The 113,204-nt window shown below is 64.3% G+C and carries 104 protein-coding genes and 2 pseudogenes (2 of these 106 only partly in view); 65 read left to right on the top strand and 41 right to left on the bottom strand.

The genetic code is table 11. The features are described from left to right. Window positions 1-590, top strand: partial view of an efflux transporter outer membrane subunit gene (locus tag HAP48_RS40560; RefSeq protein WP_224496800.1) — the final stretch only. Its footprint begins 1,057 nt before the window's first position; only the last 590 of its 1,647 coding nucleotides appear in the window; its start codon lies beyond the left edge, outside the window; the stop codon is at window positions 588-590. 978 nt (window positions 591-1,568) lie between these two features. Here HAP48_RS40560 and HAP48_RS40555 read toward each other — a convergent pair. The 4 genes from HAP48_RS40555 to HAP48_RS40540 all read right to left on the bottom strand — a co-directional run bounded on the left by HAP48_RS40555 (window position 1,569) and on the right by HAP48_RS40540 (window position 5,764). After that, window positions 1,569-2,603, bottom strand: a complete 1,035-nt coding sequence (locus HAP48_RS40555; protein ID WP_166205391.1) for an ABC transporter permease — start codon at window positions 2,601-2,603, stop codon at window positions 1,569-1,571. 102 nt (window positions 2,604-2,705) lie between these two features. Beyond that, on the bottom strand, window positions 2,706-4,208 hold the full coding sequence (locus tag HAP48_RS40550) for a sugar ABC transporter ATP-binding protein (protein ID WP_166205390.1): 1,503 nt from the start codon (window positions 4,206-4,208) through the stop codon (window positions 2,706-2,708). A 9-nt stretch (window positions 4,209-4,217) separates the two neighbouring features. Beyond that, entirely contained in the window at window positions 4,218-5,252 is a 1,035-nt protein-coding gene (locus tag HAP48_RS40545; protein WP_166205389.1) for a sugar ABC transporter substrate-binding protein, read from the bottom strand. Between the two features lie 89 nt (window positions 5,253-5,341). Continuing rightward, the gene (locus HAP48_RS40540) at window positions 5,342-5,764 is read right to left on the bottom strand and encodes a globin (RefSeq protein ID WP_166205388.1); all 423 of its coding nucleotides are present in this window, start codon (window positions 5,762-5,764) and stop codon (window positions 5,342-5,344) included. Between the two features lie 283 nt (window positions 5,765-6,047). Between HAP48_RS40540 and HAP48_RS40535 the strand changes: the two genes are divergently transcribed. The 10 genes from HAP48_RS40535 to HAP48_RS40490 all read left to right on the top strand — a co-directional run bounded on the left by HAP48_RS40535 (window position 6,048) and on the right by HAP48_RS40490 (window position 17,024). After that, window positions 6,048-6,593: a DUF2946 domain-containing protein gene (locus HAP48_RS40535; protein ID WP_224496799.1), complete on the top strand. Its 546-nt coding sequence runs from the start codon at window positions 6,048-6,050 to the stop codon at window positions 6,591-6,593. 84 nt (window positions 6,594-6,677) lie between these two features. Next, on the top strand, window positions 6,678-9,077 hold the full coding sequence (locus HAP48_RS40530; protein ID WP_166205387.1) for a TonB-dependent receptor family protein: 2,400 nt from the start codon (window positions 6,678-6,680) through the stop codon (window positions 9,075-9,077). Between the two features lie 11 nt (window positions 9,078-9,088). After that, window positions 9,089-10,315 carry a sialidase family protein gene (locus tag HAP48_RS40525; RefSeq protein WP_166205386.1) on the top strand — a complete coding sequence of 409 codons (1,227 nt, stop codon included), beginning with the start codon at window positions 9,089-9,091 and terminating at the stop codon, window positions 10,313-10,315. Continuing rightward, window positions 10,312-10,809 (top strand): TlpA family protein disulfide reductase, encoded by a 498-nt coding sequence (locus tag HAP48_RS40520; RefSeq protein WP_166205385.1) that lies wholly within the window; start codon window positions 10,312-10,314, stop codon window positions 10,807-10,809. The genes HAP48_RS40525 and HAP48_RS40520 overlap by 4 nt, the downstream gene beginning before the upstream one ends. 34 nt (window positions 10,810-10,843) lie before the next feature. After that, on the top strand, window positions 10,844-11,353 hold the full coding sequence (locus HAP48_RS40515) for a copper chaperone PCu(A)C (protein WP_166205384.1): 510 nt from the start codon (window positions 10,844-10,846) through the stop codon (window positions 11,351-11,353). Between the two features lie 7 nt (window positions 11,354-11,360). Next, window positions 11,361-11,888: a YcnI family copper-binding membrane protein gene (locus tag HAP48_RS40510; protein ID WP_166205383.1), complete on the top strand. Its 528-nt coding sequence runs from the start codon at window positions 11,361-11,363 to the stop codon at window positions 11,886-11,888. 3 nt (window positions 11,889-11,891) lie between these two features. Further along, window positions 11,892-13,478, top strand: a complete 1,587-nt coding sequence (locus HAP48_RS40505; protein WP_166205382.1) for a copper resistance CopC/CopD family protein — start codon at window positions 11,892-11,894, stop codon at window positions 13,476-13,478. A 165-nt stretch (window positions 13,479-13,643) separates the two neighbouring features. Then, window positions 13,644-14,963, top strand: coding sequence for a proline--tRNA ligase (gene proS, locus HAP48_RS40500; RefSeq protein ID WP_166205381.1), 1,320 nt, complete (start codon window positions 13,644-13,646; stop codon window positions 14,961-14,963). A 72-nt stretch (window positions 14,964-15,035) separates the two neighbouring features. Then, window positions 15,036-16,316 carry a lipoprotein-releasing ABC transporter permease subunit gene (locus tag HAP48_RS40495; protein WP_166205380.1) on the top strand — a complete coding sequence of 427 codons (1,281 nt, stop codon included), beginning with the start codon at window positions 15,036-15,038 and terminating at the stop codon, window positions 16,314-16,316. Window positions 16,317-16,325: 9 nt separating this feature from the next. Then, on the top strand, window positions 16,326-17,024 hold the full coding sequence (locus HAP48_RS40490; protein WP_166205379.1) for an ABC transporter ATP-binding protein: 699 nt from the start codon (window positions 16,326-16,328) through the stop codon (window positions 17,022-17,024). A gap of 101 nt (window positions 17,025-17,125) precedes the next feature. On the opposite strand, the gene HAP48_RS40485 is transcribed toward HAP48_RS40490, so the two are convergent. Together HAP48_RS40485 and HAP48_RS40480 are read right to left on the bottom strand one after the other, a co-directional pair. After that, window positions 17,126-17,407, bottom strand: a complete 282-nt coding sequence (locus tag HAP48_RS40485) for a DUF3551 domain-containing protein (RefSeq protein ID WP_166205378.1) — start codon at window positions 17,405-17,407, stop codon at window positions 17,126-17,128. A gap of 121 nt (window positions 17,408-17,528) precedes the next feature. Beyond that, the gene (locus tag HAP48_RS40480; RefSeq protein WP_224496798.1) at window positions 17,529-17,825 is read right to left on the bottom strand and encodes a DUF3551 domain-containing protein; all 297 of its coding nucleotides are present in this window, start codon (window positions 17,823-17,825) and stop codon (window positions 17,529-17,531) included. A 306-nt stretch (window positions 17,826-18,131) separates the two neighbouring features. On the opposite strand from HAP48_RS40480, the gene HAP48_RS40475 reads away from it, so the two are divergent. From HAP48_RS40475 to fabZ, 15 genes are all read left to right on the top strand, one after another. Beyond that, window positions 18,132-18,866: an outer membrane protein gene (locus tag HAP48_RS40475; RefSeq protein ID WP_166205376.1), complete on the top strand. Its 735-nt coding sequence runs from the start codon at window positions 18,132-18,134 to the stop codon at window positions 18,864-18,866. Between the two features lie 139 nt (window positions 18,867-19,005). Further along, window positions 19,006-19,209: a GDCCVxC domain-containing (seleno)protein gene (locus HAP48_RS40470; RefSeq protein ID WP_224496797.1), complete on the top strand. Its 204-nt coding sequence runs from the start codon at window positions 19,006-19,008 to the stop codon at window positions 19,207-19,209. 711 nt (window positions 19,210-19,920) lie between these two features. After that, window positions 19,921-23,445 carry a DNA polymerase III subunit alpha gene (dnaE, locus tag HAP48_RS40465; RefSeq protein ID WP_166205375.1) on the top strand — a complete coding sequence of 1,175 codons (3,525 nt, stop codon included), beginning with the start codon at window positions 19,921-19,923 and terminating at the stop codon, window positions 23,443-23,445. 110 nt (window positions 23,446-23,555) lie between these two features. Further along, entirely contained in the window at window positions 23,556-24,083 is a 528-nt protein-coding gene (locus HAP48_RS40460) for a DUF2846 domain-containing protein (protein WP_166205374.1), read from the top strand. A 260-nt stretch (window positions 24,084-24,343) separates the two neighbouring features. After that, window positions 24,344-25,336 (top strand): 30S ribosomal protein S2, encoded by a 993-nt coding sequence (locus tag HAP48_RS40455; RefSeq protein WP_035976768.1) that lies wholly within the window; start codon window positions 24,344-24,346, stop codon window positions 25,334-25,336. Between the two features lie 127 nt (window positions 25,337-25,463). Further along, complete coding sequence (gene tsf / locus HAP48_RS40450) at window positions 25,464-26,387, top strand: translation elongation factor Ts (RefSeq protein WP_166205373.1); 924 nt, start codon at window positions 25,464-25,466, stop codon at window positions 26,385-26,387. A 68-nt stretch (window positions 26,388-26,455) separates the two neighbouring features. Then, window positions 26,456-27,172, top strand: coding sequence for a UMP kinase (gene pyrH / locus HAP48_RS40445; RefSeq protein WP_166205372.1), 717 nt, complete (start codon window positions 26,456-26,458; stop codon window positions 27,170-27,172). 53 nt (window positions 27,173-27,225) lie between these two features. After that, window positions 27,226-27,789: a ribosome recycling factor gene (gene frr, locus HAP48_RS40440; RefSeq protein WP_166205371.1), complete on the top strand. Its 564-nt coding sequence runs from the start codon at window positions 27,226-27,228 to the stop codon at window positions 27,787-27,789. 21 nt (window positions 27,790-27,810) lie between these two features. Beyond that, on the top strand, window positions 27,811-28,569 hold the full coding sequence (locus HAP48_RS40435; RefSeq protein WP_166205370.1) for an isoprenyl transferase: 759 nt from the start codon (window positions 27,811-27,813) through the stop codon (window positions 28,567-28,569). Further along, window positions 28,566-29,414 (top strand): phosphatidate cytidylyltransferase, encoded by an 849-nt coding sequence (locus HAP48_RS40430; RefSeq protein ID WP_166205369.1) that lies wholly within the window; start codon window positions 28,566-28,568, stop codon window positions 29,412-29,414. Before HAP48_RS40435 ends, HAP48_RS40430 begins: the two co-directional genes overlap by 4 nt. 4 nt (window positions 29,415-29,418) lie before the next feature. Continuing rightward, window positions 29,419-30,645, top strand: coding sequence for a 1-deoxy-D-xylulose-5-phosphate reductoisomerase (gene dxr, locus HAP48_RS40425; RefSeq protein WP_166205368.1), 1,227 nt, complete (start codon window positions 29,419-29,421; stop codon window positions 30,643-30,645). A gap of 43 nt (window positions 30,646-30,688) precedes the next feature. Beyond that, the gene (gene rseP / locus HAP48_RS40420; RefSeq protein ID WP_166205367.1) at window positions 30,689-31,840 is read left to right on the top strand and encodes an RIP metalloprotease RseP; all 1,152 of its coding nucleotides are present in this window, start codon (window positions 30,689-30,691) and stop codon (window positions 31,838-31,840) included. A gap of 175 nt (window positions 31,841-32,015) precedes the next feature. After that, window positions 32,016-34,559: an outer membrane protein assembly factor BamA gene (gene bamA, locus HAP48_RS40415; protein WP_166205366.1), complete on the top strand. Its 2,544-nt coding sequence runs from the start codon at window positions 32,016-32,018 to the stop codon at window positions 34,557-34,559. 32 nt (window positions 34,560-34,591) lie between these two features. Continuing rightward, window positions 34,592-35,653 (top strand): UDP-3-O-(3-hydroxymyristoyl)glucosamine N-acyltransferase, encoded by a 1,062-nt coding sequence (gene lpxD / locus HAP48_RS40410; RefSeq protein WP_166205365.1) that lies wholly within the window; start codon window positions 34,592-34,594, stop codon window positions 35,651-35,653. Further along, complete coding sequence (gene fabZ / locus HAP48_RS40405; protein ID WP_016841580.1) at window positions 35,653-36,111, top strand: 3-hydroxyacyl-ACP dehydratase FabZ; 459 nt, start codon at window positions 35,653-35,655, stop codon at window positions 36,109-36,111. The genes lpxD and fabZ overlap by 1 nt, the downstream gene beginning before the upstream one ends. Window positions 36,112-36,123: 12 nt before the next feature. Here fabZ and HAP48_RS40400 read toward each other — a convergent pair whose 3' ends face one another. After that, entirely contained in the window at window positions 36,124-36,447 is a 324-nt protein-coding gene (locus tag HAP48_RS40400; RefSeq protein WP_166205364.1) for a KTSC domain-containing protein, read from the bottom strand. Window positions 36,448-36,584: 137 nt separating this feature from the next. On the opposite strand from HAP48_RS40400, the gene lpxA reads away from it, so the two are divergent. From lpxA to lpxB, 3 genes are read left to right on the top strand one after another with little or no spacing between them, the layout of a single operon-like run. After that, complete coding sequence (gene lpxA, locus HAP48_RS40395) at window positions 36,585-37,379, top strand: acyl-ACP--UDP-N-acetylglucosamine O-acyltransferase (RefSeq protein ID WP_166205363.1); 795 nt, start codon at window positions 36,585-36,587, stop codon at window positions 37,377-37,379. Window positions 37,380-37,398: 19 nt separating this feature from the next. Beyond that, the gene (locus HAP48_RS40390) at window positions 37,399-38,256 is read left to right on the top strand and encodes an LpxI family protein (RefSeq protein ID WP_166215590.1); all 858 of its coding nucleotides are present in this window, start codon (window positions 37,399-37,401) and stop codon (window positions 38,254-38,256) included. Next, window positions 38,256-39,434, top strand: coding sequence for a lipid-A-disaccharide synthase (gene lpxB / locus HAP48_RS40385; RefSeq protein ID WP_166205362.1), 1,179 nt, complete (start codon window positions 38,256-38,258; stop codon window positions 39,432-39,434). Before HAP48_RS40390 ends, lpxB begins: the two co-directional genes overlap by 1 nt. A gap of 170 nt (window positions 39,435-39,604) precedes the next feature. Here lpxB and gltA read toward each other — a convergent pair whose 3' ends face one another. Both gltA and gltX read right to left on the bottom strand, forming a co-directional pair. Continuing rightward, on the bottom strand, window positions 39,605-40,906 hold the full coding sequence (gene gltA, locus HAP48_RS40380) for a citrate synthase (protein WP_166205361.1): 1,302 nt from the start codon (window positions 40,904-40,906) through the stop codon (window positions 39,605-39,607). A 160-nt stretch (window positions 40,907-41,066) separates the two neighbouring features. Beyond that, window positions 41,067-42,491, bottom strand: coding sequence for a glutamate--tRNA ligase (gltX, locus tag HAP48_RS40375; protein WP_166205360.1), 1,425 nt, complete (start codon window positions 42,489-42,491; stop codon window positions 41,067-41,069). 65 nt (window positions 42,492-42,556) lie between these two features. On the opposite strand from gltX, the gene HAP48_RS40370 reads away from it, so the two are divergent. The 4 genes from HAP48_RS40370 to HAP48_RS40355 all read left to right on the top strand — a co-directional run bounded on the left by HAP48_RS40370 (window position 42,557) and on the right by HAP48_RS40355 (window position 46,119). Next, window positions 42,557-43,144 (top strand): NAD(P)H-dependent oxidoreductase, encoded by a 588-nt coding sequence (locus HAP48_RS40370; RefSeq protein WP_166205359.1) that lies wholly within the window; start codon window positions 42,557-42,559, stop codon window positions 43,142-43,144. 73 nt (window positions 43,145-43,217) lie between these two features. After that, window positions 43,218-44,900 carry a glutamine--tRNA ligase/YqeY domain fusion protein gene (locus HAP48_RS40365; protein ID WP_166205358.1) on the top strand — a complete coding sequence of 561 codons (1,683 nt, stop codon included), beginning with the start codon at window positions 43,218-43,220 and terminating at the stop codon, window positions 44,898-44,900. Between the two features lie 46 nt (window positions 44,901-44,946). After that, the gene (locus tag HAP48_RS40360; RefSeq protein ID WP_166205357.1) at window positions 44,947-45,333 is read left to right on the top strand and encodes a YybH family protein; all 387 of its coding nucleotides are present in this window, start codon (window positions 44,947-44,949) and stop codon (window positions 45,331-45,333) included. Window positions 45,334-45,756: 423 nt separating this feature from the next. Further along, complete coding sequence (locus HAP48_RS40355; RefSeq protein ID WP_166205356.1) at window positions 45,757-46,119, top strand: SPW repeat domain-containing protein; 363 nt, start codon at window positions 45,757-45,759, stop codon at window positions 46,117-46,119. A gap of 257 nt (window positions 46,120-46,376) precedes the next feature. Here the strand turns inward: HAP48_RS40355 and HAP48_RS40350 are convergent, their stop codons facing one another. Then, window positions 46,377-47,708 (bottom strand): MFS transporter, encoded by a 1,332-nt coding sequence (locus HAP48_RS40350; RefSeq protein ID WP_166205355.1) that lies wholly within the window; start codon window positions 47,706-47,708, stop codon window positions 46,377-46,379. Between the two features lie 414 nt (window positions 47,709-48,122). Between HAP48_RS40350 and HAP48_RS40345 the strand changes: the two are divergent. Continuing rightward, window positions 48,123-50,409: pseudogene (locus HAP48_RS40345) on the top strand (ComEC/Rec2 family competence protein). On the opposite strand, the gene HAP48_RS40340 reads toward HAP48_RS40345, so the two are convergent. The 11 genes from HAP48_RS40340 to HAP48_RS40295 form a co-directional block, all read right to left on the bottom strand. Further along, window positions 50,406-50,633, bottom strand: a complete 228-nt coding sequence (locus tag HAP48_RS40340) for a hypothetical protein (protein WP_166205354.1) — start codon at window positions 50,631-50,633, stop codon at window positions 50,406-50,408. The pseudogene HAP48_RS40345 and the gene HAP48_RS40340 sit on opposite strands and share 4 nt — an antisense overlap. 162 nt (window positions 50,634-50,795) lie before the next feature. Next, window positions 50,796-51,224 (bottom strand): hypothetical protein, encoded by a 429-nt coding sequence (locus HAP48_RS40335; RefSeq protein ID WP_166205353.1) that lies wholly within the window; start codon window positions 51,222-51,224, stop codon window positions 50,796-50,798. Window positions 51,225-51,567: 343 nt separating this feature from the next. Then, complete coding sequence (gene lexA, locus HAP48_RS40330; protein WP_166205352.1) at window positions 51,568-52,272, bottom strand: transcriptional repressor LexA; 705 nt, start codon at window positions 52,270-52,272, stop codon at window positions 51,568-51,570. A gap of 231 nt (window positions 52,273-52,503) precedes the next feature. Further along, a complete protein-coding gene (locus HAP48_RS40325; protein WP_166205351.1) occupies window positions 52,504-53,715 on the bottom strand; it encodes a molybdopterin molybdotransferase MoeA in 1,212 nt (403 codons plus the stop codon). Window positions 53,716-53,741: 26 nt separating this feature from the next. Next, window positions 53,742-54,368 (bottom strand): HAD family hydrolase, encoded by a 627-nt coding sequence (locus HAP48_RS40320; RefSeq protein ID WP_166205350.1) that lies wholly within the window; start codon window positions 54,366-54,368, stop codon window positions 53,742-53,744. Between the two features lie 1,004 nt (window positions 54,369-55,372). Beyond that, a complete protein-coding gene (locus HAP48_RS40315; protein WP_175612263.1) occupies window positions 55,373-56,011 on the bottom strand; it encodes a hypothetical protein in 639 nt (212 codons plus the stop codon). Window positions 56,012-56,025: 14 nt separating this feature from the next. Next, window positions 56,026-56,151: a hypothetical protein gene (locus HAP48_RS50270; RefSeq protein ID WP_275949001.1), complete on the bottom strand. Its 126-nt coding sequence runs from the start codon at window positions 56,149-56,151 to the stop codon at window positions 56,026-56,028. Window positions 56,152-57,105: 954 nt separating this feature from the next. Continuing rightward, window positions 57,106-57,414, bottom strand: a complete 309-nt coding sequence (locus HAP48_RS40310; protein WP_166205349.1) for a hypothetical protein — start codon at window positions 57,412-57,414, stop codon at window positions 57,106-57,108. A 28-nt stretch (window positions 57,415-57,442) separates the two neighbouring features. Beyond that, a complete protein-coding gene (gene arsC / locus HAP48_RS40305; RefSeq protein ID WP_166205348.1) occupies window positions 57,443-57,844 on the bottom strand; it encodes an arsenate reductase (glutaredoxin) in 402 nt (133 codons plus the stop codon). Then, window positions 57,841-58,542, bottom strand: coding sequence for an aquaporin (locus tag HAP48_RS40300; RefSeq protein ID WP_166205347.1), 702 nt, complete (start codon window positions 58,540-58,542; stop codon window positions 57,841-57,843). Before HAP48_RS40300 ends, arsC begins: the two co-directional genes overlap by 4 nt. 57 nt (window positions 58,543-58,599) lie before the next feature. Further along, the gene (locus HAP48_RS40295) at window positions 58,600-58,962 is read right to left on the bottom strand and encodes an ArsR/SmtB family transcription factor (protein WP_166215588.1); all 363 of its coding nucleotides are present in this window, start codon (window positions 58,960-58,962) and stop codon (window positions 58,600-58,602) included. Between the two features lie 128 nt (window positions 58,963-59,090). Here HAP48_RS40295 and HAP48_RS40290 point away from each other — a divergent pair, with 128 nt between their 5' ends. Genes HAP48_RS40290 through HAP48_RS40280 form a run of 3 tightly spaced genes read left to right on the top strand, consistent with a single transcriptional unit; the run spans window position 59,091 to window position 61,994 of the window. Then, window positions 59,091-59,408, top strand: a complete 318-nt coding sequence (locus HAP48_RS40290; protein WP_029080835.1) for an ArsR/SmtB family transcription factor — start codon at window positions 59,091-59,093, stop codon at window positions 59,406-59,408. Window positions 59,409-59,454: 46 nt separating this feature from the next. After that, window positions 59,455-60,822: an NAD(P)-binding domain-containing protein gene (locus HAP48_RS40285; protein WP_166205346.1), complete on the top strand. Its 1,368-nt coding sequence runs from the start codon at window positions 59,455-59,457 to the stop codon at window positions 60,820-60,822. Beyond that, entirely contained in the window at window positions 60,822-61,994 is a 1,173-nt protein-coding gene (locus HAP48_RS40280) for an MFS transporter (protein ID WP_166205345.1), read from the top strand. Before HAP48_RS40285 ends, HAP48_RS40280 begins: the two co-directional genes overlap by 1 nt. A gap of 14 nt (window positions 61,995-62,008) precedes the next feature. Here the strand turns inward: HAP48_RS40280 and HAP48_RS40275 are convergent, their stop codons facing one another. Then, a complete protein-coding gene (locus HAP48_RS40275) occupies window positions 62,009-62,671 on the bottom strand; it encodes a response regulator transcription factor (protein WP_166205344.1) in 663 nt (220 codons plus the stop codon). Further along, window positions 62,668-64,113, bottom strand: coding sequence for a sensor histidine kinase (locus HAP48_RS40270; protein WP_166205343.1), 1,446 nt, complete (start codon window positions 64,111-64,113; stop codon window positions 62,668-62,670). Before HAP48_RS40270 ends, HAP48_RS40275 begins: the two co-directional genes overlap by 4 nt. Before the next feature lie 236 nt (window positions 64,114-64,349). Between HAP48_RS40270 and HAP48_RS40265 the strand changes: the two genes are divergently transcribed. Together HAP48_RS40265 and HAP48_RS40260 are read left to right on the top strand one after the other, a co-directional pair. Further along, a complete protein-coding gene (locus tag HAP48_RS40265) occupies window positions 64,350-65,276 on the top strand; it encodes a DUF3280 domain-containing protein (protein ID WP_166205342.1) in 927 nt (308 codons plus the stop codon). 132 nt (window positions 65,277-65,408) lie between these two features. Beyond that, window positions 65,409-66,320, top strand: a complete 912-nt coding sequence (locus HAP48_RS40260) for an amino acid ABC transporter substrate-binding protein (protein ID WP_166205341.1) — start codon at window positions 65,409-65,411, stop codon at window positions 66,318-66,320. Window positions 66,321-66,373: 53 nt separating this feature from the next. On the opposite strand, the gene HAP48_RS40255 is transcribed toward HAP48_RS40260, so the two are convergent. Then, entirely contained in the window at window positions 66,374-67,597 is a 1,224-nt protein-coding gene (locus HAP48_RS40255) for an ABC transporter substrate-binding protein (RefSeq protein ID WP_166205340.1), read from the bottom strand. 285 nt (window positions 67,598-67,882) lie between these two features. Between HAP48_RS40255 and HAP48_RS40250 the strand changes: the two genes are divergently transcribed. Both HAP48_RS40250 and HAP48_RS40245 read left to right on the top strand, forming a co-directional pair. Then, on the top strand, window positions 67,883-68,899 hold the full coding sequence (locus HAP48_RS40250) for an ABC transporter substrate-binding protein (protein WP_224496796.1): 1,017 nt from the start codon (window positions 67,883-67,885) through the stop codon (window positions 68,897-68,899). Window positions 68,900-69,265: 366 nt separating this feature from the next. Further along, complete coding sequence (locus HAP48_RS40245; protein WP_166205339.1) at window positions 69,266-69,415, top strand: hypothetical protein; 150 nt, start codon at window positions 69,266-69,268, stop codon at window positions 69,413-69,415. An 86-nt stretch (window positions 69,416-69,501) separates the two neighbouring features. Here HAP48_RS40245 and HAP48_RS40240 read toward each other — a convergent pair whose 3' ends face one another. Next, window positions 69,502-70,599, bottom strand: a complete 1,098-nt coding sequence (locus HAP48_RS40240) for a rhomboid family intramembrane serine protease (protein ID WP_166205338.1) — start codon at window positions 70,597-70,599, stop codon at window positions 69,502-69,504. Window positions 70,600-70,785: 186 nt separating this feature from the next. Here HAP48_RS40240 and HAP48_RS40235 point away from each other — a divergent pair, with 186 nt between their 5' ends. Then, window positions 70,786-71,973 (top strand): NADH:flavin oxidoreductase/NADH oxidase, encoded by a 1,188-nt coding sequence (locus HAP48_RS40235; protein WP_166205337.1) that lies wholly within the window; start codon window positions 70,786-70,788, stop codon window positions 71,971-71,973. 184 nt (window positions 71,974-72,157) lie between these two features. Continuing rightward, window positions 72,158-73,516 (top strand): S41 family peptidase, encoded by a 1,359-nt coding sequence (locus HAP48_RS40230; RefSeq protein WP_166205336.1) that lies wholly within the window; start codon window positions 72,158-72,160, stop codon window positions 73,514-73,516. A 120-nt stretch (window positions 73,517-73,636) separates the two neighbouring features. On the opposite strand, the gene HAP48_RS40225 is transcribed toward HAP48_RS40230, so the two are convergent. Beyond that, window positions 73,637-76,369, bottom strand: coding sequence for a bifunctional diguanylate cyclase/phosphodiesterase (locus tag HAP48_RS40225; protein WP_166205335.1), 2,733 nt, complete (start codon window positions 76,367-76,369; stop codon window positions 73,637-73,639). 661 nt (window positions 76,370-77,030) lie between these two features. Between HAP48_RS40225 and HAP48_RS40220 the strand changes: the two genes are divergently transcribed. Next, window positions 77,031-77,195 carry a Flp family type IVb pilin gene (locus HAP48_RS40220; RefSeq protein ID WP_166205334.1) on the top strand — a complete coding sequence of 55 codons (165 nt, stop codon included), beginning with the start codon at window positions 77,031-77,033 and terminating at the stop codon, window positions 77,193-77,195. 17 nt (window positions 77,196-77,212) lie between these two features. Here HAP48_RS40220 and moaC read toward each other — a convergent pair whose 3' ends face one another. From moaC to HAP48_RS40200, 4 genes are all read right to left on the bottom strand, one after another. Beyond that, window positions 77,213-77,737, bottom strand: a complete 525-nt coding sequence (moaC, locus tag HAP48_RS40215; RefSeq protein WP_166205333.1) for a cyclic pyranopterin monophosphate synthase MoaC — start codon at window positions 77,735-77,737, stop codon at window positions 77,213-77,215. Between the two features lie 4 nt (window positions 77,738-77,741). Then, entirely contained in the window at window positions 77,742-78,563 is an 822-nt protein-coding gene (gene trpC / locus HAP48_RS40210) for an indole-3-glycerol phosphate synthase TrpC (RefSeq protein ID WP_166205332.1), read from the bottom strand. 65 nt (window positions 78,564-78,628) lie between these two features. After that, window positions 78,629-79,642 (bottom strand): anthranilate phosphoribosyltransferase, encoded by a 1,014-nt coding sequence (trpD, locus tag HAP48_RS40205; protein ID WP_166205331.1) that lies wholly within the window; start codon window positions 79,640-79,642, stop codon window positions 78,629-78,631. Between the two features lie 112 nt (window positions 79,643-79,754). After that, window positions 79,755-81,656, bottom strand: a complete 1,902-nt coding sequence (locus HAP48_RS40200) for a peptidylprolyl isomerase (protein WP_166205330.1) — start codon at window positions 81,654-81,656, stop codon at window positions 79,755-79,757. Window positions 81,657-81,972: 316 nt separating this feature from the next. On the opposite strand from HAP48_RS40200, the gene tpiA reads away from it, so the two are divergent. After that, window positions 81,973-82,725 carry a triose-phosphate isomerase gene (tpiA, locus tag HAP48_RS40195; RefSeq protein ID WP_166205329.1) on the top strand — a complete coding sequence of 251 codons (753 nt, stop codon included), beginning with the start codon at window positions 81,973-81,975 and terminating at the stop codon, window positions 82,723-82,725. A 170-nt stretch (window positions 82,726-82,895) separates the two neighbouring features. Here tpiA and HAP48_RS40190 read toward each other — a convergent pair whose 3' ends face one another. After that, window positions 82,896-83,429 carry a GNAT family N-acetyltransferase gene (locus tag HAP48_RS40190; RefSeq protein ID WP_166205328.1) on the bottom strand — a complete coding sequence of 178 codons (534 nt, stop codon included), beginning with the start codon at window positions 83,427-83,429 and terminating at the stop codon, window positions 82,896-82,898. Window positions 83,430-83,432: 3 nt separating this feature from the next. Continuing rightward, entirely contained in the window at window positions 83,433-83,999 is a 567-nt protein-coding gene (locus HAP48_RS40185; RefSeq protein WP_166205327.1) for a helix-turn-helix domain-containing protein, read from the bottom strand. A 204-nt stretch (window positions 84,000-84,203) separates the two neighbouring features. On the opposite strand from HAP48_RS40185, the gene secG reads away from it, so the two are divergent. Both secG and HAP48_RS40175 read left to right on the top strand, forming a co-directional pair. After that, window positions 84,204-84,593 carry a preprotein translocase subunit SecG gene (secG, locus tag HAP48_RS40180; protein WP_166205326.1) on the top strand — a complete coding sequence of 130 codons (390 nt, stop codon included), beginning with the start codon at window positions 84,204-84,206 and terminating at the stop codon, window positions 84,591-84,593. Between the two features lie 167 nt (window positions 84,594-84,760). Beyond that, a complete protein-coding gene (locus HAP48_RS40175; RefSeq protein ID WP_166205325.1) occupies window positions 84,761-86,392 on the top strand; it encodes a CTP synthase in 1,632 nt (543 codons plus the stop codon). A gap of 26 nt (window positions 86,393-86,418) precedes the next feature. On the opposite strand, the gene HAP48_RS40170 is transcribed toward HAP48_RS40175, so the two are convergent. The 5 genes from HAP48_RS40170 to HAP48_RS40150 form a co-directional block, all read right to left on the bottom strand. Then, complete coding sequence (locus tag HAP48_RS40170; protein WP_166205324.1) at window positions 86,419-87,081, bottom strand: class I SAM-dependent methyltransferase; 663 nt, start codon at window positions 87,079-87,081, stop codon at window positions 86,419-86,421. 199 nt (window positions 87,082-87,280) lie between these two features. Continuing rightward, window positions 87,281-88,660 (bottom strand): sensor histidine kinase, encoded by a 1,380-nt coding sequence (locus HAP48_RS40165; protein ID WP_166205323.1) that lies wholly within the window; start codon window positions 88,658-88,660, stop codon window positions 87,281-87,283. Next, complete coding sequence (locus HAP48_RS40160; RefSeq protein WP_166205322.1) at window positions 88,657-89,331, bottom strand: response regulator; 675 nt, start codon at window positions 89,329-89,331, stop codon at window positions 88,657-88,659. Before HAP48_RS40160 ends, HAP48_RS40165 begins: the two co-directional genes overlap by 4 nt. Window positions 89,332-89,773: 442 nt before the next feature. After that, window positions 89,774-90,127 (bottom strand): hypothetical protein, encoded by a 354-nt coding sequence (locus tag HAP48_RS40155; protein ID WP_166205321.1) that lies wholly within the window; start codon window positions 90,125-90,127, stop codon window positions 89,774-89,776. Continuing rightward, window positions 90,124-92,661 carry an arylsulfatase gene (locus tag HAP48_RS40150; protein WP_166205320.1) on the bottom strand — a complete coding sequence of 846 codons (2,538 nt, stop codon included), beginning with the start codon at window positions 92,659-92,661 and terminating at the stop codon, window positions 90,124-90,126. Before HAP48_RS40150 ends, HAP48_RS40155 begins: the two co-directional genes overlap by 4 nt. Before the next feature lie 257 nt (window positions 92,662-92,918). Here HAP48_RS40150 and HAP48_RS40145 point away from each other — a divergent pair, with 257 nt between their 5' ends. Next, complete coding sequence (locus tag HAP48_RS40145; protein WP_166205319.1) at window positions 92,919-93,245, top strand: NIPSNAP family protein; 327 nt, start codon at window positions 92,919-92,921, stop codon at window positions 93,243-93,245. A 63-nt stretch (window positions 93,246-93,308) separates the two neighbouring features. Here the strand turns inward: HAP48_RS40145 and HAP48_RS40140 are convergent, their stop codons facing one another. After that, complete coding sequence (locus HAP48_RS40140) at window positions 93,309-93,644, bottom strand: PAAR domain-containing protein (protein WP_166205318.1); 336 nt, start codon at window positions 93,642-93,644, stop codon at window positions 93,309-93,311. Window positions 93,645-93,820: 176 nt separating this feature from the next. On the opposite strand from HAP48_RS40140, the gene kdsA reads away from it, so the two are divergent. Together kdsA and HAP48_RS40130 are read left to right on the top strand one after the other, a co-directional pair. Next, window positions 93,821-94,678, top strand: coding sequence for a 3-deoxy-8-phosphooctulonate synthase (gene kdsA / locus HAP48_RS40135; RefSeq protein ID WP_166205317.1), 858 nt, complete (start codon window positions 93,821-93,823; stop codon window positions 94,676-94,678). A 15-nt stretch (window positions 94,679-94,693) separates the two neighbouring features. Further along, on the top strand, window positions 94,694-95,902 hold the full coding sequence (locus HAP48_RS40130; protein ID WP_166205316.1) for an MFS transporter: 1,209 nt from the start codon (window positions 94,694-94,696) through the stop codon (window positions 95,900-95,902). Window positions 95,903-96,180: 278 nt separating this feature from the next. Here the strand turns inward: HAP48_RS40130 and HAP48_RS40125 are convergent, their stop codons facing one another. Next, window positions 96,181-97,215, bottom strand: coding sequence for an IS110 family RNA-guided transposase (locus tag HAP48_RS40125; protein ID WP_166205315.1), 1,035 nt, complete (start codon window positions 97,213-97,215; stop codon window positions 96,181-96,183). A gap of 322 nt (window positions 97,216-97,537) precedes the next feature. Between HAP48_RS40125 and HAP48_RS40120 the strand changes: the two genes are divergently transcribed. The 3 genes from HAP48_RS40120 to HAP48_RS40110 all read left to right on the top strand — a co-directional run bounded on the left by HAP48_RS40120 (window position 97,538) and on the right by HAP48_RS40110 (window position 100,584). Then, window positions 97,538-98,785, top strand: a complete 1,248-nt coding sequence (locus HAP48_RS40120) for a peptidase M15 (protein WP_224496795.1) — start codon at window positions 97,538-97,540, stop codon at window positions 98,783-98,785. 39 nt (window positions 98,786-98,824) lie between these two features. Next, window positions 98,825-100,018, top strand: a complete 1,194-nt coding sequence (locus HAP48_RS40115; protein WP_166205314.1) for an aspartate kinase — start codon at window positions 98,825-98,827, stop codon at window positions 100,016-100,018. A 314-nt stretch (window positions 100,019-100,332) separates the two neighbouring features. After that, a complete protein-coding gene (locus HAP48_RS40110; protein ID WP_166202845.1) occupies window positions 100,333-100,584 on the top strand; it encodes a hypothetical protein in 252 nt (83 codons plus the stop codon). Between the two features lie 115 nt (window positions 100,585-100,699). On the opposite strand, the gene queF is transcribed toward HAP48_RS40110, so the two are convergent. Continuing rightward, window positions 100,700-101,176, bottom strand: coding sequence for a preQ(1) synthase (queF, locus tag HAP48_RS40105; RefSeq protein WP_166205313.1), 477 nt, complete (start codon window positions 101,174-101,176; stop codon window positions 100,700-100,702). Between the two features lie 121 nt (window positions 101,177-101,297). Between queF and eno the strand changes: the two genes are divergently transcribed. Together eno and HAP48_RS40095 are read left to right on the top strand one after the other, a co-directional pair. Continuing rightward, window positions 101,298-102,581 carry a phosphopyruvate hydratase gene (gene eno, locus HAP48_RS40100; RefSeq protein WP_166205312.1) on the top strand — a complete coding sequence of 428 codons (1,284 nt, stop codon included), beginning with the start codon at window positions 101,298-101,300 and terminating at the stop codon, window positions 102,579-102,581. A 48-nt stretch (window positions 102,582-102,629) separates the two neighbouring features. Further along, a complete protein-coding gene (locus HAP48_RS40095) occupies window positions 102,630-103,769 on the top strand; it encodes a zinc-binding dehydrogenase (RefSeq protein ID WP_166205311.1) in 1,140 nt (379 codons plus the stop codon). 10 nt (window positions 103,770-103,779) lie between these two features. On the opposite strand, the gene HAP48_RS40090 is transcribed toward HAP48_RS40095, so the two are convergent. Then, window positions 103,780-104,895 carry a D-alanine--D-alanine ligase family protein gene (locus HAP48_RS40090; RefSeq protein WP_166205310.1) on the bottom strand — a complete coding sequence of 372 codons (1,116 nt, stop codon included), beginning with the start codon at window positions 104,893-104,895 and terminating at the stop codon, window positions 103,780-103,782. 256 nt (window positions 104,896-105,151) lie between these two features. On the opposite strand from HAP48_RS40090, the gene HAP48_RS40085 reads away from it, so the two are divergent. The 10 genes and pseudogenes from HAP48_RS40085 to HAP48_RS40040 form a co-directional block, all read left to right on the top strand. Beyond that, window positions 105,152-105,703, top strand: coding sequence for an NADPH-dependent FMN reductase (locus HAP48_RS40085; RefSeq protein ID WP_166205309.1), 552 nt, complete (start codon window positions 105,152-105,154; stop codon window positions 105,701-105,703). A 104-nt stretch (window positions 105,704-105,807) separates the two neighbouring features. Then, the gene (locus tag HAP48_RS40080) at window positions 105,808-106,125 is read left to right on the top strand and encodes an FtsB family cell division protein (protein ID WP_029080870.1); all 318 of its coding nucleotides are present in this window, start codon (window positions 105,808-105,810) and stop codon (window positions 106,123-106,125) included. Window positions 106,126-106,284: 159 nt separating this feature from the next. Continuing rightward, window positions 106,285-107,304 carry a pyruvate dehydrogenase (acetyl-transferring) E1 component subunit alpha gene (gene pdhA, locus HAP48_RS40075; protein WP_166205308.1) on the top strand — a complete coding sequence of 340 codons (1,020 nt, stop codon included), beginning with the start codon at window positions 106,285-106,287 and terminating at the stop codon, window positions 107,302-107,304. Between the two features lie 44 nt (window positions 107,305-107,348). Further along, window positions 107,349-108,746, top strand: coding sequence for a pyruvate dehydrogenase complex E1 component subunit beta (locus HAP48_RS40070; RefSeq protein ID WP_166205307.1), 1,398 nt, complete (start codon window positions 107,349-107,351; stop codon window positions 108,744-108,746). 5 nt (window positions 108,747-108,751) lie between these two features. Next, a pseudogene (locus HAP48_RS40065) lies at window positions 108,752-109,056 on the top strand (DUF5076 domain-containing protein). Between the two features lie 2 nt (window positions 109,057-109,058). Next, window positions 109,059-110,426 (top strand): pyruvate dehydrogenase complex dihydrolipoamide acetyltransferase, encoded by a 1,368-nt coding sequence (locus HAP48_RS40060; protein ID WP_166205306.1) that lies wholly within the window; start codon window positions 109,059-109,061, stop codon window positions 110,424-110,426. Between the two features lie 12 nt (window positions 110,427-110,438). Beyond that, on the top strand, window positions 110,439-110,615 hold the full coding sequence (locus tag HAP48_RS40055) for a hypothetical protein (protein ID WP_166205305.1): 177 nt from the start codon (window positions 110,439-110,441) through the stop codon (window positions 110,613-110,615). Continuing rightward, a complete protein-coding gene (locus HAP48_RS40050; RefSeq protein WP_166205304.1) occupies window positions 110,616-110,858 on the top strand; it encodes a hypothetical protein in 243 nt (80 codons plus the stop codon). It begins immediately after the preceding gene. Between the two features lie 17 nt (window positions 110,859-110,875). Continuing rightward, the gene (gene lpdA, locus HAP48_RS40045; RefSeq protein WP_166205303.1) at window positions 110,876-112,297 is read left to right on the top strand and encodes a dihydrolipoyl dehydrogenase; all 1,422 of its coding nucleotides are present in this window, start codon (window positions 110,876-110,878) and stop codon (window positions 112,295-112,297) included. A 213-nt stretch (window positions 112,298-112,510) separates the two neighbouring features. Further along, a protein-coding gene (locus tag HAP48_RS40040; RefSeq protein WP_166205302.1) for a threonine synthase crosses the window boundary here: on the top strand, window positions 112,511-113,204 show its 5' portion. 548 nt of this gene lie beyond the right edge of the window; 694 of the gene's 1,242 nt are visible here — the first part of the coding sequence; its start codon is at window positions 112,511-112,513; its stop codon lies beyond the right edge, outside the window.

Here is a 113,204-nt window from a genome sequence, read left to right as displayed (position 1 = left end):
GCCATAACCTTGGTCAAGTCGTCAGTTGGAAGGGCGTGGCGTATGCTGCGGGCCCGTCGTTTCAATGGAATCTCCTCAACTACGGGCAGATCACCAACAACATTCGTTTGCAGGATGCCAAGCTCCAGCAATTGCTGATCGACTATCAGAACACCGTGTTGAGTGCCCAGCAGGAGGTGGACAACGGTCTTGCGACATATCTGCAATCCCGGAACCAGGCCGCGTATCTCCGCCGCAGCGTTGAGGCGGCAAATGGTGCCCTCAAGATCGCACTTGAGCAGTATGAGCAGGGCGCGACGTCATTTACCACCGTACTGACCGCTGAACAGAATCTCCTTCAAGCGCAGAACAGCCTGGCCGGCGCCTCGGCCAACGTTCCGCTCGGCCTCACTGCGGTGTTTCGGGCGCTTGGGGGTGGATGGCAGATGCGTGAGGGTGGCAACTTCGTGAGCCCGGCAACGGTTGATCAGATGCGTGCGCGAACGGACTGGGGTAATTTGCTTCCGCCTCCGAACGGGCCGCAACCGCCGACTCCGGGCCTGCCGGGTCCTGGGGACATCGGGCCGACGATACGGCCTCCGGAGTGGTAATTGTCAGAGGCGAAAGCACTGGATCTTTGGAGGTCGCTGATGGCCGCTTGTGGGCCCATCGCGTCGTTTCGACGCTATGCAACAATCCGTCGGCTTTCGAGGGGACAGCGGACTCGGGCAGGCCGTCGGCACCGCACGTTTTTATGGCGTCCGGGCCCTGGTACGCCGAAGGTGCCCATGCCACTGAGTTGCCCGACGACGCAAGCCCCCGCAGCGAAAATGTTTCGCTTTATCAGAAGCGCAACTCGGTGCTATGAATCCAGCCGTCTCACCCGATCGAGGGGCGCTTCGCGGTCGTCACGAACGCGGTGTGGGATGCGGTGGACGGTGATTGCGCAGTCGACGAGTGCGCATGAAGCGGACGGCGAAGTCGTGTGGTCCTGACGCCCTAGCGGCAGGTGTCCTCTCGCAAGATGCGAAGGCGTGTTGCGAAGGCGGTGACAAAAAAGCCCAGTCTCGCCGGGGAGAGCACGAAATAAGCCGTAACCCATCGCGCAGAGAAAGCCGGAGTGTTTCCGGTTACACCTGTAGTCCTACCCCCGAGCTTTCTACCTTTTGCTCGGGGCCCATGGGTGCGATCGGCACCCGGCTTTCCCTGCGCCCTCTGCTCAAGAGAGGGTGAACGAAATCCAAAGCTCGGACAAATCATGTCGCGAGAATGCGAAGCTATATCTCCATTCTCATCTGTCATCGCCCGGCTTGACCGGGCGATCCAGTACGCTGCGGCTTCTCCATTCACGCAAAGCCGTCTCTGGAATACTGGATCACCCGCATGCGCGGGTGATGACACCGAACAAGCTGTCTGACAATTGAATCAGACTAACACCGTCATCCTGAGGTGCGAGCGGAGCGAGCCTCGAAGGATGCGCGGCCCGGCCGGTGGCCGTCGATCCTTCGAGACGCCGCTTCGCGGCTCCTCAGGATGACGGGACCAATAGGGACATGCGACGCTCGACCGGCGAGTCTCGACTACCAATACTACTCTGCCGTCCGCTCCCGCAGCCGCTGCGCATAGACGTTAATGATCAGCGCGGCGAGCAGGATCAGGCCGCGGATCAGGATTTTCAGGAAGCTGTCGATATTGACGTGGTCGAGGCCGTTGTTGAGCACGCCGAGCACGAACAGGCCGACGATGGTGTTGCCGATGCCGCCGCGGCCGCCGAACAGGCTGGTGCCGCCGACCACCACTGCCGCGATCGAATCCAGGAGATAGGTGTCGAACTCGTTCTGCTGCGCGCTGCCGAAATGCGCGACGCCGAGCATGCCGCCGATCCCCGAGCACACCGCCGAGATCACCATCACGCTGCCGAGGATGAGCTTGACGTTGAGGCCGGCAAATTCCGCCGCCTCGCGGTTGCCGCCGACCATGTAGACGTAGCGGCCGAACCGGGTGTAGGTCAGCACCAGATGGCCGCCGAGCAGCATCACCGCGGCGACGATCACGATCCAGGGGATGCCGCCGATCGAGCCCGAGCCGAGCGTCGTGATCAGGCCCGGCACCTTGTAGGCGATCTGTCCGCGCACCAGCAGCGCGGAGACGCCGGCCGCGATCTGCATCATGGCCAGCGTCATGATGAAGGAGGGGATGCCGATCACCGTCAGCCCCAGCGCGTTGACCAGGCCGAGCAGCGCGCACAGCGCCAGCGCCAGCATGATCGCGGCAAAGCCGGGCATCGGGATGTTGGCGATGTTGACGTAGGATTCCTGCAGCGTGAAGTACGCTACCGCAATGCCGGTGACATTGGCGATGCTGGCGATCGACAGATCGATCTCGGCGCACAGGATCACGAAGGTGAGACCGACGGCGATGATGCCGGTGACCGACACCTGGGTGAGGATGTTGCCGAGATTGTCGACGGTCGCAAACGACGGGCTCGCGATCGCGAAGAAGCCGCTGAGGAAGATCAGCGTCAGGAACGGTGCGATGTTGCGCATCTGCGAGCGCAGGAACGGCGCCAGCCCGCGCGGCCGTTTGTGATCGGCCGGGCTCGTCGCGCTGTCACTGCTTGCCATCATGCCTCTCCATCAAGCGCGATGACTTGGTCATCGCGCTTTCTCCAGTTATTTGAGCATGGTCTAATCGGAAAACCGCTTCGCACTTTTCCGGACCATGCTCTAAGCCGCCTCCAGCAGGCGGTCCTTGCTGACCGCCTCGCCGGCGAATTCACGCACCACCGCGCCGCGCTTCAGCACCAGGATCCGGTCGGCCAGCGACAGCACCGTCTCCGGCTCGGTCGACAGCACGATGATCGCCAGTCCCTTGGCGCGCAGATCGCGCACGATGTTGATCACGTCGTTCTTGGCGCCGACATCCATGCCGCGGGTCGGCTCGCACAGCACCAGCAAACGCGGCGGATAGGTCAGCCATTTCGCCAGCGCCACCTTCTGCTGGTTGCCGCCGGAGAGCATGCCGAGGTCGAGACCGACCACCGGCGGCCTGATCTGCAGCTGCTCGACCTGGCGCTGCGCGATCGCACGCTCCCGCACCGGCTTGAGCAGCAGCGCCGAGATCCGGTCGAGGACGCTGATCGAGATGTTCTTGTAGACCGGCTCCTGGTGGAACAGCATGGCGCGTCGGCTCTCCGGCACCAGCGCGACGCCGGCGCGCCGCGCCGCCGCGGTGCTGCGGAAGGTCTTGGCCGAGCCATCAACCGCAAGCGTGCCGCCGTCGGGGCGGAGCTTGCCGAACAGGATGCGCGACAGCTCCAATTGTCCGCAGCCCATGAAGCCGTAGATGCCGAGCACCTCGCCGGAGCGGACCTCGAACGAGACGTCATTCAGGCTGCGGCCGAGCGAGAGCTGATCGACCTTCAGCACCACCGCGCCGCCATTCGATTGCGGGAGCATCAGGTCGTCGGTGTAGCTGTGCTCAAGTGCCTCGCCGCCGCGGCCGATCATGGCCTCGATCAGGGCGCCCTTGGTGGTGTCGGCGGACGCGGTCTCGGCGATCTTGCGCCCGTTGCGGAATACGGTCACGACGTCGGAGACGCGGAGGATGTCCTCGATGAAATGCGAGATGAAGACGATGCTGGTGCCTTCGTCGCGGAGCTTGTGCAGCGTCGTGAACAGGCGTTCGACCTCGGGCGGGGAGAGGGCGGAGGTCGGCTCATCGAGGATGATGATGCGCGCGCCCGAAAACAGCACGCGGGCGATCTCGATCAGCTGCTGCAGGCCGATCGGCAGGTCGCCGAGCCGTGTCATCGGATCGACGTCGATGCCAAACCGCGACAGCTGCTCGCCGGCCTCGCGCGCCATCCGCCGCCATTGCACGACGCCGAAGCGGTTGGTCGGCTGGTTGCCGAGGAAGACATTCTCAGCAACCGTGAGATCAGGTGCGACGCTGAGTTCCTGATGCACCATGCCGATGCCGGCGGCGTGCGCGTCGCGGGTGGAGCGGAAGCGGGTCTCCTTGCCGTCCAGCATGAAGCGGCCGGAGAACTCCGGATGCACGCCGGCGATGATCTTCATCAGCGTGCTCTTGCCGGCGCCGTTCTCGCCGACGAGACCATGAATCTCGCCGGCGTGAAGCGCGAAGTCGACTCCACGAAGGGCTTCGACACCGCCGAAGGCCTTCGTGATCTGGTTCAACTCGAGGATCGGGGAGCGTCCCTGCGACATGAGGGCCGCTCAGATCAGGAAGTGATCCTCCATCCATTGCATGCCGGCGGCGTTGGCCTTGGTCACGACGGGGCCGTCGGTCACGACATTCTTCGGAATGCCCTGGCCGCTCTTCTCGCCGCCGACCACGGCCGCGACACCCGCGACGATCGCGCCGCCATGGATGCGGCAGGACGGATTGCGGACCGTGGCGAACATGCGGCCTTCGCTGACCGCCTGGATCGCCGGCGGCATGGCGTCGACGCCGCCGATCAGGATGTTGGTGCGGTTGCGCGCTTTCATGATGTTGTAGGCGGCGAGCGCCATGTCGTCATTGTGGAAGAACGCCGCGTCGATCTGCGGATATTTCGTCAGATAGGTTTCCCAGAGGCGGGCGGTCTTCGAGACGTCCCAGTCGGCGGGCTGGGTATCCAGCACTTCGATGTTCGGGAACTGCTTGATGACAGTGTTGAAGCCCTTGGCGCGGCCCTGCGCGCCGGTGTGGCCGAGCGCGCCCTGGGTCATGATGACCTTGCCCTTGCCGCCGATCGCGTTGCACAGCGCTTGCGTCACCGAGGCGCCCATGAACTCGTTGTCGGGCGCGAGGAACGAGTGGACGTTGATCTGGTCGAGCGGCGCAATCAGCGTGTCCATGTCGATCACGGGGGTGCCGGCGTCGATCATCTTCTGCACCGGCTGGGTCAGCGTACCGATGCCGAACGCCTGGATCGCGACGAAATCCCATTTCTGCGAAGCCATGTTGTCGATCGCGGCGCGCTGCTTGACGGCGTCGAGCTGACCGTCGAACCAGGTCACCTCGACGTTGAATAGCTTGCCCCAGAACTCGGCGGCCTGCTTGCCCTGCGCGCACCACGTCGCCTGCAGTCCGGCGTTGGAGAATGCGGCCTTCAGCGGCTTTTCAGAGCGGCCCATTTCGGCTGCGAACGCGGACGTCACGCCCATTCCGCCGAACAATCCCGCCGCAGCTCCACCGGCCGCCGCCAATTGCAGAAGGTCGCGCCGCGTCGTCGACGCCTTGTCCATCCCCTTGTCGATTCCTGGCATTGCTTGCTCCCTCTTCATTTTTTCTCTCCGTCGGCGTCAGTTGCACGCGCCGCGGATAAAGGGAGTGTGTCACAATCGGAACGGTGACGCTACGCCCTGTCGTCCACGAGATGTTTCTGCTGCACGACGGCCGCGATGTCGCGGAGCAACTTGTGCCACGCAGCATCGATCTCATCGGACCATTGCTCGCCGAGAATTTCGCGCAAGCAGTCCGCAATCACGGCGAAGAAGGCGACGAACAGTTCGCGCGGTGTTCCGTAGGCGTCGTGCGAGAACACTTCCGATTCGATCAGGCGAAAATGTCCCCTGCGCTCGCCGGCGAAATCGATGATGGCTTGAATCGTCAGCGACAGCATCGATCCCTTCACCGGCTCGCTGCCTTCGGTGCGAAACATCGCCTGCGCTTCGGGATGTTCGCGAAACAGGCGTCGATAAACGGACGGCGTCAGATCATCGCAAGCCGCGGCTGCGAGTTCAAAGCTGCGTTCGATTGGATTCGATGATGGAGTCATAGCGCTTTGCGATCATCACATAAAAAAAGAGCAGGGCGCCAAGCCCTGCTCCAAAAATTGTGTCGACCCTATTTGCCCCAAGAATTCGATTTGATCTTGATTAATGGGGTGACGCTGCTTGTGCGCGTCGGGCTCCTCCCGAGACTTGGACCACCAGGACACACCTCGCGGCTGGCCTGAGGCCGAATTGGTAGACCATCTTTCCAGGCTTGTCATCATTTTCGGCAACGATTGTTCAAATTTCGAGCAATTTGCGAAATGATTGGGATGGTGCCACCGCCGGTTGCGAAAATGGTCCGAAAACACGTGGCTGGGTAAGGAGATACGTCCGCTTCGAAGCAGCCGTGACGCAAGTGTCACGCTCCGCTATTTCCGTGAGCTGGAAGAAACGGGGGGCAGTCGCGATCTCGACTTTCGGCACCTGTGGTGGTTAGTTCCGTTCCGGATGGGTTTTGCGATGCGCCGGCGGCTGAAGAATTTTCTGCCCATAGTCCTGGTTGCCCTGCTGGTGCAGATTTTTGCACCGATCGGGGCCTGCTGGGCGGCGAGCCTTGCCGCGTCCGATCCGCTCGCGGCCGCCACCATCTGCCACGGCAATGCCGGCTCAGGCACCGGGCAGGGCGACCGGACCGGTCATCGGGCCCATGACGGCTGTTGCTCCGCATGCAGCGTGCTGCAGACCGGTGCGCCGGTTGATAACCCGCAAGTTGCGGCCCAGGCCGTCGAACGCCTGCCGAGCCGGATCGTATGGCGCGATTTCGCTAGCGAACGCGATCGTTCGCCGGCCGGTCTCTCGGCGCAAGCCCGCGCGCCACCGCTGTTTTCCTGACGACGTTCTCGCTGCCGGTGCGCGTCCCGCGCCGGCGAGTGCCCTTGAACAAGCCGGCCGAAGAGCCGGTGTCAGGAACCATCCATGTTTCGGCTTCAACCGCACGGCGGGGCCAGCGCGCTCATGCTGGGCGCGGCCCTTTCCATAATCACCTGCTGGGCGAAGGCCCAGACGGCGCTGCCCTCCGTCACCGTCGAGGCGCCCGCGGCGGCGGCGCGTGCCAAACCGGTAGGGCCCAAGCCGCGCGCTCGAGCGGCATCCGTCCGGCGGCCACCCAAGTTGGCGACAGCTCCGACCGTGGTCGCGGCCCCAGCGGGCGGCGCGAGGCCGGGCGAGACGCTCGCAGCGATCCGCGACGGCTTGAACCGGGCGCCCACGGGCCAGACCCAGACCACCATCGACCGCAGCCAGTTCGACAATCGGCCGGCGTTCTCCGTCGCCGACGTGTTGCGCGACAGTCCCGGCATCTCGATCAAGCAGGGCAATGGCCCGCGTGATTTCGGCATCTCGATCCGCGGATCGAATGCGCGGAACGGCTTCGGCATCCGCAACCTCGTCATCTTCGATGACGGATTCCCGGTCACCCAGCCGGACGGTCTGTCGCGGAGCGACCTGATCGATCCGCGCGCCTATGGCGCGATCGATGTGATCCGCGGGCCGTCATCGGCGCTGTACGGCAATTACGCGACCGGCGGTGCGCTGAATTTCCGGACCCGGCCGGGCGGCACGATCGACGGCGTCGAGTATGGCGTCGACGGCGGCAGCTTCGGCTATCTCAACAACTATCTTGCCGTCGGCAAGAAGGTCGGCAATTTCGAGGGCTCGCTGTTCGCGAGCGACGCGCGCGGCGACGGCTATATCGGGAACAGCTGGTTCAATACCCAGACCGTCAATTTCCTCGGCACGCTGCAGGTCACGCCGGACGACCGTTTCACGGTGAAGCTCATCAACAACGACCTGACGACGCGACTGCCGATCCGCTCGTCGCTCAATCAGTTCAATCAGAACCCGTTCCAGCAGGGCTGCACGACCGGAGCGACGGCCGCGCCGGGATGCGGAACCGTGACCCTGTTCAACAACGGTTTCAATTCGGCGGCAGGGACCGACAGGGAAACCGCGGTCCAGGCCGGCCTCGGGCGTGACGACCGCCGTACCATCGTCGGCGGCCGCTGGGAGCACGATTTCGACAACCAGACCACCTGGCGCAACCAGTTTGTCTTCGACGACCGCAATATCAACCAGCCGACGGGATCGACGAGCGCGATCGGCGACTTCCCGTCCTACAACTACATGAGCGACGTCGTCAGGCGCAGCGAACTGTTCGGGATGGATTCGACGACCTATTTTGGCGGCTTCTACAATACGCTCACGGCTTCAAGCGATACCCGCAATGTGATGCCGGGCGGAAATGCGACGCTTGGAAGCCTGTCCAGCAACCTGTTCAGCACGACGACGAATTACGGTCTTCGCGCGCGCGAGGAACTGAAGCTCACGTCCGCGGTGACGGCGGTTGCCGGCATCGGCTGGGAGACCACCAATCTCACAGGGCGAAACACCGCCTATAGCTACGCGGGCGCGGCCGGGGCGACGACCACGGCGATCACGACAGCGGACCGGCAATTCCAGAACACCGCGCCCGAGCTGGCGCTGCTCTACCGGTTGAACAGCGAGTGGCAATTCCGCGGCCGGGTGGCAACGGGATACGGCACACCGCAGGTCAGCAACCTCTTCATCCTGCCGGACGGCACGTCGGGCAATAACACCCAGCTGCGGACGCAAAAGAACCTCGGTTACGATGTCGGAGCCGACTGGACCCCGAACAACGCGGTCAAGCTGAGCGTCACCGGGTTCTACGAGTTCTTCAAGGACGAGCTCGTTTCCCAGGCAACACCGCTCGCGGGCATCTCCTACACGTTCAATGCGCCGCGGTCGGAGCATCGTGGTGTCGAACTGGCCGCCGACTGGAAGTTCCTGCCGGGCTGGCGGTTCTCGGCCGCCTACACCTATCTCGACGAGGTCTACACCGAATACGTCGAGAACATCACGAACGGCACGGTGTTCAGCTTCAACCGCGCCGGCAACAAGATCCCCGGCATTTCGCCGAACGAGCTCACGGCGCGGCTGGGATACGACCAGCTGTCAGGTCCGTTCCAGGGACTCGGCGGGTTCGTCGAGGTCCAGTGGAAGGACAGCTTCTACATGGACAACGCCAATCTCTTGAGGGCGCCCGGCTATGAGCTGGTCAACCTCAACCTGCACTACAAGACCGATCTCGTCTCCGACTATTTCAAGGCGTTGAACCTGTACATCGAGGTGCGGAACGTGTTCGACCGGACCTACATCGCTTCCGCGAACAATATCGCGAACTCGGTGACGGCGGGCGGCATTCAAAATCCCGCGAGCGTACTGGCGAAAACGACCAACTCGATCTATGCCGGATCGCCACGTGCCTTCGTGGCGGGCATGAGGATTGCGTTCAAGTGAGGGGCGCATCGATGACAAATCGCAAACCTGCGGCTCTGACGGTGCTGGCAACGATCATGCTTGCGGTCTTGCCGAACCTGGCCAATGCACAGATGAGCCACCAGCACGCCTCCGAAGCGGCGTGCGAAGAGACCGTGTTGCGCTGCGCGACCAAGGTCACTCCCGTCTTTGGGCCGGATGGGACATTGTGGTTGGCATGGATGGCCGGCGGCCAAATCTCCGTCGCGAGTTCGAGGGATCAAGGCAAGAGCTTTTCCGCGCCGCTGCAGGTGACCCCGGAGCGACTCAATCTGGATTGGGGACCGGACGCGCGGCCGAAGCTTGCGGTCGACGCCAAGGGAAACATCGCGCTGGCCTTCTCGACCTTCCGCGATCAGGCCTTCAACGGCCAGGTGCTGACCACGCGATCGAGCGATGGGGGGCGCAGCTTTGATCCGCCGAAGCCGATCACCAAAAACAACGAGAGCCAGCGGTTCGAGGCGATCGGCTTCGATCCCGCGGGCGCCGTGTTCGCGGTCTGGCTCGACAAGCGCAACCGCGTGCCGGCCCAGCAGCGCGGCGAGAAATATGACGGTGCCGGATTGTTCTTTGCTGCATCGACGGACGGTGGCGCGACCTATTCCGATGCGCGGCTCGCGGCCGACAACACCTGCGAATGCTGCCGTCTTGGGCTGGCGTTCGATGGGGCAGGCCATCCAGTCGTGGTGTTTCGGAACATTTTCGAAGGCGGCGTGCGTGACCACGCGATCGTGACCTTCACCGATCTGGCCAGCCCCGGCGAGGTGCATCGGGTGAGCCGCGACGACTGGCAGATCGCGGCATGTCCGCACCATGGCCCCAGCCTGACCATTTCGCCCGCAGGAACCTACCATGTGACGTGGTACACCAACGGCAAGGCGCGCAAGGGATTGTTCTACGCGCAGTCGCGCGACGGCGGCAAAACCTTCTCCGACCCGCTCCCCGTCGGTCAGCCGAACCGAAGCCCGTCACGGCCGCAGATCATCGCAGGGCCGCAGGGGCTTGTGATGGCATGGAAGGAGTTCGACGGGCAGAAGACGTCGATCAATCTGATGACATCGCACGACGATGGAGCGACATGGTCGAAGCCCACTGATGTCGCGGAAACCGCCGACAGCTCCGATCATCCGCTGCTCGTCTCGGACGGTCGGCAGACCTATTTGTCGTGGATGACGAAGGCCGACGGCTACCATTTTCAAGCGATCGAGGGCGAACCATGAAACGTCATTTGCTCGCTGCTGTTATCCTGCTCGCAACGCTGCCGTCCGCACTGGCGGCGGGCGAGGGCGCGCCAAAGCCGTTCGAGCGCGGCAGTTGGCAGAAGCTGCTGCATGCGCATGCCGGGCATCCGACCCTGGTGCATTTCTGGGGTGTCACCTGCGGACCATGCAAGGTCGAGCTGCCGCAACTCGGCCAGTTCATGAAGGATCATCCTGATATCGATGTCGTGACGATCAGCGCAGATCTGGTTCCGAACCTGCCGGAGGCGACCCGATCGATGCTGGATCGTGCCGGGCTCGGGTCGGCCGAGAACTGGATTTTCGACGATGGCTTCGCCGAACGATTGAGATTTGAGATCGATCCGGCCTGGCAAGGCGATATCCCGCGAACCATGCTGATTGCCCATGACGGAACGATCACGACGATCGAAGGATCGGCCGAAATCGCCGATTTGAACAAATGGTCTGACGCGCAGGCTGCAACAATCCGATAATACGACGACTTCAATCTGAAAGGAATCCGCCGCCATGAAAACGATCTCCCGCATCCTCGCTCTCGCAGCGCTGGCTGCTGCACTCGCGTCGACGTCCGCACGCGCCGAGGACGTCAAGGCCGGCGACCTCGTGATCACGCAGGCCTGGACCCGGGCAACGCCGAATGGCGCCAAGATCGGCGGCGGCTATCTGACGATCGAGAACAAGGGCACGACGCCCGACCGGCTGGTGTCAGGCTCGGGCGACGTCGCCGGCAAGATCGAAGTCCACGAGATGTCGATGGACAACGGCGTAATGAAGATGCGCGCGCTCGACAAGGGGCTGACCATCGAGCCCGGCAAGACCGTGAAGCTTGCGCCCGGCGGCTATCATTTGATGATGTTTGACCTGAAGAGTCAGCTGAAGCAGGGCGACAAGGTGCCGGTCACGCTCGAATTCGAGAAGGCCGGCAAGGTCTCGGTCTCGCTCGACGTGCAGGCTGTCGGTGCGCAATCTCCCGTTGGCGGCGACCATTCCGGTCACATGGACATGAAGAAGATGTGAGGCAGCCATGCGGTCACACACGCTCCTCATTGCCACGGCGGCGCTGCTCGCAGCGTCACCGGCGATCGCCCATGTCACTCTGGAAGGAAAGCAGGCGCCGGTCGGATCGTACTACAAGGCGGTTTTTGCCGTGCCGCATGGCTGCGCGGGATCGGCAACGATCAAGCTCCGCGTGCAGATTCCGGAAGGCGTGATCGGGGTGAAGCCGATGCCGAAGCCTGGCTGGACCCTCGATACGGTCACCGGCCAATACGCCGCGCAATACGACTATCACGGTGCCAGGCTCTCTGAGGGCGTGAAGGAAGTTGCCTGGAGCGGCGGCAAGCTCTCGGACCAGAACTACGACGAGTTCGTGATGCAGACGTTTCTCACCGATACGTTGAAGCCCAACACCACGTTGTACTTCCCGGTCGTGCAGGAATGCGAGCAGGGCGTCAGCCGCTGGATCGATATCCCGGCCGACGGGCAGGGCGGCGGACACGAGCATGGCAGCAAGACGCCGGCGCCCGGCGTCAAGCTGCTGCCGAAGTCGTAAGCCGTGCGGCGGGTCGCAAGCCTTGCAGGAAGCCTTGCAGCAAGTCTTGCCGCGCTGCTCGTGGCGCTGTGCCTTGCGACCTCGGCCCATGCGCATGCCGTCCTGATCGCCGCCGAGCCGGCCGATGGCAGCGTGCTGACGGAGGCGCCGAAGACGGTGGTGCTCCGCTTCAACGAAGCGGTGGCGCCGACTGCGGTCAGCCTGCTCGACGCTGCGGGCAAGCCGCGCGATGTCGCGATCCGCGCCGTCGATCAATCGGTGACCGTGACGCTGCCGGCGGGCCTGCCCCAGGGCACGCAGGTGATCAGCTATCGCGTGGTGTCGCAGGATGGCCACCCGGTCGCCGGCTCGCTGCTATTCTCGATCGGCGTCGTCTCCGGCTCGGCGGCGCCGTCCGGCGACGGCGTGCTCGATGCGCTGATCTGGCTGGTGCGGCTCGGGCTCTATCTGGGGCTGTTTGCCGGCGTCGGCGGCGTGTTCTTTGCCGCCTGGATCGGGCAGGGCCCGGCCGGCGAACGACTGATCATGTGGTCGCTGGTAACAGGCCTTGTCGGCGCGGTCGCCTCGCTTGGCTTGCAGGGCGTCGACCTTTTGAACCTGCCGCTCTCAGGCATGCTGACTTGGGCGGCATGGGCCGGTGCCGCCGGCACCAGCCTGTTTCCGGCCATGCTGCTCGCAATCGCAGCGATGTTGATCGCGGCGATCGCCTGGCGCAGCCCGTCGTTCGGTGCGGCCTTCGTGCGCACCGCGATCGCAATGATCTGTGTCGGGCTGTCGTTTGCGGTCAGCGGCCACGCCGCCACCGCCTCTCCGCAATGGCTGACCCGGACCGCGCTGTTTATCCACGGCGTTGGCCTCGCCTTCTGGATGGGCTCGTTGGCGCCACTGGCGGTGCTGGCCTGGCAGCGCAAGGAATCGCTGTTGCGGGTACTGCAGCGCTTTTCGACGATCGCGGTGCCGGTCGTCACGTTGATCGCGCTGTCGGGCCTTGCACTCGCCGTGGTCCAACTCGAAAGCTTCCGCGCGCTGATCGATACCGGATACGGCAACATCATGCTGGTGAAACTTGGGCTGGTGGTGCTGTTGCTCGGGTTCGCTGCGTTGAACCGCCTGGTGTTCACGCCGGCCATCGCGCGCGAATTCCACCGCACACGGCCGCTGCAGCGCTCGATCGCGCTCGAATTCGTGCTGATGATCGCCATTCTCGGTCTCGTCGCGCTGTGGCGCTTCACGCCGCCGCCGCGCGCGCTGGCGATGTCGACCGACGTTCCGCTCGCGGTCCACATCCACGCCGATGCGGCGATGTTCCAGGTGCTGATCGCGCCAGGCAAGGTCGGGCAGAACGACTTTGTGCTGCAGCTGATGAACGGCGATGCCAGCCCGTTCGCGGCCAAGGAAGCGACGCTGACGCTGAGCCTGCCTGATCGCGGCATCGAGCCGATGGAACGCAGTGCCGCGCTGGGTGCCGACGGCTATTGGCATGTGAAGAAGGTGCCGTTGCCGGTCCCGGGCCGCTGGCACATGCAGATCGATGCCCTGGTGACCGATTTCAAGAAAGTGACGCTGGAAGACGATTTCGAGGTCAGGTAAACGCACGATCAGCGCGCCGGGCAGGTCGGCGGGACGCAATTCGCTCAAATGGCCGAAAATAGCCTGATTTGAAGGGCTTTTGTCATTTGGCGGCCCTTGTGTTTTCACACCCGATCCGGTTTCACTGCAGCTCTTCCCACGCTTTCCTGATTCCCGAGTAACGCCATGCGATTGTCGCGGTTTTTCCTGCCCATCCTGAAAGAAAATCCGAAAGAGGCGGAGATCGTCTCGCATCGGCTGATGTTGCGCGCGGGCATGATGCGGCAGGAGGCGGCCGGCATCTATGCCTGGCTGCCGCTCGGCTTCCGGGTGCTGAAGAAGATCGAGCAGATCGTTCGCGAGGAGCAGGACCGCGCCGGTGCGCTCGAGCTTTTGATGCCGACGCTGCAACTCGCCGATCTCTGGCGTGAAAGCGGCCGCTACGACGCCTATGGCCCGGAGATGCTGCGCATCCTCGATCGTCACAAGCGCGAGCTTCTGTACGGGCCGACCAACGAGGAAATGATCACGGAGATCTTCCGCTCCTACGTCAAGTCCTACAAGAGCCTGCCGCTCAACCTCTATCACATCCAGTGGAAGTTCCGCGACGAGCAGCGTCCGCGCTTCGGCGTGATGCGCGGCCGCGAATTTCTGATGAAGGACGCCTATTCGTTCGACCTCGATGAGGCCGGTGCGCGGCGCTCCTACAACAAGATGTTCGTGGCCTACCTGCGCACCTTCGCGCGGATGGGTCTCAAGGCGATCCCGATGCGGGCCGAGACCGGTCCGATCGGCGGCGATCTCAGCCACGAGTTCATCGTGCTCGCGGAGACCGGCGAGTCCGGCGTCTACATCAACCGCGATGTGCTTGACCTGCCGGTGCCGGGTGCGGACGTCGATTATGACGGCGACCTGACGCCAATCATCAAGCAGTGGACCTCGGTCTACGCTGCGACCGAGGACGTCCACGAGGCCGCGCGCTTCGAGCAGGAAGTCCCCGAAGCAAAGCGGCTCAACACCCGCGGCATCGAGGTCGGCCAGATCTTCTATTTCGGCACCAAATATTCCGACACCATGAAGGCGATGGTGGCCGGACCCGATGGCGTCGACGTGCCGATCCATGGCGGCTCCTACGGCGTCGGCGTGTCGCGTCTGGTCGGCGCGATCATCGAGGCCTGTCACGATGATGCCGGCATCAAATGGCCCGAGGCGGTCGCGCCGTTCCGTGTTGCGATCCTCAATCTCAAGCAGGGCGATGCCGCCGTCGATGGTGCCTGCGAACAGCTCTATCGCGATCTCCTGGCGAAGGGCGTCGACGTGCTCTACGACGACACCGATCAGCGCGCCGGCGCCAAGTTCGCCGCGGCCGATCTGATCGGTATCCCCTGGCAGATTCTGGTCGGACCGAAGGGGCTTGCCGACGGCAAGGTCGAGGTGAAGCGTCGCAGCGACGGTTCACGCGACAACATGAGCCCCGCCGACGTGGTCGCGAAGCTCGCGGGTTAAAGTTTATTCACGCCGCACTTATCGGCGGGGTAATCCGGCCACATTTGGCCCGAATCATGGGATTATCGACAGATGGATGAGACCATGAGCGAGCCAGTCCGAACCCCGCCTTTTGCGCCATTCGAATGGCTGCTGTCCGGACGCTATCTGCGCGCGCGCCGCAAGGAAGGCTTCATCTCGGTCATCGCCGGCTTCTCGTTCCTCGGCATCATGCTCGGCGTCGCCACGCTGATCGTGGTGATGGCCGTCATGAATGGCTTTCGCAAGGAGCTCCTGGACAAGATCCTCGGCCTCAACGGACATCTCCTGGTGCAGCCGCTGGAATCGCCGCTGACCGATTGGAAGGACGTCGCCGACCGCATCAGCCAGGTGCAGGGCATCCGGCTGGCCGCGCCTGTCGTGGACGGGCAGGGGCTCGGTTCGTCGCCGTTCAACGCCGCCGGCGTCTTCATCCGCGGCATTCGCTCAGACGATCTCAACAACCTCACCTCGATCGCCAAGAACATCAAGCAGGGCACGCTTGAGGGCTTCGATGAAGGGCAGGGCGTCGCGATCGGCCGCCGGCTCGCCGACCAGCTCTCGCTGCACGCCGGCGACATGATCACGCTGGTCTCGCCAAAGGGCGCGGTGACGCCGATGGGCACCACGCCGCGCATCAAGCCCTACAAGATATCAGCGGTGTTCGAGATCGGTATGTCGGAATACGATTCGACCTTCGTGTTCATGCCGCTGGCCGAGGCGCAGGCCTATTTCAACCGCAACAACGACGTGTCCTCGATCGAGGTGTTCACCACCAATCCGGACAAGATCGACACCTATCGCAAGCTGGTGACGGAGGCGGCCGGCCGGCCGGTCTTCCTGGTCGACTGGCGGCAGCGCAACTCGACCTTCTTCAACGCGCTGCAGGTCGAACGCAACGTGATGTTCCTGATCCTGACCATGATCGTGCTGGTCGCGGCGCTCAACATCGTCTCGGGCCTGATCATGCTGGTGAAGGACAAGGGGCAGGACATCGCGATCCTGCGCACCATGGGCGCCTCGCAAGGCTCGATCATGCGGATCTTCCTGATTACCGGTGCCTCGATCGGCGTGGTCGGAACGTTGACCGGATTCGCTGTCGGCATGCTGATCTGCCTGAACATCGAATCGATCAGGCAGTTCCTGTCATGGCTCACCAACACTGAGCTGTTCTCGCCGGAGCTCTATTTTCTCTCCAAGCTGCCGGCTGAAGTCGATTTCGGCGAGACGCTCGCCGTCGTGATCATGGCGCTGACGCTGTCCTTCCTGGCGACGCTCTACCCGTCGTGGCGCGCCGCGCGCCTCGATCCGGTCGATGCGCTCCGGTACGAGTAAGGAGCGCACATGGCGGAGGGGGCGGAAGATACACCGGTCATCTATCTTCATGACATCAAGCGGGAATACCGGCAGGGTGAAGCGACGCTGACGATCCTGAACGGCGCCAAGCTTGCGCTGTGGCCGGGTCAATCGGTGGCGCTGGTGGCACCGTCGGGATCAGGCAAGTCGACATTGCTGCACATCGCAGGCCTGCTCGAGACCCCCGATGAGGGCGAGGTCTATGTTGCGGGCACGCCGACCTCGCAGATGTCCGATGTCGATCGCACCCAGATTCGCCGTTCCGACATCGGCTTCGTCTATCAACAGCACCGGCTGCTGCCGGAATTCTCGGCGCTCGAGAACGTCATGCTGCCGCAGATGATTCGGGGCCTGAAACGCTCCGAGACCGTGAAACGGTCGACCGAGATCCTGTCCTATCTCGGCCTTGGCGACCGCATCACTCATCGTCCGGCTGAACTCTCGGGCGGCGAGCAGCAACGCGTGGCGATCGCGCGCGCGGTTGCCAATGCACCGCGGGTCTTGTTTGCGGACGAGCCGACCGGCAATCTCGATCCCGGCACGGCCGATCACGTCTTCGGCGCGCTGATGCAACTCGTCAAGGCGACCCGGGTCGCGATGCTGATCGCGACCCACAACATGGATCTCGCCGCGCGGATGGATCGCCGGGTGTCGCTGTCGAACGGACAGATCGTCGAGCTCGAATAACGCCTTTCCGAGCGAAGCGGCCAACCGCTCGTGCAAAGAAACCACTTCAAAACAAGAGGTTGGAGCCTTCGCTTCAAGCACAGCGCAAAAGGCTTCAGACCTCAATAGACCGGGCGGGGCCGTCTGCCAGGCTCTCTCGGCCGACGGTCGATCGGCGGCCCGGCATAGTAGGGATTATCGATGCACATCGCCGCCAGGCCGGACGCCGAGGCTTGGCACTGAGCCATCGAGGTGTAGCCGCAATCGGTGTCCTCACCGCCCCATCGGTAGTTGCGTTTGCAGACCGGTGAGGTCGAATCGTATTTCTGGGCGTTGGCCGGCGCGCTCGCGACTGCCTCCAAGGCCAACAGTATGGCCAACAGTGCCAGAATCAGGCTGCGCATCGAGAGATCTCCTGTCGATCAGGCGCCGGCGACGCTCATGCTGGAGCGTGCGCGCGAAGTGGCATCTGCGCGGGCGTGCATCAATTCACGTTCCCGCACCCGTGCCTTGCCGGATCGGCCGTCAGTGGAAGAACAGGTTGAAGAAATTGCCGTCGTCGCGGCGCTCCCGCGGCGACATGTTCAGATAGGAACGCGGGTCGTTGTCGCCGGCATAATAGGGGTTGGCGATGCAGTTCTGTCCGATGCCGGAGGCGGTGGCCAGGCACGCCTGATAGGACGGGTAGGAGCAGTTGCTCAGACCGGGATAGCGATCGCCCTGAATGCAGAACGGGTAGCGCACGCCGATGGCATGCGCGGGCACAGTCCCCAAGGTCGCGAGCGCGACCACAGATGCCGCAGCAAGAATCATCGTCCGCATGTGCATTCCTTTGCTACGAAGATTCGATCTCGGCGATGATCCAAATCGAACAAGCCGGTTCCGGTCAACACCGTCTTGCGAGGGCTTGCGCGGCGAATTCTGCACGCAGGTTTGAATTGTGAAAATTATGCGGCAGTTATGTGGCAAAAGTTCCAGGAAATGCTTGTAATACAGTATTAACTTCAAATTTGAGCGAAGTCGTTTGGGCCTGCCTGTTGCAGCGAAGTTACAGCAATTCCGTTCGAGACTGCTATGACGGTGTCTCGCGGCCTTGGGGGCCCTGTAGAAAAAGTTGGAACGGGAAAAATGAAGAAGATTTTGCTTGTCACCGCCAGCCTGCTCGCGCTCAGCGCGACCGCTGCTTCCGCGGCTGACCTCGCGGCTCGCCCTTACACCAAGGCTCCGCCGCCCATGGTTGCCGCTGTTTATGATTGGACCGGCTTCTACATTGGTATCAACGGCGGTTGGGCCCAGGCCCACGACAACCGTTCGGTGACCGGTCTCGGCACCGTCGGCAGCTTCGACGCCAACGGCGGCACCGTCGGTGGCCAGGTCGGCTACCGCTGGCAGACCGGCGGCTGGGTGTTCGGTCTGGAAGCTCAGGGCAACTGGGCTGACGTCTCGGGCAGCACCGGCAACCTCGTCGTCCCGGGCGGCGTCGTTCGCTCGAAGATGGATGCGTTCGGCCTGTTCACCGGTCAGATCGGTTACGCCTGGAACAACGTCCTGCTGTACGCCAAGGGCGGTGCTGCGGTCACCGATCGCAACTACCAGTTCCTGGCTCCCGGCGGCGTGCTGGCGTCCGAAACCGGCTACGACACCCGTTGGAGCCCGACGGTCGGTGTTGGCCTCGAGTTCGCCTTCGCCCAGGGCTGGTCGCTCGGCGTCGAGTACAACCACATCTTCGAAGACACGCACGATGCGACGTTCGTCGTTCCTGGTGGCATCGGTGTGACCGGCTTCCGCACCGGTGGCGACACCGACATGGTGCTCGGCCGTCTGAACTACAAGTTCGGTGGCCCGGTCATCGCGCGCTACTGATTGTTCGCTTAATCCAAGCGACGTCGAAAACCCCGGGCCTTGGCCCGGGGTTTTTTATTTGGCCTGGCCGATGAGCCATGGGCGATGAAGGGCAGGGCGGGGGTTTCGCATTAGCCACCAACACCGCATATTCGGATGCATGACGGAACTGATCTCCGAACTGACCTGCCCATCCTGCGGCCATGTCTCTGCCGAGACCATGCCGACCGATGCCTGCCAGTTCTTCTATGACTGCAAGCGGTGCGGCACCCGGCTGAAACCGAAAGCAGGAGATTGCTGCGTTTATTGCTCATACGGAACCGTCCCATGCCCGCCAATGCAAGCCGGGAATTGTTGCGGGTAAGCCGCGACTCTCCCGCCGTTCACAATGATCCGGTGGGTGAACTCGTTGGCCTTCTGCGGCGTTGAGGGGCGCGGGCCAGGTTGCCGTTACTGTGCGTACAACGCGATGCCGATGATCACGAGCGGGCTTAGCCCGAGTAGTACGATGCACACGCTTTCAAGTATGCCATTGCCCATAACACAGCCCCTGCGTTGGAACAGAAGCCTACGCCCGATGGAACTCGGTAAACCAGTGCAGTTTGTGCCTTAGCAACGGCGCGAATTAGAAATCGCCATCGCTCACCGCCCCACCAATTAACCAAGGAAATCTTTCGGGGGCAGAGCTCGAACTGACCCACGACCGTCGCTTGACTCCCAGAACAAAAAAGGAACAATGTTCTGTATACGTTCCAGTTCAGGGAGGGCGGCCATGTTGAAGATTTTCGTGCAGGAAGCTGCAGCGCTGGCATCGATCACGCTGTTCGTCGGGATGATCGCGGTTTGGGCCCAGCTGATCACCCAGTTCTGAAAATGTGCTCGCGGGGACAGGGGCATAGAAGGCGACTTGGCTGGCCCCTGGGGATAAGCGGGAGGACCGGCTGCCTTGTCCGGTTCGGCGTGGACTTGGCAGAGTCCATCGCTCACGATGGGGTTGCGAGTCGGGTCTGAAGCTCATCGAGTTCCGGCTTTGGCACTCGCTCCATCCCTGACTTAAGAGATCCCGTAAGCAGCCATGCCGAATGCCGGATTCGTCCACCTTCACGTTCATTCCGCCTATTCGCTGCTGAAGGGCTCTATCAAGATCGCCAAGCTGGGCGAGCTTGCGAAGGCTGACCGCCAGCCGGCGCTGGCGCTCACCGATACCGACAACATGTTCGGGGCGCTGGAATTCTCCGACAAGATGGCCGGCTACGGCATCCAGCCGATCGTCGGCTGCGAGCTGGCGGTGGATTTCGGCGACGTCGATCCCAATGCGCGCAGCATCCTGGCGACGGCGCCGACGCGGATCGTGCTGCTGGCGGCGCGCGAGCGCGGCTACCAGAACCTGATGCGGCTGAACTCGCGGGCGTTCCTGGAAACGCCGGTCAACCAGACCCCGCACATCAAGATCGACTGGCTGACCGACCAGGCCGAAGACCTGATCGCGCTGACCGGCGGCCCCGACGGGCCGATCGCGCTGGCGCTGCGTGCCGAACAGGCGGCACTGGCGGCAACCCGCTGCGAGCGGCTGGCTGGTCTGTTCGGCGATCGCCTCTACATCGAATTGCAGCGCCACGGCATCGACAAGGAGCGTCGCACCGAGGGCGGGCTGATCGATCTCGCCTACAGCAAGGGCCTGCCGCTGGTTGCGACCAACGAGCCGTATTTCGCCAGCAATGACGATTACGAATCGCATGATGCGCTGCTGTGCATCGCCGGCGGCCATCTGATCGCCGAAACCAATCGCGAGCAACTGACCCCGGATCACCGTTTCAAGACGCGTGCGGAAATGGCGGTGCTGTTCGCAGATATTCCGGAGGCGCTGGCCTCGACGGTCGAGATCGCCGAGCGCTGCTCGTTCCGGCCGAAGACCCGCAAGCCGATCCTGCCGTTCTTCACCGTCGGTGCCGCGGCGAGTTCGGACGCCGCCGCCGACGAGGCCGCCGAGCTGAAGCGTCAAGCCGAGGAGGGGCTTGCCAATCGCCTGCGAGTGCACGGTCTGTCGCCGGGCATGACCGAGGAGGACTACAGCAAGCGGCTCGCCTTCGAGCTCGACGTCATCACCCGCATGAAATATGCGGGCTACTTCCTGATCGTCTCGGACTTCATCAAATGGGCGAAGGCGCAGGGCATCCCGGTCGGACCGGGCCGCGGCTCCGGCGCAGGCTCGCTGGTCGCCTGGGTGCTCACCATCACCGACCTCGATCCGATGCGGTTTGCGCTGCTGTTCGAGCGCTTCCTCAATCCCGAACGCGTCTCGATGCCGGACTTCGACATCGACTTCTGCCAGGACCGCCGCGGTGAGGTGATCCAGTACGTGCAGGAGCGCTACGGCCGCGACCAGGTGGCGCAGATCATCACCTTCGGTACGCTGCAGGCGCGCGGTGTGCTGCGCGACGTCGGGCGCGTGCTGCAGATGCCGTACGGGCAGGTCGACAAGCTGACCAAGCTGGTGCCGCAGAATCCCGCAGCGCCGGTGACGCTGGCGCAGGCGATCGAGGGCGAGCCCAAGCTACAGGCGTTCCGCGACGAGGATCCGGTGGTGGCGCGCGCCTTCGACATCGCGCAGCGCCTCGAGGGGCTGACCCGCCATGCCTCGACCCACGCTGCCGGTATCGTGATCGGCGACCGGCCGCTGAGCGAGCTGGTGCCGATGTACCGCGATCCGAAATCGGACATGCCGGTCACCCAGTTCAACATGAAATGGGTCGAACCGGCGGGCCTTGTGAAGTTCGACTTCCTCGGCCTCAAGACGCTGACGGTGCTCGACGTCGCGGTCAAGCTGCTCAAGCAGCGCGACGTTCATGTCGACCTCGCGACGCTGCCGATCGACGACGCGCCAAGTTACCAGATGCTGGCGCGGGGCGACGTCGTCGGCGTGTTCCAGGTGGAAAGCCAGGGCATGCGGCGCGCGCTGATCGACATGCGGCCGGACCGCTTCGAGGATATCATCGCGCTGGTGGCGCTGTACCGTCCCGGTCCGATGGCGAATATCCCGACCTATTGCGCGCGCAAGCACGGCGACGAGGAGTCGGAATATCTGCATCCGATCCTGGAGCCGATCCTGAAGGAGACCTTCGGCGTCATCATCTATCAGGAACAGGTGATGCAGATCGCGCAGCAGATGGCCGGCTACTCGCTCGGCCAGGCCGACCTGCTGCGCCGCGCGATGGGCAAGAAGATCCGCGCCGAGATGGACAAGCAGCGCGACGTCTTCGTCGCCGGCGCGATGAAGAACGGGGTGACGAAGGGCCAGGCCGAGACGATCTTCGAGCTGCTCGCCAAGTTCGCCGACTACGGCTTCAACAAGAGCCACGCGGCGGCCTATGCGCTGGTGTCGTACCACACCGCTTACATGAAGGCGCATTACCCGGTTGAGTTCCTCGCGGCGTCGATGACGCTCGAACTCAACAACACCGACAAGCTTTCCGAATTCCGCTCCGAGGCGCAGCGGCTCGGCATCAAGGTCGAGGCGCCCAACATCAATCGCTCCGGCCCGACCTTCGAGGTCAGCGGCAACACGATCTACTACGCGCTCGCGGCGCTGAAGGGCGTCGGCATCCAGGCGGTCGAGCAGATCATCGAGGAGCGCAACAAGAAAGGCGCCTTCACCTCGCTCGCCGATTTTGCCGCGCGGGTCAGCCCGCGCGCCGTCAACAAGCGCATCATCGAAAGCCTCGCGGCAGCGGGCGCCTTCGACACGCTCGAGCCGAACCGCGCGCGCGTGTTCGCCGGTGCGGACGCGATCCTCGCCGCCTGCCAGCGCAGCCACGAGGCGGCAACCTCGGGCCAGAACGACATGTTCGGCAGCGCTCCGGATGCGCCGAGCATCATCCTGCCGCAGGTCGAGCCGTGGCTGCCCGCGGACCGGCTGCGGCGCGAATATGACGCGATCGGCTTCTTCCTGTCGGGCCATCCGCTCGACGATTACGCGACCGCGCTGAAACGGCTGCGCGTACAATCCTGGGCGGAGTTCTCGCGTGCGGTGAAGACCGGCGCGACCGCCGGCAAGGTCGCGGCGACCGTGGTGTCGCGCATGGAGCGGCGCACCAAGACCGGCAACAAGATGGGCATCATGGGCCTGTCGGACCCGACCGGCCATTTCGAGGCGGTGCTGTTCTCCGAGGGGCTCGCGCAGTATCGCGACGTGCTCGAGCCGGGGGCGGCTGTGCTGCTGCAGCTCGGCGCCGAGCTGCAGGGCGAGGACGTGCGGGCGAGGGTGCTGCACGCCGAGCCGCTGGATCACGCCGCCGCCAAGACGCAAAAGGGCCTGCGGATCTTTTTGCGCGACACCAAGCCGCTGGATTCGATCGCCCGCCGGCTCAACATGCCGGACGCTGCTCCCGCTCCGGGTGGCGGCGCGAAGGTCCCGGCGGCAAAGCCCGCGCCGGCAGCCGCGCCGCCGGCAGGCGCTGCCGATGGCGACGTCTCGCTGGTGATGATGCTCGACCTCGAGACCGAGGTGGAGATGAAGCTGCCCGGCCGCTACAAGGTCTCCCCGCAGATCGCCGGCGCGATCAAGGCAGTGACGGGCGTCGTCGACGTGCAGACGCTGTAGGCAAAAGTCCCGGCGATGCTGCGGAATGCGCTTGACTACGGCTTAAGCGCTATTGCAACCACGCCGTGTTTCTCACTATGGTTACGCCCGTTGGAAATTCCGGGGGCGGGATGTTCGGACGTTATGCGGCCTTGCTGGCTGGTGTGTTGATGGTGTCGGGCTGCGTCAGCGATGGTGTCGGCACCGACTATGCGGCGATCTCGCAGAAGTTCGGGCCGCCGAAGCCGGGGCATTCCCGCATCGTCGTGCTGCAGGAGAAGCGCAAGGGACTGAGCATGGCGATCTGCGCCTGCGACGTGAAGCTCGATGGCCAACCGATCGGCAAGATCATCGTCGGAAGCTACGCGTTCACCGATCGCCCCGCCGGCAGGCATCAACTGGTCGCAAGCGAGGTGATGTTTCCCGGCGATACCGCGCACAACTTCGCAACCGAGCCGGGCCGCACCTACTTCTTTCTGGTGAGATCGAGTGAGCGGCATGACGCCGTCATGGGTGTGACGATGGTGGGAGGTTTGGTCGGTGCAGTCGTCGCATCGGCCGCGACCGCGACCGCCGGCAACCCCGGGCCGGCGGAATTCGTCGCACTGGACGAGGCGACCGCGCGCACGACGCTGGCGGACCTGCAATTGGCGCAGTAAGCGGGGCCCGACCGGGATCTGACCGGGGCCCCGGCCGTCAGACCTGGCCGGTTTGGGCCAAAACGGGTCAGTTTCGGGGTGCAGAGGGCCTATCCGGCCGGCCTAACCGGCCGTATTTCCTTGCTTATGGCGCAAATCGCGCTATATACCGCGCCATCTCACACGGAAACATGGCTCTCAAAGGCCGTCCGGTGGCAACCGGGCCAGTCAGGCTCGCTTGCTCACACGTTTCCGGAGGAACCAACCGGAGAATTAGAACTATGTCGCTGCCCGAATTCAATATGCGTCAGCTTTTGGAAGCTGGCGTTCACTTTGGTCACCAATCCCACCGCTGGAACCCGAAGATGCAGGATTACATCTTCGGCGCCCGCAACAACATCCACATCATCGACCTCGCGCAGACCGTGCCGATGCTGCACCGTGCCCTGCAGGCGGTCAGCGATACCGTCGCCAAGGGCGGCCGCATCCTGTTCGTCGGCACCAAGCGCTCGGCCCAGGACGGCGTTGCCGATGCTGCCAAGCGCTCGGCGCAGTACTTTGTCAATTCGCGCTGGCTCGGCGGCACGCTGACCAACTGGAAGACGATCTCGGCCTCGATCAAGCGGCTGCGTCACCTCGACGACGTGCTCGGGTCCGGTGAAGCCAACTCCTACACCAAGAAGGAGCGGCTGACGCTGCAGCGCGAGCGCGACAAGCTCGACCGCTCGCTCGGCGGCATCAAGGACATGGGCGGTCTTCCCGACATGATCTTCGTGATCGACACCAACAAGGAAGACATCGCGATCCAGGAAGCGCAGCGGCTCAACATCCCGGTCGCCGCGATCGTCGATACCAACTCGGACCCGAAGGGCATCACCTATGTGGTGCCGGGCAATGACGACGCCGGCCGCGCGATCTCGCTGTATTGCGACCTCGTGGCGCGCGCCGCCATCGACGGCATCTCGCGCGCTCAGGGCGATTCCGGAATCGACATCGGTGCGTCCGCGACCCCCGTGCAGGAAGAGCTCCCGGCGGCTGCACCGTCTGGCTTCCAGGGCCTTGCCGGCCCGCGCGGCACCGCCGACAACCTCAAGAAGCTCACCGGCGTGTCCGGTACGATCGAGAAGAAGCTCAACGACCTCGGCATCTTCCACTACTGGCAGCTCGCCGAGCTCGACCACGACACCGCGCACAAGATCGGCGAAGAAGTCGGTCTGCCGAGCCGTGCCGACGCCTGGGTCGCCCAGGCCAAGACGCTCGCCGAAGCGGAATAATCGTTACGCGGCGTGGCCGGAACTCACCCGGCCGCCGCTTCTATTCCACGAACAACGATTTCCCTGTCGCTGACGGCGGCGCCATCGGGCGCCGCGGGTCCTGTACAGGCAAGAAGGACATTGAACGATGGCGACGATCACAGCAGCGATGGTCAAGGATCTCCGCGAATCGACCGGCGCGGGCATGATGGATTGCAAGGCGGCGCTGACCGAGAACAACGGCGACATGCAGGCCGCGCAGGATTGGCTGCGCAAGAAGGGCCTCTCCAAGGCGGCCAAGAAGGCCGGCCGCGTGGCGGCCGAGGGCCTGATCGGCGCCCTGACCTCCGGCACCAAGGGCGTGCTGGTCGAGGTCAACTCCGAGACTGACTTCGTCGCGCGCAACGAGCAGTTCCAGGGCCTGGTCAAGTTGGTCGCCCAGGTGGCGCTGCATAACGCCGCAGATGTCGAGACGATCAAGGCGGCCAAGGTCGGCGACGTCACCGTCGAGACCGCGATCTCCGACGCCATCGCGACCATCGGCGAGAACATGACGCTGCGCCGCGCCGCTTCGCTCGAGGTGAGCAAGGGTGTGGTCTCGAGCTATGTCCACAACGCCGTCGTCGAGGGCGCCGGCAAGATCGGCGTGATCGTGGCGCTCGAGTCGGCCGGCAAGACCGACGAGCTCGCCGTGCTCGGCCGCCAGCTCGCCATGCATGTCGCCGCGGCGAAGCCGCTGGCGCTCGATCCGGCCGGGCTCGATCCGGAGACCGTCAAGCGCGAGAAGGACGTGCTCGCTGACAAGTACCGTCAGCAGGGCAAGCCGGAGAACGTCATCGAGAAGATCGTCGATTCCGGCCTGAAGACCTACTACAAGGAGGTCTGCCTTCTCGATCAGGCCTTCATCCACGACAGCGGCAAGTCGGTTGCCCAGGCGGTGAAGGAAGCTGAGGGTAAGGTCGGCGGGCCGATCAAAATCGCTGGATTTGTGAACTATGCTCTCGGTGAGGGAATCGAGAAGCAGGAAAGCGACTTCGCCGCCGAAGTCGCGGCCGCCAGCGGCAAGAAGTAACCGCTGACACCAGGCGTCCGGCGCATGCGCCGGAAACCTACCTGCGCGGATAGGAAAGCGATCGCATCATGGCTGAGCCGATCTATCGTCGCGTGGTGATCAAGCTGTCCGGCGAGTATCTGGCCGGCTCCCACGGCTTCGGGATCGATCAACCGACGGTCGACCGCGTCGCCGACGACCTGATCGCGGCCCGCAAGCTCGGCATCGAGGTCGCCGTCGTGATCGGCGGCGGCAACATCGTCCGCGGCGTCGAGGTCTCCTCACGCGGCGTGTCGCGGCCGACCGGCGACACCATGGGCATGCTGGCGACCATGATGAACTGCCTGGCGCTGGAGGCGGCGATCGAGCGCAAGGGGAGCCCGGCGCGGACCTTGTCGGCATTCGTGATGCCGGAGATTTCCGAGCTGTTCACCCGTAGTGCAGCGCACAAATACCTCGCCGAGGGACGCATCGTCCTGCTCGGCGGCGGAACTGGTAACCCGTTCTTCACCACCGACACCACGGCCGTGCTGCGCGCGGCCGAGATCGGTGCGCAGGCGGTGTTGAAGGCCACCAATGTCGACGGCGTCTACAGCGCCGATCCGAAGAAGGACCCCAAAGCCAAGCGCTTCGACCGCCTGACCCATTCGCAGGCGATCGAGGGCGGCTACAAGGTCATGGACGCGACCGCTTTCGCACTTGCCCGCGAGACGTCGCTGCCTATCATCGTGTTCTCGATCGCGGAGCCCGGTTCGATCGGTGCGATTCTGCGCGGTACCGGACACGGCACGGTCGTCGCCGGCTGATTGCCGCGCCTCCGGGCGTCGACAGCCGGTTTCTAAGTGAAAGGGAGAACGTCATGGCCGCAGCTGGTTTTGACATCAACGACGTGAAGCGCCGCATGCAGGGGGCTACGCAATCGCTCAAGCACGAGCTCGGCGGTCTGCGCACCGGCCGCGCCGCGGCCTCCATGCTGGAGCCGGTCCAGGTCGAGGCTTACGGCTCGCATATGCCGCTCAACCAGGTCGCGACCATCAGCGTGCCGGAGCCGCGCCTGCTCTCGGTGCAGGTCTGGGACAAGACCATGGTGAAGGCGGTCGAAAAGGCGATCGTCGATTCCAACCTCGGCCTGTCGCCGGCGACCGAAGGACAGGTGCTGCGCCTGCGGATTCCCGAACTCAACGAGGAGCGCCGCAAGGAGCTCGTCAAGGTCGCGCACAAATACGCGGAAGCGGCGAAGGTCGCAGTGCGCCATGTGCGCCGCGACGGCCTCGACGTCATCAAGAAGCTCGAGAAGAATCACGAGATCTCCGAGGACGATCACGAGCGCCTGTCCAACGAGGTGCAGAAGGCGACCGACGGCATGATCGCCGAAGTCGATCAGCTGCTTGCCGCCAAGGAAAAGGAAATCCTGACGGTCTGAAGGCGCTACGGAAACCAGCCGATGTCGAACGCCGCCGCCCCAGCAACTGACGGACCGGATCGCTCCGGTGCTCCGTTGCATGTGGCGATCATTATGGACGGCAACGGGCGCTGGGCCGCTTCGCGCGGCCTGCCGCGCGTCGAGGGCCATCGCCGCGGCGTCGAGGCGCTGCGCCGCGTGGTCCGCGCGGCCCATGAACTCGGCATCGTCTATCTCACGATCTTCTCCTTCAGCTCGGAAAACTGGTCGCGGCCGGCGAGCGAGATCGGCGATCTGTTCGGCCTGTTGCGCCGCTTCATCCGCAACGATCTGGCGACGCTGCATCGTGACGGGGTGCGGGTGCGCGTGATCGGCGAGCGGGACGGGCTCGACCCCGACATCTGCGCGCTGCTCAACGAGGCCGAGGAGCTGACCCGGAACAACGACAAGCTCAACCTCGTGGTCGCCTTCAACTACGGTTCGCGGGCGGAGATCGCTGCCGCGGCGCGGCGCCTTGCGCGCGAGGTCGCCGAAGGCAAGCGCGACGCCAGCTCCATCGATGCCGACACGCTCGGCCAATATCTCGACGCGCCCGACATTCCGGATCCCGATCTGATCATCCGCACCAGCGGCGAGCAGCGTCTGTCGAACTTCCTGATGTGGCAGGCCGCCTACAGCGAATTGGTCTTCGTGCCGATTCACTGGCCGGATTTCGACAAGGCCGCGCTCGAAGGCGCGATTGCCGAATACGGCAAGCGCGAGCGCAGGTTCGGCGGCCTCGCTGCGAAAACCGGCTCGTGACTGAGGGCGAAGCCGCACCGGCGGCAGCAAGCGAGCAGGGATCGCGCAATCTCGTGATGCGCGTGGTTGCGGCGCTGGTGCTGGCGCCGCTCGCGATCGCACTGGCCTATTTGGGTGGCGTCGCCTGGTCGCTTCTGGTGACGCTGGCGGCGGTCGGATTGTTCGCCGAATGGCTTGTTGTTACCGGCCTCGGACGCGAGCTCCGCATCGTGGTGCCGGGCGTCGTCGCGCTGCTGCTTGCCGGACTTGGCCTGATGGCGGGCCGGATCGATGTCGCCCTGATCGTGCTCGCCGTCGGCGCTGTCGTTGTCGCCCTGACGTCGGGCGCGCGGCGCAACTGGGCCGTTGCGGGATTGCTTTACGCGGCAGGAGCCGAGGTCGCATCGGTGCTGCTGCGCCTCGATGCGGCAAAGGGCTTTGCCGCACTGATGTTCGTATTGCTGATCGTGTGGGTCACCGACATCGGCGGCTATTTCGCGGGCCGCAGCATCGGCGGACCGAAGCTCTGGGTGCGGGTCAGTCCGAAGAAGACCTGGGCCGGCGCCGCCGGCGGCTTCGTCGCAAGCCTGCTCGTTGCCGCTGGCTTTGCCGCCTTCGAGATCGGCACGACCGGGCCGCTGCTGTTGCTCGGCGCCGTGTTGTCGGTGGTTTCGCAGCTCGGCGATCTCTTCGAATCCGCAGTGAAGCGGCGGTTCGGCGTGAAGGATTCGAGCCACATCATTCCCGGCCATGGCGGCCTCCTGGACCGCCTGGACGGATTTGTCGCGGCCGTCATTGTGGCGGCGATTTTCGGCTTTCTCCGTGGTGGCGCCGATGGCGTCGGGCGCGGTCTTATGGTTTGGTGATGAGATGAGCGCAGTTCCGTTGCGTAACAACAAGGCCGCGGCGGCATCCGCCGCGCGGACCGTGACCGTCCTCGGTGCCACCGGCTCGATCGGCGACAGCACCATGGATCTGCTGCGGGGCGCGCGCGACCGTTACCGGGTCGAGGCGCTGACCGCGAACAGCAATGTCGAGGGACTGGCAAAGCTCGCCAGGGAGTTCGGCGCGCGGTTCGCCGCCATTGCCGATCCCAAAAGGCTTTCCGAGCTGAAGGACGCGCTGGCCGGAACCCGAATCGAATGCGGGGCCGGGGAGAGCGCCATCATCGAGGCGGCCGCGCGGCCGGCCGATTGGGTGATGGCGGCGGTCAGCGGCGCGGCCGGACTGAAGCCGGCGCTTGCCGCGGTCGATCGCGGCGCCACCGTCGCGCTCGCCAACAAGGAGTGCCTGGTCTGCGCCGGCGACATCTTCATGGAGCGGGCCAAGAAGGCCGGCGCCTGCATCCTGCCGGCGGACTCCGAGCACAATGCGCTGTTCCAGGCGCTGGCTTCCGGCAATCGCGAGGAACTGACGCGGGTGATCATCACCGCGTCCGGCGGGCCGTTCCGCACCTGGGCCCCCGCCGACATCGAGCAGGCGACGCTGGAACAGGCGCTGAAGCATCCCAACTGGAGCATGGGGCAGAAGATCACGATCGATTCCGCCTCGATGATGAACAAGGGGCTCGAGGTGATCGAGGCGTCCTATCTGTTCGCGCTGGCGCCCGACGAGATCGACGTGCTGGTGCACCCGCAGTCGATCATCCACGGCATGGTCGAGTTCTCCGACCGCTCGGTGGTGGCCCAGCTCGGCACGCCCGATATGCGGATCCCGATCGCGCACTGCCTGGGCTGGCCGGACCGCATCGTCGGCCCGTCCGCCAAGCTCGATCTCGCCAAGATCGGCCAGCTCACCTTCGAGGCGCCGGATTTCCAGCGCTTCCCGGGGCTGCGGCTGGCCTATGAGGCGCTGCGGAGCGGGTACGGCGCGACCACGGTGTACAATGCCGCGAACGAGATCGCGGTCGCAGCCTTCATCGCCGGCAAGATCAAGTTCGGTGCGATCGCCCGGCTGGTCGAGGCGACAATGAACGATTGGATCAGGTCGGGGAATCAGCCACCACTGCACTCGGCGGATGATGCGATTTCCGTTGACCATATCGCGCGAAATAAAGCTGCCGCCCTATTGCCTCAAATTGCCTTAAAGGCAACCTAGAGGGTTGGGGACGGAGCCTCTGGCTCTTGTCGAGGGAAATCGAATGCCCGAATTTTTTCTTCATTATTTCAATGCGTTGAGCCACGGGCTCATCGGCTATATTGTTCCCTTTCTATTCGTCCTGACGATCGTTGTCTTCTTTCACGAACTCGGCCACTTCCTGGTTGCGCGCTGGGCTGGCGTGAAGGTGTTGACCTTCTCGCTGGGGTTCGGGCCGGAGCTTGCCGGCTTCAATGACCGGCATGGCACGCGCTGGAAGCTCTCCGCGATTCCGCTCGGCGGTTACGTCAAATTCTTCGGCGACGACAGCGAGGCGTCGACGCCGTCGACGGAGACGCTCGCCTCGATGACGGCTGAGGAGCGCCAAGGCAGCTTCCACCACAAGTCGGTCGGAAAGCGCACCGCCATCGTCGTCGCCGGTCCGGTGGCGAATTTCATTCTCGGCGCCCTGATCTTTGCGGGTATGGCGCTCTATTACGGCAAGCCGAGCACGATCGCTCGGGTCGATGGTCTGGTCGCCGAAAGCGTTGCCGCGAACTCAGGATTCAAGGTCGGCGATATCGTCGTGGACATCGACGGCAGCGCGATTCAGAGCTTCGCCGACATGCAGCGGATCGTAGCTTCGAATGCCGGTTCAGCTCTTGGGTTCAAAGTGAAGCGGGATGGCCAGATTGTCTCGCTCACCGCCACGCCCGCGCTCAAGGAGGTCAAGGACCCCTTCGGCAATGCCCACCGAATCGGCGTGCTCGGAATCGAGCACAAGGCTCAGACTGGCGAAGCGACCAGCGCCTCGGTCGGCGTTCTGGAAGCCCTGAAAATCGGTGTTGAGCAGGTTTGGTACATCATTGCCAGCACCTTCAAGTTCCTCGGGTCGCTGTTCGTGGGAACCGGCAATCCGGGCGAGGTGAGTGGGGTCATCGGAATCGCAAAGCTGTCCGGTCAGGCCGCGAGCGCAGGTTTCCAGTTCGTTGTGAACCTTTGTGCCATCCTGTCGGTCTCGATTGGCCTCTTGAACCTGTTCCCGATCCCGCTCTTGGATGGCGGCCACCTGCTGTTCTACGGCGCAGAGGCGCTCCGTGGACGCCCGCTGTCGGAGCGGACGCAGGAGGTGGGTTTCCGAATCGGGCTGGGTTTGGTCCTGATGCTGATGGTGTTTGCGACGTATAACGACATCCTCAGGATCGCCGGGTCCTAAAGCGGGCTTTTCTGTGGCGTTGCCGATGAGCAACGTGTTGGTACGAAAATGGAAATGTTCGGCTGTAGTAAGTTTGCCCCCTTGGCAAATTTGGTTACAAGCTGGGCGGTAGGTTGGGAATCTGTCGGGGCGTTGGGGAACGATCCGGCATCGCTAAGATAAGGGCGCGCAGCGCATGATGTTTGGAATGCGAGTGAGGGGGGGGCTGTTCGCCGCCTTGGTCATGTTCGCCGTGCCGGTGGCTGCCACCTTGGCGGCCGTAGCTGTTTCTGCGCCTGCGTATGCGCAGACTGTCGATTCGATCACAGTGGAGGGGAATCGCCGCGTCGAACTCGAAACTATCCGCTCCTATTTCCATCCTGGACCGGGCGGTCGGCTGGGCCAGGCCCAGATCGACGACGGCCTGAAGGCGCTGATCGAGACCGGTCTGTTCCAGGACGTCCACATCGACCAGCGAGGCGGACGCCTTGTCGTGGTCGTGGTCGAGAACCCGGTGATCGGCCGCGTCGCCTTCGAGGGCAACAAGAAGGTCAAGGACGAGCAGCTCACCGCTGAAGTCCAGTCCAAGCCGCGCGGCACCTTCTCGCGCCCGCAGGTCCAGTCGGACGCCCTGCGCATCACCGAGATCTACCGGCACTCCGGCCGTTACGACGTGCGGGTCAATCCGCAGATCATCGAGCAGCCGAACAACCGCGTCGACCTGATCTTCGAGATCAATGAAGGCGTGAAGACCGGTGTCCGGTCGATCGAGTTCATCGGCAACAACGCCTATTCGGCGTCCCGTCTGCGCGACGTCATCAAGACCCGCGAATCGAACCTGCTGAGCTTCCTTGGTGGCAACGACGTCTACGATCCCGACCGGGTCGAGGCTGACCGCGACCTGATTCGCCGCTTCTACCTCAAGAACGGCTATGCCGACGTCCAAGTCGTCGCCGCGCTGACCGAATACGATCCCGACAAGAAGGGCTTCCTGGTTACCTTCAAGATCGAGGAAGGCCAGCAGTACCGCGTCGCCGCCGTCAACTACACCTCGTCGATCTCGACGCTCGACCCGAACGCGCTGCGTACCTATTCGCGCGTCAATGTCGGCTCGCTCTACAACGCCGAGGCGCTGGAGAAGTCGGTCGAGGAAATGCAGATCGAGGCGTCGCGCCGCGGCTATGCCTTCGCGGTGGTCCGGCCGCGCGGTGATCGCAATTTCGATAATCACACGGTGTCGATCACGTTTGCGATCGACGAAGGCCCGCGCACCTATATCGAGCGCATCAATATCCGCGGCAACAGCCGCACCCGTGATTACGTGATCCGCCGCGAGTTCGATCTTTCCGAGGGTGACGCCTACAACCGCGCGCTGGTCGACCGTGCCGAGCGCCGGCTGAAGAACCTCGACTTCTTCAAGACCGTGAAAATCACCACCGAGCCGGGCTCCTCCAGCGATCGCGTCATCCTGATCGTCGATCTCGAAGAGAAGTCGACCGGCGACTTCTCGGTGTCGGGCGGTTACTCGACCACCGACGGTGCGCTGGCCGAAGTCAGCGTCTCCGAGCGCAATCTGCTCGGCCGCGGCCTGTTCGCGAAGGCGGCGGTGACCTACGGCCAATATGCGCGCGGCTATTCGCTGTCGTTCGTCGAGCCCTATCTGCTCGACTATCGCGTCGCGCTCGGTCTCGACCTCTATCAGCGCCAGCAGCTGTCCAACAGCTACATCGCGTACGGCACCAAGACGCTGGGCTTCAGCCCGCGGCTCGGCTTCAGCCTGCGGGAAGATCTCTCGCTGCAGCTGCGCTACTCGATCTATCAGCAGGAAATCACACTGCCGTCGACGCTGAACAACTGTAACAACGTGCCATTCCTCGCGGACGGCGTAACGCCCAACCCTGCGTTCAATCCGAGCCCGGCCTATGCGAACCTGAACGGGATCAGCCTGGTGTCGACCAATGGTCTCGGCTGCTACTTCGACGGCGAAGCCTCGCTGCCGGTTCGCAAGGAGCTTGCGGGCGGCAAGACCCTGACCTCGGCGCTGGGCTATACGCTGAACTACAACACGCTCGACAACAACAAGAACCCGACCGACGGTTTGATCGTCGACTTCAAGCAGGACTTCGCCGGCGTCGGCGGCGATGTCAGCTACATCAAGAGCGCGATCGACGCGAAGTACTACACCCCGCTGGTCTCTGATCTCGTCGGCCTGATCCACGCCCAGGGCGGCATCCTGAGCAAGCTCGGCAGCGACGAATTGCGCATGCTGGATCACTTCCAGATGGGCCCGAACCTGGTCCGCGGCTTCGCGCCGAACGGCATCGGTCCGCGTGACATCAATCCGTACGGCACCATGGACGCCATCGGCGGCACCAAGTACTGGGGCGTGTCGGCGGAACTGCAGATGCCGTTCTGGTTCCTGCCGAAGGAAGTCGGGCTTAAGGGCGCGGTCTATGCCGACGCCGGCGGCCTGTACGACTACAAAGGCCCGACGTCGTGGGCAGCGACAGGCGAAGTCAACGTGCCCGGCTGTATCAGGCCGACGAATAACCCGCCGACTCCGGGCACCTGCCTTGGCCTGAGCTATGACGACAGCAAGGTTGTCCGTACCTCGGTCGGTGTCGGCCTGATCTGGCAGTCACCGTTCGGCCCGCTGCGCTTCGATTACGCAGTGCCGCTGACCAAGGGTGCGTATGACCGCACGCAAGAATTCCGGTTTGGCGGCGGTACGACGTTCTAAGACCGATTGCCGACCGGACTGCGACGGATGGAATGGCGCAGCCGATCTTCTTCAAGAGTCCCCCTTCGTCAACGCTGGCTGAGATCGCCACGCTGACGAAGGCGCATCTGGTCGATCCCGCGAGGGGCGCGCATAAGATCAGAGGGCTGGCCTCGCTCGACGAGGCCGGTCCGATGCATCTCGCCTTCTTCGACAATCTCAAATATGCCGACCAGCTTGCCGCGACCAAGGCCGGCGCGTGCCTGGTCAGCCCGCGCTTCGAGGCGCAGGTGCCCAAGGGCACCGCCGTGCTGCGGGCCAACAAGCCGTTCCAGGTCTTCGTCGAGCTCGCCCGCGAATGGCACGCCGATGCGCTGCGGCCGCAATCCTGGTTCGATACCGAGGGCATTGCACCGTCGGCGATCATCGATCCCACCGCGCGTCTCGAGGACGGCGTCATCGTCGATCCCTTGGTGGTGATCGGCCCGCGGGTCGAGATCGGCGCGGGCACCATCATCGGCGCCGGCGCGGTGATCGGGGCCGACGTCAAGATCGGCCGCGACTGCAATGTCGGCGCCAAGACCACCATTCAGTTCGCGCTGATCGGCAACAACGTCCTGATCCACACCGGCTGCAATATCGGCCAGGACGGCTATGGCTTCATCTTTTTCGGGCCGGCGGGCCACGTGAAAGTGCCGCAGACCGGCCGCGTGGTGATCCAGAACAATGTCGAGGTCGGCGCCGCCTCGACCATCGACCGTGGTTCCCTGCGCGACACGGTGATCGGCGAGGGCACCAAAATCGACAACCAGGTCCAGATCGGCCACAATGTGACCATCGGCCGGCATTGCCTGCTCGCGGCCCAGATCGGGCTCGCGGGCAGCCTGACGATCGGCGACAACGTCGCACTCGGCGCCAAGGTGGGAATCAACAACCACCTCAAGATCGGCGATGGTGCCCAGGTGACGGCGATGAGCGCGGTCAAGGACGACATCCCGGCCAACGGCCGCTGGGGCGGGCATTTTGCCAAGCCAACCAAGCAGTGGTTCAGGGAAATCATCGCGGTGGAGCGCCTGGTGCGCGACAACGAAACCAAAGGCAAGGAACAGGAGTGATGGAGGAGGCACCGGTCAAATTCGAGCTCGTGGATATCAACGATATCCTGAAGACGCTCCCGCATCGCTTTCCGATGTTGCTGATCGACCGGGTGATCAAGATCCGCACCGACTACAGCGGTATCGGCATCAAGAACGTCACCTTCAACGAGCCGCCGTTTCAGGGGCATTTCCCGGACCGCCCGGTTTATCCCGGCGTGATGATGATCGAGGCGATGGCCCAGACCGCCGGCGTGATCGGCATCAAATCCGTCGAAGGCACCGAGAAGCCGCGCGCGGTGTATTTCCTCACCATCGACAAGTGCAAATTCCGCAAGCCGGTGATGCCCGGCGACACCATCGAGTACCACATGCGCTCGCTCGGCCGGCGCAAGACGATGTGGTGGTTTCACGGCGATGCCAAGGTCAACGGCCAGGTCGTCGCCGAAGCCGATGTCGGTGCGATGCTGACGGACTAACCCGGGTGGTCGCTACGACGTCGTGCAAGCGTATCGGCCGTCTGCACCGGCGATCCGCAACACGCGATTGAGGAAGATGCCCATCGACGGCGCGTTCATCAGTGCGTCGAAGGTCTCAGTGGGCACGCCGCAATAGTGCTGGTAGCTGCCCCTGACCGCGACCAGCAGGGTGCGCTCGCCTGCGCTGTAACAGACCCGCTGGACGATCGTGCTGCGATTGATGTCGCGGCATTCGAAGCTCGAGAGGTCGACGGTCGTGCTGTTGCCGAGATCGACCGTCTCCGGGCCGATCGGCGCAGAGAGCAGGCTGAGGATCAGCGCGGCGGCCCGGACCATGGTGAGGTTGCGACCTTCTCGTTTGCAACAGGCCGTCATGATACGTCACTGGACAGGGCAGGCAAAGTCGCGCTAACGACCGCCCAACTGACAGCATAGCGCTTTGGCGCCATTAACGAATTCCGGATTTGAACTGCATGAGCATGATCGACCCCACTGCGCGGATTGCGGATGGCGCTGTGATCGGGGCCGGCACCGAGATCGGTCCGTACTGCATCATCGGCCCCAATGTCGTGCTCGGCGAGAACTGCAAGCTGATCGCGCATGTCACGGTTAGCGGGCACACGAAGATCGGCGCCGGCTGCGTCATCTCGCCGTTTGCCGCGCTCGGCGGGCCGCCGCAGGATCTCAGCTATCGCGGCGAGCCGACCCGTCTCGAAGTCGGCGAAGCCTGCACTATCCGCGAAGGCGTGACGATGAATGTCGGCACGGTCAAGGGCGGCGGGCTCACCCGTGTCGGCGATCGCGGCTTCTTCATGAACAACAGCCATGTCGGCCATGATTGCATGGTCGGCAACGGCGTGATCTTCGCGACCTCGGCGACGCTCGGCGGCCACTGCGAGATCGGCGACTTCGTCTATATCGGCGGGCTCTCGGCGGTGCACCAGTTCACCCGCGTCGGCTCGCAGGTGATGATCGGCGGCGTCTGCGGCGTGCGCGGCGACATCATCCCGTTCGGGCTCGCCAACGGCCAATACGCGGTGCTCGAAGGCCTCAACATCATCGGCATGCGGCGCCGCCTGTTCACCAAGTCGCGGCTGGCGACGGTGCGCGCGTTCTATCAAAAGCTGTTCCACGGCCCCGGCATCTTTGCCGAGCGGCTGGCCTCGGTGCAGCCGCTGGCGGGAGAGGATCCCGCGATCGCCGAAATCCTCGCCTTCATCGAGGGCGGCAAGCTCCGGCCGCTCTGCCTTCCAGCCGACACCGATTGAGCATGGAATGGCCGCCAGCATGACGTCAGCGGCTCCCTCGCTTTCCTCGCCGGTCGGCGTCATTGCTGGTGGCGGCGCCATGCCGTTCGCGGTTGCTGACCAGCTTACGGCGCGCGGCATCACGCCGGTGCTGTTTGCGCTGCGCGGCGCCTGCGATCCCGCGCGCGCGCAGCGCTTTCGTCATCGCTGGATCTCGGTCGGCCAGCTCGGACGGGCGACCCGGCTATTCCGCGACGAAGGCTGCCGCGATCTGATCTTCATCGGCACGCTGGTGCGTCCGGCGCTGTCGGAGATCCGGCTCGACTGGGGCACGCTGCGCCTGCTCGGCCATGTCGTGCGCGCGTTTCGCGGCGGCGACGATCATCTGTTGTCGAGTGTCGGCCGCATCCTCGAGCAGCAGGGATTCCGCATGGTCGGAATCAAGGATGTCGCACCCGATCTCCTGATGCCCGAGGGCGCCGTGACGCGCGCGACGCCGGACGGTGCCGCGCTTGCCGATATCGCGCGCGGCCGCGGGGTGCTCGACGCGCTCGGCCCGTTCGACATCGGCCAGGCGGCGGTGGTGATCGACGGGCACGTGGTTGCGGTCGAGGACATCGAAGGCACCGATGGGCTGCTGGCGCGGGTGGCGCGGCTGCGCGCCGAGGGCCGCATTCGCGCCAAGGGCGGCCGCGGCGTGCTGGTGAAGGCGCCGAAGAGCAGCCAGGACCTGCGCTTCGATCTGCCGACCATCGGTCCGCGGACGGTCGAGGGCGCGGCCGCGGCCGGCATCGCCGGCATTGCCGTGATCGCCGGTAACACGCTGGCCGCCGAACCGCAGGCCCTGATCGAGGCCGCCGACGCCAGGGGGCTCTTTGTCATCGGACTGGCGGGCTGATGCAGGCGCGCCCTCCCAGCACGCCTCGCAAGATCTTCCTCATCGCGACCGAGGAATCCGGCGATCGGCTCGGCGCGGCGCTGATGAAGGTGCTGCGCCAGCGCCTCGGCGATGCCGTGCAGTTTTCCGGCGTCGGCGGCCGGGCGATGACAAGCGAGGGCATCACGCCGCTGTTCCCGATCGAGGAACTGTCGATCATGGGCTTTGCCGCCGTGGTGAAGCAACTGCCGAAAATCCTGCGATTGATCCGCCGCACCGCCGACGCGGTGCTCGCTGATGCGCCCGACATGCTCGTCATCATCGACAGCCCGGACTTCACCCACCGCGTCGCCCGCCGCGTCCGCGCCCGCAACCCTGATATCCCGATCGTCGATTACGTGTCGCCGTCGGTGTGGGCGTGGCGGCCGGGCAGGGCGCGCGCGATGCGGGGCTACGTCGATCACGTGCTCGCGCTGCTGCCCTTTGAGCCCGAGGAATATCGCAAGCTGCAGGGACCGCCGTGCAGCTATGTCGGCCATCCCCTGACCGAGCAATTCGCCTCGCTGCGGCCGAACGCGGAGGAGCAGAAGCGCCGCGACGCCGCGCCGCCGGTGCTGCTGGTGCTGCCGGGCAGCCGACGCAGCGAGATCAGGCATCATCTGGCGCTGTTCGGCGCGGCGCTCGGTCAGCTCGGCAAGCAGAAATCGTTCGAGCTCGTGCTCCCCACCATGCCGCATCTCGAGGCGATGGTGCGCGAAGGCATCGGGTCGTGGCCAGTGGTGCCACGGCTCGCGGTCGGCGAGACCGAGAAACGTGCCGCATTCCGCGTGGCGCGCGCCGCGCTCGCGAAGTCGGGCACCGTGACGCTCGAGCTCGCGCTGTCGGGCATTCCGATGGTGACGGCCTATCGCGTCGGCGCCGCCGAGGCGTTCATCCTGCGCCGTGCGATCCGGGTGTCGTCGGTGATCCTCGCCAATCTTGTGATCGGCAGCGAGGTCATCCCGGAATTCCTGCAGGAGGACTGCACGCCGGAGAGGCTCGCGGTGGCGCTGGGCGAGGTGCTCGCGGACACGCCCGAGCGTCTGCGTCAGCTCGTGGCGTTCGGGACGATGGATGCGAAGATGTCGACCGGCGACCAGCCGCCGAGCGTCCGTGCGGCGGACATCGTGCTGGCGACGATGAGCGGGCGGCCCGGCTAATCATCGACAACGAGCTTGCCTGCGGCGGCATCCCGCCGCGGCGGTTCCGCTTGCATTGTTCGTGCCGGCTGCCGCGCCTCGATGCGCTGGCGACCGAAGTTGCGCGGGGCAAACGAAAACGGCGCCATCGGGGATGATGGCGCCGTTCCGTATTCTCTTGAAAATGAAGCTTACTTGCGCTTGTCGATCGTCACATAGTCGCGGCGCGCCACGCCGGTGTAGAGCTGGCGCGGACGGCCGATCTTCTGCTGCGGATCCTCGATCATCTCGCTCCACTGGCTGATCCAGCCGACGGTACGGGCGACCGCGAACAGCACGGTGAACATCGAGGTCGGGAAGCCCATCGCCTTCAGCGTGATGCCCGAATAGAAGTCGACGTTCGGGTAGAGCTTGCGGTCGATGAAATAGGGATCGCTGAGTGCGATCTTCTCGAGCTCGAGCGCGACCTTCAGCATCGGGTCGTCGCCATGGCCGGTCTCGGCCAGCACCGCGTGACACATCTTCTGCATGATCTTGGCGCGCGGATCATAGTTCTTGTAGACACGGTGACCGAAGCCCATCAGGCGGACTTCGCTGTTCTTGTCCTTCACCTTGGCGATGAACTCGGGAATCTTGTCGACCGATCCGATCGAGGACAACATGGCGAGCGCCGCTTCGTTGGCGCCGCCATGGGCCGGGCCCCACAGGCAGGCGATGCCGGCCGCGATGCAGGCAAACGGGTTGGCGCCGGAAGAGCCGGCGATACGCACCGTCGAGGTCGACGCGTTCTGCTCGTGATCGGCATGCAGGATGAAGATCTTGTCGAGCGCGTCGGCGAGCACCGGGTTGATCTTGTATTCCTCGCAGGGCACGCCGAAGCACATCTGCAGGAAGTTCTCGGCGAAGGACAGCGAGTTCTTCGGATACATGAAGGGCTGGCCGATGGTGTACTTGTAGGCCATCGCCGCCAGCGTCGGCACCTTTGCGATCATCCGCATCGAGGCGATCATGCGCTGCCGCGGATCGTTGATGTCGGTGGAGTCGTGGTAGAACGCGGCGAGTGCGCCGACGGCGGCAACCATGATCGCCATCGGATGGGCGTCGCGGCGGAAGCCCTGGAAGAAGCGGGCCATCTGCTCATGCACCATCGTGTGATGGATCACGCGATGGTCGAAATCCTTCTTCTGCGCCGGGGTCGGAAGCTCCCCGTAGAGCAGCAAATAGCAGGTTTCGAGGAAGTCGCCGTTTTCGGCGAGCTGCTCGATCGGATAGCCACGGTATTCGAGGATACCGGCGTCGCCGTCGATATAGGTGATCTTCGACTGGCAGCTGCCGGTCGAGGTGAAGCCGGGGTCGTAGGTGAACACCCCGGCCTGGCCGTAGAGCTTGCCGATGTCGATGACATCAGGCCCAACCGTGCCGCTCAGGATCGGGAAATCGTAATTCTTGTTGCCGATGGTGAGTGTGGCTGTCTTGCTGGATTTTGCGTCCATCGCGATATCCCCGATGAATTCGTTGCGAAAACCGACCTTGCCCAGTCGCTAATTTGCGGCCCGTGGCGGGGCGGAACGGCTTGTGAAGAAGGCGTCCGGGGATGGGTAGCTCATTGCAATGTGCGCTGCAAGATGGACCCTGGAGGGGGTCCATGCAGGATCACGCCGCCTGATCGGCGAGACGGGCAAGGCACTCCTGGCGTCCCAGCACGGCCAGCACGTCGAATATGCCAGGCGACGTTGTCCGCCCCGTCAGCGCCACCCGCAGCGGCTGGGCGACGGCGCCGAGTTTCAGGTTGTTCTGCTCGGCGAAATTCCGCATGGCGCTCTCGGTGGTTTCCGCCGTCCAGTCGTTCACGACTTCCAGCGCGATGCGCAGCCGGCCGATCAGCGTGCGCGTTTCCGGCGTCAGCAGCGCCGCCGCCTTCGGATCGAGCTCGAGCGGACGATCGGCGAAGATGAAGTAGGCGCCGGAGATCAGCTCGATCAGCGTCTTGGCGCGCTCCTTCAGGCTCGGCATCGCCCGCAGCAATTGCGCGCGGGTGGTGTCGTTGAGCTTGGCCTTCAGCGCGGCGCCGTCAGGAACATAATCCAGCACGCTCTCGAACCGGGTCACGAGGGATTGATCGTCGCTCTGACGGATATAGTGACCGTTGAGGTTTTCCAGCTTGGCGAAATCGAACCGCGCCGCCGAGCGGCCGATCCCCGAGAGATCGAACGCGTCGATCATCTCCTGGGTCGAGAAGATCTCCTGATCGCCATGGCTCCAGCCGAGCCGCACGAGGTAGTTGCGCAAGGCGGTCGGCAGATAGCCCAGCGCGCGATAGGCATCGACGCCGAGCGCGCCATGGCGCTTCGACAGTTTCGAGCCGTCGGGACCGTGGATCAGCGGGATGTGGGACATGCTCGGCAGCTCCCACTCCAGCGCGTCGTAGATCTGCTTCTGACGGGCGGCGTTGATCAAGTGGTCGTCGCCGCGGATGATGTGGGTGACGCCCATGTCGTGGTCGTCGACCACGACCGCGAGCATGTAGGTCGGGGTGCCGTCGCCGCGCAGCAGGACGAGGTCGTCGAGGTTCTCGTTCTGCCAGACCACGCGGCCCTGGACCTGGTCCTCGATCACGGTCTCGCCGGTCTGCGGCGCCTTGAGGCGGATGGTCGGCTTGATGCCAGCCAGGGCGGCCGCGGGATCGCGGTCGCGCCACATGCCGTCATAGAGGCGGGTGCGGCCCTCGGCGCGGGCCTTCTCGCGCATCGCGGTGAGCTCTTCCGGCGAGGCGTAGCAATAATAGGCGCGCCCGGCGGCGAGCAGGCTTTCGGCGACCTCGCGATGGCGGGCAGCGCGGCTGAACTGGTAGATGACGTCGCCGTCCCAATCGAGCTCCAGCCACTTCAGGCCGTCCAGGATGGCGTCGATCGCCTTCTTGGTGGAGCGTTCGCGGTCGGTGTCCTCGATCCGGAGCAGCATCTTGCCGCCGAGCTTTCTGGCATAAAGCCAGTTGAACAGCGCGGTGCGGGCGCCTCCTATGTGGAGGAAGCCGGTCGGTGAGGGGGCGAAGCGCGTGACGATAGGAGCCGAGGTCATAGAGGATGGGTAACCCAATAATAAAGCCGGGCGACCGTGTATCATAGCCGAGGGAGGCTTAGCCAATGCTAATCCAGGTCGTTCATAGCCATCCGCTTGAGGACAGCTATAACCATGCGCTGTTTCAGGCCATCGTCGAGACACTGCGGCGCCGGCATGAGGTGATCGCGACCGATCTCGATCGCGAGCAGTTTTCCCCGGCGATGACGGAGGCGGAACGGCGAAGCTACTATCGGGGGCCTTATGCAGAAGAGGCGGTGTCGCGACTGATCGGCGATCTCAAGCGGGCGGATGGCATCATCTTCTGCTTTCCACATTGGTGGTTCTCGATGCCTGCGATGCTCAAGGGCTATTTCGATCGTGTCTGGGCACCTGGAACCGCCTTCGCCCATGATCTGGCCGGTGCGCGGATCAAGCCGCTCCTGACCAACATCCGCCTGTTCGGGGTGGTGACGACCTATGGCTCGCCCTGGTGGCTGACCCGGATCGTGATGCAGGACCCAGGCCGCAAGGTGCTGTTCCGGGCCTTGAAGCCAATGTGTGGCGCGGGGGTCCAATCGTTCTATATGGCCCACTACGACATGGATCGCTCCACGCCGGTGTCCCGGGCGGCATTTGCCGAGCGGGTACGTGCGAGAATATCCGGGCTATGATCGGGCTAGCGCGGGGCTTGGCCTGACGGCCCGAATTTGGCAGAAGTCGCCTAAATCCAACAGGAACCCTTTGATGACGACTGATACGGCGACGGCAGAGGCAGGGCGCGACTTCATCCGCGACATCGTCCAGGCCGATCTCTCCTCCCACAAGCACAACCGGATCGTGACCCGTTTCCCGCCGGAGCCGAACGGCTACCTGCATATCGGCCACGCCAAGTCGATCGCCCTGAATTTCGGCATCGCCCAGGAGTTCGGCGGCCAGTGCAATCTGCGCTTCGACGACACCAATCCGACCAAGGAGGAGCAGGAGTACATCGACTCCATCCAGGCCGACGTCCATTGGCTCGGCTACGATTGGGGGACCAACCTCTTCTTTGCGTCTGATTATTTCGAGCGCCTGTATGATTGGGCCGAGGGCCTGATCAAGGCCGGCCACGCCTATGTCGACGATCAGTCGCAGGAGGAGATCCGGCTGTCCCGCGGCACGCTGACCGAGCCCGGCAAGAACTCGCCGTTCCGCGACCGTTCGGTCGAGGAGAACCTCGACCTGTTCCGCCGCATGAAGGCCGGCGAGTTCTCGAACGGCGCCCGTGTGCTCCGCGCCAAGATCGACATGGCGGCCGGCAACATCAACCTGCGCGATCCCGTGCTGTACCGCATCCTGCACGCCCACCATCCGCGCACCGGCGACAAATGGTCGATCTATCCGAGCTATGACTACGCACATGGCCAGTCGGACGCGATCGAGGGCATCACCCATTCGATCTGCACGCTGGAGTTCGAGGATCACCGCCCGCTCTATGAGTGGCTGCTCGACAAGCTGCCGGTGCCGTCGAAGCCGCGGCAGTATGAAATGGCGCGGCTGAACTTGACCTACACGCTGCTGTCCAAGCGCGTGCTGACCCAGCTGGTTCGCGACGGCCACGTCTCGGGCTGGGACGATCCGCGCATGCCGACCATCGCCGGCCTGAAGCGGCGCGGCGTGCCGCCGGCCGCGGTGCGCGAATTCATCAAGCGCATCGGGGTTGCCAAGGCCAACAGCGTGGTCGATGTCGGCATGCTCGAGTTCTGCATCCGCGAGGAGCTGAACCGCACCGCGCTGCGCCGCATGGCGGTGCTGCGGCCGCTCAAGGTCGTGATCGAGAACTATCCGGAAGGCCAGGTCGAGGAGATCGAGGCGATCAACCATCCCGACAATCCGGAGGCCGGCACCCGCAAGATCGCGTTCGGCCGCGAGCTCTATATCGAGCGCGACGACTTCATGGAGAACCCGCCGAAGAAGTTTTTCCGCCTCTCGCCCGGCAACGAGGTGCGGCTGCGCTATGCCTATTTCATCAAGTGCACCGGCGTGGTGAAGGACGCCGCCGGCGAGATCGTCGAACTCCGCGCGACCTACGACCCCGCGACCAAGGGCGGCAACGCACCCGACGGCCGCAAGGTCAAGGCGACGATGCACTGGCTGCCGGCGGCGCAGTCGAAGCCGGCGGAGATCCGCATCTATAATCAGCTGTTCGCCAACCCGAACCCGAACGCGACCAATTTCGCTGCCGACCTCAATCCGCAGTCGCTGGAAGTGCTGACGGATGCGCGGGTCGAGCCGGCGATCGCCGAGAGCAATTCACCCGACGTGATGCAGTTCGAGCGGCAGGGCTATTTCGTGCGCGATGCGGATTCGACGCCGGACAAGCTCGTGTTCAACCGCACCATCGGCCTGCGCGACACTTTTGCCAAGGAAGTCGGCGGCAAGAGTTAGGCAAGGCCTGGGACAGTCCGTCGTGGGCAAGTAGGGGAGGCGATCGATGCCTGATGAAGCCGACGATATCGCCTCCGCCATCATCGCAAGATGGTCCGCGGGCTTCAGCAGGCTCGATGCCAGTACGCTTGCTGCGCTCTATTCGCAGCACGCGTTCTTCTTCGGCTCGAACCCGACGCTCTATCGCGGCCGCGACGGCGTGAAGGCCTATTTCAACGGCCTGCCGCGCTGGGACGCACCGCGCGTCCAGTTCAGCGAGGTCAGGACCGAGCGGGTGAACGACGGCCTTGTCAACATGGCCGCTATCGCATCCTTCTTCCTTGACGGCGATGCGCCCTCGCTCGCCGTCAAGATCACCTGGGTGATCGCGCGCGAGGACGGCGACTGGAAGATCGCCTGCCACCACGTCTCGTCGCCGACGCCATTGATCTAGAGCGTTTTCGAGCGAAGTGGACACCGGTTCGCGTGAAGAAAACGCGTCAAAACAAGAAACGAGAGCTTCGGCTCTGATTCAATCAGAACCGAAGCTCTAGGCTTCACGCTGGAACGTGACACAAAGTCGAGGGCCGGCGGGCCCTCGTAGTGAGGGAGAGTGCGTACGCAGAGCGGTGCCGGGCGTCGTGCGCCTCGCGGCTGCCGCTCATCCAGGCAATCTTGCACCCAACTTGCAGGCCATCTGGATCGTGCTGCATCGCCAGGCGGGACCAAGGTCGTTGGCTGCGGAGAGCGGCTTCCGGGCGAACGGACGGCAGCATGGTCGTCTGCTTGCGGATCAGCAGCGGCAACACATCGCAGGTCGGATAGATGCTTTTTTGTCCCCGCCGCACCATGTCTTCGGAAGAAGGAGGTGAGGATTATGCGCATTCAACACTGGCAGGATGCTGCCAGCCTGTTGGTGGGCGTTTGGCTGGTCGCGTCGCCGTTTGCACTGGGCTTCTCCGGGGCAGCTCTCTGGATCTCCATCGCGCTCGGATTGGGCGTCGTGCTGTTTGCCGTGGAGGCATTCATCATTCCGTCGTATCTGGAGGAATGGGGCGAGATTCTGATGGGGTTGGCTCTGGTGTTGGCACCCTGGACATTCAGCTACGAACAGGGATCGGTCACGATGAGCAGCGTGCTCGCCGGCATCGTGGTGATCGTGCTCGCTTGCTGGGAGCTGACGATCGATCGTGATTTCGCCACCTGGTGGCACGATCGCTGGCATCACCGAGCTGGCTGAGTGGGAGCCGACTGAAACGTTGGTCTGACCGCCAACCACTGGCGGCCGGAGAGGTTGGAATTGCGTTGAGCAGCATCCCCCTCCAGGCCGCGTTGCCCTAACGCCGATGCAGGTTCTGCAGGGAAATTACGCCAGAGACGGCGAGTACGGGACGATTGAGAAGCGTCGTCCCGCACTTGCTGGAAGGCGGCCAAGGCTCTTGCTGCAGGGCAAGGCCCTTGCTGCAGGGGTAGTCGCCCCTCAGCAAGGTGAATTCGTCACGATGCGGCTTTCGCCTCGATCTGCTCCTCCCAAATTCTGGTCTTGCGTGTCTCCGGCATGATAAAGAGGGCGATCACCAAGCACACCGCGGGAACGACAATCGGGTAGATCAGCGCGTAGCCGATGCTGCCGGTCGCTGCGAAGGCAGCCGATGTGATGAACGGCACCAATCCGCCGCCCCAACCATTGCCGATATGATACGGCACCGAGACCGAGGTGTACCTGATCCTGGCCGGGAAGAACTCCGCCAGGAACGCGCCGACCGGCCCGTACACCATCCCGACGTAGCAGACGAGAATGAAGATGATGAAGACTGCGAGCGGATAGTTGATCTGTCCCGGCTGCGTGACCATACCGAGCCAGAGATACAGGGGATAGTAGGTGATCGCGGCAAGCAGCATTCCTCCGAGGATCACGGGTTTGCGGCCGATCTGATCCGACAGCCAGCCAAAGAAGATCAGGCTCGGCGTTGCGATCAGCAGTGCGGTTCCCACGATGTAGGCCGAGGTAACCGCATCAACCTTGGAGACCTGCTGCAGGAAGTACAGCGCCCAGAATTGACCGCTGTACCAGACCACGCCCTGCCCGATCAGGACGACGATGGCGATCAAGATGTACTTGATGTTGGCGCTGAGGAAAGCTTCCCGCCAGGGATTCCTGGTCATCTGTCCGCGGGCCTTGATCTCCTGGAAAATCGGCGTCTCCTGCAGTTGGAGGCGGATGTAGATGGCGATTGCCACCAGCAGGAACGAGACCAGGAACGGAACGCGCCACGCCCATTCGTCAAAGGCCTGATTGCCGGCCCAGGTCCGGGTCAGAACGATCACGGCCAGCGACGCCACGATCCCGAGCGTCGGCGAGGTCTGTAGCCAGCCCGTGTAGTAGCCGCGGCTGTCGTCCGGAACATGCTCGGCGACATAGGTGATGGCGCCGCCATATTCACCGCCCAGGCATAGACCCTGGATCATCCGCAAGCCGAACAGAAGGAATGCGGCCGTCAGGCCGATTGACTCATAAGTTGGGATCAGTCCGATCGCTCCCGTTCCCAGGCCCATTCCGGTCAACGTAATGAGGAATGTATATTTGCGGCCGACCCGATCGCCCATCCATCCGAACAGGAAGGCCCCCAGCGGACGGATCAGGAATCCCGCAGTGAACAGCGCGATCGTGCTCAGCAGGGCTGCGACGGGGTGGGATTGCTCAAAGAACTTGACCGACAGAACTGCGGCCAGGCTGCCAAAGATATAAAAATCGTACCATTCAATGATGTTTCCCACTGACGCAGCGACAATCACGCGACGAAAATCGCTAGGTACTTGAACTGCCATGTGCTGCTCCTATCAAATGCAAACGCTACGCCTCGCGTTTTTTCAGCGATCAATCCGCTCGCGGAGTGCGCGTGGTGCGCGGCGTTGCAGGCGAGATTTGCGAGTTCGTCCGCAACGCCTGGTCTCAGGGGAGTTGTGGGCCACCTGAGAAGAGCTCCAGCGGCCTTCAGGTGCCGCGAGCCGTCACTGCCTCATCCCTGTCTGTCCGGGAGTGGAGGCATCAGGGCAGTCTAATCCCAATGGGATCGGTACCTAATGAGACTTTCGGCTCGATCGGTTTGACGCAGGCGGCAGCTGTGGCCCGGCGCGGAATCCAGGCATCCGGCCTTGCCGGTCCGTATTCTGCATCCGTTCCGCTAGCGGTGAGGTCGCAGCATCCGGTAGCTTCGCGTCCCGGCAGGGATCGCAAGCGGAATGGCGGAGCAGGGCACGACGCCGGGCGGCAGACGCGGCTACGCGGGGACGTGGCCGCCGCGTGCGGCTGCGCCGGCCGGCGGCTATGTCCCGATGCGCGCCAGCATCTGGCGGCCCTTCGTCGAGACATTGCGGCAATGGGCGCGCGCGGAGGCGGGGGCCGGGCGGCTGTTGCCCTGGGTGCCGGTGGCGTTCGGCACCGGGATTGCGTTCTATTTCGCAGCCGAGCACGAGCCGGTGCTGTCGGTCGCGGCCGCCGTCGCAATTGCGCTCTGCCTGCTGGCGCTGCTGCTGCGGCGGCGGAGGGTGTTTCCCGCCGTCGTGATGCTGGCTGCGGTCGCGGCGGGCTTCACGACGGCGACATGGAAGACGGCGCGAATTGGCCACACGGTGCTGGCGCGGCCGATGTTCTCGGTGGCGCTGACCGGTTTCGTCGAGACGCGCGACATCCGCGAGAAGACCGATCGCTTCGTGCTGCGCGTCGTCTCGATGGAGAGCCCGCGCGACACGACGAAGCTCGAACGTGTCAGGCTCTCGGTGAAGAAAGGTACCGCGCCCGATGTCGGCAGCTTCGTCGAATTGAAGGCGCGGCTGATGCCGCCGCTCGGGCCGCAGCGTCCGGGCTCCTATGATTTCGGTCGCGACCTCTATTTCCAGGGCATCGGCGCCTCCGGCTTCGTGATGGGCGCGGTCAAGACCAGGGAACCGCCGGCGGCCGGCGGCTTGGCGCTGCGCTATGCGGCCTTCATGCAGGGCCTGCGCGACGCCATCGACGCGCGCATCCGCACCACGCTCGACGGCGACCAGCGCGCGATCGCGACCGCGCTGCTGACCGGCCGGCGCGATGCGATCTCGACGCCGGTCAACGATGCGATGTTCATCTCGGGGCTCGGCCATGTGCTGTCGATCTCCGGCTACCACATGGCCGTGGTCGCGGGCGTGGTATTCTTCGCGGTGCGCGCGCTGCTCGCGCTGTTTCCTGCGCTGACGGCGGGGCATCCGATCAAGAAATGGGCGGCGGCGGCCGCGCTCGTCGCCGCGGCGTTCTATCTCTTGCTGTCGGGAGCCGAGGTCGCAACGCAGCGATCGTTCTTCATGACGGCGGTGGTGCTGATCGCGGTGATGGTCGACCGCCGCGCGATCACCTTTCGCACGCTGGCGGTGGCGGCGTTGATCGTGCTCGCGATCGCGCCTGAGGCGCTGGTGCATCCGAGCTTCCAGATGTCGTTTGCCGCGACGCTCGGGCTGGTGGCGCTGGTGCAGATCGGGCTGCCGAACCTGTTGGCCTCGCCCGACCATTCGGCGACCGCACGAGTTGCGCTGTGGGGCGGGCGTGAGCTCACGATGCTGATGCTGGCCTCGCTGGTGGCGGGGCTGGCGACGACGCCCTACGCCGCGTTCCATTTCCATCGCGTGACGCCTTACGGGCTTCTCGCCAACCTCGCGGCGATGCCGGTGGTGTCGGCGATCGTGATGCCGGCGGGCCTGCTCGGCCTCCTCGCCATGCCGTTCGGCTTTGATGGCGTGTTCTGGGCGATCATGGGCTTTGGCATCGACTGGATGATTTTGGTGACGCAATGGGTCGCCGCGCTGCCTGGCGCGGTAGGGCGGATGGCGGCGTTCGGCATCGGGCCGCTGATCGTCGCAAGCGCGGGCATCATCCTGCTTGGGCTGTTGCGCACGCCGCTGCGCTGGTCCGGCGCTGTGCTCCTGGTGGTGGCCACAGTCTGGGCGGTGAGGGTGCCGCTGCCGGACGTGCTGATTTCCGCCGACGGCCGCAACGTCGCGGTGCGCGGCGGCGACGGGCGGCTGCATCTGATGCATAGCGCGAAGGATGCATTCCTGGTCAAGGAGTGGCTGGCGGCGGATGCCGATGCACGGACCGCCGCCGATGCGTCGCTCGGCGAGGGCGTCTCCTGCGATCCGAGCGGCTGCGTGACCCAGGGGGCCGGGCGGCGCCTTCGTCGCGCTGGCGACGCGGCCGGAGGCGCTGGCCGACGATTGCGAGCGGGCGGCGCTGATCGTCACCGCGCGGGTGGCGCCGCAGGGCTGCGCGGCCTCGGTGATCGATGCCGAGCGGCTGCGGCGCCACGGTGCGCTGGTGCTGCGACGGAACAGCGCCGGCTACGCCGTCGATGCGGTGAAGCCCGGCGGCATCGACCGGCCGTGGTCGCCGGCGGTTCCCGGTGACGGTGAGAGCGAGACGATCCTCCGCACACCCGCCGCCGCGCCGCGGCCTGCCGTCGATGCGACCCCGGCCGAGACCGACCTGCAGGGGGATGACTAGCCGTTGTTGGGCGAGGGGGTAGTCGGCAGCTCGAACAGGCCGAGATGGTACTCGTCGGAATCGGGGCCGGCGTCGGGCTTCCTGACGAGGGTGAAGACGGCCTCGGGAAACTGCTCCCAGACCTTGAGATCATCGGCCGTCACCGTCAGCCAGCCGAACCGGAACATGTAGCGGCCCGGCTCGGTGACGCGTCCAGCCTTTTGCCATGTGACCTTGTCGACCACTGCGCAGGTTTCCGTGAGTGCACGTCCTCCGTACGCGATGATGCGCCAAGGCGCTCGCCGACGCAAATCTCCTCATGCGCCCCGGAAGCGGAAATCCGGGGTCGCTCGAAATCGCTTAAGGTCATCCGCCGCCGAATGGCTCATTCCGCGGCGACGGTGCGCTCAACCCAAAAACAGCGACGCGAATGCGGAGGGGCGCCGCTCCACAGCCTTCGGCTTGTGCTCGACCTGCGGATGCAATGCCGGCAATTGCAGCACGCTGACGCGCTGTCCCTCGACCAGCTGGGTCACCAGAACATGGCTGCCGTCGGGGAATTCGACCGCGTCGTGATGGCGATCGGGCACGTCGGGCTCAACTTCGTTGAACACGCCGACGCGGAAATTCATCGTCTTGGTCCAGATCCAGCGGCTGTCGTAGCGAACGTTCTCGGCGAAAGCGAGCTCGGTGCCCGGCAGCATGCAGACCGCGACCGTGGGATCGTTCTCCGAAGCAAAGCCGCGGGTCGACGTGCCGCGGAAGGTCGTGGTGATCAGCGTCTCTCCGACAATGGCGGGGCGCGCTGCCACGGCGTGCAGACTATAGTCACACATCGGATGGCTCCTCTTTTCGAGGTAGCGACCCGTGCCTCTCCTTGAGGCGCAGGCCTCTACCAGAGTGGACGATAGCAAACGAGTGTCTGCTCGTTTCTGGGCGATTGTACGACTGGCCGTCGAACGCCTCAATCACAAACACGCTACACTGCGCGAGAGGTATCGGGGCGCATCCAAGCTGGTCCGCACGCTGCGCTATCTTCCAAGGAACGATCCGATCTGTTGCTCGTTCCTGGATCGGGACGACTTTTTCTTCGAATCGTCATCCCGCTCCATATGTCTGTTCGAGCATGATCTTTTCGGAAAACCGCTTCGCACTTTTCCGGATCATGCTCCGCGGTCGTCAGTATTTGCGATAAAGGCCGATCAGCTTGCCCTGGATGCGGACCCGGTTCGGCGGCAGGATGCGCACTTCATAGGCAGTGTTGGCCGGCTCGAGCGCGATCGATGCACCGCGGCGGCGGAAGCGCTTCAGGGTGGCTTCCTCCTCGTCGATCAGCGCCACCACGATGTCGCCGGTGTTGGCGACGTCGTTGCGCTGGATCAGCGCCATGTCGCCGTCGAGGATGCCGGCGTCGACCATGGAGTCGCCGCGCACCTCCAGCGCATAATGCTCGCCGGAGCCGAGCATGTCGGGCGGCACGCTGATGGTGTGGCTGCGGGTCTGCAGCGCCTCGATCGGCGTCCCGGCCGCGATCCGGCCCATCACGGGGACGGCGACCGGACGGTTGCCGTCGTCCTCGGCGATCGGCGGCGTGCTGCTGCGCTTGCCGAGGGTGCCCTCGATGACGCTGGGCGTGAAGCCGCGGCGACCGTTGCCGCCGCCGGCGGCCAGTTCGGGCAGCTTGATGACCTCGATGGCGCGGGCGCGGTTGGGCAGGCGGCGGATGAAGCCGCGCTCCTCCAGCGCAGTGATCAGGCGGTGGATACCGGACTTCGAGCGCAGGTCGAGCGCATCCTTCATCTCGTCGAAGGAGGGCGGCACGCCGGCCTCTTTCAGACGTTCATTGATGAAACGCAGAAGTTCGTACTGTTTGCGCGTGAGCATCTCGAGTATTCCCCCGGTTGATAGCGTCGTTCGATTCCGAGACTCTTCAGGTGGGGCCTTCAGACGGGGCCTGATCTCGGGAGCGCGATGCTCCCTGGCGGCTTCCCGATTGTAGACACCAGTACTCGAAACAAATCATGAACGGACACTATATGTTCGATATGTGTTCCGCAACCACTTAATTTCCGGTGAACGCATCAGGCGGCGCGCAATCGGCAGCCCGCGAAAACCTCACTCGGGCAGTGTGAGGATCTCGCATTCGCTGCCCTTGGCGGCGGCGGGCGCGAACGGCGGACGCACCAGAAGTGCCCGCGCCGCAGCGAGATTCCCGAGCAGCGAACTATCCTGCTGCATCACCGGCGTGGCGATCGGCGCGCCGTCCTGGCGCTCTTCGAGACGCGCGCGCAGGTAGTCCTCGCGCCGGTCGTTGGCGGCGAGGTCGCGGCCGAGCAGGGCGGTCGTGCGGACATGATGGATGGTGTTCCGGCCGCTCAAAGCCCGAATCAACGGCACCAGAAACAGGAAGGCGCAGACATAGGACGACACCGGATTGCCGGGCAGGCCGATCACCCGCATCGCGCCGAGCCGGCCATGCATCATCGGCTTGCCGGGCCGCATCGCGATCCGCCAGAACGCCATCGCGACGCCCTCGGCCTCCAGCGACTGCTTGACCAGATCGTGGTCGCCGACCGAGGCCCCGCCGGTGGTGATCAGGATGTCGGCGCCGGTCTCCCGCGCCCGGCGGATGCCGGCGGTGGTCGCGGCCACCGTGTCGGCGGCAACCCCGAGATCGACGGTCTCGGCGCCTTCGGCGCGCGCCAGCGCACGCAGCGCATAGCCGTTGGAATAGACGATCTGGCCGGGGCCGGGCCTTGAGCCCGGCATCACCAGCTCGTCGCCGGTGGCGAGCACCGCGACCTTGGGACGGCGGCGCACCGCGAGTTCCGGATAGTTCATGGCGGCCGCCAGCGAAAGCGCGCGGTCGGAGAGGCGGCTGCCGCCCTTCAGCAGCAGGTCACCCTCACGGAAGTCGACGCCGGCCGGGCGGATGTGCCGTCCTGGGCTCGCGGCCTCGGTGATCGAGATATGGTCGCCGTCGACCCGGGTGTCTTCCTGGATGATGACGGCGTCGGCGCCATGGGGGATGACGCCGCCGGTGAAGATCCGCACCGCCTCGCCGGCACTGAGCGTCCGCTCGAACGGCCGGCCGGCGGCGACTTCGCCGATCACCCTGAGCCGGGCCTTGAGGTCAGCCGCATCGGCGGCGCGCACGGCGTAGCCATCCATTGCGGACATCGGCTCCGGCGGCTGGGTGCGGCGCGCCGCGAGGTCGTGCGCCAGCGTGCGGTGGTAGGCCGCATCGAGCGCGACTATCTCCTCCGGCAGCGGTTCGGCGCCGGCAAGAATGGCGGACAGGGCATCGGCAACCGGCATCAAAGCCACGCGCAAAACTCCTTAGGTGCAAATGGTCAAATACCAAGTGCGGTCAGCGCCCTTGCCACGTCATCCGTCGATGTCACGTGGATGGCTTGAAGGCCGCGCGCCCGCGCACCTTCGATATTGGCAGCCAGATCGTCGAAGAACAGGATCCGCGACGCCGGCACGCCGATCGCTTCTACCACATGATCGTAGGCCGCGGCGTCGGGTTTCCGAAGGCCGATGCTCGAGGACAGGAACACGGTCCGGAAGTGGCTGAGCAGCTCGGCATAGGCGACCGAGAAGTGCGCGACATGTGCCGGATTGGTGTTGGAGAAGGCGTAGAGCGGCATTCGCCCTGCGGCGGCCGCGAGCAGGGGTGCGATGCCCGGCATCTCGCCGGTGAAGATCGAATTCCAGCCCTCGAGGAATTGCGCGTCGGTGAGCTCGACGCCGAGTGACCGGCGCAGGCTGGCAAAGAACGCCGCGTCGTCGATCCGGCCGATCTCGTGATGCCTGTAACTGTCGTCGACGACGAAACGGCCGGCGAGGTCGGCCGGCGCGCAACCGGCATGCTGTGCCCAGTGCGTCATCGCCTTGTCCAGGCTGATATCGAGCACGACGCGGCCGATATCGAACAGCAGCACGTCGGCTGAGTCGGGGGAGAGTTGCGAGGTCATTGCGTGAAACCATGTACGAAAATTGCGGGCAGGCGGCAATCTCCCCGATTTGTGCGGCAGGCATGCGACTTCCCTGTCGTCCCGGCGAAGGCCGGGACCCATACGCCGCAGCAATTGTAGTGAACGGGACTCGTCGTTCCAGCGACGCTCAACAGTATTCTTTTGTGGTTATGGGTCCCGGCCTTCGCCGGGACGACAAGGAGTGTGTGGCGCGGTCTGTGGGTCATACGCTCGCATTCTCGCGACATGATTTGTCCGAGCTTTGCTTCTCGTTCCGCCCTCTCCTTGAACAGAGGGCGCAGGGAAAGCCGGGTGCCGATCGCACCCATGGGCCCCGAGCAAAGGGTAGAAAGCTCGGGGGTAGGACCACAGGTGTAACCGGAGCAATCCGGCTTTCCCTGCGCGATGGTTTTACGGCTTACTTCGTGCTCTCCCCGGCGAGACTGGGCTTGTTTGTCACCGCCTTCGCAACACCGCTTTCGCGTGTTGCGACGAGACACCTGCCGCTAGGGCGTCAGGACCACACGACTTCACCGTCCGCTTCACGCGCATTCGTCGACTGCGTGCTCGGCGTCCACCGCATCTCACCGCAACACCCGTGACGATGCGCAGCGCCCCTCGATCGGGTGAGACGGGAGATTCATACACCGAGTTGGGTGTGCCGATAAACAGAAATATTTTTGCTGCGGGGGCTTGCGCCGTCGGGCAACTCAGTGGCAGGGCGGCAGCCCTAGTCCGATAAAAGCTCATTTCTGTGGCGCGATGCACGGATGCTTTCTCGGAGCATTCGTAGCGTTACCCCCTGAACTACGCGCGCTCGCTCACCATCTCCACTAATCATACCCGCAGGTCGACTATCTCTATTGGTGATATCGTCAGGTACGCCAGCCTCCTTAGCGGCAATGCGCCACTTGCGTCTAAACTCCGCTGCGCTCCACGGCATGGCGGTGATCTCGTTGATCACGAGAGGTCCGCTGGTTGTCCGGTGGATCACGTGCTGCAGTTCATCCATGACCATAGGGGCCGTCTGGAGATCGACTTGGGATCTGCCGCTGTTGTTTGCCAACGGAGTGCCGCAACACATTGTTTGAATCGATGTTCGACCAGCGCAGGCCCCGTAGCCACTTTTGCTCTCGCCATATAACATCGGATACACCTTCTTCGGTGAGGGGCACCCATTCTCCGATCACGTCTCTTTGATTAAGCAGAAGCTCAAACTGCAGTGCCTGTGCGAGTGCTATCGATGGCCAACCATAATCGTGTGCCGCCAAGCGGATTGCGTTGGCCTGATCTAAGGTCATGGTTTGATAGCGAGGACCGATCATTTCAAAGCGCGCGCCCGATAATGCATCGAACAGCCGGGCGCACTCTTTGTCTTCAAGTATGGTTGCGCCAAATCGAAACAGGACGCGAAGCCGCCCCACGAGCGAATGCGCCATTGCTACCTTGTCGTCGTCGCCAAGCCATTCGTTGTACCAGGAGATCAAGTTGCGCGTTCGAATACGCTCGAGCGAACTGCTCCCATGTTCGCGAGCAATCCGCGATAACAATCGCTCATGTTTGACTCGAACTTCGTATTTAAGCTTGCGAAAGTCGGAGTCTGGATCCGTGCGGTATTCCTCAATCAGCTTTCCGAGCTTCATTCGCGTCTCCGGCTTCAACTTCCGAAGTAAAAAGCCAACACAGTGGCGGCAATCGTAACTGCTCCGATGATGCCTGCAATGCCTTCGGCATGAATGTATGCTCCTACAAACTTGAATTCGATGCGCGGTGTTTCGCTCACGATCTGTCTCCCTCTGCAAGAATGTGGCGGCCCAAGCGGGCGCTGCCTAATGGGTGACATTCGATCCGCGCCTCAAGCAATCAGGCTTAACGAAAAAAGTGAGAACCGACGTAAAGTCAATAAGATGTCAAAGGAGGCGGCCCATCAGCGCTCATGAGAAAAGAGCGCTGATGCCCAGCGCGACGCAGAGGCATATCGGTAAGCGTCTGAGCAGACGAGGGAAATCCTGCGCGATTCACAAGTCAGGCCGACGCCCGGTTGCGTCGGTAGAGACCCGACTGAAAAAATTGATAGCTCGGTCAATTCGATAGCTCCCTATCCGCGCTCTTTTCGCTGAGCGCGGGAGGGTGGTCGAGCGGCCGGGAAAATCATTTCCACCCCAATGCTAGGACCGAAATTCAATCCGAGCGGATGAATTTCGATGCTTAACGACGCGGGCGGCTACGGTACGGGCGATGAGGGCGAGCGCGAGGCGCCGTCCGATGCCGACCAGACTTTCCAGAAGCTCCAGAAGTAGTGCAAGGCGGATTTCAACAGCAAGGGCCAAACCCGCTGGCGCCGCGAAGCCTGCGAGGACTTTGACTTTGGGGCCGGCGAACCGCTTGCGGAAGATGCTTGGCTCACCAATGCGACCTGAATGCTGCCGCGCAGCCTCTCACATCCTCGAAAGCGCCAGGCCGAAATAGGCGATGAGCGCGCCGGTGCTGAGAATGATGACGACGAGCGCTTGCTCAGAGCGTGCCTGCAAGGTCTTCCGGGTCACGGTGATGGCGCTCCATCTTCGAAAATCATTCTGTTCAACTAACGTGGGTCCGTGTCCGTTCCCGGCTCCTTCCGAGGAACTTGCGCCTTGTCCGGGGAACCGGCCATGCATGGGCAGTAGCCTCCCAAGCGCCGGCTAGCGATAACGTCGCACTGTTCCACACGTGAGGCTGCTCGTCGAACCAGAGCCGATCAATCGCTCTTGGGCCGGTGCATCAGCATCCCGATGGCCAGCATACCCATGCCGCCCAGCGTGGCGCCCGTAGCGGCCTGGAGGAAGAAGTTGTCGGCAGGTCGCAACTCGTTGAGAGCGCCATTGCCCATCACCACGGTCGCTGCATAGCTTTGCAGAAAGTAACCTCCCAGCGCACTAGCGATCAGGCCCGCCGCGCTGTGGCCCCAGAACCCGAATGCGTGGTCGCGCACCACCGCGGCGACGAGATGAGCACCAATGAATCCGGCAACGATTTGGATGTAGAGGTTGGTTGCGGTCCAAAGCATCGGTCGCTCCATTGGCCGCATCAGCACTTCATCGCGCCTCAACCACTTCGCCGTCTTCCTTCACGAACCGTCCAACCGGTGAGTCCAGAAGATCGACGACCGCCTCCGATGGCCTGCACAATCGCACACCTTTTGGCGTCACCACGATCGGCCGGTTGATGAGAACGGGATGCGCCAGCATGACATCGAGCAGTTCCTCGTCTGTCCATTTCGGATCGTCCAGACCGAGCTCCTTGTAGGGCGTCCCTTTTTCGCGCAGCAGGGCGTGCACGGGGATTCTCATCGCGGCAATCAGCTCCTTGAGCTTTTCGCGCGACGGCGGCGTCTTGAGATATTCAATGACGACGGGCTCGGTGCCACTCTGGCGGATCATCGCGAGCGTGTTGCGCGAGGTGCCGCAATCCGGGTTGTGATAAATCGTGACGGTCATGGTCGTGTCTCCGCAATGGCAACGCCGCCGCGCAGTTTGGGACGGCCGAGCAGCCAGTTCATCAGTAACATGCCGGCCATCGCGCCGCAGAGCTCGGCGAGAACGAACCCCGGAAGGTCGATGGGCCGAATACCGGCGAACGTGTTGGTGAGGCAGCGTGCGATCGCAACTGCCGGATTGGCGAACGACGTTGATGCCGTGAACCAGTAGGCGGCTGTGATGTAGAGCCCGACCAGCCAGGGAACGGCCGCGCGCTGAAAGCGGATGCCGGCCAGAATGGTGGCGACCAGGCCGAAGGCGGCCACGGCTTCCGCAAACCACTGCGGTCCGCCGGTCCGGACCTTCATCGACAGGTCGATCAAGGGATGAGCGAACATCAGATGCGCCGCCATCGTGCCGACGGCGCCGCCTGCGATCTGCGCTGCGATGTAGAGCACGGCCTCATTCACCGGCAGCTCGCGCCGGCCGGTAAAGACGAGCGTAACGGCCGGGTTGAAATGGGCACCGGAAATCGGACCGAGCACGGTGATCAGGACGACGAGGATCGCTCCGGTCGGCAACGTGTTGCAGAGAAGCGCAAGAGCGACATCCTTGGTCAGGGTTTCGGCCATGATGCCGGATCCGACCACGGTCGCAACGAGAATGCCGGTGCCGAGCGCTTCGGCGGCAAGGCGCCGGGGAAGGTCGAACGTGTCCATCAACTGGCCCTGGGCTCTGGATGAATTGCGCGGCCGGCGAAATCGATCGCGCCTTGCTCAGCCACGCGTTCGCTCCTTTCGCTGCGGTGGGCAACATGGCTGCAAGCTCTCGACAACCGGCGTGCAAATCTCCGGCCGTCCGTCGCAGCAATCGCGCAGCAGGAACACCGCGACGTTGCGAAACTCGTCGAGGTTGGCGCGATAGACGATCGATCGGCTTCGCCTTTCGGAGGTGACCAGGCGTGCGCGGGTGAGGATCGACAAATGCGCCGACAGGGTGTTTTGCGGCACCTCCAGCAGGCGGGCGAGGTCGCCGGCCGCGAGTCCCTCGGGCTCGTGTTTGACGAGCGCCCGAAACGCCTCCAGCCGGGTCGATTGCGAAAGGGCGGCGAGAGCCAGGACGGCTTCTTCTGTTTCCATATATCCGGATATATGGAAGTATTGCAGCGAGGTCAAGCGGGATCGCCTCAAACGGTTGCATCATATATATTTCGAATATTCTAGAAATATCGATTGACGGAGGTCGGGCGAGGACGCATGCTTTGCGGATGAAGATCGACGACGCAGCAGCACGCCTGGAAGCGCTGGGCAATCCGACCCGGCTCAAGATTTACCGAGCCCTTGTCCGCGCCGGACATGCCGGCATGCCGGTGGGGCGCCTGCAGGAGCGGCTGAAGATTCCGGCGTCGACGCTGTCGCATCACGTCAAGGCACTGGTCTCCGTTGGCCTGATCTCGCAGCTGCGCGAGGGGACCACGCTGGTCTGCCATGCCGAATACGCCACAATGCAAGCCTTGGTGGATTTCCTCGTGGCGGAGTGTTGCGTCGAGGAATCGCAATGCAACGCGGCGCAGACGGCGGCCTGATTTTTTTGTCGGGCATTCGATAATTCCAGAAAGATGGGATGAGCAGATGCCAGCAAAGACGGTCGCGATCATCGGAGCGGGTCCGGTCGGCCTTGCGGCTGCGGCGCATGTGATGGAGCGCGGCATGACGCCGGTGGTGCTGGAGGCCGGAGCCGAGCCCGGCCATGCGGTTCGGCAATGGCAGCATGTTCAGCTGTTCTCGCCCTGGGAATACAATGTGGATCAAGCCGCCGCGCGGCTGCTTGCTGACATCGGCTGGAATCGGCCCGATCCCAAGGTGTACCCGACCGGCGGCGAACTGCTCGATCAGTATCTCATTCCGCTCGCGACCCGGACGCCGCTCAAGGACGTGATCCGGACGTCGAGCCGTGTCACCGCGGTGTCGCGTGCCGGCTTTGACAGGGCCAAGACGAAGGACCGCGAAAAGGCGCCGTTCGAAATTCGCTATCAGAACGGCAGAGGTCCGGAGACGCTGCGCGCCGACGCCGTGATCGACAGCTCCGGCACCTGGTCGTCGCCGAACCCGGCTGGTGCAAACGGGCTTGCCGCGATCGGGGAGCGCGAGGCCCAAGGGAATATCAACTACGGAATGCCTGACGTGCTCGGCAAGGACCGGGGCCGATATGCGGGCAGGGCGGTTGCCGTGCTGGGGGCCGGGCATTCCGCGATCGGCACGCTGACCGATTTGACGAAGCTGGCGAAGCAGTCGCCGGGCACGCCCCCGATCTGGCTGCTTCGTGGCACCAACCCTGCGAAAGCCTTCGGTGGCGGCGCGAATGACAAATTGGCCGCCCGGGGCGAATTGGGCGCGCACTTTGCTTCGCTGGTTTCCTCGGGCCGTGTTCAGGTCGAGGCGGGCTTTCCGGTTGCCGCGATCGGCAGCTTGGATGGCCGGCTCCGGGTCGCGACATCCGCGGCCTGTTGCGGACGCAGCATCGTTGTCGACGAATTGATCGTCGCCACCGGCTTTCGTCCCGACCTGTCGTTCCTCGGCGAGGTCCGTCTGCGCCTCGATCCGGCAATCGAAGCGCCGATCGCGTTGGCTCCCCTGATCGATCCGAACGAGCACTCCTGCGGAACGGTGCGGCCGCATGGCGCGCGCGAACTGGTTCAGGACGATCCCGGCCTCTACCTCGCCGGCATCAAGAGTTACGGCCGTGCGCCGACCTTCCTGATGATCACGGGCTACGAACAGGTGCGCTCGATCGCCGCCGATATCGCGGGAGACCGCGAAGCGGCCGAACGCGTAGAGCTGGAACTGCCCGAGACAGGTGTCTGTACGCGCGGGGGTGTCGAAGGCGCTGGCGCTGCCGGCAGCTGCTGCGGCGGTCCGGCTCCTGTTCAAGCCGACGCTTGCTGCGCGGATGACGCATCCGCCAAGGCGGCCGGTCGCGCCGGTTGTGGCTGCTCCTGATGGACCGCAGCCGACTAACCATCATTGGCGCGCTTGGCACGGCCCAGACACTGGCCTGGGGGTCGAGCTACTATCTGCCCGCGATACTCGCCGATCCGATCGCGCACGACCTCGGGATTTCCAGCAACTGGTTCTTTGCGGCGTTCTCTGCGTCGCTTGTGATCTCCGGGTTGCTCGGCCCGCGGGTCGGCCGGCAGATCGATCGCGTCGGCGGGCGGCAGGTGCTCTGTGCGTCGAACGTCGTCCTCGCTGCCGGGCTAGCTCTGCTCGGCGCGTCCGGGTCGGTGTGGACGATGTCGGCGGCGTGGCTGCTGCTCGGCATCGGCATGGGGCTCGGGCTCTACGATGCGGCGTTCGGCACGCTCGGACGCATCTATGGCGCCGATGCGCGTGCCTCGATCACGGGCATCACGCTGATTGCGGGATTCGCCAGCACGGTTGGCTGGCCGCTGAGCTCGCTTGGCCTCGCCACGATCGGCTGGCGGGAGACCTGCTTCGCCTGGGCGATTGCGCACCTCGTCATCGGACTGCCGCTCAATCTGCTGCTGCCGCGCACGCTACGTGCGGTATCTTCGCAAGGCACGCCCGCAAAACCGCATATTCCGATCGACCGGACCATGGTGGTGCTTTCCTTCGCATTCGCCGCCGCCTGGACGGTGACGTCGGCGATGGCCGCGCATCTGCCGCGGATCGTGGAAACCTTCGGAGCGACGCCGGCGCAGGCCGTATTCGCCGGGATGATGATCGGTCCGGCGCAGGTTGGTGCGCGCATTCTCGAGGCGAGCCTGCTCAGCCGCTTCCATCCGCTGCTCTCGACGCGACTGGCCTGCATCACCCATCCGATCGGAGCCTGCGTGATCGGCATCTTCGGCGGCGGTGCCGCCGCCGCGTTCGCGCTCCTGCACGGCGCCGGCAACGGCATCCTGACGATTGCGCGGGGAACGCTACCGCTCGCGATCTTCGGATCGGAGAACTATGCCTACCGGCTCGGATTGATCGGGGCACCGTCCCGCATCTGCCAGGCGCTGGCTCCGCTGGCGTTTGGGCTCTTGATCGAGCCGATGGGACGGGCGGTGGTCGTGGTGTCGGCAGGGCTCAGCCTGTCGGCACTGATCGCCCTGGCGTTGCTGCCTCGCACATCTTCGGCACGTGCATCCGCACCCGCGGAATGATCGCCGCCGCAGGCTCAGCGTTCACCGAGATCGATCTGCGTCAGGATGCCTTGCCGCAGCGCGAGGCGGACCAGCTCGATATCGGTGCCGACGCCGAGCTTGTCCTTGATGAGGGAATGCAGGTTCGCGACCGTCTTGGGGCTGACGTGCAGCGCCGCGGCGATCTCGTCGGTGGTCTTCTCCGCGAGCAGCATGCGCATCACCTCGAACTCGCGCGCGGTCAGCAGATCGGCGGCTGCGGTCTCGCCGGCGAGGTGGCTGAGCGCGAGCTCGTGGTCGATATCCGGGCTGATCGCGATCTTGCCCGACAGCGCATCCATCACGGCGTGCACCAGCGTCTCCGGCGGGCTGGTCTTGGTGACATAGCCGCTGGCGCCGGCGCGGATCGCCTGCACGGCAAAGGCCGCGTTCTGGTGCATGGTGAACACCAGGATCTTTGCACGCTTGTCCCACTGCCTGAGGCGCCGGATCGCCTCGATGCCGCCGATGCCGGGCATCGACAGGTCCATGATCACGAGGTCGGGCTGGGTCTCTTTGTAGAGGCGGTAGGCCTCGACGCCGTCGGAGGCTTCGGCGACGACGGAGAGGCCTGGCTGCTTCTGCAGCATCGACCGGTAGCCCTCGCGAACGACGGCGTGGTCGTCAACCAGCATGATGGTTCGCGCCGGATTGCTCATGCCGCGCGCTCCACGGGTGCGGCCTCCCGGCTGGCAATGACGGGAACGATGACGCGGAGCGCAGAGCCGTTGGGCTGTCCGGCCTCGAAGCTCAGCCGCCCGCCGAGCGCGGCGACCCGCTCGCGCATGCCGAGCAGGCCCATGCCGGACTTGACCTGGGGATCGCCTTTGAGATCGACTTGGGGATTCCCTTGGGGATCGCCGGGCCGGCCATCATCGTCGATCGCGAGCGCGATTTCGTCGTCGCCGCCGCCCGCAGCCGCCTCGCGCATCTGAAGCCGCAGCATCACGCGCGTGGCGCCGGCGTGCTTGGCCGCGTTGGTGAGCGCCTCCTGCACGATGCGGTAGAGATTGGCGCTGACGGAGGAGGGAAGGCGCTCGAACGATCCCGAGATGGCGATCTCGAACCGCGGCGCTCCCCGGCTGCGGCCGTTCCAGCCGGCGATCAGGCCCTCGAGGCTCGCCGCAAGTCCGAGTTCGTCGACATCGGGCGGCCGCAACCTGAAGAGGGCGCCGCGCAACGTCTCCATCATGTCGGTCGCGGTCCGCGCGATACCGTCGCATTCGGCGAGCAGGGCTGGGCAATCCTGGGCCGCGGTCTGGCGCGCCGAGGCGGCAAGCGCGCGGATGGCGGCCAGCGACTGCCCGAACTCGTCATGCAGCTCGCGCGCGAGATGCCGGCGCTCCTCGTCCTGCACCAGGATCAGTTTTTGCGTCAGCGCGTTGCGATCGGAGAGCGCGGCGGCGAGGCGTTCGGCGAGCTGGTTGAAGACGTCGCCGATCGCCGACAGTTCGGCGAGATCGAACGGCGGCAGCCGCGCGGCGAGGTCGCCTGCGGCGATCCGCTCCAGCCCGTCGCGGATCAACAGCGTCGGACGCAGCGCGCGCGACAGCGCCGCATAGACCAGGGCGCAGAGCAGCGGCAGCGCGATCATGAACACCGCCATCAGCCGGCCGGCATCGTGCCAGGCCTCGGCGGTCGGCACCGCCGGATCGACCCAGGCCACAGCCTCGCCGATCGCGTTGCCGCGCGACACCACCGGGCGCGCGGCCTCGCGGCCGGGATCGAACAGGCGGCGGTAGAGCGCCGCAAAGGCCAGCGGCGGCGCCGCCGTGTCGGTCTGCGCGCCGCCGCAGAAGCGCTGGCTGATCTCGCCGCTGTTGCTGCGAAAGGCGAGGCAGAGCCCCGGCGTCATGACCGTGGCGGCAATGCTGTCGAGATCGGGGAATTCGGAACGCGGACTGTTGATCCACTGGATCTTGTTGTGCTGCAGCTCCAGCGTCCTGGCGGCGACATCGGCAACGGCAGCGATCCTGGCGCGCGCCGCGCGGTCGGAGTCGATCAGGAAGTAGCCTGAGATGGCGGCAAAGCACAGCGTCGACACGGCGGCCACGCGCAAGGTCAGCCGCAGCTTCAGATCGCTTCCGGACCAAATCCACATCGGCGCATCCTCGTGTCGCAGACGGCCCTCGGCGCCCGGTGGCGGGCAGGGCCGTCACGCACATTAAACGGCAGAACGGGAGCGTCGAGAAGCGCCGCCTTGGGCGTTCTTTGGCTGCGGACCATCGTCGTGAAATTTTCCCGGCACCGGCCGGGAGCCGCTCCGCTGCGGCGCGCCGGCCAGCCGGCCTAGGCTGCGACCGACCCGCCGCACCAGCACCCGAAAGGCCCGGATACATGCGCCAGTCCCGTCTCGCTTTGCACGCCCTTGCCCTGATCGGCCTGCTCGCCGGAAGCTGTCCTCTACGCGCCGAGACCGGCGCAGCGGCGGCGTCCGCGCTCAGCGTCAGCATCGACGATTTCAGCTATGTCGACACCTCGGGCGAGGTGATCGACCAGACCGCTGCGCACCAGCGGCGGCTGGATGGGCTGATGCGGAGGCTGCGCGCCGATGTCGCCGCGGAGCCGCGCTACCGCCTGGTTTTGCCCGCGGACGAGGCGCGGATCAAGGTTATCGGCGGCGTGCAGAAGACGAGCACGCTGGTGCAATGGGCCAAGGTCGCCGTCATCGATGCCGGCGCGACCCGTGTGCTCTACGAAAGGCTCTATACGTTTCGTGGCGACAATGATGAGGCATGGGACCACGCGGCGATGTTCTTGTCGCGCGAGGTGCGTGGCGCCCTTGCGGCCGCGCTGCCGCCGGAAGCGACGGCCACTGCTGCGCCGATCGGGCTTGCGGTGTTCGAGTTCGAGCTCGAGGACACCACTGCGGCACCGGCGTCCGGCCTTGCCGGCTCCGATGCAGCCTATCTGGCCGACGTCACCAGGGGCGTGCGTGACCGGTTGGCGCAGTCGGGCCGCTACCGCCTGGTCGATACCGGCGGCGTGACCGCGGAGCCCGTCAAGGCGCGTGCGCTGCGCGATTGCGACGGCTGTGAAGCCGCGATTGCGCAGAAGCTCGGCGCGGATCAAGCGCTGATCGGCGTGATCAGGCGGGTCAGCCGGACCGAATACACGGTCGGCTTCCAGCTGCGCGACGCCCGCAGCGGCGCGGTCATCTCACGCGGCGACAGCGGCCTGCGGATGGGCGCCGATTATTCCTGGACCCGTGGCGCGGTGCATCTGGTCGGCGACCGGCTGCTCGAGGGCGGGGCGCAGCGGTAGTCACAGCCGGTGCGGGTGTCTCGCGGCCGCGGCTGCAATCGCAAAGCGCGATAGCTGCTAGACACATCGTCATCTACCTCCGGGCCTGTGCGTGGGCTATCACCGCCATTGATCCCCGCACAGGAGCCGCCGATGCGTTTGCCCGCCGTCCTTTTCGCTCTCATGTTCGCCGCGAGCCCCGTGGCCGCCGAAGAGCTGTCGGGCACGCTGCAGAAGATCAAGGAGACCAGGAAGGTCACGCTCGGCTTTCAGGAAGCCTCAGTTCCCTTCAGCTATCTCGACGACAATCAGCGGCCGATCGGCTTTGCGCTCGATATCTGCCTCAAGATCGTCGATGCCGTGAAGAAGGAGCTCGGCATCTCGGACATCACGGTCGACTATCTCCCGGTGACCTCGTCGAACCGCATCCCGCTGATGGTCAACGGCACGATCGATCTGCACTGCTCGGCGACCACCAACAGCGCGGAGCGCCAGAAGCAGGTGACCTTCACCAACTCGCACTTCCTGAGCGCGACGCGCTTTGCCGCCAAGAAATCGGCGGGCATCACCACGATCGACGACCTCAAGGGCAAGTCGGTCACCGCCGTTGCAGGCTCGGTGAACCTCACCCAGCTCATCAGGGTCAATACGGATCGCAAGCTCGGCATCACCGTTCTCCCGGCCAAGGACCAGGCCGAAGCGTTTTTGATGCTGGAGACCGATCGCGCCCAGGCCTACGCGCTCGACGACGTCCAGCTCGCCGTGGCGATCGCGCGGTCGAAGCAGCCGGCGCTCTACATGATCAGCGAGGAGGCGTTCTCGAAGGCCGAGCCGTTCGGGATCATGCTGCGCCGGGAGGATGCGCCGTTCAAGGCGCTCGCCGACCGCGCGACGGCGGAGCTCTACGGGAGCCCGGAGATCGAGGTCATGTACAAGAGGTGGCTGGAGCAGCCGACCCCGCCGAACGGCATCAACTACAACGTCCCGATCTCGCCGGCGCTGCGCAATGCGTTCGCCCATCCGAGCTCGAGCTTCGATCCCGACGTGTATGAGGTTCCGAAGTAGCTCGGGCCTGCGGGGCGCGCGAGCGCGCGCGCGGATTGGAAAACTCCGCGTCGTTATTTCTTGCCTGGGTCGCCGAACGCCGTATCGAGCACATCGCCGATCGACTGCCAGCCGCGGCCATCGAACTGAAACAGCCGCAATTGCTTGACCGGCCGGAAGTCCGATTGACCGGTGTTGATCTTGATGCCGGGGAGCAACGCGGACGCCTGATAATCCCTGAGCGCGGCGGCCTGCTTCATGACGTTTTCCCGCGACAGGTCGTTGCCGCATTGCGTGAGCACCTGGACCAGCGTTTCGGCGGCGGCATAGCCATAGACGGCGGCAGCGTCATCCTTGCCGCCGGCTTTCGTGTACTTCTCGATGAAGCTGCGCCAGGCGCCGGTGCCGAGCTCGTCCTTCCAGGCCGGATCGCTCGCGTCCTTCAGGAAGGCGGCGGTGATGACGCCGGTCGCGTTCTCCATGCCGGCCGGCTTCAGCACCGTCTCAATCGATGCCGCCATCTGGTTGACGATGAACACTGGCCGCCAGCCGTGTTCGGCCGCGGCCCGGATCACCTTGGCGGCATTCTCCGGCACCCCGGCAAATACGAAGATCTCGGCCCCCGATCGCTTCAGGACCGATACGTGGCCGTCGAGATGCTGATCGTCGACATCATAGGCGATGTCGACCCTGATGTTATGGGCGACATCACCCAGTCCTTGCTCCAACCCCTTGAACAGATCCCGCCCGAACTGGTCGTTCTGCCAGAGCGCCACGATCTTCTTCCCCGGATAGAAAGCCTGGATGTAATTGGCGTAGATGCGACCCTCCTCGCGGTAGGAGGGCTGCCAGCCCATGGTCCACGGATAGACCGACGGATCGCTCAGCTGCTGGTCGCCGGAGGCAACGAAGAGTTGCGGGACCTGCCGTTCGTTGAGGTACTTCCGCACGGCCAGGTTCCCCGGCGTTCCGAACGAACCGAACATCAGGAGGACATTGTCGGTCTCGACGAGAATGCGCGTGAGGTCCATGGCATTGGAAGGATCGGACAGATCGTCGTAGGACATGAAGCGGATCTTGCGGCCGCCGATTCCGCCGCGCTCGTTGACGATGTCGAAATAGGCGGCTTCCGCCTTGCCGATCTGGCCGAAAATTTCCAGCGTGCCGCTATAGGGCATCACATTGCCGATCCGGATTTCGGTGTCGGAAACGCCCTGGTCGCGCAGTTGCTGCGTGATGGCGCCGAGCGACACCAGCGCGACGGCGCCGGCCAGCAGAGTTCGGATCAAGATACCCATGGGAAGAGCTCGCGCGAGGCAGCCACCGCTCCCTAGATTCGGTTCCTTCCGCACCTGCCCATTGACCTAGATCAACAAGATGGCACGGACAGGGCGGCGGCGGATATCGGTTTCGCCGATCCGGGCTACGTTTGCGTCGCCGAAGAGCGGTTTGCCGCGCAGGGACCGCAATCCTTGGAATGGTCTTTTGCAGTCGATGCGAAAAACGAAATAGCGTCTCATATACTTCGGCCGGTTTTCTCCTAAGCTTGCAACGTTGCAATTGCTGATCAGGAGCCCGCGCCGGTGACCACGCCATTTTCTCTCTCTCGACGTTCCGCGCTCGGCGTGCTGGCCGGAAGCCTGATTGCGAGCGGTGCTCGCGCGGAAAGCGGGGCGGGCGGGGGTCCCGATCTCGGCGGGGTGACGCTGCGGGTTGCCTATTACAAGGGCGGCTGGCGTCCGCTGCTGCAGGCAGCGGGCGAAGACAACACGCCGTACAAGATCGAGTGGAAGGAGCTCAACAACGGCGTGCTCCACATCGAGGCGCTGAACGGCGATGCGCTCGATATCGGATCGGGCAGCGAGATTCCCGCGATGTTCGCCGCCCGCCAGAACGCCAAGGTGCGCTTCATCGCCGTCACCCATGAGGATCTCAACATTCAGGTCACGGTCGCGGCAAAGGACGCGCCGATCCATTCCATTGCCGACCTCAAGGGAAAGCGCGTCGGCTACGTGCGCGCGACAACGGCGCATTACTTCCTCGCCAAGCAGCTCGAGGTGGCCGGGCTTTCCTTCGGCGATATCGAGGCCATCAACCTGACGCCGTCGGATGGTTATTCGGCGTTCGCCTCGGGCAAGCTCGATGCCTGGGCGATCTACGGCTATAACGGGCAGCTCGCGATCGCCAAGCAGGGCGCGCGCCTGCTCAAGACCGGCGTCGGCTATCTCTCCGGCAATTTCCCGATCTACGCCAATCCGAAGGCGGTCGACGATCCGCTGCGCCACGCCGCCGTGGCCGATTTCCTGCTGCGGATCCAGCGCGCCTATGCGTTCGCCAACAAGAATTTCCCCCTCTATGCGGCGGCGCAGGTGGCGGAGACCCATCTGCCGCTGCAGGACATTCTCGACCAGTTCGCCCGCCGCAGCGACGACTTCTCGCTCGCCGGCGTGACGCCTGACGTGCCGGAGACGCATCAGAAGGTCGCCGATACCTTCCTCAAGCTCGGCGTGCTCGACGCGCGCGCGGAGGTTGGACAATTCTGGGACACGAGCTTCAACGACGCGATCGCCGCCGGCGCGGCCAGGCTTGCGAGATCCTGACGGCCGCAACGACATTGCCCATATGGGTGAGGCGGCAAGCGGGCAGGCGCCGCGTCACCGGCGTGCGGGTTCCCGGAAGGCGCTATCTCCGCCGCCGGATTCCACTTCGCGTGGAACTCCGGTCATTTGCGACCCCAGCGTGAAGGCTGCAGCTGTTGAAGGTGGTGTTGCAGCACGGCCGCGGCCGGCGGTGCCGTGCTGCCATGCAGACTGAAAAGGTTGCGGGCCGTACCAAGACTGTATCATGATGACGTCGACCAAGCCGACTCGAGGTCGGGACTGGTCGACGACGCCGGCCTCCAACACCTCCCGATTTCGCATGCAACTAATTTTCTTAGCTATGCCGATTGTTCTGCGGAGCTGAAATTGAATCACGACGCATTGGCCAAGCTCACCGTCACCGTCATTGTCCTGGTCGCGCTGCTCGTGTGGCGGGTTGCCGACCAGAAGAAGCCGATTGAATGCGGGGCCAACTGCCCGACGGACGTGTCCGCGAACCGGAAAGCCGCTCAATAGGATCAGAACGGCTCTGATCACCGGCATTTTTCAAGCCGGCGCCGCTTCGGTTGACGGCCTGCTTTGCCGGTGTGGCTGCTCGCGGCTCACAGCCCGTGACGGCGGTTGCGCTCGGCGCGTAGCGAACTGCCGACGAAGCCGACGTCCTCGATCCCGCGGTAGATGTCCTTTGAGCAGAGCAGCAGCGTCAGCGTGACGGCGACGACTGCGACCAGCGCGGTCACGAGCAGGGGATTGCCGCAGAATGCATTGAGCAGATTCTCGAACGGCCCGGGCCCGCTTGATCGGCGCGCAACACAGGCCGACGTTGCTGCCAGCGCCCAGCCGCCGAGTGCCACGCAGGCCGCGTTGGCACCGGCGAGCGCGATGATGACGGCGGCGAGGCCTTTCCTGATCGACAGCGCGAGATCGACCAGCTTGACAACGGCGCAGATCGCGGCGGCGAAGCCTGCGGCAATCGCCCATCCCGGCAAGCCTGCCGCCGCGGTCTGCACCGGGACGGCCCACAACCCGAGTGCGGCCGCGCTGGCGAGCAGCGTGAGATTGACCTTCACGGCCTCCGGAAATCGGCAGCGCAGCACGTAGCCGTTGAGTTTCTCGACAAGGTCGAGCAGCGCACAGCTGATCAAGCCCGCCGCGAACCCGCCGAGATGCACGCCCCAGTCGATCCGCGAATTGCTGATCGCGAACGCGATGTTCAGCCCGATATTGATGGCGAAGAAGTCGAAGCGGACATCGAGCTTGCCGAGGATCCACAAACACAGCAGCGCGCCCAGAATGCCCGAGGTGGCGCCTGATGCGCCGACCGTCAGATAGGGCGTGGCGTGGATTGCATTGCCGACGATGGCGCCGAACACCATCGCGCAGAAATAGATGATGACGAAGTAGGCCGGCCCAACCCGCCGCTCGAGATGCCCGCCCCACAGCACGAGACACAGCATGTTGGTGGCGAGGTGGATGAAGTTGACGTGCAGGAAACCGTAGGCGAACAGCCGCCAGTATTCGTGCCGTGCCAGCGCAGCCGAGTACATCCCGCCATAGCGGAACATCAGCTCTGTCGGCGCGGATGCGCCGCCGGCTTGGATGAAGCAAAACCCCGACGCCAGAACGGTCACCGTCATCAGCGCGTAGACCGCCGCGTGAGGGATTTCGAAGAAGCCGGGATTTGCGCGGTAGGTGGCCATGGTGACAGCCAGCAGCGGTGGGTTCCACAGCGTAGCGAAGCGGCTTTCAAATTGCTACTCCCGCGTGCTTGGCGCGCGTCGCACCCCTATCGGCTATTGCGCGGTGCGTATATCGTCGGCGCCAAATACAAGATCGGCCAAAATATCGGCCCGGCGCGCCGGGTAACGACGCCAGATGAGGAAGCCATGTCGGACACGCTGCTGTTCTCGCCGATCACCATCCGCGGCGTCACGCTGAAGAACCGCATTGTGGTGCCGCCGATGCACCAATATTCCGCCGAGAAGGGCTTTCCGACCGACTGGCATCTGATGAATGCCGGCAAGTTCGCCGCCGGCGGCGCGGGCCTCGTGATCGTTGAATCGACCAAGGTCGAGCGGCGCGGCTGCGGCACGATCGGCGATCTCGGCATCTGGGACGACAAGTTCGTCGCGCCGCTCAGCCGCCTCGCAGGCTTCATCAAGCAGCAGAACGCGGTCGCCGGCATCCAGCTGGGCCATTCCGGCCGCAAGGCGCGTGCGAGCCGGCCCTGGGAAGGCGATCGCCCGCTGGAGCGCACCGCCGAGATCGAGGATTGGGACGCCTGGACGCCGGTGGCGCCGAGCGCGATTGCCCATAGCGAGCGCTGGCCGGTGCCGCGGGCGCTGGAAACGCATGAGGTGAAGGATCTCGTCGCGGCCTGGGGGCAGGCGGCGCGGCGCGCGCATGAGGCCGGCTTCGAGGTGCTGGAACTGCACGGCGCCCATGGCTATCTCGTGCATGAATTCCTCTCCGAGCGTTCCAACCAGCGCGGCGATCACTATGGCAACTCGGAATCCAACCGGATGCGGTTCCTGATCGAGGTGACGGAGGCCGTGCGCGCGCACTGGCCGGATCACAAGCCGTTGTTCGTGCGGCTGTCGGTCGAGGACAATGCCGGCTGGGGGCCGGAGCAGAGCGCGCGGCTGGCGACGATTCTCAAAGCCGGGGGCGTCGATGTGATCGACTGCTCGTCGGGCGGAATCAGCGAGATGGCGCCGATTCTCGGCAAGGAGATCAAATACAACTACCAGGTGCCGCTGTCGGAATATGTCCGCGGGCATGCCGATATCATGACCATGGCGGTCGGCCTGATCATTCATGGTGACCAGGCCGAGCAGATTCTGCGTGGCAAACAAGCAGATTTGATCGCGGTCGGCCGGGAAATCCTCAATAACCCCAACTGGCCGATGGATGCCGCGCTAAAACTCGGGGTTGAAGGGCCATTTCGCAATGTTCCTCCGCAGTTTGGCTATTGGTTGGGCACGCGAGCCAAGCGCGGATTCGGGACCCGGCCGTCGACCTGGCAGAACGGGTTGCGGGAGGCTGGGCCAGAGGCCGACCGGGAGCTGACTTGAGGCCGGCTTTGGGGTGACTAAATGCTGATTTGGAGCTGACCAAGGCAGCGTGACAGGACCGTAATGGTCCGATGACAAGGCGGCCTTGATCCGACCAAAAAGCCGTTGTGTGGTGCCCCCGTCGGGGTGGGGCAGGCGAACGTTGCGGAACGTTGCCGGCCGGTAGCGAAAAGGATCGCGGATAATGCGCAAACATGTTGGCTTCTTCCTCGGGACGGTTGCGGGTGCGTGTCTTACCCTGCTCGTGGCCTCGCCGCAGGGGGCGCATCTGTTCGCCGCCGCCAATGCCGCCGCGCATTCGGACAACACCAATACCTATTCGCAGCTCAACCTGTTCGGCGAGGTGTTCGAGAAGATCAAGAGCGACTACGTCGAGAAGCCCGAGGACTCCAAGCTCGTCGAAGGGGCGATCAACGGCATGATCTCCTCGCTCGATCCGCACTCCCGCTACATGAACGAGAAGGGCTGGTCGGAGATGCAGGAGACCACGCATGGCGAGTTCGGCGGGCTCGGCATCGAGGTCACGATGGAGGACGGCTTCGTCAAGGTGGTGGCGCCGATCGACGACACGCCGGCCTCGCGCGCCGGCATCATGTCGGGCGACGTCATCACCACGATCGACGATGACCAGATCCAGGGCATGACGCTCGACCAGGCCGTCAACAAGATGAAGGGCGCGCCCAACAGCTCGATCCGGCTGAAGATCATCCGCAAGGATGCCGACAAGCCGATCGAGGTCTCGATCACCCGCGAGATCATCCGCGTCCGCCCGGTGAAGTATCACGTCGAGGGCGGCGACATCGGTTACATCAGGATCACCTCGTTCAACGAGCAGACCACCGAGGGCCTGCGCAAGGCGATCGCGGACGTCCAGAAGCAGGTCCCACAGGACAAGCTCGCCGGCTATGTCGTCGACCTCCGCAACAATCCGGGCGGCCTGCTCGACCAGGCGGTGTCGGTGACCTCGACCTTGATGCAGCGGGGCGAGGTGGTCTCGACCCGCGGCCGCAATCCGGAAGAGACCCAGCGCTTCACCGCGCATGGCGGCGACATGACCAAGGGCAAGCCGCTGGTCGTGCTGATCAACGGCGGCTCGGCCTCGGCCTCGGAGATCGTCGCCGGTGCGCTCCACGACCACAAGCGCGCGACCCTGATCGGCACCCGCTCGTTCGGCAAGGGCTCGGTGCAGACGATCATTCCACTCGGCACCGGCAACGGTGCGCTGGCGCTGACCACGGCGCGCTACTTCACGCCGTCGGGCCATTCGATCCAGGCGCTCGGCATCAAGCCCGACATCGAGGTGCTGCAGGACGTGCCCGACGAGTTCAAGACCCGCTCCGAGATCATCAGCGAGGCCAAGATGCGCGGCCATCTTGCAGCCGAGGGCGCCGAGCAGACCGGCTCGCAATCCTACGTGCCGCCGGATGAGAAGAACGACAAGGCGCTGGCCGCGGCCTTCAACCAGCTCCGCGGCGTCACCGTGAACGCCGACGCCAAGAACGCCGACACCAAGGCCACGCAGAAGCGGCCGGTGCCGAACTAGGCTCAACATATCTGTAGTCATGGCCGGGCTCGACCCGGCCATCCACGTCTTCTTGATGTGATGGATGCCCGGGTCAAGCCCGGGCATGACGAGTCATGGGTAGTCCAGTGCTTCCGAAACTCAGGCCGTGCGAACGATCGGCCGGCGCCTGCCTGTTTGGCCTTCGCCCGCGGCGGGGCCACGGTGGTGCCCGGCCAATAGCTCGCGGATTTGCGCCGCCGGCTTCGGCGGGCTGAACAGATAGCCCTGCATTTCCGAGCAGCCGAGTTCACGCAGCAATTGCTGCTGCTGCGCGGTCTCGACGCCTTCCGCGGTCGTGGTCATGCTGCGCTCGGCGGCGATGTTGACGACGGCCTCGACGATGCCGGCCGATCCCTGCGGATCGGCGATGTCGGTGACGAAGCAGCGGTCGATCTTGATCTTGTCGAACGGGAAGCGCTTCAGGTAGCTCAGCGACGAATAGCCGGTGCCGAAATCGTCGAGCGCGATCCGGATCCCGATGGCGCGCAGCTGATGCAGCGCGGCCAGCGCGGTCTCGTCGTCGCGGATCAGCACGGCCTCGGTGATCTCGAGCTCCAGCCGGCCAGCCGACAGCCCCGACGCCGCGAGCGCCGCGATCACCTTGAGCGCCAGCGTGCCGCTGCGGAACTGCACCGGCGAGACGTTGACCGCGAGCCTGACATGATCGGGCCAGTTCACGGCCTCCTTGCAGGCCGTCAACAAAACCCATTCGCCGAGCTGGTTGATCAGGCCGGTCTCTTCCGCGATCGGCACGAAGTCGGCCGGCGAGATCATGCCGCGCTGCGGATGGCGCCAGCGCACCAGCGCCTCGCAGCCGGTGATCTCGTTGCTGCGCAGGTCGACGCAGGGCTGGTAATGCACTTCGAGCCCGTGGCCCGCGGCGATGGTCTGGCGCAATTCCATCTCGAGCTCGCGGCGGGCGCGGGCGTCGGCATCCATCGCCGGCTCGAAGAAGCGCGAGATGCGGCGGCCGGCCGACTTCGCCGCATACATCGCGAGGTCGGCGTTCTTCAGGATCTGATCGACATCGGTGCCGTCCTTCGGCGCCAGCGCGATGCCGATGCTGGCGTCGGTGGTGACCTGGTGGCCGAGGCATTGATAGGGCAAGCGGATCGCCTCGTAGATGCGCGCGACAAGGTCTGTGACCTCGATCTCGTTCTTCACCCCGGTCTGCACGATCGCGAATTCGTCGCCGCCGAGCCGGGCGACGAAATCGCCGTCGCCGATCACGCCGCTCAGGGTCCGCGCAACGGACTTCAACAGTTCGTCGCCGACCATGTGGCCGAGCGAGTCGTTGACGCCCTTGAATTCGTCGATGTCGATATAGAGCACCGCGAGCTGGCTGTCGGGCGCGACATGCGGCAGCTCGCGCTTGATCTCCTCGTGGAACGGCGCGCGGTTCGGAAGGTCGGTGAGGGCATCGTAGTGGGCAAGATGCGTGATGCGCTCCTCGGCGCGGCGGCGCTCGGTGACGTCCTCATGGGTCGCAAGCCAGCCGCCGTCGGCCAGCGGCTCGTTGACGACCTGGATCGAGCGTCCGTCGGGCGTCGTGATCACCATGGTGTTGCGGACAGCGACGTCGCGCAGCACGATGTTGACGTAGCGTTCGACGTCGCCCTGGAACGAGCCGGTCTGGTGGCGGTGCACGATGACGTCCCGGAAGCTGCAGCCGGGCTTGATGATGTCGGCCGACAGGGCGTACATCTCGACATAGCGCTTGTTGCAGATCACGAGGCGTTGCGCGGCGTCGAACAGCAGCAGCCCCTGCGTCATGTTGTTGACGGCGGTGTCGAGCCGGAGCTTTTCCAGCGTCAGGCGTTGCTGCTGGGCGCGATGCTGGTGCACGAGCTTGCGCACCACCAGGGTCAGCAGGATCGCGATCGCCAGCACCGAAATGCTGGTCACCGCGATCAGGATGGCGATCTGCTCGCGCCAGTTGGCGAGCGCCGCTTCCGTCGTGGTGGTCGCGACGACGACGATCGGGAATTTGGTCAGCGCTCGCGACGACACCAGGCGGTCCTTGCCGTCGACCGGACTGGCCAGCCGCGTGGTGCTCCGCGGCAGCTCGAACACCTGCTGCTGGTTGACCGGCCCGGTGCGGAAATTCTTGCCGATTAGCTCTTCGGCATGGGGATAGCGCGCCAGCAGCGTGCCGTCGCGATGGTGCATCGAAATCGCGGCGCCTTCGCCGAGCGCAACCGTCGAGAAGAACTTCTCGAAGGTCGCCGGCTCGATGCCGCGGCCGACCACGCCGAGGAACTCGCCGTGCGGACCGGTGACCTTGCGGACGATGACGGTGGTCCAGAGCCCGCTGATGCGACTGACCACCGGCGCGACCTGCATGTCGGGCGAGTAGGGGCTCGACTTGAAGATCTGGAAGTAGCTGCGATCGGCGATAGAGGCCTGCGGCAGCGGCCAGGCGCCGGAGCTGTTGATCAGCACGCCGTCGGCATCGAACACGTTGAGGCTGCCGACATTGGACAGCGCGTCCATCTTGGACTTGAGCATCGCATGGATGTCGGCGGCCGACATCCGCCGCCGGTAGTTCTCCGGCGTCGCGATCCCGTTGTCGCGCATGAACGCGATCAGGTCGCGCTGGACCACCTCGAGGTCGTCGAGCTGCTGGTCGAAATGCCGCGCCAGCAGCAGCACGGTGTTCTCGAGCTCTCGCTCGCTGTTGTGCAAAGCGCGCTCGCGGAAATTCTCGGCCATCAGGGTCGCGCCGATCGCAATCGCGGCCATCAGCACCGCGCCGCCGAGGATCAGCCAGCGGATCGGACCGCGGCCGATCACCGAGGCGACGTTGAACGAGGCGCTGCCGTTTGATTTCATCTGACGCTATCGCTTCCAGGCGTTTCACCCGGAGGTAGGTCTGTGCACCTCCGGCCCGCGAAAGTCGTATCGAAACGAGATGGAGTTGCGGTTAGCGAGGCTGGTTAACGAATGGTTAATGGAGGCAGCGAGAAGCCACGGCTCTCCAGATGATCCGGAACCGATCTGGAAGAGGCCACCAACCGAGGCGATCTCAGACCCCGAAAGAATGCCTCATCTGAATCGTCATGCGCTGGACAGCATCGGTATATCGCCCCTGGGCAAATTTCTGATCCATTATGTAAAGAACAAAGACAATTCCTACGGCTATCAGCAATCCTTTCACCAAATCCTCCTCGTCGTCATCGCCCTGAGTGTTCCGATTTGGGATTGCCGCGCGCGGCAGGCCTGCAATCAGATCCTGCGATCGTACAAGGCGCGGAAATTGCCACCGATAACCGTCACGAGATCGATGCGTCGAGCTAATCGACAACGGGACAAAAAGTTCCCGAAGAGGAACTGCAGTTTTTGCCGCTCAGTGCGGCTACCCGGAATCCCTTGCCGAGTGTGAAGTCGACGTAATCGTCCGTTTACGATCTAAGTCCATGACGATGCTCAACGTCAGCGACGGCACGTAGTTTGCGTGTCATTCCGCGAAGTTCAGCACGTGAGAGTTGCCATCATGAAGAAGCTTGTTCGGAATTTTTGTGCCGATGAAACCGGAGCCACCGCGATCGAATACGGCTTGATCGCAACCGGCATCGCGATCGCCATCATTGCCGCGGTGAAGGGCGTCGGCACAAAACTGTCGGGCACCTTCAATTCGATCAGCGGCTCACTGAAGTAATCGAGCGCACCGGCAACTCAGTCGCCGGCGCGATAGTGCCCGGACTTGCCGCCGATCTTCTCGATCAGATGAATGCCTTCGATACGGATGCCACGGTCGACCGCCTTGACCATGTCGTAGATCGTCAGGCACGCGACCGAAACCGCGGTCAGCGCCTCCATTTCGACGCCGGTTGGCCCGGTCACCTTGACGCTGGCGCGGACGATGCAGCCGGGCAGCTTGGCATCGGTTGCGATATCGATCGTGACTTTGGTCAGCGCCAGCGGGTGGCAGAGCGGGATCAGCTCCGAGGTCCGCTTCGCCGCCATGATGCCTGATATCCGCGCGGTCGCCAGCACGTCGCCCTTCTTGGCGTGGCCTTGCTCGATCAGCGCGAGCGTGGCCTTGCTCATCAGCACGCGGCCCTCGGCGACGGCAGTCCGCTCAGTGGCGGGCTTGGCCGAGACATCGACCATGCGCGCATCGCCCTTGGCGTCGATATGGGTGAGGGCGGAGCCGGACCCGACCGGCTCGGCTTTTGTGGCTTTGCTCTTCCGCGCCATCGCGTCAGCGCGTGCCGGTGGCGCGTGATGCGGCCTGCCGCGTCAGCAATGCGCGGGTGGCCGCGGTGACGTCCTGCTGGCGCATCAGGCTCTCGCCGACCAGGAAGGTCGACATCCCGACGCGCTCGAGGCGGGCCAGATCCTCAGGCGTGAAGATGCCGCTCTCGCCGACCATCAGGCGGTCGCGCGGGATCAACGGCGCCAGCGCCTCGCTCGTCGCGAGCGTGGTCTCGAAGGTGCGCAGATTGCGGTTGTTGACGCCGATCATCGGCGAGCGGAGTTTCAGGGCCCGGTCGAGCTCGGCGCGGTCGTGGATCTCGACCAGCACGTCCATGCCGTAGCCGAGGGCGGCATCCTCGAGGTCCTTGGCCGCGGCATCGTCGAGCGCGGCCATGATGATCAGGATGCAGTCGGCGCCATGGGCGCGCGCTTCCGCCACCTGGTAGGTGTCGAACATGAAATCCTTGCGCAGCACCGGCAGATTGGTCGCCGCGCGGGCCGCGACCATGAAGTCGAGATGGCCCTGGAACGACGGCGCGTCCGTCAGCACCGACAGGCAGGCCGCGCCGCCGGCCTCATAGGCCTTCGCGAGCACCGGCGGATCGAAGTCGGCCCGGATCAGCCCCTTCGAGGGCGAGGCCTTCTTCACTTCCGCGATCAATGCGTAGTCGCCGTTTGCGTGCTTGTCCTTCAGCGCGCGGACGAAGCCGCGCGGGGCTGAGGCCGATTTCGCCTGCGCCTCGACCTCAGCGAGCGAATGCGCGCGCTTCGCGGCGGCGATCTCCTCGCGCTTGTAGGCCTCGATCTTGGTCAGGATGTCGGACATCGCTTACCGCCTTACTTGCGCATGATCTGATTCGAAAAACCGGTTCCCACTTTCTCGGATCATGCTCAGCCGTTGGAAACCGCGACCAGATGCTTGAGCCGCGCCGCGGCCGCGCCGCTGTCGAGCGACTGCGCGCCGATCGCGACGCCTTCCTTGAGGTCCTTGGCGCGGCCGGCCACGATCAGCGCGGCAGCGGCGTTGAGCAGGGCGACGTCGCGATAGGCGCTCGGCTTGCCCTGGAGCACGCTCGACAGCGCGATCGCATTGGCATCGGCATCGCCGCCCTTCAGCGCCTCGCCGCCGACGCGGCCGAGTCCGGCGTCTTCCGGAGTCACGTCGAACGTCCTGATCTCGCCGTTCTCCAGCGTTGCAACGAAGGTCGGGCCGGTGAGGGTGATCTCGTCGAGGCCGTCGGAGCCGTGCACCACCCAGACCTTGTCCGAGCCGAGGTTCTTCAGCACCTGCGCCAGCGGCTGCACCCATTGCCGCGAGAACACGCCGACCATCTGCCGCTTGACGCCGGCCGGGTTCGACAGCGGTCCGAGCAGGTTGAAGATGGTGCGGGTGGCGAGCTCGACCCGGGTCGGACCGACATTCTTCATCGCCGGATGATGTGCGGGCGCGAACATGAAGCCGATGCCGGCTTCAGAGACGCAGCGTCCGACGCGCTCCGGCGTCAGATCGATCTTGACCCCGAGCGAGGCCAGCACGTCGGCCGAGCCCGAGCGCGACGACAGCGCGCGGTTGCCGTGCTTGGCCACGGGCACACCGGCGCCGGCCACAATGAAGGCGGCGCAGGTCGAAACGTTGACCGAGCCGGAGCCGTCGCCGCCGGTGCCGACGATGTCGACGGCCTCCGCCGGCGCCTTGACCGGCAGCATCTTGCCGCGCATCGCGCTGACGGCGCCGGTGATCTCATCGACGGTCTCGCCGCGCACCCGCAGCGCCATCAACAGCCCGCCCATCTGCGAGGGCGTGGCTTCGCCCGACATCATGCTGTCGAACGCAGACGCCGCTTCTTCACGCGTCAGCGTGGCGCCGGTGGCGACTTTTCCGATGATCGATTTCAGGTCGTCCATTCGCTGGCTCAGGGTCTGTTGTTGGAGCTTGATCTCCGCGCGTCGCGTTGTCGCGCGGAGAACCGGCTGTCGCTGCGACAAACGTGGAAAGCGTCTGCGGCCTAGATCATGCTCAATTATTTGCGCCTGTCACCTGTGCGAAGGCTGCCTGGTTGATGGTTACGCCGATATCGGACTCGATCTTGGTGACGTATTGCGCGACCTGCTCGTCGCTCAGCGAGCGCCGCAGCGCCTCGGTGAGCTGCTTGGCCGCATCGGACGTGAAGTCGACCGGCGGCACGGTCACGTTGGTGACGCGGAACACGACCCACTGGCTGCCGCCGGCGGCCGAAGTCTGTCCGTCGCCGTCCTTGGCGGTGCGGAACGCCGCCGCAATCACGCCGGCCGGCACGGCTGGCAGCGAGGCCTCGCGGTTGAAGTTCGCAGCGGTCTCGAGCTTGACGCCGGCAGAAGCGGCCTCGTCGGCGAGCTTGGCGCCTCCGTCGAGCTTCTGGACGATCTCGGTCGCCTTGGCGCGCAGCTTGGCGGAGATCTGGTCCTCGCGCCACTTCGCCTCGACCTGGTCGCGGACCTCGTCGAGGCTGCGCTCGCGCGACGGCGTGATGCCCAACACGTCGTACCAGACATAGCCGTTGTTGAACTGGATCGGGTCGTTGTCGACGCCGACGTCGCTGTTGAAGGCCTGCGACACCACGTCGAGGCCGCGCGGAATGTTGGTCGCGACCTGGCCGTTCGGCAGACGCCCCGAGCGATCGATCGCGTCGATGGTGACGGGGGTCAATTTCAGCTTCTGCGCCGCTTCGATGACGCTGGCGCCGCCGCCGCGCTCGTCTTCCATCTTGTCGCGCAGCTCGGCGACCTTGCTGCGGGCGCGCTCGGAGGCGATCTCGTTCTTGACCTGTTGCGCGAGGCTCTCATAGCTCGGGGTCACGCCGGGCTCGATCTTGCCGACCTTGACCAGCGCCACGCCGAAGCGACCCTGGACCGGCTGGCTGACGTCGCCTGAGGGAAGCGCGAAGGCGGCATCGCCGACGGCCGGATCGAGGATCGCCGACTTCGCGACCAACCCGAGGTTGACGTCGGCCAGATTGAGGTTGCGCTCCTTGGCGATGTCGTCGAACGAGGTACCCGACGCGATCCGGCCGCGCGCGGCCTGCGCCTCGCCGGCGTCCGGAAACACGATCTGCGAGACTTCGCGCTTCTCCGGCGTGCTGAGCCGATCCTTGCGCTCGTCGAAGATCTTCTTGGCGTCCTCGTCCGACACCGTCTCCCATTTGCCGATTTCCTCGGGCGTGATCGCGACGAAGGAGATCTTGCGGTATTCGGGCGCGCGGAACTGGACCTTGTGGTCCTCGAAATAGGCGGCGAGCGCCTCGGGCGAGGGCGGGTCGATGGTGCCGGCCTGCGCGGCGCCGAGCGTGATGTAGTCGATCGAGCGCTGCTCGTTCTGGAAACGGGTCAGCGCCTCGACCAGCGATTTCGGCGGCTCGATCCCGGACGAGATAGTGCCGGCGATCTGCCGCCTGAGGCCGACGCGGCGCTGCTCGGCGATGTAGCGGCCCTCGGTATAGCCGTAGTTGCGGATCATGGCCTGGAAGCGCTGCGGGTCGAACTGGTTGTTGAGACCCTTGAAGTTCGGATCATTGTAGATCTGGCGCAGCACCTCGGCGTCGGACACATTGAGGCCCATGCGGCGCGCTTCCTCGTCCATCGCGGCCTCGGCGAGCGTCTGCTGCAGCACCTGGCGGTCAATGCCGAAGGCGCGCGCCTGGTCGGGCGTCAGCGGACGGCCGAACTGGCGGCCAAGCTGCTGCAACCGGTCGGTATAGATCTGGCGGAACTGCTCGGCCGAAATCTCCGTCCCGCCGACCTTGGCGAAGGTCGACTGGCCAAACCCCTTGAAAATGTCGGCAATGCCCCAAATTCCGAAACTGACGATCAAAACGCCCATCACAACGGCCATAATCGTCTTGCCGAGCCAGTTTGATGAGGCTTTCCGCATTCCTCGAAGCATGGGTCCAACTTGTTTTGCAGGTGGGGAACCGGGTCGTGCCCAAGTGGGAGCAAAAAGTCGGGACCTCTTGTCCGGCAGCAGGGCGTCACCGAATTGAAAATGCTTATAAAGTGGCTCGTGTCCCCCCGCAACCTCGCCCGCGCGGGCGGATTGAAGCGGGTAGAGTCCTGTTCTGACGCGTTTTCTTCACGCGAACCGGTGGCCACTTCGCTCGAAAACGCTCTGGACGCCGCGCGGGATGGGCGAGGGCGGTATCTGGAAGTCGCCGCCAAGCTCTGATAGCGCAGGGCGACGCTTGAACGATGGGACATCCGACATGACCGACGCCATCCGGCCGCTGATCGCCGGCAACTGGAAAATGAACGGCCTGAAATCCTCTTTTGCCGAGTTCGACGCGATGCTGGCCGGGGCCGGCGATGTCGCCGGGAAGGCCGATCTCCTGGTCTGTCCGCCGGCAACACTGGTCGGCGCCTTTGCCGACAAGGCGCGCGGCTCGAAGGTCGCCGTCGGCGCCCAGGATTGTCATCCGAAGGCGTCGGGCGCCCACACCGGCGACCTCTCGGCGGAAATGTTTGGGGATCTCGGCGCGGTCGCCATCATCGTCGGCCACTCCGAGCGGCGCGCCGACCATGGCGAGACCGACGCGTTGATTCGGCAGAAGGCGGAGGCGGTCTGGCGCGCCCACCTGACCGCGATCGTCTGCATCGGCGAGACGCGCGAGCAGCGCGACGCCGGCAAGACGCTGGATGTCTGCGGCACCCAGCTTGCGGGTTCGCTGCCCGACGGCTCGACCGCGGCCAATCTGGTGGTGGCCTATGAGCCGGTCTGGGCAATCGGCACCGGCCTGACCCCGACCGCCAAGGATGTCGAGGAAGTTCACAGGTTTATCCGAGGTCAGCTCACCGATCGCTTCAAGGACGAGGGAAACCGGATCAGGATCCTGTACGGCGGCTCGGTGAAGCCGTCGAACGCGGCCGAGCTGATGGCGGTCGCCAATGTCAACGGCGCCCTGGTCGGCGGCGCCAGCCTGAAGGCGTCCGATTTTCTGGCCATCGCGGCGGGGTGTTAAGGCGCCTGCCGACTCCATTCCGGGCTCTCGCACCGTCATCCTGAGGTGCGAGCGGAGCGAGCCTCGAAGGATCGACGGCCACCAGCCGGGCCGTCGATCCTTCGAGACGCCGCTGCGCGGCTCCTCAGGATGACGGGACGAAGGCAAAGAGCCCGCGGCATCTTACAGAATCACGCAGCCGCACCCACTCCGATCCGCTTCCAATAGATCATCGTGCCGGTGAGGCCGCCATGCGGCTTCAGCGCGTAGTCCGGGATAATGCCGCTGAGCTGAAATCCCTGCTTTTCGTAAAGCGGCGCGGCGCCGTCGTCGACGGCGGTGTCGAGCACCAGCAGCGTGCGTCCGCGGTCGATCGCAAGTTGCTCGGCGGCGCGCAGCAATGCGGTCGCCGCGCCGCGATGGCGATGCGCAACGCGCGTCATCATCTTGGCGATCTCGGCGCGGTGCGGCTGGTTCGGCGGCAGTTTCAGCAGCAGCGTCACGGTGCCGATCAGTTCGCTACCGTCGAACGCGCCGAGCACGATTCGCTCGCCGCGCGCCGCCGCTCCCAGCGAGTCCTGCCAGAATGCATCAGCATCACCCCGCGACAGCGGATGCATGAAGCTGACCGAGCCGCCGCTGGCGACGGTCTCAATCAACAGCGCGCAGAGTGCGCTGCGAATCTCCGGCGCATCCTCAAGCGGCTTGATGGCAAAGGGCGGCATGCATCAGCTCCGGGCGAGGGCGACCACATAGGTGCAGGAGGCGTTGGTTTCGTTGGCGAAGGTCGTCTCCGCCGGCGGGCCGAAGCCGAGGCAATCGCCGGCAGCGAGCACATGGCGCGCGCCGCCTTCGGTGATGACGAGGCTGCCGCTCAAGACCCAGACCAGCTGGCGGATATGGGCATAGGACGAGGCGGGCAGCGTCACCGCCTGCTTGGACGGTAGCTCGACCCGCACCAACTCGACCGGATGATCGGGGCGGCTGAACACCTGACGGCGCAGATAGCCGGTTTCCGGATCGCGCCAGACCGGCTGCGTGGCGCCGCGCGACAGCCGTTCGCCCTCGCCCTCGGCGCGCAGCATCAACCCGGCCAGCGTGAGGTCGAAGGCGGATGCAAGGCGCACCAGCACGACCGCGGTGGGGCTGACCTCGGCGCGCTCGATCTTGCTGATCGTGGCCTTCGAGACGCCGGAGCGTTCGGCGAGCTCCGCCAGCGACCAGCCCCGGCCGTCGCGTTCGAGCCGGATGCGCTGCGCCAGGCGCTGGCTCAGATCGTCTACCAAAGTATCCATTCGTCTATTATAATAGAATTATTTGGTTCCGATCAAGGCTCAACCGCGCGCAAACGACACCGCTTGTGATGTCAGCCGTTGCGACTATCTCGGGGGTGACAATGCCCGGTGCAATCGTGTAACAGGGCGCGACTTCACGAAAACCCGCAAAGCCGATAGCGCCGTTTGTCTGGCCGCTTGGCGGCTTATGACGGAAGGCTTGCGATGCAGACTGTCGTTATCATTATTCATCTCATGATCGTTGCCGTCATGATCGGCGCCGTGCTGTTGCAGAAATCCGAAGGCGGCGGCCTCGGCATGGGCGGCGGCGCCGGCTTCATGTCGAGCCGTGGCACCGCGAATCTGTTGTCGCGGACCACCGCGATCCTCGCGGCCGGCTTCTTCCTCACCAGCCTGTTCCTGTCCTGGTACGCGGGCTACGACCGCAAGCCGAGCTCGATCATCGGCACCGGCGCACCGGCGCAGACGCAGCCGGTCGGCGGCACGCCGATCACGGCGCCGACCTCCGGCGGTGTCCTCGATTCGCTGAAGAAGGCCGACGAGCAGCAGGGCCAGCCGGCCCCGAGTGGCCCGCAGGCGCCACGGTCGCAATAAAGCAGGGTGGCCATGCAGGATACAGCGCTGGTATCCTGCATCAGAAATCCCCATTAGTGCTCTGAAATCGCTTTCAATTTAACGCAACCCACAGCCCGGTGATTTGTTTGCCGGGAATGGCCGATTCGTTTTGCGAATCGCTGGAGTCGGATTAAAGGTAAGGTCCCATGGCGCGGTACATATTCATCACCGGCGGCGTGGTCTCCTCGCTCGGAAAGGGTCTGGCATCAGCGGCGCTCGGCGCTTTGCTGCAGGCCCGGGGCTACAAAGTCCGCCTTCGCAAGCTCGACCCCTATCTCAACCTCGATCCCGGAACGATGTCGCCGTATCAGCACGGCGAAGTGTTCGTGACCGACGACGGCGCCGAGACCGATCTCGATCTCGGCCATTACGAACGCTTCACCGGTCGTCCCGCCACCAAGGCGGACAACATCACGACCGGGCGCATCTATCAGGACATCATCACCAAGGAACGCCGCGGCGATTATCTCGGCGCCACCATCCAGGTGGTCCCGCACGTCACCAACGCGATCAAGGAATTCGTGCTGTCGGGCAATGACGAGTACGATTTCGTGCTGGTCGAGATCGGCGGCACCGTCGGCGACATCGAAGGCCTGCCGTTCTTCGAGGCGATCCGCCAGCTCAAGAACGAGCTGCCGCGGGATCACGCGGTTTATATTCACCTGACGCTTTTGCCGTACATTCCAAGTGCCGGTGAACTCAAGACAAAGCCGACGCAGCATTCGGTGAAGGAGCTGCGCTCGATCGGCATCCAGCCGGATATCCTGCTGTGCCGCACCGACCGCGAAATCCCCAAGGAAGAGCGGCGCAAGCTCGGCCTGTTCTGCAACGTGCGCGAAAGCGCCGTGATCGAGGCGCGCGACGTCGACAACATCTACGCGGTGCCGGAGGCCTATCACGCCGCCGGCCTCGACGACGAGGTGCTGGCCGCGTTCGGCATCACGGCGAAGATTCCGCCGGCGCTGCAGAGCTGGAACGTGATCAACGAGCGCGTCCGCAATCCGGAAGGCGCGGTGACGATCGCGATCGTCGGCAAGTACACCGGCATGAAGGACGCCTACAAATCGCTGATCGAGGCGCTCTCCCACGGCGGCATCGCCAACAAGGTGAAGGTCAATCTCGACTGGATCGAGAGCGAGGTGTTCGAGAACGAGGACCCGGCGCCGTTCCTCGAGCACGTCAACGGCATCCTGGTGCCCGGCGGCTTCGGCCAGCGCGGCGCCGAAGGCAAGATCCGCGCGGCGCAGTTCGCGCGCGAGCGTAACGTGCCGTATTTCGGCATCTGCTTCGGCATGCAGATGGCCGTGATCGAGGCGGCGCGCAATCTGGTCGGCATCGAGGAGGCCAACTCGACCGAGTTCGGCCCGACCAAGGAGCCGCTGGTCGGTCTGATGACCGAATGGCTGCGCGGCAATGAGCTCGAGAAGCGCTCGCAGAGCGGCGACCTCGGCGGCACGATGCGGCTTGGCGCCTATCCCGCGGCGCTGAACCGCGGCAGCCGCGTCTCGCAGGTCTATGGCGGCGCGACCGAGATTTCCGAGCGGCACCGCCATCGCTACGAGGTCAACACCGCCTACAAGGATCGCCTCGAGCAGCACGGTCTGCGGTTCTCCGGCATGTCGCCCGATGGCGTGCTGCCGGAGATCGTCGAGTACGAGGACCATCCCTGGTTCATCGGCGTCCAGTTCCATCCGGAGCTGAAGTCACGGCCGTTCGAGCCGCATCCGCTGTTCGCGTCGTTCATCGAGGCGGCGGCGAAGCAGAGCCGGCTGGTCTAGGCTGGCGCAGACCGTGACCGCGGCGCTCAGGCAGGGGCGGCCTCGTTCGCCCGGCGCTGCTTGGTGATCGGTGAAATGCCTGCATCGGCCGCCGGCGCGGCGTCGCGCGTGATCAGTCTGTATTGCGGACGCCGCGTCAGCCGGTACACCGCGGCGGGCGGCACGTTGAGGATGGCGCGGTCGACCAGCGTGGCGCGCAGGCCGAGCCGGTCGAGGATCGGCCGCCGCACCGGACAGCGCATCCCGTAGGTGAATTGATAGAACGCGCCGCCGGGACGCATGTAGCTGAACGCGCCGCCGACGATCGAGATCACCTTGCGCGGCGACATGTTGAGCAGCGGCAGTCCGCTGACCACGGCGCCGACCGGTGCGCCGTCATAGAGCCGTTCCGACGCCAGCCGCGCCGCGTCCATCCAGAGCACGCGCGCGCCGGGAAAACGCAGCTGCAACAGCCGCATGAAATCCGAGCCGTATTCGATCAGCGTGAGATCCTGCTGGCGCACGCCGCGCTTCAACAGCTGATAGGTGAAGGCGCCCGTGCCCGGACCGAGCTCCAGAATCGGACCGGTGTTGGCGCTGATGTCGCGCGTGATCAGTTCGGCGAGCGCAGCACCCGATGGCGCAATGGCGCCGACGCGGCCGGGGGCTGCCATCCACGCCGTTAAGAAAGAGATGAGATCATGTGACATTGGGATTCCCAGCGAGGTGTCGTCACGCTTCTAGTCAGTTGCGAAGCGTGTTGTCTTGTTTGCGGGATCTGCATTGCGACAACATTGCGCGATGTTGCCAAAGCGTTTTCGAGCGAAGTGGGCACCGGTTCGCGTGAAGAAAACGCGTCAAAACTAGAGTCTAGAGCCCGTTCCGATTCAATCGGAACGGGCTCTAGCGTCACGACACGAACGGCGCCGGCGGTAATGTCATGCGGAAGCATGCACCGCCCTTGGGACCATCGAGCACGGAGACGTGACCGCCATGCAGCCTTGCGATCTCGCGCACCATGTTGAGCCCGAGGCCGGCGCCGCGGTCGAGCGGCGCAAGCCGGTAGAACGGATCGAAGATCCGCGTGCGCTGATCCCGGGGGATGCCGTCGCCTTCGTCTGACACGTCGATGGTCGCGGCGCTGCCGACATGGATCGTGATGGTGCCGCGGCGGCCGCCATGCTGGATGGCGTTCTGCACCAGATTGGTCAGCGCGCGCTCCAGCGCGGCGCGGTCGCCAAGCGTTTCGACCCGATCGGTCGCGGAATCGAGCGAGAGCTCGTAACCGGCCGCAATCGCGAGCGGCGCGAGGTCCGCGGCAACGCTGCGCGCGGCGGCGACGAGGTCGACGCGGACGAACGGATTGCGGCACTGGTCGAAGCGCTGGATGTCGAGCAGTTGCTCGGCGAGCGTCGCAAGGCGGGCGGAGTCCTCGAGCAGGCGGGTTTTCTCGGGGCCTGGCGGCAGCGATTCCAGCCGCGTGTTGAGGATCGCGATCGGCGTGCGTAATTCATGTGCCGCGTCGGCGACGAAGCGCTGGTGGCGTGAATAGCCGTCGTCGAGCCGCTTCAACGCATCGTTGACGGCAGTCACGAGCGGCGCGACCTCAAGCGGCAAATGGTCCGCCGACAGCCGGCTGCCGCGCTGGCGGAAATCGATCCGGCGTGCCTCGTCGGCGGCGGTGTCGAGGCCCGAGAGGGCGCGCTTGATCACCATCGGCGTGGCCACGAAGGTCGCGGCGGCCATCAGCAGCAAGCCGGGCACGGTGACGACCAGGAAGGTGAGGGAGGCCGCGAACAGCGCCTTGGCGCCGGTCATCCGTCCCTGCGTCGCGGTGATGATCTGCACATTGCCGGCATCGGTGTTGACGCGCTTCATGCGCGCCGGCGGCTTGCGCGGATCGTCCTCGAACATCTGCCAGCCGAGCCGCGCCTGGCTGATATGGTCGAGCGCCCCGCCGATCTTGCTGAACTCGTCCGGCACCTTACCGTCGGAGAGCGTTTCGCCCTGGCGGTCGCGCACCAAGAACCAGAGGTCGGGCGCTTCCTCGCGCAGCTGCTTCAGCTCCGCGGTCGGACGCAGCTCCAGCCTGCCGTTACCGTCGCGCCCGAGTGCCCATTGCACGACGTCCACCGCGCGGTCCTCGTCGCGCTCGATGACGGGCAGGCCGCAGGCCCACAGCGCGCCGACCACGAGTGCGATGATGGCAATCAACAACGTGGCTTGCAGCGTCACCAGCCGCCAGCTCAACTTCGAACGCAGGCAATAGTGATCCGCCGCTTCGCTCATGACACCTGCTTCAGCAGATAGCCGACGCCGCGGATGCTGTGGATCTCGACACCGGCGCCGCTGTCGGCGAGCTTGCGCCTGAGCCGCGAGACATGGGCATCGAGCGCGTTCGAGGCGATCTCGTCCTCGAAATTGTAGACCGCTTCCTCGAGCGTCGCGCGCAGCACGGTGCGGCCAACGCGGCGCAGCAGCGTCTCCAGCACCAGCAGCTCGCGCCGCGGCAGCTCGAGCGGGTGGCTGTCGACGCTGGCCTCGCGATGGGCGCAGTCGAACGCCACGCGGCCGGCCTTGATGATCTCGAGCTGCAGCCCGGCGGGACGGCGCAGCACGGCGCGCAGCCGCGCCAGCAGCTCCTCGACGGCAAAGGGCTTTGCCAGATAGTCGTCGGCGCCGCTGTCGAGGCCGGTGATGCGGTCGGCGAGGTCGCCGCGCGCGGTCAGCACGATGATCGGGACGCCGTCGGCCTTGGCGCGCAGTTTCGGAATCAGCGTCAGCCCGTCGCCATCCGGGAGCTGGCGGTCGAGCAGCACTGCGGCATGCACCTCGGCGCAAATCGCCTCCTCGGCCTCGGCAAGGTTCGGCACATGGTCGACCACCATGTCATAGCCCTTCAGCGCCTGCGATAGCGCCGCCGCCATTTCGGCCTCGTCTTCCACCAGCAGTATCCGCATGTCCTCTCAGTCCTGCACCGGAACGCCGGTGCCAAAGCACGATGAGGTCATCGCGCGTTAGTCTCTTGTTGAGCATGATCTCCGCGCAAGCGCCTCGCGTTTGTCGCGAGGGAAAGCCGCTTCGCACTTTTCCGGATCATGCTTTGGGCAAGTAACATTGCAACAACATTGCGGAAATGCTTCACCTGCCGCGAGCAGGGGCGGCATATCGTCAGCAAATACGCAAAAAGCAGCCGGAAATTTGAGTTTCTACGGCGCGAGACGTATCAAACAGCTTATCCGGCCGAATTGGAACTGGTCATTTCCGCTATGCGTCCGCTTTGAAGGCGATTTCAGCAATGGGGCCACAACCGGACTCATGCACCGCAATCGGCGACCTCTTTCGATTACTTCGCAGGCGTGGCCAACGTTGATGGCTCGCAAGACTGGTCCTCATCGCCCCTTAGCGCAAGTCGCGTCGCGTTCGCGTGACGTCACGCATGAGGAGCGCAGTCAGGATCACGTGTAGAACAACCACTGGCCACAGAAGGACACCGGTCAAACTACCTGCGAAACCCAGGTAGGCCAGATACAGCGTGCACAACACGCTGTAGCTCAGCATGCCGATAAGCGGCGGACCCGGCCAGCAGGCGATCCCCAAGGCAATCAGAGCGATGCCAGCCACGCGTGCTACGGGCACTGCGACGCCGGTAATTTGCTCGCCCAGCAACAACTGCCCGACGAATGAGGGAACGATCAGCAACGACAACCCCGTAGCGGCCTCGCCGATGGCCGCGAAGGTCAACGCGCTTTTCATCGCTTTCCGCCACTGGCTCCTTGCATGGTGCCCTTCGGTGCTTCAATCGGATCCGGTTCCGGCGCTGCCATTGGCGCCAATTCTGCCCTCGGCTCAGTTACGGCCTTGGTTTCCGGTTCGAGCTTGAACGTTAGCTTGTTGATCTTACCGGTGAACTTGAACGGTGGATCGTAGCGATACTCGATCATCGCCACCCCGGTGCGGGTGTCCTGGCCGATGTCGAATGTCTCGTCCTCCGGAAACGTGATCGGCGTGCCGTGTTCGATGGATTTCCGGTCTACTTCCTTGCCGTCCACCGAGAGTACGCCTGTGCCCCCCTTGCCAAGGCCCGGACCTTCAGAGTTGAAGTCGAAGACGATGGTGTGCTTGCCCGCGCCCAATTCGGACCCGGACCAGATCGTGCGCTTGAGGTTGAGCAGGTTGTAGATGAAGACCGGTTTGCCCCCGCGGATGCCCGCAATACCCTTGCTCAGGAAAAGCCCGTAGCCGCCGAAGCGTCCGCCTTCGGTAACGATCATGCCTTCCGCGCCGCCCTTCGGAATCTCGACTTCGGCAGTGATCGTGTAGGACTTGTTGAGGATGCTCGGCGCCGCGCTGGCCGGCACGCCGGTCAACTCACCCGAATAATTGAAGGTCGTTTGCCCTGCCGTAAGGCTCGGTCGCGGTGTATTCCATCGCAGGAGGGTCGTATTGTCGAGCGGCAGCACGTTGTACTTCTTCGCCTCGACATCGAAGAGGACCTGCATTTCCTTGACCTTTTCCGGCATCTGCGCGGCAAGGTCATTGAATTGAGTCGGGTCTTCCTGGACGTTATAGAGTTCCCACTTGTATCCCGTGATCACATCCGGCGGGGGTGCGCTGCTCAGTTCCCAGGGAAGCGTGATCGGCGTCGTGCACGCAATCCAGCCGTCGCTATAGATCGAGCGATTGCCGAGCATCTCGAAATATTGGGTCGTGTGCGTCGACTTGGCATTGGCATTCGCCTTGTCCCATGTGTACGCCATACTCACCCCTTCCATGGGGCTCTGCTTGACGCCGTCGATTGTATCGGGCTGCGAAATGCCGGTTGCCTCAAGGATGGTCGGGGCGATGTCGATGACGTGATGGAACTGACGGCGGATGCCCCCCACGTCGTTGATATGGCCAGGCCAGGACATCACGACGCCCTGGGCGGTCCCGCCGAAATGTGACGGCACTTGCTTGACCCATTTGAACGGGGTGTCCATCGCCCACGCCCACGGAGCGGCAAAATGCGGGAAGGTCTTGTCCGAGCCCCAAAACGGGTACCAGAGGTACTGAGCCTTCACCGGCACCGGGACGCCATTGAAGGTCGTGAACTCGTTGGGAGTACCGTTGATCATGCCTTCGGCGCTCGCGCCGTTGTCACCGCCGATGTAAATGATCAAGGTGTTGTCAAGCTCTCCGAGGTCTTCTACCGCCTGGATGACCCGGCCGATCTCATTGTCGGCGTAAGCGAGGTAAGCGCCGTAGACATCGGCTTGCCTGATGAAGAGCTTCTTCTCCAGCAAACCGAGTGAGTCCCACTGCGGCAATTCTTTCGGCCACGGCGTCAGCTTGGCGTTTTCGGGCATGATGCCCAGGCGCTTCTGGTTAGCGAAGATCTTCTCGCGCACCTTGATCCATCCATCATCGAACAAGTGCATATCGCTGATCTTCTTGATCCACTCCGGCGTGGGATGATGTGGGGCATGGGTGGCGCCAGGAACGTAATAGACAAAGAACGGCTTGCCGGGCGCAATCTGCTTGAGTTGCTTCATGTGTTGGATGGCCTCGTCGGCCATGGCGGTTTCCAGGTTCCAGCCAGGATTGCCCTGGAAGGGATAGATGGCCGTCGTGTTGCGAAACAGGTTCGGCTGCCACTGGCTGGCGTCGCCGCCGACAAAACCGTAAAAATACTCGAACCCCATGCCGTTGGGCCATTGATTGAAAGGCCCTGCCTGACTCGACTGGAACGAAGGTGTGTTGTGGTCCTTGCCGAACCACGAGGTGGCGTACCCGTTCGCCTTCAGGATGGTGCCGATGGTGCCCTTCTCGATCGGGATGATGGAATCGTAACCCGGGAATCCAGTCGATATTTCGCCGACCACGCCGAAGCCGACAGAATGGTGATTGCGGCCGGTGATGATCGCCGCCCGCGTCGGTGAGCAGAGCGACGTGGAATGAAAATTGGTGTAGCGCAGCCCCTGCGCGGCGATGCGGTCCATGGCAGGCGTAGGAATGACGCCGCCGAAGGTGCTCGGTGCACCGAAGCCCTGGTCGTCCGTCATGATGAGCAGGACATTGGGCGCCCCCTTGGGTGGCACGACGCGCGGTGCCCACCACGCCGTAGATTCCGAGGCCTTTTCCTTGATCACGCCACCGAATTTTGGGTCGGGCGGCGGAAGTTGTTGTCCAGTGATTGTGGTGGTGGCGCCAGGCGAACCTGGGACACCAGTGATCTGTTGAGCCAATGCCGAGGTACAACTGAGGGCGAGAAGACTAGCGCTCGCAAAGATGCGATGACTGATTTTCATGGCGGAAACCTCCGGTTGGAAGCTGGCCTTTGCAAAACAACAGGTCGCGTGTTCGATAGAATAATCGCATTGAGCGGACCGACTTTGAGCTAGGTCAAACCAGTGGCTTGGACAAAAGGGGCCACGGCCGATGTTCGTTGGGGGGCAAAAGGCGGTCATCGATTGGGGTCGGCAACGCTGCCATGTTGTCACCCCCTCAAGACAGCCCGGAACCGGCTGGCTATAACCGCCCGCACACAAATCTGGGAGGACCGCCAATGATCTACGAGACCCGCGTCTATCGCTGCCTGCCGGGCCGGCTGCCGGCGCTGCTCAAGCGCTTCGAGACCATCACGCTGAAGCTGTGGGAGAAGCATGGCATCAAGCAGGCCGGCTTCTTCACGACGCTGGTCGGGGAATCCAACCAAGAACTGACCTATCTGCTCGCCTGGGAATCGCTTGCCGAGCGCGAGAAGAAGTGGACCGCGTTCCAAAGCGATCCGGAATGGATCACCGCGCGCGCCAAGACCGAGGAGGACGGCCAGATCGTTCTCAACATCGTCAACCAGCTGCTGGTGCCGACGTCGTTCTCGTCGGTGAAGTGACGCCAGTGCGGGGGTGAGGGGCGGCGCGATGACGACATCGCGTCGCGCCCGACCGCGGGACGCCTAGTCGGGGCAGCCCGACGTCTGATCGCCTTCGCGGACCATCGGCTTGCCGTTGATGAAGACGCCATGGCTGCCTGACGTCGTCTTGCCGCCGCAATGGGTGCGGTCGCCGATCACGACCGCGGGCTTGCCGTTGATCAGGACATTGGGCACGCCCTCGACCAGCGGGCCGCCATTGCTGGTGGTGTCGCCGCTGCGCGCGGCCGGCTTGCCGTTGATGGTGACGCTGGCGGCGCCGCCGGTGACGACCCCGGGCGGGCTGCTGGCCTGACCGTGTGCAAGGCCCGACATCGCCGACAAGGCGGCCACGGCTCCGATCGCTAGCAAGATGCGCATGTCATGCCTCTCGTCGTCCCGTTGGGAATCTGTTCCCGCGCCAGTCTATAGGCGGTTGGGGCAGGATTGTGATAGCACGGCCCACCCACGGCGTCAGCGCAACCCCCTCATCGTACGGGATGGCTTGATCCATCCGGCGCGGGATTGCATGGTCGCCGGCGAAAGGATGCAGCATTTTGACCAATCAGGTTTCCGCGCCCGCCGCCGCGCCGATCGTTGCCGTCGGATCGGCCAAGTTCGGCAATGCCTTGCCTATCTCGATCATCGCAGGCCCCTGCCAGCTCGAGAGCCGCGCACACGCGCTCGAGGTGGCGTCGGCGCTGAAGGAGATCGCTATCAGGCTCAGGATCGGTCTGGTGTACAAGACCTCGTTCGACAAGGCGAACCGCACCAGCGCGTCGGCCCAGCGCGGCATCGGGCTGAAGCAGGCGCTGCCGATCTTCGCCGAGATTCGCTCTTCGCTCGGGTTGTCGGTGCTGACCGACGTGCATGAACCTGACCAGTGTGCCGACGTGGCGCAGGCGGTCGATGTGCTGCAGATCCCGGCCTTCCTGTGCCGGCAGACCGATCTCTTGCTGGCCGCGGCCGCGACCGGCAAGGTCGTCAACGTCAAGAAGGGCCAGTTCCTGGCGCCTTGGGACATGACGAATGTGGTCAGCAAGATCACCGGTGCCGGCAACGCCAATGTGCTGGTCACCGAGCGCGGCGCGTCGTTCGGCTACAACACGCTGGTGTCAGACATGCGCGCGCTGCCGATCCTGGCGCGCACCACGGGCGCGCCAGTCATCTTCGACGCCACCCATTCGGTGCAGCAGCCGGGCGGCAAGGGCGCCTCGTCGGGCGGCGAGCGCGAATTCGTGCCGGTGCTGGCACGTGCCGCGGTCGCGGTCGGCATCGCCGGCGTGTTCATCGAAACCCATCCCGATCCGGATCACGCGCCGTCCGATGGCCCCAACATGGTGCCGCTCCGCGAATTCGAATCCCTCGTCAAGCGGCTGATGCAGTTCGACGCGCTCGCCAAGACGGCTGCCTGACCGGCGGACAACGACATGACCGCAACCAGCGGCATGCCGCCCGCCCTCAATGTCATCACGCTGGCGACGTTTGCTGCGAGCCTGTCGGTGCGTGCGCTCGATCCGGTGCTGCCGCATGTCGCGGAAGATTTCGGCGTCAGCATCGCGACCGCGGCGAGCTTTGCCGCGGTGTTCGCCTTCACCTTTGCCGCGGTCCAGCCGGCGATCGGCGCCGCCGCCGATCTGTTCGGCAAGGCGCGGCTGATGACGATCTGTCTGGTACTGCTTGGCGTCGCCAACATCCTCGGCGCGTTCTCGACCTCATTCCCGATGCTGTTCGTGACGCGCATCCTCGCCGGCATCGGCTCAGGCGGCGTGTTTCCGGTGGCGCTGTCCTTGACCAGCGATCTCGTCGGCCCGGACAAGCGGCAACTCGCGATCGGGCGAACGCTGGCGGGCTCGATGACCGGCAATCTGCTCGGCGCCACGGCCTCCGGCCTGATCGGCGATCTGCTCGGCTGGCGCGGCGTGCTCGCGGTGCTCGGCGGTCTCGTGATCATCGTCGCGCTCGCGGTCGCGGCCGGCTTCCGCGGTGCTGAGCTTAACCGTCCGCCGCGCACCAGCCTGAAGGCGCTTCGCCACGGCTATCGCACCATCTTCACCAACCCGAACGCGCGCATCTGCTATTCGGCTGTTTTCATCGAAGGCTGCTGCGTGCTCGGGCTGTTTCCCTTCGTCGCCTCGTTCCTGTTCGAGCTCGGCGAGACCTCGCTGTCGATCGCCGGCATCGTGATCGCGGGCTTCGCCATCGGCGGATTGCTCTACACGCTGACGGTGTCGCGCATGCTGCCGTGGCTCGGCGTGAGGGGCATGATGATAGCAGGCGCGACGCTGGTGGGCATGCAACTGGCCGGCGCGGCCTTCGGGCTGCACTGGAAGCTGCAGATGGCAAGTCTCCTGGTGATGGGCCTCGGCTTCTACATGATCCACGGCTGTCTGCAGGTGTTCGCCAGCGAATTGTCGGTCGAGGCGCGCGCCACTGCGCTGTCGCTGCATTCGTTCTTCTTTTTCATGGGGCAGACCGTCGGTCCGATCGCCTATGGCTTCGGCCTGCAACACGCCGGCAAGACCGCGACGCTGGTCTCGGCCGCCGCGGTGATGGTCGTGCTCGGCTTCATCTGCGCAAGATTCCTGAAGCAGCGGCGACCGGCAGATGCCGATGCTCGGCTTGACGTCGAGCCCTAAGCGATCCCTTCGGCCATGTACTCATCTGTGGACGCCCCGCCAGATGCAAGCGGTTTTTGAAGAAGATTGGCACGTAGTCGGATGCTGCCATCTGTCCGGCCTCTGATGCAGCGATGGAGCTGCGGGCCCGTATGGGAGTTCGCGGACCGGAACCAAATCATAAATGCGTGCTCCAGGCACGATGAGTACATCTGGTTCTTCCGGCCCCGTCTCGCCGACTGTTGCGCCATACCCTCCTTCGACCGACTACACCTCTGACGACCTCTGGCCCGCCAAGATCACGCCTTGGCGGCAACCGGAGCTCTGTAGTTTTCGCACTTGACGAGTAGCGCCCAGACGATCCGCGCCATCTTGTTAGCGAGCGCGACGGTTACCAGCATCCGCGGTTTACGAGCCAGCATCTGTTCGAGCCACGAACCCCTTGGCGCACCGCGTTTGCTCGCCTGTTGCACGACCGCGCTGCTGCCGATGATGAGGAGGCGCCTGAGCGTGCGTTCGCCCATCTTGGATGTCGCACCGAGCTTCTGCTTGCCGCCTGTCGATCTTTGAAGAGGCGTGAGACCCAACCAAGCGGCGAAGTCACGGCCTTTAGCAAAGGTCTCGGCCGGCGGTGCTAGAGCGGCGATCGCGGTGGCGGAGATTGGGCCAATGCCGGGAACGGTCATTAGCCGGCGCGATACTTCGTCCTCGCGAGCACGTCGCGCGATTTCCTGGTCGAGGTCCGCGACCTTGCCATTGAGGTCGGTCAGCAGGTCCAACATCAATCGGAACATGGCGTGGGCCGCTTTGGGAAGCGAGCTGGCCATCTCTTCTTCCTCGATCAGGTCGGTAAGCATCGCCACGTGCGACGGCCCCTTAGGTGCGACCCAACCATATTCAGTGAGGTGTCCCCGGATCGCGTTGATGAGCTGCGTTCGCTGCCGCACTAACAGGTCACGGGTCCGAAACACCAGACCCGCCGCCTGTTGCTGTTCGCTCTTCACGGCTACGAACCGCATGCTCGGCCGCTGCGCTGCTTCGCAGATCGCCTCGGCATCGATCGCGTCATTCTTTTGCCGCTTCACAAACGGCTTTACGTAGGCGGGAGGGATCAGCCGAACTTCATGGCCAAGCTGGGCGAGTTGACGGGCCCAGTGATGGGCTCCGCCACATGCCTCCAGAGCTACCGTGCAACTCGGCTGGGCTGCGAAGAAATCCAGCAGCTTTCCTCGGCTGATCCGTTTGCTGAATATAGCTCGCCCTTTCCCGTCTGCTCCATGAGCGTGGAAAACATGCTTGGCGATATCCAGACCGATTATGATAACCTCTGACACGGACGCCTCCCTTAAGTGGTGCTCAACACCTCCACTTTGGCACATCGATGCCGTCGGGCGGGGCGTCCACCCCATCATAAACGTCAGTTTTTGGGACAACGCGGCGTAACTCGACGTCGGCGCGATGGCTGAACAGGCTTACCTCGGAGAATGCACAACAGGTTGCTAGCGGCCGCGCGTTGCGTTGGAGCAACACTTTCTTGGAAAGCGCAGGGCCAACCGCTTCCGCCATTGCGCGGCTTCATTTTGATCCGAATGATCGATGCCGTCGCGTGCTTGGCTGTGCAGCAGGGCTCGGATCGAGCCTTTTGGAGGCTACGGGATGATGAACCCGCGGCGAATTGTGACGGTGACGCCGGAGTTGTGCGGGATGGTCATTCTCGCAGGTTGGCTCTTTGCCTGGCTTGCTGGCTCTGTCGGCATCGAGAACACCGCGGCAATGTCGATCGAGGGCAGCCGCGCACCATCTCTCACCGCCGACGCCGAACTGGCTGATGCGCCACAGGCAACCGCAATCGGCAAGGTCGCCGACTTGAACGCCGACGTGGGGATGGCTGCCGAACCGGTGACGGGATCGGCCTCCGACACGACCGACACGCCGCAGACCGCCGTCATGGGCAAAGCTGTCGCTGTCGCCAGCGCCGATGGCGCAATGGCGGTCGAATCGATGCCGGCGACGGCCCCCGATGCGGCGGCGATCTCGAGCGAGCCAAAATCAATTGTCGTGGCTGCGTTGCCGGATTCGTCGCAGATGCTGCCGGTCGAAACATCGCCGGTGCAAGCGGCGACAGCGAGCACGCCTCCAGCGTCGAGCGAGACCAAGGAAACCACGAGCCGCCTCGAAATTTTCGATGAGTGCCTCGTCGTTGATGTCTGCATCGACCGGTACCTGTGGGCGCTCTACGAACGGACGCCCAAGGAAGACACCATCAGTGTGCAAGAGCGGAGGAAGGTGACAGTCAAGAGGAAGCGCAGGACGGTGACTGTCACCAGGACCTTCACCAGGCGCGTCGATAACGATTTCACGTGGAAGGATCCGAAGGCTGCGGAAAGAATGGGCATGCCGATGATCGACTATGTGATAGGAGGGATGGATCGGACCTTCAAGCTCAAGCTCTTTCATGCACTCTACGCGGCGGAGCAGGCGGGGCTGTCTCCCGGCATAACCAGCGCGTTCCGCGATGACTACCGCCAATCGATCGCGAGCGGCCTGAAGGCGGCGAGCGACAAGTCATACCATGGAGGGAGCTCCCGTGGTGGCTATGGCCACGGGCTTGCCGCCGATGTCGTCAGCGTCAACGGCGCGACACGGGCGCAGCGTTGGGTTTCCACCGAGGCCCTTTGGAAATGGATCGATGCGCGCGGATCGGATTTTGGCATCGGGCGACCGTATCTCAATCGAGATCCGCCGCATGTCGCACCGATAGACGGCAAGGAATACACCTCTCGTCGCGGCGGGACGAAAGCTCAACAAGCGGAAGCGGATGTCAAGAAGCGCAACCGGGTCGCTCTGCGGGTCGTAGCGAAACAACGAAAAACCGCCAAAGTGTCGAAGGGGAGAACGATCTGATCCGGTTCAGCTGCGCCTCTCAACTCGATGCGGGCAAGAATGCGTAGCGATCCCATCATCGTGCAAAAATACGGCGGCGCCTGTCTCGAAACACCGGCAAAAATCCGCGCAGTCGCAAGCAGTGTCGCCGATTTGCACGGCCGTGGTCATCGTGTCGTGGCGATCGTTTCAGCGATGGGCAAGACCACCGACGAACTCGTCCGGATGGCCTATCAGGTCAGCCCGCATCCCAATCGCCGCGAACTCGATATGTTATTGACCACCGGCGAGCGCATCAGCATGTCCCTGATGAGCATGGCGCTGTCTGATCTCGGCGTGCCGGCGATCAGTTTTACCGGCAGTCAAGCCGGAGTGATGACCGACGAATCCCATTCCTCCGCACGCATTCTGGATGTGCGGCCGATTCGCGTGCGCGAAGAGCTCGATCGCGGACGCGTCGTGGTGTTGGCAGGCTTTCAGGGCGTGAATCCGGCGACCAAAGAAATCACGACGCTGGGCCGGGGCGGCAGCGATACCACTGCGGTCGCCATGGCTGCGGCGCTCAAAGCGGAGTGCTGTGAAATTATCAAGGAGGTCGACGGAGTTTGCTCGGCCGATCCGCGCATCGTCGCGGATGCAAAACCCTTGCGTCAGCTGGATTTCGCATCGCTATCCGAAATGTGTTTCTGGGGCGCCAAGGTCTTGCATTTTCGCAGCGTGGAGCTGGCCCACAGACAAAATGTCCCTCTGGTCCTGAGAAAGTGGGGCGGCGCTCGGCACAGCACGCAAGTGATGAAGGAGGTTGCGGACATGGAGAACGGAAGAGTCTTGGCCGTCAACTCGATGGCTCGCATTGAGCATGTAGAGATCGATTCGGCGGACCTCAATCAAGGCTTTGAGAAGTTCGCGCGGCATCTCAAGCAAAATGGCTTGCCTTGGCCGCAACTCCTCGCCTCGGCCTTCACCGCCGGAAAAACCCGCATCATGATGACTTGCGATTCGGAGACAATCGACACGTTGCTACGTACGCTGGAAAGGAGCAAAGACTTGCGCAAGCAGCGCGAGACTCTGAGCTCGGTGAGCCTCACTTGCTTCGGCGGCATTTCTTCAGACTTGCCATACAAGGCGATTCAGATTCTGCAACGTCACGGGATTATCGCCGACAAGTATGTTTTGTCATCGCATTCCGTAAGTTTCTTTGTTCCGGTGGAGAGCCGTGAGGCTGCGGTCAAGGCTTTGCATTCGCTGACCTAGTCGAAATCTGGTGAGAGGCGTTGACGCTGGACGAAGCGAGGACGTCGAGCCCTGGCGATCTCCAGGACGTGTACTCAATAGCGTCAGCTGGCGAGCGACGGCGTTTGATCCGAAGCCGACATCCACGGCGTCATCATTGCGATTGCGGGCTGCGCTTGGGAACGCGAGTCTCGTGACGGCCCGGCGTGCAACGTCCGAAGCCACCTGGTCGATCGTGTGTGCGATAGCTGCGCTGGAGTGTCGCAGTCGGCCTCTCACAAATGTATCGATTTCAACAGTAATGTCCCGTGCTCGAGCTTACTGCGGAGCCGGTCATGGCTTCAAAGCTGTCTTTGGGCACTGTCGCGTTGATACTGGTCGGGGCAACGGTGCTTTTGATCGCAAGTCGGCCACCTGCGTGGATCGTGCTGCTGCTCGGTTCCTTCGCACTGGCGGTGCTGTATATCGTCGCGAGAATGAGGTCGCGTTACGATCCGCTCGATCCGCGCTTCGGTAGCTGCATCCCTCCGATTTCCAGGCCGAAGACCAGCGGTAGCGATGTGTCCGACCACCACAGCGACGCCTGACCTCGATCAGATGCGGATCATCATGCGGAGGTCCGCTTCAGGCCCAAGACCCAGATGCATTCTCGTCGCCTTTCCGAGGGCAGGCCGGGGGTGCCGAAATTAACGTGTGCCCGACCTAGCCGCGCCCGCGATAGGGCGCGACGCCCTGATCGGGAACCCAGATGCCCTTCGGCAGCCGACCGGTCTGGAAGAACACGTCGATCGGGATGCCGCCGCGCGGATACCAGTAGCCGCCGATGCGCAGCCATTTCGGCTCGATCTCGTCTGAGATCCGCCGGCCGATCATGACAGTGCAGTCCTCATGGAAGGCGCCATGGTTGCGGAAACTCGCGGCGAACAGTTTCAGCGATTTGGATTCCAGCAGCCAGCGGCCCGGCACATAATCGATCACCAGATGCGCGAAATCCGGCTGTCCCGTCACCGGGCAGATCGAGGTGAATTCCGGCACCGTGAAGCGCACCAGATAATCGGTACCAGCCTGCGGATTGGGCACGCGGTCGAGCTGCGCCTTTTCCGGCGCGTCGGGCCATTCCACCGCTCGCCCGAGTTGCAGGCCGGGGGAGGTCGTTGATTTGCTGGATTTCTTCGCCATTCGGGTCTCCGTGGCGTCCTCTTAGCCAATGATGGCGCCCCCGTCACCCGGCCTTTTCCCCCTCGATGCATTGCGCTAGAAGCAGCGCCATCCGACCCCCTCACTGCCATAAGAGGTTCTCATGACTGCCATTATCGACATCATCGGCCGCGAAATCCTGGATAGCCGCGGCAATCCCACGGTCGAGGTCGATGTGGTGCTGGAGGACGGGTCAATCGGTCGCGCGGCGGTGCCGTCGGGCGCGTCCACCGGCGCGCATGAGGCGGTGGAACTGCGCGACGGCGACAAGGCGCGCTATCTCGGCAAGGGCGTCCAGAAGGCGGTCGCCGCCGTCAATGGCGAGATCTTCGAGGCGCTCAGCGATCACTCGGTCGAGGAGCAAGTCGCGATCGACCAGATCATGATCGATCTCGACGGCACGCCGAACAAGAGCCGGCTGGGGGCCAACGCCATCCTCGGCGTCTCGCTCGCCTGCGCCAAGGCGGCCGCCGAATCCTTCGACATGCCGCTGTATCGTTACGTCGGCGGCACATCGGCGCGGACGCTGCCGGTGCCGATGATGAACATCATCAATGGCGGCGTGCATGCCGACAATCCGATCGACTTCCAGGAATTCATGATCTTGCCGGTCGGCGCCGCGTCGTTTGCCGAAGCGCTGCGTTGCGGTTCGGAAATCTTCCACACGCTGCGCGGCGAACTGAAGAAGGCCGGCCACAACACCAATGTCGGCGACGAGGGCGGTTTTGCGCCGAACCTGCCGTCGGCCGACGCCGCGCTCGAGTTCATCATGAACGCGATCGGCAAGGCCGGCTACAAGGCGGGCGGCGATGTCCTGCTCGGCCTCGACTGCGCCTCCACCGAATTCTTCAAGGAAGGGTCCTACGTCTATGGCGGCGAGAACAAGACCCGCTCGCGTTCGGAGCAGGTGAAATATCTCGCCGATCTGGTCGGCCGCTATCCGATCGTCACCATCGAGGACGGCATGTCGGAAGACGACATGGACGGCTGGAAGGAGCTGACCGATGCGATCGGCAACAAGTGCCAGCTGGTCGGCGACGATTTGTTCGTCACCAACGTGACGCGGCTTGCCGACGGCATCAAGAACGGCCGCGGCAATTCGATCCTGGTCAAGGTCAACCAGATCGGCACCCTGACCGAGACGCTCGCCGCGATCGAGATGGCCTACAAGGCCGGCTACACCGCCGTGATGTCGCACCGCTCCGGCGAGACCGAGGACTCCACGATCGCTGATCTGGCGGTCGCCACCAATTGCGGTCAGATCAAGACCGGCTCGCTGGCGCGCTCCGACCGTACCGCCAAGTACAACCAGCTGCTGCGCATCGAGCAGCAGCTCGGTACCCAGGCGAAATACGCGGGCAGGGCGGCCTTGAAGGCGCTGGCGTAACGCCCCAACTTGATCGGAGCCTAACAAACGCAAAAAAGGGAGGTCGGGATGAGTGACGGCAAGAGCGGTCTGCAGCTGCGTTCGCTGCTCAAGAAGAATGGCGAACTGGAGATATCGCTGGTCAATGTCCCGACCCCCGAGCCCGGCCCCGATGAGGTCGTGGTCCGGGTCGAGGCGACCCCGATCAATCCGTCCGACCTCGGGCTCCTGATCGGCCCGGCCGACATGGCGGCCGCCAAGGCCTCCGGCAGCACGGAATTGCCTGTCGTGACCGCGCGCGTGCCGGAAGCGGCGCTGCCTGGCCTCGCCGCTCGGTTCGACGAGTCGATGCCGGTCGGCAATGAAGGCGCCGGCGTCGTGATCAGGACCGGCTCGTCGGACGCGGCGAAAGCGCTGATGGGCCGCACGGTCGCGATGATCGGCGGCGCGATGTATGCGCAATACCGCACGCTGCGCGTCAACGAATGCCTGCCGCTGCCCGACGGCATCACCCCGGCGGAAGGGGCGTCCTGCTTCGTCAATCCGCTGACCGCGCTCGGCATGACCGAGACGATGCGGCGCGAGGGGCACAAGGCGCTGGTGCACACGGCCGCCGCATCCAATCTCGGCCAGATGCTCAACAAGATCTGCCTCAAGGACGGCATCGGCCTCGTCAACATCGTGCGCAACAAGGAGCAGGCCGACATCCTGCACAAGATCGGCGCCAAGCATGTGGTCGATTCCAGCGCGCCCGATTTCATGGACAAGCTCACCAACGCGCTGGTCGAGACCGGCGCGACCATCGCCTTCGATGCGATCGGCGGCGGCAAGCTCGCAGGCGATATCCTGATCGCGATGGAGATCGCGATCAACAAGACCGCCAAGGCCTACAGCCGCTACGGCTCGAATGTGCACAAGCAGGTCTATGTCTATGGCGGTCTCGACACCCGCCCGATCGAGCTGCCGCGCGGCTTCGGCATGGCCTGGGGCGTCGGCGGCTGGCTGCTGTTCCCGTTCCTGATGAAGATCGGCCCGGAGGCCGGCAACAAGCTGCGCCAGCGCGTGGTGGCCGAGCTGAAGACCACTTTCGCCAGCCACTACACCAAGGTGGTCTCGCTGCAGGAGACCCTGCAGCTCGACAACATCGCCGTCTACGGCAAGCGCGCGACCGGCGAGAAATTCCTGATCAACCCGAACAAGGGCGCATAACGGATCGGCGCTACTCGCGCTCGAATGCCAGCTTCCTGGAGCGCTTGTGGCGCTCCAGGGCGTGGCCGATCAGGACATCCATCAGCTCGGATTGCGGCAGGCCGCTGGCCTCCCAGAGCCGCGGATACATGCTGATGTTGGTGAAACCGGGCAGGGTGTTCGCCTCGTTCACGAATGCCTGCTCGCCGTGGAGGAAGAAGTCGATCCGCGCCATGCCTTCGCAGCCGAGCACGCCGAACGTCTTGATCGCGAGCTCCCTGATGGTTTCGGCGATGGCAGCCGGCACTTTGGCCGGCACTTGAAGCAGCGCGCCTTCCGCATCGAGATACTTCGCGTCGTAGGAGTAGAAGCCGTGCTTGTCGGAGGGGACGATCTCGCCGAGCTGGGAGGCACGGATGCGGCCCTCGGCATCCTCGAGCACGGAGCACTCGACCTCCCGGATCGGCGCGACACAGCGCTCGATCAAGATCTTCGTGTCGAAACGGAATGCCAATCTGCAGCCGGCCTCGAACTCCTCCGCGGTGCGCGCCTTCGACACGCCGACCGATGATCCCATGTTGGCGGGTTTGACGAAGACCTCCTGCGACCCCAGCGCGCGGACCGCATCGTCGTAGCTGATGGGAGCCCCGCTCGACATCGCGACAAAGGGGACGATCGGCAATCCCGCCTCGCGCATCAGGCGCTTGGCGACGTCCTTGTCCATTCCGGCCGCCGAGCCCATCACGCGCGAGCCGACATAGGCGACATCGGACAATTCCAGCGCGCCCTGCACCGTGCCATCCTCGCCGTTCGGGCCATGCAGAACCGGGAAGACGACGTCGAAGGACGGCAATTCCGCAGGCCCCGCCGCCTGTCCCTGAAGCACCACGACGCGGCCCTGTCCGCCCGGCAGCAGCGCGAGTTGCGGTCCATGGTCCGGAATGGTCAGCGCGCCGCCACCTGCGCCGGCGCCGTTTCCCGCATCGGCGACAATCCAGCGGCCGTCGCCGGTGATGCCGATCGCGGTTGCGTCATAGCGATCCGGGTCGAGCGAGCGAAGCACGTTCGCTGCCGACGCCCGCGAGACGTCGTGCTCGGCGGAACGGCCACCGAACAGGATTGCGACCCGTGTCTTGCGCTCTGGCATTGTTCAGCCTCTCGGCGGTAGGCAGGTGATGCAGGAATCCGCGGCAGTATGCTCGGACGAAGATGTCGACAATTTGCTACACATGCTCCAGACCGGCGTTTCAGGGCCACCTGGATGGGCGAGGCCCCGGTGTTCAGGTCAGTTTTGCAAACGCTGGGTTTCCAGAATTGGGCGATTCATGCACTTGCATCTTTTTCGCCGCACCGGTAGGTGAGGACCACCAATCCGGTTTCACGTGCACCCCAGGGGACTAGCTATGGCCTATAACATCGTCACCATCGTCGGCAGCATCCGCAAGCAGAGCTTCTCGCTCAAGATCGCCAATGCGCTGGCCAAGCTCGCGCCGGCCTCGCTGAATCTCGACGTGACGACCCTCGAGGGCATTTCATTCTTCAACCAAGATCTCGAGGCGGCGCCGCCGGCGGACTGGCTGGCCTTCCGCGAGAAGCTGCAGAAGTCGAGCGGCGTGCTGTTCGTGACCCCCGAATACAACCGCTCGGTCCCGGGTGTGCTGAAGAACGCGATCGACGTCGCCTCGCGGCCCTACGGCAAGAGCTTGTTCATGGGCAAGCCGGTCGGCATCATCTCCAACTCGCCGGGCCCGCTCGGCGGCGTCAGCGCCGCGAAGCACCTGCAGAACATCCTGCCGGGCATTTCCGGCCCGATCCTCGGTCAGCCGGAAACCTATCTCAACGGCGTCGGCGATGCCTTCGACGACAACGGCGAACTGACCAAGGAGTCGCTCAAGACGGTGTTGCAGCAGTACCTCGTCGCCTTTGCCGCCTTCGTCGAGAAGCAGAACGGCTGATCACGCGAACCGGCACCCATCCCGGATCAAGTCCGGGACAGGCTTCGCTCGAAAACGCTCTGGTTTAGCATTCCATTAACCGCCATGGCCGCATCTTCGCGGCCATGGTTTCCCGCACGCGCCTCAAATCGATTCTGTCCGGCCTTGCCCTCTACACGCTGGCAGCGCTGATGGTCGGCTATTTCGGCGTCAACGCCTACACCGGCAAATACGGCCTGAACGCGCGGCAGGAGCTCGACCAGGAAATCATCGCGCTGACCTCGGAGCTGGCGCGACTGAAGAAGGAGCGGGCCGAGGGCGAGCAGCGGGTGTCGCTGTTGCGGTCTGACCGGGTCGATCCCGACATGCTGGACGAGCGTGCGCGCTTCCAGCTCGACTACGCAAATCCGCGTGATCTGGTTCGGATCAACAAGTCGAACTGACGCGTTCTCAAATTTCAAAAACACGCGCGTGCTATCACAAAAATGTCGCGCTGCGTTGCAGTGCGGCATAGCAAAATTCCATCCGGCGAACGCAATCCTTCCAAGGCGATTTGAGTTGGGTTAGAGAGGGTTTTCCAACTTCTCTCACCTGGAATTGCCATGGCCGCACCCAAGAAAAGCGTCGCAAAAGAATCAGGGCAGGAGAAGGCTGGCTCGCCGCCCGAATTCACCAGGGAACAGGAGCTTAAGGCGCTGCGGGACATGCTCCTGATCCGGCGCTTCGAGGAGAAGGCCGGTCAGCTTTACGGCATGGGTGCGATCGGCGGCTTCTGCCATCTCTATATTGGTCAAGAAGCCGTTGTGGTCGGCATGCAGATGGCGCTGAAGCCGGGCGACGAGGTCATCACCGGCTACCGCGACCACGGCCACATGCTGGCTTGCGATATGGAAGCCAGGGGCGTGATGGCCGAATTGACCGGACGCCGCGGCGGCTATTCTCGCGGCAAGGGCGGCTCCATGCACATGTTCAGCAAGGAGAAGCACTTCTACGGCGGTCACGGAATCGTCGGCGCCCAGGTGTCGCTCGGCACCGGCCTGGCGTTCGCCAACCGCTATCGCGGCAACGATGCCGTCAGCGTGACTTATTTCGGCGACGGCGCGGCCAACCAGGGCCAGGTCTATGAAAGCTTCAACATGGCGGAGCTGTGGAAGCTGCCGGTGATCTACGTCATCGAGAACAATCGCTATGCGATGGGCACCGCGGTGTCGCGCGCCTCGGCGCAGCAGGACTTCTCCAAGCGCGGCGCCTCCTTCAACATTCCCGGCAAGCAGGTCGACGGCATGGACGTGCGCGCGGTGAAGGCCGCCGCCGATGAGGCCACGGCCTGGTGTCGCGGCGGCAATGGTCCGATGATTCTGGAGATGCAGACCTACCGCTACCGCGGCCACTCGATGTCCGATCCGGCGAAGTACCGCACCCGCGAGGAGGTCGAGAAGGTCCGTCACGACCAGGACCCGATCGAGCAGGTGCGCAACCGTTTGCTTGGCGCCGGCGTCAGCGAGCAGGATCTTAAGGCAATCGACGCTGGGGTGCGCGAGATTGTCAACGAAGCCGCCGACTTCGCGCAGCACGATCCGGAGCCCGATGCGTCGGAGCTCTACACCGACATCTACCGCTGACTCACCCGCGCAGAAGAATTTCAAGACCGATTTCGGGAGCCGATATGCCCATTCAAGTGCTGATGCCTGCGCTGTCGCCCACCATGGAGAAGGGCAACCTCGCCAAATGGCTGAAAAAGGAAGGCGAGACCATCAAGTCCGGTGACGTCATCGCCGAGATCGAGACCGACAAGGCGACGATGGAGGTCGAGGCGACCGACGAGGGCACGCTCGGCAAAATCCTGATTCCGGAAGGCACCGCCGACGTCGCGGTGAACACGCCGATCGCCACCATCCTGGCCGACGGCGAAAGCGCCGCCGACCTCGCCAAGGTGCCCGCCGCTCCCGCGCCGCAGCCGAAGGCCGCGGAGGCCGCGCCTGCTGCCGAAGCCAAGGCGGAAGCGCCGCAGCCCGCGGCGAAGGCGCCGGCCGCGCCGGTCAGCGAGGCGCTGCCCGATCCGGAAATTCCCGCAGGCACCGAGATGGTCACGCAGACCATCCGCGAGGCGCTGCGCGATGCGATGGCCGAGGAGATGCGACGCGACGGCGACGTCTTCATCATGGGCGAGGAGGTCGCGGAGTATCAGGGCGCCTACAAGGTGACGCAGGGCCTGCTGCAGGAGTTCGGCGCCCGGCGCGTCATCGACACCCCGATCACCGAGCACGGCTTTGCCGGCATCGGCGTCGGCGCGGCGATGGCGGGCTTGAAGCCGATCGTCGAGTTCATGACCTGGAATTTCGCGATGCAGGCGATCGACCAGATCATCAACTCCGCCGCCAAGACGCTCTATATGTCCGGCGGCCAGATGGGCTGCTCGATCGTGTTCCGCGGTCCGAACGGCGCCGCCGCGCGCGTCGCCGCCCAGCACAGCCAGGACTACGCCGCCTGGTACTCGCAGATCCCGGGCCTGAAGGTGATCGCGCCATATTCGGCCGCCGACTACAAGGGCCTGCTCAAGGCCGCGATCCGCGATCCCAATCCGGTGATCTTCCTCGAGAACGAGATGCTGTACGGCCACACCGGCGAAGTGCCGAAGCTTGCCGATTACGTGGTGCCGATCGGCAAGGCGCGGATTGCGCGCGCCGGCAAAGACGTCACGATCGTCTCCTGGGCGATGGGCATGTCCTATGCGCTGAAGGCCGCCGATGAACTCGCCAAGGAAGGCATCGAGGCCGAGGTCGTCGATCTGCGCACCATCCGTCCGATGGACACCGAGACGATCATCAATTCGGTGAAGAAGACCGGTCGCGCGGTCACGGTGGAGGAGGGCTGGCAGCAGAGCGGCGTCGGCTCCGAGGTCGCGGCGCGCATCATGGAGCACGCTTTCGACTATCTCGATGCGCCGGTGGCGCGCGTCTCCGGCAAGGACGTGCCGATGCCCTATGCCGCCAACTTGGAAAAGCTCGCTCTGCCGTCCGTCGCCGAGGTGGTCGCGGCCGCCAAGGCCGTGTCCTATCGGTAACGCCGATGGCCGGTCCCAAGGAGCAGCCGCTGCCGCCTGACGTGATGGGCCGCGAGGCGCCATCGAGGTGCTGCGCGCCTTCGTCGTCGACGGCGGCCTGTCGATCGCGTTCCAGCGCGCCTTCGAGGAGCCGGACATGTGGGGGCTGATGCTCGTCGACATCGCCCGCCACGCTGCGCGCGCCTATGCACGCGAGAGCGAATACACCGAGGACGAGGCGCTCGCGCGCATCGTCGAGATGTTCGAAGCCGAAATCGCCCGGCCGACCGACATGGGCCAAACCAAACCGCGGTCGCAACAAGGTCACTGACAATGCCGATCAATATTCTCATGCCCGCGCTGTCGCCGACGATGGAAAAGGGCAATCTCGCCAAGTGGCTCAAGAAAGAGGGCGACAAGGTCAAGTCCGGCGACGTGATCGCGGAGATCGAGACCGACAAGGCGACGATGGAAGTCGAGGCGGTCGACGAAGGCACGATCGCCAGGATCCTGGTGCCCGAGGGCACGCAGGACGTGCCGGTCAACGACGTCATCGCTGTGTTGGCCGGTGACGGCGAGGACGTGAAGGCGGTCGCCAGCGCCGGCGGTGGCGCTGCACCAGCGGCCAAGCCCGCCGAGGCACCGAAGCCCGCCGCGCAGGCCGCGCCTGCTGCGGCTCCCGCACCGGCGGCTGCGCCCGCACCGACCCCGACCGCAGCTCCCGCAGCGGCGCCTCAGGCCGCTGCACCGGCCGCGCAGGCCAATGGCCACGCCCGTGTGTTCTCATCGCCGCTGGCACGCCGCCTGGCGAAAGAAGCCGGCATCGATCTCGGGCGCATCACCGGCACCGGTCCGCACGGCCGCGTCATCGCGCGCGACGTCGACGAGGCCAAGTCCGGCAAGGGCCTGAAGGCGCCGGCGGCCGCGCCTGCTGCGGCAGGGCCGAGCATCGCGCCGTCGATGTCGGACAAGCAGATCCTCGCGCTGTTCGAGCCGGGCTCCTACGAAATCGTGCCGCATGACGGCATGCGCCGCACCATCGCGCAGCGTCTGACCGCCTCGGTGCAGAACGTCCCGCACTTCTACCTCACCATCGACTGCGACATCGGCAAGCTGCTCGCCGCGCGCGAGGAGATCAACGCGTCAGCACCGAAGGACAAGGAGAAGAAGCCGCTCTACAAGATCTCGGTCAACGACTTCGTCATCAAGGCGATGGCGGTCGCGCTGCAGAAGATTCCGAACTGCAACGTCAGCTGGACCGAAGGCGGCATGGTCAAGCACAAGCATTCCGACGTCGGCGTCGCGGTGGCGATGCCGGGCGGCCTGATCACGCCGATCATCCGCAAGGCCGAGACCAAGACGCTCTCGACCATCTCCAACGAGATGAAGGATTTTGCCGCGCGCGCCCGCGCCCGCAAGCTGAAGCCGGAAGAATATCAGGGCGGCACCACCGCGGTGTCCAACCTCGGCATGTACGGCATCAACCACTTCACCGCGGTGATCAACCCGCCGCACGCCTCGATCCTCGCGGTTGGCACCTCGGAGGAGCGTCCGGTGGTGCGCGGCGGCAAGATCGAGATCGCGCACATCATGAGCGTGACCCTGTCGTGCGATCACCGCGCGATCGACGGCGCGCTCGGCGCCGAGCTGATCGGCGCCTTCAAGCAGCTGATCGAGAATCCCGTGATGATGATGGTGTGACGGGCATCAGCCATGTACGCGATCTACGGACCGTACGTCCTGCTCGCCGCCATCGCCGTTGCGTTGCTCGTCGCGGTCAACCGCGACCTGATATCGACGATCCAGTTTCGGATCATGATGATCGGCGCCGCTGTGCTGGCGCTGGCGTGGTTCGTGTTCCTCGGTGCGGTATGGCGGGAGTACGGGTAGATGGCCGGCACGGCTCGCACGCGCTGGCCCTGGATCTCGCTGCTGCTGTCGGCCGCGCTGGTGCTCAATCCGGTCGGGCTGGATTTTCTGCACTCCGCGTTCTTCGCCGGCGAACAGCTGGCGCGGAACATCGCCCAGCCGATCGTGCTGACGGCCCTGGCCATCATGGCCGTGGTGACCGGGCTCGAATGGCTGGTCAGGACATTGATCGCAAGAAGCCGCGCCCGCGGCGCCACAGGTTGAGTTGAACGGGAGCCGCCATGGCCGACACATCTTTCGACGTCATCATCATCGGCTCCGGCCCCGGCGGCTACGTGACCGCGATCCGCGCCGCGCAACTCGGCTTCAAGACCGCGATCGTGGAGAAATCGTATCTCGGTGGCATCTGCCTGAACTGGGGCTGCATCCCGACCAAGGCGCTGCTGCGCTCGGCCGAGATCTACCACTATATGCAGCACGCCAAGGATTACGGGCTGTCGGCGGACAACGTCTCGTTCGATCCGAAGGCGGTGGTGCAGCGCTCGCGCGGCGTCTCGAAGCGCCTCAACGACGGCGTCGGCTTCCTGATGAAGAAGAACAAGGTCACGGTGATCTGGGGCGACGCGACGATCGATGCGCCCGGCAGGATCACGGTGAAGAAGTCGGCGGTCGAGGCGCCGAAGGGCGCGAGCGGCGAGGGCGCCTATCAGGCCAAGCACATCATCATCGCGACCGGTGCGCGGCCGCGCGTGCTGCCGGGCCTCGAGCCCGACAAGAAGTTGGTCTGGACCTATTTCGAGGCGATGGTGCCGGAGCGGATGCCGAAGTCGCTCTTGGTGGTCGGCTCGGGCGCGATCGGCATCGAGTTCGCCTCGTTCTTCCACACCATGGGCGCCGACGTCACCGTGGTCGAGGTGCTGCCGCAGATTCTTCCCGTTGAGGACGCCGAGATCGCCGGCCTGGCGCGCAAGCGGTTCGAGAAGATGGGCATCAAGATCCTCACCTCGACCAAGGTGACAAAGCTCGACAAGAAGGCCGACAGCGTGGTCGCGACCATCGACGACGGCAAGGAGAAGCCGCAAGCGGTGGAGTTCGAGCGCGTGATCTCGGCGGTCGGCGTGGTCGGCAATATCGAGAATCTCGGGCTGGAGAAACTCGGCGTCAAAACCGACCGCGGCTGCATTGTGATCGACGGTCTCGGCAAGACCAACATCCCCGGCATCTACGCGATCGGTGACGTCGCGGGACCGCCGATGCTCGCGCACAAGGCCGAGCATGAGGGCGTGATCTGCATCGAGGCGATCAAGGGCCTGCATCCGCATCCGATGGACAAGAACCTGATCCCGGGCTGCACCTATTGCAACCCGCAGGTCGCCTCCGTCGGCCTGACCGAAGCCAAGGCCAAGGAAGGCGGCCGCGAGATCCGCGTCGGCCGCTTTCCGTTCGTCGGCAATGGCAAGGCGATCGCGCTCGGCGAGGACCAGGGTCTCGTCAAGGTGGTGTTCGACAAGAAGACCGGCCAGTTGCTCGGCGCGCACATGATCGGCGCCGAAGTCACCGAGCTGATCCAGGGTTATGTGGTGGCGATGAATCTGGAGACCACGGAAGAGGAATTGATGCACACCGTGTTCCCGCATCCGACGCTGTCGGAAATGATGAAGGAAGCGGTGCTCGACGCCTACGGGCGTGTGCTGAATATCTGATTGGCGGGGAAGCACCGCCGTTAGAAGTCCCGTCATCCCCGCGCAAAGGCGAAGCCTTTGTCGCTGGAGGTGCGAGTGCAGCGAGCCTCGAAGGATGCACGGCCCGGATCGAGCAGCGGGGCTCGTCGCCCTTCGAGACGGCCGCTTCGCGGCCTCCTCAGGGTGACGGGTCCGCAGTGAAGAATTCACAAAGAACAAGAAAGAGCAGATCCAGTGAAAGACAACGACAACCTCACCATCGAACGCCCGACCTTCGTCACCCACCTCGAATGCGCGATGGAGGGTGATCACTATCCGGCCGACCAGGTGCACAACTTGTCCAAGGCCGGCAAGCCGCTCTTGGTGCGCTACGATCTGGCTGGCGTGAAGAAGGCGCTGACGAAGGACGCGCTGGCCGAGCGTCCCGCCGATTTGTGGCGCTACCGCGAGCTGCTGCCGGTGCGCAAATGCAAGGACATCGTCAGCCTCGGCGAAGTCACGACGCCGCTGATCCGGTTGCCGAGGCTCTCTGCCAAGCTTGGCGGCGGCGAGATCATCGTCAAGGATGAGGGGCGGTTGCCGACCGCCTCGTTCAAGGCGCGCGGCCTCGTGATGGCGGTGTCGATGGGCAAGGCGCTCGGCATCAAGCACATGGCGATGCCGACCAACGGCAATGCCGGCGCGGCGCTGGCCGCCTACGCCACCTCCTGCGGCATCAAGACCACGATCTTCTGCCCGGCGGATACGCCGGAGGTCAATGTCAGCGAGATCGAGCTGCAGGGCGCCACTGTCTATCGCGTCAACGGCTATATCGACGACTGCGGCAAGATCGTCGGCGAGGGCAAGGCAAAGGTCGGCTGGTTCGATACCTCGACCCTGAAGGAGCCGTACCGGATCGAGGGCAAGAAGACGATGGGCCTCGAGCTCG

This window comes from Bradyrhizobium septentrionale (assembly GCF_011516645.4).
GTDB classification, from domain to species: Bacteria; Pseudomonadota; Alphaproteobacteria; order Rhizobiales; family Xanthobacteraceae; genus Bradyrhizobium; species Bradyrhizobium septentrionale.
The sequence above is the reverse complement of the archived record's forward strand: the minus strand, read 5'-3'. Positions and strand labels throughout refer to the sequence as shown.

Excerpts from the sequence above, each read along its gene's own strand:
- HAP48_RS40170 (WP_166205324.1), bottom strand. The coding sequence starts at position 87,081 with ATGTCACATGATCTCATCTCTTTCTTAACGGCGTGGATGGCAGCCCCC.
- HAP48_RS40055 (WP_166205305.1), top strand. The coding sequence starts at position 110,439 with ATGTACGCGATCTACGGACCGTACGTCCTGCTCGCCGCCATCGCCGTT.
- HAP48_RS40255 (WP_166205340.1), bottom strand. The coding sequence starts at position 67,597 with ATGGGTATCTTGATCCGAACTCTGCTGGCCGGCGCCGTCGCGCTGGTG.
- HAP48_RS40400 (WP_166205364.1), bottom strand. The coding sequence starts at position 36,447 with ATGGTCCGGGCCGCCGCGCTGATCCTCAGCCTGCTCTCTGCGCCGATC.
- lpxA (WP_166205363.1), top strand. The coding sequence starts at position 36,585 with ATGAGCATGATCGACCCCACTGCGCGGATTGCGGATGGCGCTGTGATC.
- HAP48_RS40455 (WP_035976768.1), top strand. The coding sequence starts at position 24,344 with ATGTCGCTGCCCGAATTCAATATGCGTCAGCTTTTGGAAGCTGGCGTT.
- HAP48_RS40225 (WP_166205335.1), bottom strand. The coding sequence starts at position 76,369 with ATGAAATCAAACGGCAGCGCCTCGTTCAACGTCGCCTCGGTGATCGGC.
- HAP48_RS40520 (WP_166205385.1), top strand. The coding sequence starts at position 10,312 with ATGAAACGTCATTTGCTCGCTGCTGTTATCCTGCTCGCAACGCTGCCG.
- eno (WP_166205312.1), top strand. The coding sequence starts at position 101,298 with ATGACTGCCATTATCGACATCATCGGCCGCGAAATCCTGGATAGCCGC.
- HAP48_RS40285 (WP_166205346.1), top strand. The coding sequence starts at position 59,455 with ATGCCAGCAAAGACGGTCGCGATCATCGGAGCGGGTCCGGTCGGCCTT.
- rseP (WP_166205367.1), top strand. The coding sequence starts at position 30,689 with ATGCCCGAATTTTTTCTTCATTATTTCAATGCGTTGAGCCACGGGCTC.
- HAP48_RS40290 (WP_029080835.1), top strand. The coding sequence starts at position 59,091 with ATGAAGATCGACGACGCAGCAGCACGCCTGGAAGCGCTGGGCAATCCG.
- arsC (WP_166205348.1), bottom strand. The coding sequence starts at position 57,844 with ATGACCGTCACGATTTATCACAACCCGGATTGCGGCACCTCGCGCAAC.
- pdhA (WP_166205308.1), top strand. The coding sequence starts at position 106,285 with ATGGCCGCACCCAAGAAAAGCGTCGCAAAAGAATCAGGGCAGGAGAAG.
- HAP48_RS40485 (WP_166205378.1), bottom strand. The coding sequence starts at position 17,407 with ATGCGCAGCCTGATTCTGGCACTGTTGGCCATACTGTTGGCCTTGGAG.
- HAP48_RS40080 (WP_029080870.1), top strand. The coding sequence starts at position 105,808 with ATGGTTTCCCGCACGCGCCTCAAATCGATTCTGTCCGGCCTTGCCCTC.
- HAP48_RS40185 (WP_166205327.1), bottom strand. The coding sequence starts at position 83,999 with ATGGATACTTTGGTAGACGATCTGAGCCAGCGCCTGGCGCAGCGCATC.
- gltA (WP_166205361.1), bottom strand. The coding sequence starts at position 40,906 with ATGGACGCAAAATCCAGCAAGACAGCCACACTCACCATCGGCAACAAG.
- dxr (WP_166205368.1), top strand. The coding sequence starts at position 29,419 with ATGAGCGCAGTTCCGTTGCGTAACAACAAGGCCGCGGCGGCATCCGCC.
- dnaE (WP_166205375.1), top strand. The coding sequence starts at position 19,921 with ATGCCGAATGCCGGATTCGTCCACCTTCACGTTCATTCCGCCTATTCG.
- HAP48_RS40275 (WP_166205344.1), bottom strand. The coding sequence starts at position 62,671 with ATGAGCAATCCGGCGCGAACCATCATGCTGGTTGACGACCACGCCGTC.
- HAP48_RS40260 (WP_166205341.1), top strand. The coding sequence starts at position 65,409 with ATGCGTTTGCCCGCCGTCCTTTTCGCTCTCATGTTCGCCGCGAGCCCC.
- HAP48_RS40390 (WP_166215590.1), top strand. The coding sequence starts at position 37,399 with ATGACGTCAGCGGCTCCCTCGCTTTCCTCGCCGGTCGGCGTCATTGCT.
- HAP48_RS40115 (WP_166205314.1), top strand. The coding sequence starts at position 98,825 with ATGCGTAGCGATCCCATCATCGTGCAAAAATACGGCGGCGCCTGTCTC.
- tsf (WP_166205373.1), top strand. The coding sequence starts at position 25,464 with ATGGCGACGATCACAGCAGCGATGGTCAAGGATCTCCGCGAATCGACC.
- HAP48_RS40300 (WP_166205347.1), bottom strand. The coding sequence starts at position 58,542 with ATGGACACGTTCGACCTTCCCCGGCGCCTTGCCGCCGAAGCGCTCGGC.
- HAP48_RS40525 (WP_166205386.1), top strand. The coding sequence starts at position 9,089 with ATGACAAATCGCAAACCTGCGGCTCTGACGGTGCTGGCAACGATCATG.
- HAP48_RS40370 (WP_166205359.1), top strand. The coding sequence starts at position 42,557 with ATGCTAATCCAGGTCGTTCATAGCCATCCGCTTGAGGACAGCTATAAC.
- HAP48_RS40270 (WP_166205343.1), bottom strand. The coding sequence starts at position 64,113 with ATGTGGATTTGGTCCGGAAGCGATCTGAAGCTGCGGCTGACCTTGCGC.
- pyrH (WP_166205372.1), top strand. The coding sequence starts at position 26,456 with ATGGCTGAGCCGATCTATCGTCGCGTGGTGATCAAGCTGTCCGGCGAG.
- HAP48_RS40320 (WP_166205350.1), bottom strand. The coding sequence starts at position 54,368 with ATGACCTCGCAACTCTCCCCCGACTCAGCCGACGTGCTGCTGTTCGAT.
- moaC (WP_166205333.1), bottom strand. The coding sequence starts at position 77,737 with ATGGCGCGGAAGAGCAAAGCCACAAAAGCCGAGCCGGTCGGGTCCGGC.
- HAP48_RS40315 (WP_175612263.1), bottom strand. The coding sequence starts at position 56,011 with ATGAAGCTCGGAAAGCTGATTGAGGAATACCGCACGGATCCAGACTCC.
- HAP48_RS40530 (WP_166205387.1), top strand. The coding sequence starts at position 6,678 with ATGTTTCGGCTTCAACCGCACGGCGGGGCCAGCGCGCTCATGCTGGGC.
- trpD (WP_166205331.1), bottom strand. The coding sequence starts at position 79,642 with ATGGACGACCTGAAATCGATCATCGGAAAAGTCGCCACCGGCGCCACG.
- HAP48_RS40220 (WP_166205334.1), top strand. The coding sequence starts at position 77,031 with ATGAAGAAGCTTGTTCGGAATTTTTGTGCCGATGAAACCGGAGCCACC.
- HAP48_RS40295 (WP_166215588.1), bottom strand. The coding sequence starts at position 58,962 with ATGGAAACAGAAGAAGCCGTCCTGGCTCTCGCCGCCCTTTCGCAATCG.
- HAP48_RS40540 (WP_166205388.1), bottom strand. The coding sequence starts at position 5,764 with ATGACTCCATCATCGAATCCAATCGAACGCAGCTTTGAACTCGCAGCC.
- proS (WP_166205381.1), top strand. The coding sequence starts at position 13,644 with ATGCGATTGTCGCGGTTTTTCCTGCCCATCCTGAAAGAAAATCCGAAA.
- HAP48_RS40165 (WP_166205323.1), bottom strand. The coding sequence starts at position 88,660 with ATGAGCGAAGCGGCGGATCACTATTGCCTGCGTTCGAAGTTGAGCTGG.
- HAP48_RS40085 (WP_166205309.1), top strand. The coding sequence starts at position 105,152 with ATGGCCTATAACATCGTCACCATCGTCGGCAGCATCCGCAAGCAGAGC.
- gltX (WP_166205360.1), bottom strand. The coding sequence starts at position 42,491 with ATGACCTCGGCTCCTATCGTCACGCGCTTCGCCCCCTCACCGACCGGC.
- HAP48_RS40460 (WP_166205374.1), top strand. The coding sequence starts at position 23,556 with ATGTTCGGACGTTATGCGGCCTTGCTGGCTGGTGTGTTGATGGTGTCG.
- HAP48_RS40480 (WP_224496798.1), bottom strand. The coding sequence starts at position 17,825 with ATGCGGACGATGATTCTTGCTGCGGCATCTGTGGTCGCGCTCGCGACC.
- HAP48_RS40265 (WP_166205342.1), top strand. The coding sequence starts at position 64,350 with ATGCGCCAGTCCCGTCTCGCTTTGCACGCCCTTGCCCTGATCGGCCTG.
- HAP48_RS40070 (WP_166205307.1), top strand. The coding sequence starts at position 107,349 with ATGCCCATTCAAGTGCTGATGCCTGCGCTGTCGCCCACCATGGAGAAG.
- HAP48_RS40310 (WP_166205349.1), bottom strand. The coding sequence starts at position 57,414 with ATGCTTTGGACCGCAACCAACCTCTACATCCAAATCGTTGCCGGATTC.
- HAP48_RS40435 (WP_166205370.1), top strand. The coding sequence starts at position 27,811 with ATGTCGAACGCCGCCGCCCCAGCAACTGACGGACCGGATCGCTCCGGT.
- HAP48_RS40145 (WP_166205319.1), top strand. The coding sequence starts at position 92,919 with ATGATCTACGAGACCCGCGTCTATCGCTGCCTGCCGGGCCGGCTGCCG.
- tpiA (WP_166205329.1), top strand. The coding sequence starts at position 81,973 with ATGACCGACGCCATCCGGCCGCTGATCGCCGGCAACTGGAAAATGAAC.
- HAP48_RS40130 (WP_166205316.1), top strand. The coding sequence starts at position 94,694 with ATGACCGCAACCAGCGGCATGCCGCCCGCCCTCAATGTCATCACGCTG.
- HAP48_RS40355 (WP_166205356.1), top strand. The coding sequence starts at position 45,757 with ATGCGCATTCAACACTGGCAGGATGCTGCCAGCCTGTTGGTGGGCGTT.
- lpdA (WP_166205303.1), top strand. The coding sequence starts at position 110,876 with ATGGCCGACACATCTTTCGACGTCATCATCATCGGCTCCGGCCCCGGC.
- HAP48_RS40365 (WP_166205358.1), top strand. The coding sequence starts at position 43,218 with ATGACGACTGATACGGCGACGGCAGAGGCAGGGCGCGACTTCATCCGC.
- HAP48_RS40335 (WP_166205353.1), bottom strand. The coding sequence starts at position 51,224 with ATGTGTGACTATAGTCTGCACGCCGTGGCAGCGCGCCCCGCCATTGTC.
- HAP48_RS40140 (WP_166205318.1), bottom strand. The coding sequence starts at position 93,644 with ATGCGCATCTTGCTAGCGATCGGAGCCGTGGCCGCCTTGTCGGCGATG.
- HAP48_RS40350 (WP_166205355.1), bottom strand. The coding sequence starts at position 47,708 with ATGGCAGTTCAAGTACCTAGCGATTTTCGTCGCGTGATTGTCGCTGCG.
- HAP48_RS40090 (WP_166205310.1), bottom strand. The coding sequence starts at position 104,895 with ATGCCAGAGCGCAAGACACGGGTCGCAATCCTGTTCGGTGGCCGTTCC.
- lpxB (WP_166205362.1), top strand. The coding sequence starts at position 38,256 with ATGCAGGCGCGCCCTCCCAGCACGCCTCGCAAGATCTTCCTCATCGCG.
- HAP48_RS40545 (WP_166205389.1), bottom strand. The coding sequence starts at position 5,252 with ATGCCAGGAATCGACAAGGGGATGGACAAGGCGTCGACGACGCGGCGC.
- bamA (WP_166205366.1), top strand. The coding sequence starts at position 32,016 with ATGATGTTTGGAATGCGAGTGAGGGGGGGGCTGTTCGCCGCCTTGGTC.
- fabZ (WP_016841580.1), top strand. The coding sequence starts at position 35,653 with ATGGAGGAGGCACCGGTCAAATTCGAGCTCGTGGATATCAACGATATC.
- HAP48_RS40240 (WP_166205338.1), bottom strand. The coding sequence starts at position 70,599 with ATGGCCACCTACCGCGCAAATCCCGGCTTCTTCGAAATCCCTCACGCG.
- lexA (WP_166205352.1), bottom strand. The coding sequence starts at position 52,272 with ATGCTCACGCGCAAACAGTACGAACTTCTGCGTTTCATCAATGAACGT.
- HAP48_RS40235 (WP_166205337.1), top strand. The coding sequence starts at position 70,786 with ATGTCGGACACGCTGCTGTTCTCGCCGATCACCATCCGCGGCGTCACG.
- HAP48_RS40280 (WP_166205345.1), top strand. The coding sequence starts at position 60,822 with ATGGACCGCAGCCGACTAACCATCATTGGCGCGCTTGGCACGGCCCAG.
- HAP48_RS40160 (WP_166205322.1), bottom strand. The coding sequence starts at position 89,331 with ATGCGGATACTGCTGGTGGAAGACGAGGCCGAAATGGCGGCGGCGCTA.
- HAP48_RS40110 (WP_166202845.1), top strand. The coding sequence starts at position 100,333 with ATGGCTTCAAAGCTGTCTTTGGGCACTGTCGCGTTGATACTGGTCGGG.
- HAP48_RS40155 (WP_166205321.1), bottom strand. The coding sequence starts at position 90,127 with ATGAAAAGCGCGTTGACCTTCGCGGCCATCGGCGAGGCCGCTACGGGG.
- HAP48_RS40475 (WP_166205376.1), top strand. The coding sequence starts at position 18,132 with ATGAAGAAGATTTTGCTTGTCACCGCCAGCCTGCTCGCGCTCAGCGCG.
- HAP48_RS40150 (WP_166205320.1), bottom strand. The coding sequence starts at position 92,661 with ATGAAAATCAGTCATCGCATCTTTGCGAGCGCTAGTCTTCTCGCCCTC.
- queF (WP_166205313.1), bottom strand. The coding sequence starts at position 101,176 with ATGGCGAAGAAATCCAGCAAATCAACGACCTCCCCCGGCCTGCAACTC.
- HAP48_RS40095 (WP_166205311.1), top strand. The coding sequence starts at position 102,630 with ATGAGTGACGGCAAGAGCGGTCTGCAGCTGCGTTCGCTGCTCAAGAAG.
- HAP48_RS40490 (WP_166205379.1), top strand. The coding sequence starts at position 16,326 with ATGGCGGAGGGGGCGGAAGATACACCGGTCATCTATCTTCATGACATC.
- HAP48_RS40230 (WP_166205336.1), top strand. The coding sequence starts at position 72,158 with ATGCGCAAACATGTTGGCTTCTTCCTCGGGACGGTTGCGGGTGCGTGT.
- HAP48_RS40515 (WP_166205384.1), top strand. The coding sequence starts at position 10,844 with ATGAAAACGATCTCCCGCATCCTCGCTCTCGCAGCGCTGGCTGCTGCA.
- HAP48_RS40060 (WP_166205306.1), top strand. The coding sequence starts at position 109,059 with ATGCCGATCAATATTCTCATGCCCGCGCTGTCGCCGACGATGGAAAAG.
- frr (WP_166205371.1), top strand. The coding sequence starts at position 27,226 with ATGGCCGCAGCTGGTTTTGACATCAACGACGTGAAGCGCCGCATGCAG.
- HAP48_RS40550 (WP_166205390.1), bottom strand. The coding sequence starts at position 4,208 with ATGTCGCAGGGACGCTCCCCGATCCTCGAGTTGAACCAGATCACGAAG.
- HAP48_RS40360 (WP_166205357.1), top strand. The coding sequence starts at position 44,947 with ATGCCTGATGAAGCCGACGATATCGCCTCCGCCATCATCGCAAGATGG.
- HAP48_RS40200 (WP_166205330.1), bottom strand. The coding sequence starts at position 81,656 with ATGCTTCGAGGAATGCGGAAAGCCTCATCAAACTGGCTCGGCAAGACG.
- HAP48_RS40050 (WP_166205304.1), top strand. The coding sequence starts at position 110,616 with ATGGCCGGCACGGCTCGCACGCGCTGGCCCTGGATCTCGCTGCTGCTG.
- secG (WP_166205326.1), top strand. The coding sequence starts at position 84,204 with ATGCAGACTGTCGTTATCATTATTCATCTCATGATCGTTGCCGTCATG.
- trpC (WP_166205332.1), bottom strand. The coding sequence starts at position 78,563 with ATGTCCGACATCCTGACCAAGATCGAGGCCTACAAGCGCGAGGAGATC.
- HAP48_RS40190 (WP_166205328.1), bottom strand. The coding sequence starts at position 83,429 with ATGCCGCCCTTTGCCATCAAGCCGCTTGAGGATGCGCCGGAGATTCGC.
- HAP48_RS40510 (WP_166205383.1), top strand. The coding sequence starts at position 11,361 with ATGCGGTCACACACGCTCCTCATTGCCACGGCGGCGCTGCTCGCAGCG.
- lpxD (WP_166205365.1), top strand. The coding sequence starts at position 34,592 with ATGGCGCAGCCGATCTTCTTCAAGAGTCCCCCTTCGTCAACGCTGGCT.
- HAP48_RS40555 (WP_166205391.1), bottom strand. The coding sequence starts at position 2,603 with ATGGCAAGCAGTGACAGCGCGACGAGCCCGGCCGATCACAAACGGCCG.
- HAP48_RS40470 (WP_224496797.1), top strand. The coding sequence starts at position 19,006 with ATGACGGAACTGATCTCCGAACTGACCTGCCCATCCTGCGGCCATGTC.
- HAP48_RS40175 (WP_166205325.1), top strand. The coding sequence starts at position 84,761 with ATGGCGCGGTACATATTCATCACCGGCGGCGTGGTCTCCTCGCTCGGA.
- HAP48_RS40495 (WP_166205380.1), top strand. The coding sequence starts at position 15,036 with ATGGATGAGACCATGAGCGAGCCAGTCCGAACCCCGCCTTTTGCGCCA.
- HAP48_RS40120 (WP_224496795.1), top strand. The coding sequence starts at position 97,538 with ATGATGAACCCGCGGCGAATTGTGACGGTGACGCCGGAGTTGTGCGGG.